This is a genomic window from Pseudomonas sp. GW823-FHT01D03 (assembly GCF_058798255.1).
Window position 1 is genome coordinate 3,427,808 of sequence record NZ_JBXAKK010000001.1, and the last position, 115,343, is coordinate 3,543,150.

The 115,343-nt window shown below is 60.6% G+C and carries 93 protein-coding genes (2 of these 93 running past the window's edge); 41 read left to right on the forward strand and 52 right to left on the reverse strand.

Annotated elements, in window-relative coordinates; all coding sequences use genetic code 11:
- The 4 genes from AC1RBR_RS14785 to AC1RBR_RS14800 all read left to right on the forward strand — a co-directional run.
- On the forward strand, positions 1–366 hold the 3' portion of the coding sequence (locus AC1RBR_RS14785; RefSeq protein ID WP_492565195.1) for a hydrogenase maturation protein. 1,353 nt of this gene lie to the left of the window's left edge; the window shows 366 of its 1,719 coding nt (coding positions 1,354–1,719); its start codon lies off the left edge, out of view; the stop codon is at positions 364–366.
- Between the two features lie 176 nt (positions 367–542).
- Positions 543–1,406 (forward strand): LysR family transcriptional regulator, encoded by an 864-nt coding sequence (locus AC1RBR_RS14790; RefSeq protein WP_095136762.1) that lies wholly within the window; start codon positions 543–545, stop codon positions 1,404–1,406.
- A gap of 112 nt (positions 1,407–1,518) precedes the next feature.
- Positions 1,519–2,664, forward strand: coding sequence for a sterol desaturase/SRPBCC family protein (locus AC1RBR_RS14795; protein ID WP_492565197.1), 1,146 nt, complete (start codon positions 1,519–1,521; stop codon positions 2,662–2,664).
- Complete coding sequence (locus AC1RBR_RS14800) at positions 2,661–3,731, forward strand: SMP-30/gluconolactonase/LRE family protein (protein ID WP_481394835.1); 1,071 nt, start codon at positions 2,661–2,663, stop codon at positions 3,729–3,731. The genes AC1RBR_RS14795 and AC1RBR_RS14800 overlap by 4 nt, the downstream gene beginning before the upstream one ends.
- A 107-nt stretch (positions 3,732–3,838) precedes the next feature.
- Here the strand turns inward: AC1RBR_RS14800 and AC1RBR_RS14805 are convergent, their stop codons facing one another.
- Together AC1RBR_RS14805 and AC1RBR_RS14810 are read right to left on the reverse strand one after the other, a co-directional pair.
- Positions 3,839–4,003: a hypothetical protein gene (locus tag AC1RBR_RS14805; RefSeq protein ID WP_166495921.1), complete on the reverse strand. Its 165-nt coding sequence runs from the start codon at positions 4,001–4,003 to the stop codon at positions 3,839–3,841.
- Positions 4,004–4,112: 109 nt separating this feature from the next.
- Positions 4,113–4,355: a DUF465 domain-containing protein gene (locus AC1RBR_RS14810; RefSeq protein ID WP_042559423.1), complete on the reverse strand. Its 243-nt coding sequence runs from the start codon at positions 4,353–4,355 to the stop codon at positions 4,113–4,115.
- Positions 4,356–4,558: 203 nt separating this feature from the next.
- On the opposite strand from AC1RBR_RS14810, the gene AC1RBR_RS14815 reads away from it, so the two are divergent.
- Positions 4,559–5,080 carry a DUF4142 domain-containing protein gene (locus AC1RBR_RS14815; RefSeq protein WP_027613685.1) on the forward strand — a complete coding sequence of 174 codons (522 nt, stop codon included), beginning with the start codon at positions 4,559–4,561 and terminating at the stop codon, positions 5,078–5,080.
- A 62-nt stretch (positions 5,081–5,142) separates the two neighbouring features.
- Here the strand turns inward: AC1RBR_RS14815 and AC1RBR_RS14820 are convergent, their stop codons facing one another.
- Positions 5,143–5,412 (reverse strand): hypothetical protein, encoded by a 270-nt coding sequence (locus AC1RBR_RS14820; protein ID WP_097087252.1) that lies wholly within the window; start codon positions 5,410–5,412, stop codon positions 5,143–5,145.
- 250 nt (positions 5,413–5,662) lie between these two features.
- Between AC1RBR_RS14820 and AC1RBR_RS14825 the strand changes: the two genes are divergently transcribed.
- The 6 genes from AC1RBR_RS14825 to AC1RBR_RS14850 are packed head-to-tail and all read left to right on the forward strand — an operon-like array spanning position 5,663 to position 11,090.
- A complete protein-coding gene (locus tag AC1RBR_RS14825; protein ID WP_095136271.1) occupies positions 5,663–6,514 on the forward strand; it encodes an STAS domain-containing protein in 852 nt (283 codons plus the stop codon).
- Between the two features lie 4 nt (positions 6,515–6,518).
- Positions 6,519–6,881 carry an STAS domain-containing protein gene (locus tag AC1RBR_RS14830; RefSeq protein ID WP_095136273.1) on the forward strand — a complete coding sequence of 121 codons (363 nt, stop codon included), beginning with the start codon at positions 6,519–6,521 and terminating at the stop codon, positions 6,879–6,881.
- Positions 6,878–7,282, forward strand: a complete 405-nt coding sequence (locus tag AC1RBR_RS14835; RefSeq protein ID WP_003225570.1) for an anti-sigma regulatory factor — start codon at positions 6,878–6,880, stop codon at positions 7,280–7,282. The genes AC1RBR_RS14830 and AC1RBR_RS14835 overlap by 4 nt, the downstream gene beginning before the upstream one ends.
- Positions 7,279–8,289 (forward strand): ATP-binding protein, encoded by a 1,011-nt coding sequence (locus AC1RBR_RS14840; RefSeq protein WP_492567243.1) that lies wholly within the window; start codon positions 7,279–7,281, stop codon positions 8,287–8,289. Before AC1RBR_RS14835 ends, AC1RBR_RS14840 begins: the two co-directional genes overlap by 4 nt.
- Complete coding sequence (locus tag AC1RBR_RS14845; RefSeq protein ID WP_115984864.1) at positions 8,282–9,157, forward strand: sensor histidine kinase; 876 nt, start codon at positions 8,282–8,284, stop codon at positions 9,155–9,157. Before AC1RBR_RS14840 ends, AC1RBR_RS14845 begins: the two co-directional genes overlap by 8 nt.
- A complete protein-coding gene (locus AC1RBR_RS14850) occupies positions 9,147–11,090 on the forward strand; it encodes a response regulator (protein WP_492565202.1) in 1,944 nt (647 codons plus the stop codon). The genes AC1RBR_RS14845 and AC1RBR_RS14850 overlap by 11 nt, the downstream gene beginning before the upstream one ends.
- 1,729 nt (positions 11,091–12,819) lie before the next feature.
- On the opposite strand, the gene AC1RBR_RS14855 is transcribed toward AC1RBR_RS14850, so the two are convergent.
- From AC1RBR_RS14855 to AC1RBR_RS14905, 11 genes are all read right to left on the reverse strand, one after another.
- Positions 12,820–15,453 (reverse strand): excinuclease ABC subunit UvrA, encoded by a 2,634-nt coding sequence (locus AC1RBR_RS14855; RefSeq protein ID WP_492565204.1) that lies wholly within the window; start codon positions 15,451–15,453, stop codon positions 12,820–12,822.
- Between the two features lie 192 nt (positions 15,454–15,645).
- Entirely contained in the window at positions 15,646–17,757 is a 2,112-nt protein-coding gene (locus AC1RBR_RS14860) for an ATP-binding protein (protein WP_492565206.1), read from the reverse strand.
- A 135-nt stretch (positions 17,758–17,892) separates the two neighbouring features.
- Positions 17,893–18,582, reverse strand: coding sequence for a GntR family transcriptional regulator (locus AC1RBR_RS14865; RefSeq protein WP_027613675.1), 690 nt, complete (start codon positions 18,580–18,582; stop codon positions 17,893–17,895).
- Between the two features lie 293 nt (positions 18,583–18,875).
- Positions 18,876–19,535, reverse strand: a complete 660-nt coding sequence (locus AC1RBR_RS14870; RefSeq protein ID WP_095136285.1) for a DUF799 domain-containing protein — start codon at positions 19,533–19,535, stop codon at positions 18,876–18,878.
- Positions 19,532–19,900, reverse strand: coding sequence for a DUF4810 domain-containing protein (locus AC1RBR_RS14875; RefSeq protein WP_003225593.1), 369 nt, complete (start codon positions 19,898–19,900; stop codon positions 19,532–19,534). Before AC1RBR_RS14875 ends, AC1RBR_RS14870 begins: the two co-directional genes overlap by 4 nt.
- Before the next feature lie 28 nt (positions 19,901–19,928).
- On the reverse strand, positions 19,929–20,615 hold the full coding sequence (locus AC1RBR_RS14880; RefSeq protein WP_177439976.1) for a CsgG/HfaB family protein: 687 nt from the start codon (positions 20,613–20,615) through the stop codon (positions 19,929–19,931).
- 285 nt (positions 20,616–20,900) lie between these two features.
- Positions 20,901–23,978, reverse strand: a complete 3,078-nt coding sequence (locus tag AC1RBR_RS14885) for an error-prone DNA polymerase (RefSeq protein WP_492565208.1) — start codon at positions 23,976–23,978, stop codon at positions 20,901–20,903.
- Positions 23,975–25,390: a Y-family DNA polymerase gene (locus AC1RBR_RS14890; protein WP_095136291.1), complete on the reverse strand. Its 1,416-nt coding sequence runs from the start codon at positions 25,388–25,390 to the stop codon at positions 23,975–23,977. The genes AC1RBR_RS14885 and AC1RBR_RS14890 overlap by 4 nt, the downstream gene beginning before the upstream one ends.
- Positions 25,391–25,397: 7 nt before the next feature.
- Positions 25,398–26,015, reverse strand: a complete 618-nt coding sequence (gene imuA / locus AC1RBR_RS14895; RefSeq protein WP_007968686.1) for a translesion DNA synthesis-associated protein ImuA — start codon at positions 26,013–26,015, stop codon at positions 25,398–25,400.
- Complete coding sequence (lexA, locus tag AC1RBR_RS14900; RefSeq protein WP_492565210.1) at positions 26,015–26,632, reverse strand: transcriptional repressor LexA; 618 nt, start codon at positions 26,630–26,632, stop codon at positions 26,015–26,017. Before lexA ends, imuA begins: the two co-directional genes overlap by 1 nt.
- 205 nt (positions 26,633–26,837) lie before the next feature.
- Positions 26,838–27,755, reverse strand: coding sequence for a LysR family transcriptional regulator (locus AC1RBR_RS14905; protein ID WP_492565212.1), 918 nt, complete (start codon positions 27,753–27,755; stop codon positions 26,838–26,840).
- Positions 27,756–27,858: 103 nt separating this feature from the next.
- On the opposite strand from AC1RBR_RS14905, the gene AC1RBR_RS14910 reads away from it, so the two are divergent.
- The 3 genes from AC1RBR_RS14910 (at position 27,859) to AC1RBR_RS14920 (ending at position 32,406) form a co-directional block, all read left to right on the forward strand.
- The gene (locus tag AC1RBR_RS14910) at positions 27,859–29,601 is read left to right on the forward strand and encodes an amidohydrolase (protein WP_492565214.1); all 1,743 of its coding nucleotides are present in this window, start codon (positions 27,859–27,861) and stop codon (positions 29,599–29,601) included.
- 185 nt (positions 29,602–29,786) lie between these two features.
- Positions 29,787–30,524 (forward strand): TorF family putative porin, encoded by a 738-nt coding sequence (locus AC1RBR_RS14915; RefSeq protein ID WP_492565215.1) that lies wholly within the window; start codon positions 29,787–29,789, stop codon positions 30,522–30,524.
- A 223-nt stretch (positions 30,525–30,747) separates the two neighbouring features.
- The gene (locus tag AC1RBR_RS14920) at positions 30,748–32,406 is read left to right on the forward strand and encodes a phosphoethanolamine transferase (RefSeq protein ID WP_492565217.1); all 1,659 of its coding nucleotides are present in this window, start codon (positions 30,748–30,750) and stop codon (positions 32,404–32,406) included.
- A gap of 127 nt (positions 32,407–32,533) precedes the next feature.
- Here the strand turns inward: AC1RBR_RS14920 and AC1RBR_RS14925 are convergent, their stop codons facing one another.
- From AC1RBR_RS14925 to AC1RBR_RS14975, 11 genes are all read right to left on the reverse strand, one after another.
- Positions 32,534–32,812 (reverse strand): DUF971 domain-containing protein, encoded by a 279-nt coding sequence (locus tag AC1RBR_RS14925; protein ID WP_103367873.1) that lies wholly within the window; start codon positions 32,810–32,812, stop codon positions 32,534–32,536.
- Positions 32,809–33,771 (reverse strand): HEAT repeat domain-containing protein, encoded by a 963-nt coding sequence (locus tag AC1RBR_RS14930; protein ID WP_492565218.1) that lies wholly within the window; start codon positions 33,769–33,771, stop codon positions 32,809–32,811. Before AC1RBR_RS14930 ends, AC1RBR_RS14925 begins: the two co-directional genes overlap by 4 nt.
- On the reverse strand, positions 33,768–34,616 hold the full coding sequence (locus tag AC1RBR_RS14935) for an ABC transporter ATP-binding protein (RefSeq protein WP_492565220.1): 849 nt from the start codon (positions 34,614–34,616) through the stop codon (positions 33,768–33,770). The genes AC1RBR_RS14930 and AC1RBR_RS14935 overlap by 4 nt, the downstream gene beginning before the upstream one ends.
- Positions 34,616–35,398 carry an ABC transporter permease gene (locus AC1RBR_RS14940; protein WP_492565222.1) on the reverse strand — a complete coding sequence of 261 codons (783 nt, stop codon included), beginning with the start codon at positions 35,396–35,398 and terminating at the stop codon, positions 34,616–34,618. The genes AC1RBR_RS14935 and AC1RBR_RS14940 overlap by 1 nt, the downstream gene beginning before the upstream one ends.
- A gap of 137 nt (positions 35,399–35,535) precedes the next feature.
- Positions 35,536–36,939: an ABC transporter substrate-binding protein gene (locus AC1RBR_RS14945; protein WP_492565224.1), complete on the reverse strand. Its 1,404-nt coding sequence runs from the start codon at positions 36,937–36,939 to the stop codon at positions 35,536–35,538.
- 228 nt (positions 36,940–37,167) lie between these two features.
- Complete coding sequence (locus AC1RBR_RS14950) at positions 37,168–37,413, reverse strand: 4Fe-4S dicluster domain-containing protein (RefSeq protein ID WP_007959413.1); 246 nt, start codon at positions 37,411–37,413, stop codon at positions 37,168–37,170.
- Positions 37,414–37,438: 25 nt separating this feature from the next.
- The gene (locus tag AC1RBR_RS14955; RefSeq protein ID WP_492565228.1) at positions 37,439–39,169 is read right to left on the reverse strand and encodes a fumarate reductase/succinate dehydrogenase flavoprotein subunit; all 1,731 of its coding nucleotides are present in this window, start codon (positions 39,167–39,169) and stop codon (positions 37,439–37,441) included.
- A gap of 1 nt (position 39,170) precedes the next feature.
- Complete coding sequence (locus AC1RBR_RS14960; RefSeq protein WP_047597718.1) at positions 39,171–39,917, reverse strand: GntR family transcriptional regulator; 747 nt, start codon at positions 39,915–39,917, stop codon at positions 39,171–39,173.
- Between the two features lie 221 nt (positions 39,918–40,138).
- A complete protein-coding gene (locus tag AC1RBR_RS14965) occupies positions 40,139–41,107 on the reverse strand; it encodes a Gfo/Idh/MocA family protein (RefSeq protein ID WP_492565230.1) in 969 nt (322 codons plus the stop codon).
- Between the two features lie 25 nt (positions 41,108–41,132).
- Complete coding sequence (locus tag AC1RBR_RS14970; RefSeq protein ID WP_492565232.1) at positions 41,133–42,020, reverse strand: Dyp-type peroxidase; 888 nt, start codon at positions 42,018–42,020, stop codon at positions 41,133–41,135.
- A 232-nt stretch (positions 42,021–42,252) separates the two neighbouring features.
- Positions 42,253–43,290: an AraC family transcriptional regulator gene (locus AC1RBR_RS14975; protein ID WP_492565234.1), complete on the reverse strand. Its 1,038-nt coding sequence runs from the start codon at positions 43,288–43,290 to the stop codon at positions 42,253–42,255.
- A 210-nt stretch (positions 43,291–43,500) separates the two neighbouring features.
- Between AC1RBR_RS14975 and AC1RBR_RS14980 the strand changes: the two genes are divergently transcribed.
- The 3 genes from AC1RBR_RS14980 to AC1RBR_RS14990 all read left to right on the forward strand — a co-directional run bounded on the left by AC1RBR_RS14980 (position 43,501) and on the right by AC1RBR_RS14990 (position 45,170).
- Positions 43,501–44,448 (forward strand): SphA family protein, encoded by a 948-nt coding sequence (locus AC1RBR_RS14980; protein WP_492565236.1) that lies wholly within the window; start codon positions 43,501–43,503, stop codon positions 44,446–44,448.
- Positions 44,449–44,701: 253 nt separating this feature from the next.
- Positions 44,702–44,896, forward strand: a complete 195-nt coding sequence (relB, locus tag AC1RBR_RS14985) for a type II toxin-antitoxin system RelB family antitoxin (RefSeq protein ID WP_095136765.1) — start codon at positions 44,702–44,704, stop codon at positions 44,894–44,896.
- The gene (locus tag AC1RBR_RS14990; RefSeq protein ID WP_492567244.1) at positions 44,829–45,170 is read left to right on the forward strand and encodes a type II toxin-antitoxin system RelE/ParE family toxin; all 342 of its coding nucleotides are present in this window, start codon (positions 44,829–44,831) and stop codon (positions 45,168–45,170) included. The genes relB and AC1RBR_RS14990 overlap by 68 nt, the downstream gene beginning before the upstream one ends.
- A gap of 47 nt (positions 45,171–45,217) precedes the next feature.
- On the opposite strand, the gene AC1RBR_RS14995 is transcribed toward AC1RBR_RS14990, so the two are convergent.
- The 9 genes from AC1RBR_RS14995 to gspG form a co-directional block, all read right to left on the reverse strand.
- Positions 45,218–57,712 (reverse strand): filamentous hemagglutinin family protein, encoded by a 12,495-nt coding sequence (locus tag AC1RBR_RS14995; protein ID WP_492565238.1) that lies wholly within the window; start codon positions 57,710–57,712, stop codon positions 45,218–45,220.
- 204 nt (positions 57,713–57,916) lie between these two features.
- Complete coding sequence (locus tag AC1RBR_RS15000) at positions 57,917–59,026, reverse strand: substrate-binding domain-containing protein (protein ID WP_492565240.1); 1,110 nt, start codon at positions 59,024–59,026, stop codon at positions 57,917–57,919.
- 490 nt (positions 59,027–59,516) lie between these two features.
- On the reverse strand, positions 59,517–60,728 hold the full coding sequence (gene gspF, locus AC1RBR_RS15005) for a type II secretion system inner membrane protein GspF (protein ID WP_202368409.1): 1,212 nt from the start codon (positions 60,726–60,728) through the stop codon (positions 59,517–59,519).
- Positions 60,728–62,134: a type II secretion system ATPase GspE gene (gspE, locus tag AC1RBR_RS15010; RefSeq protein WP_492565243.1), complete on the reverse strand. Its 1,407-nt coding sequence runs from the start codon at positions 62,132–62,134 to the stop codon at positions 60,728–60,730. Before gspE ends, gspF begins: the two co-directional genes overlap by 1 nt.
- A 420-nt stretch (positions 62,135–62,554) precedes the next feature.
- A complete protein-coding gene (gene gspD / locus AC1RBR_RS15015) occupies positions 62,555–64,936 on the reverse strand; it encodes a type II secretion system secretin GspD (RefSeq protein ID WP_492565245.1) in 2,382 nt (793 codons plus the stop codon).
- A complete protein-coding gene (gene gspM / locus AC1RBR_RS15020; RefSeq protein ID WP_492565247.1) occupies positions 64,933–65,481 on the reverse strand; it encodes a type II secretion system protein GspM in 549 nt (182 codons plus the stop codon). Before gspM ends, gspD begins: the two co-directional genes overlap by 4 nt.
- Positions 65,474–66,658 (reverse strand): type II secretion system protein GspL, encoded by a 1,185-nt coding sequence (gene gspL / locus AC1RBR_RS15025; protein WP_492565248.1) that lies wholly within the window; start codon positions 66,656–66,658, stop codon positions 65,474–65,476. Before gspL ends, gspM begins: the two co-directional genes overlap by 8 nt.
- Positions 66,655–67,608, reverse strand: coding sequence for a type II secretion system minor pseudopilin GspK (gene gspK, locus AC1RBR_RS15030; RefSeq protein ID WP_492565250.1), 954 nt, complete (start codon positions 67,606–67,608; stop codon positions 66,655–66,657). The genes gspL and gspK overlap by 4 nt, the downstream gene beginning before the upstream one ends.
- 8 nt (positions 67,609–67,616) lie before the next feature.
- Entirely contained in the window at positions 67,617–68,075 is a 459-nt protein-coding gene (gspG, locus tag AC1RBR_RS15035; protein WP_041062388.1) for a type II secretion system major pseudopilin GspG, read from the reverse strand.
- Positions 68,076–68,223: 148 nt separating this feature from the next.
- On the opposite strand from gspG, the gene gspI reads away from it, so the two are divergent.
- A complete protein-coding gene (gspI, locus tag AC1RBR_RS15040) occupies positions 68,224–68,604 on the forward strand; it encodes a type II secretion system minor pseudopilin GspI (protein ID WP_492565253.1) in 381 nt (126 codons plus the stop codon).
- Between the two features lie 29 nt (positions 68,605–68,633).
- Here gspI and AC1RBR_RS15045 read toward each other — a convergent pair whose 3' ends face one another.
- From AC1RBR_RS15045 to AC1RBR_RS15055, 3 genes are all read right to left on the reverse strand, one after another.
- The gene (locus AC1RBR_RS15045; protein ID WP_492565254.1) at positions 68,634–69,014 is read right to left on the reverse strand and encodes a hypothetical protein; all 381 of its coding nucleotides are present in this window, start codon (positions 69,012–69,014) and stop codon (positions 68,634–68,636) included.
- A gap of 149 nt (positions 69,015–69,163) precedes the next feature.
- Positions 69,164–70,339 (reverse strand): hypothetical protein, encoded by a 1,176-nt coding sequence (locus tag AC1RBR_RS15050; protein WP_492565256.1) that lies wholly within the window; start codon positions 70,337–70,339, stop codon positions 69,164–69,166.
- Between the two features lie 347 nt (positions 70,340–70,686).
- On the reverse strand, positions 70,687–71,046 hold the full coding sequence (locus tag AC1RBR_RS15055) for a DUF6124 family protein (protein WP_492565258.1): 360 nt from the start codon (positions 71,044–71,046) through the stop codon (positions 70,687–70,689).
- Between the two features lie 550 nt (positions 71,047–71,596).
- Between AC1RBR_RS15055 and AC1RBR_RS15060 the strand changes: the two genes are divergently transcribed.
- The 4 genes from AC1RBR_RS15060 (at position 71,597) to AC1RBR_RS15075 (ending at position 75,515) form a co-directional block, all read left to right on the forward strand.
- Positions 71,597–73,129: a hypothetical protein gene (locus tag AC1RBR_RS15060; RefSeq protein ID WP_492565260.1), complete on the forward strand. Its 1,533-nt coding sequence runs from the start codon at positions 71,597–71,599 to the stop codon at positions 73,127–73,129.
- Between the two features lie 136 nt (positions 73,130–73,265).
- On the forward strand, positions 73,266–73,781 hold the full coding sequence (locus AC1RBR_RS15065) for a hypothetical protein (RefSeq protein ID WP_492565262.1): 516 nt from the start codon (positions 73,266–73,268) through the stop codon (positions 73,779–73,781).
- A 90-nt stretch (positions 73,782–73,871) separates the two neighbouring features.
- Positions 73,872–74,564, forward strand: coding sequence for a hypothetical protein (locus tag AC1RBR_RS15070; RefSeq protein WP_492565264.1), 693 nt, complete (start codon positions 73,872–73,874; stop codon positions 74,562–74,564).
- Positions 74,565–74,636: 72 nt separating this feature from the next.
- Positions 74,637–75,515 (forward strand): putative phage abortive infection protein, encoded by an 879-nt coding sequence (locus AC1RBR_RS15075; RefSeq protein WP_492565265.1) that lies wholly within the window; start codon positions 74,637–74,639, stop codon positions 75,513–75,515.
- Between the two features lie 84 nt (positions 75,516–75,599).
- Here AC1RBR_RS15075 and AC1RBR_RS15080 read toward each other — a convergent pair whose 3' ends face one another.
- The 5 genes from AC1RBR_RS15080 to AC1RBR_RS15100 all read right to left on the reverse strand — a co-directional run bounded on the left by AC1RBR_RS15080 (position 75,600) and on the right by AC1RBR_RS15100 (position 78,816).
- The gene (locus AC1RBR_RS15080) at positions 75,600–75,905 is read right to left on the reverse strand and encodes a hypothetical protein (protein ID WP_492565267.1); all 306 of its coding nucleotides are present in this window, start codon (positions 75,903–75,905) and stop codon (positions 75,600–75,602) included.
- A gap of 61 nt (positions 75,906–75,966) precedes the next feature.
- The gene (locus AC1RBR_RS15085; protein ID WP_492565269.1) at positions 75,967–76,206 is read right to left on the reverse strand and encodes a hypothetical protein; all 240 of its coding nucleotides are present in this window, start codon (positions 76,204–76,206) and stop codon (positions 75,967–75,969) included.
- Between the two features lie 98 nt (positions 76,207–76,304).
- On the reverse strand, positions 76,305–77,531 hold the full coding sequence (locus AC1RBR_RS15090) for a hypothetical protein (protein ID WP_492565271.1): 1,227 nt from the start codon (positions 77,529–77,531) through the stop codon (positions 76,305–76,307).
- A gap of 25 nt (positions 77,532–77,556) precedes the next feature.
- On the reverse strand, positions 77,557–78,105 hold the full coding sequence (locus AC1RBR_RS15095) for a hypothetical protein (protein ID WP_492565273.1): 549 nt from the start codon (positions 78,103–78,105) through the stop codon (positions 77,557–77,559).
- A gap of 279 nt (positions 78,106–78,384) precedes the next feature.
- A complete protein-coding gene (locus AC1RBR_RS15100) occupies positions 78,385–78,816 on the reverse strand; it encodes a type II secretion system protein N (protein WP_492565274.1) in 432 nt (143 codons plus the stop codon).
- A 132-nt stretch (positions 78,817–78,948) separates the two neighbouring features.
- On the opposite strand from AC1RBR_RS15100, the gene gspH reads away from it, so the two are divergent.
- Together gspH and AC1RBR_RS15110 are read left to right on the forward strand one after the other, a co-directional pair.
- The gene (gspH, locus tag AC1RBR_RS15105; protein ID WP_492565276.1) at positions 78,949–79,401 is read left to right on the forward strand and encodes a type II secretion system minor pseudopilin GspH; all 453 of its coding nucleotides are present in this window, start codon (positions 78,949–78,951) and stop codon (positions 79,399–79,401) included.
- Positions 79,398–80,006 carry a type II secretion system protein GspJ gene (locus tag AC1RBR_RS15110; RefSeq protein ID WP_492565278.1) on the forward strand — a complete coding sequence of 203 codons (609 nt, stop codon included), beginning with the start codon at positions 79,398–79,400 and terminating at the stop codon, positions 80,004–80,006. Before gspH ends, AC1RBR_RS15110 begins: the two co-directional genes overlap by 4 nt.
- A 337-nt stretch (positions 80,007–80,343) precedes the next feature.
- Here the strand turns inward: AC1RBR_RS15110 and AC1RBR_RS15115 are convergent, their stop codons facing one another.
- From AC1RBR_RS15115 to AC1RBR_RS15125, 3 genes are read right to left on the reverse strand one after another with little or no spacing between them, the layout of a single operon-like run.
- Positions 80,344–81,282, reverse strand: a complete 939-nt coding sequence (locus AC1RBR_RS15115) for a FecR family protein (RefSeq protein ID WP_492565280.1) — start codon at positions 81,280–81,282, stop codon at positions 80,344–80,346.
- Positions 81,283–81,313: 31 nt separating this feature from the next.
- Positions 81,314–81,865 (reverse strand): RNA polymerase sigma factor, encoded by a 552-nt coding sequence (locus tag AC1RBR_RS15120; RefSeq protein WP_027613107.1) that lies wholly within the window; start codon positions 81,863–81,865, stop codon positions 81,314–81,316.
- Positions 81,862–82,527, reverse strand: a complete 666-nt coding sequence (locus AC1RBR_RS15125; protein ID WP_492565282.1) for a secretin and TonB N-terminal domain-containing protein — start codon at positions 82,525–82,527, stop codon at positions 81,862–81,864. The genes AC1RBR_RS15120 and AC1RBR_RS15125 overlap by 4 nt, the downstream gene beginning before the upstream one ends.
- 207 nt (positions 82,528–82,734) lie before the next feature.
- On the opposite strand from AC1RBR_RS15125, the gene AC1RBR_RS15130 reads away from it, so the two are divergent.
- Positions 82,735–83,049, forward strand: a complete 315-nt coding sequence (locus AC1RBR_RS15130) for a hypothetical protein (protein ID WP_492565284.1) — start codon at positions 82,735–82,737, stop codon at positions 83,047–83,049.
- Between the two features lie 121 nt (positions 83,050–83,170).
- On the opposite strand, the gene AC1RBR_RS15135 is transcribed toward AC1RBR_RS15130, so the two are convergent.
- Positions 83,171–84,142 (reverse strand): IS110 family RNA-guided transposase, encoded by a 972-nt coding sequence (locus tag AC1RBR_RS15135; protein WP_492563214.1) that lies wholly within the window; start codon positions 84,140–84,142, stop codon positions 83,171–83,173.
- Between the two features lie 433 nt (positions 84,143–84,575).
- Positions 84,576–85,016, reverse strand: a complete 441-nt coding sequence (locus AC1RBR_RS15140) for a carboxymuconolactone decarboxylase family protein (protein ID WP_027613104.1) — start codon at positions 85,014–85,016, stop codon at positions 84,576–84,578.
- A 312-nt stretch (positions 85,017–85,328) separates the two neighbouring features.
- Here AC1RBR_RS15140 and pdxR point away from each other — a divergent pair, with 312 nt between their 5' ends.
- The 4 genes from pdxR (at position 85,329) to AC1RBR_RS15160 (ending at position 88,735) form a co-directional block, all read left to right on the forward strand.
- Positions 85,329–86,762 (forward strand): MocR-like pyridoxine biosynthesis transcription factor PdxR, encoded by a 1,434-nt coding sequence (pdxR, locus tag AC1RBR_RS15145; RefSeq protein ID WP_150368720.1) that lies wholly within the window; start codon positions 85,329–85,331, stop codon positions 86,760–86,762.
- A gap of 123 nt (positions 86,763–86,885) precedes the next feature.
- Positions 86,886–87,179 (forward strand): putative quinol monooxygenase, encoded by a 294-nt coding sequence (locus tag AC1RBR_RS15150; RefSeq protein WP_003225668.1) that lies wholly within the window; start codon positions 86,886–86,888, stop codon positions 87,177–87,179.
- 199 nt (positions 87,180–87,378) lie between these two features.
- On the forward strand, positions 87,379–87,780 hold the full coding sequence (locus AC1RBR_RS15155) for a cupin domain-containing protein (protein ID WP_204896352.1): 402 nt from the start codon (positions 87,379–87,381) through the stop codon (positions 87,778–87,780).
- Between the two features lie 241 nt (positions 87,781–88,021).
- Positions 88,022–88,735 (forward strand): ATPase, encoded by a 714-nt coding sequence (locus tag AC1RBR_RS15160; RefSeq protein ID WP_492565287.1) that lies wholly within the window; start codon positions 88,022–88,024, stop codon positions 88,733–88,735.
- Between the two features lie 164 nt (positions 88,736–88,899).
- On the opposite strand, the gene AC1RBR_RS15165 is transcribed toward AC1RBR_RS15160, so the two are convergent.
- Positions 88,900–93,795 (reverse strand): NAD-glutamate dehydrogenase, encoded by a 4,896-nt coding sequence (locus tag AC1RBR_RS15165; protein ID WP_492565289.1) that lies wholly within the window; start codon positions 93,793–93,795, stop codon positions 88,900–88,902.
- Between the two features lie 686 nt (positions 93,796–94,481).
- On the opposite strand from AC1RBR_RS15165, the gene AC1RBR_RS15170 reads away from it, so the two are divergent.
- Positions 94,482–95,660 (forward strand): colicin-like pore-forming protein, encoded by a 1,179-nt coding sequence (locus tag AC1RBR_RS15170; protein ID WP_492565291.1) that lies wholly within the window; start codon positions 94,482–94,484, stop codon positions 95,658–95,660.
- Positions 95,661–96,379: 719 nt separating this feature from the next.
- Here the strand turns inward: AC1RBR_RS15170 and AC1RBR_RS15175 are convergent.
- Entirely contained in the window at positions 96,380–97,327 is a 948-nt protein-coding gene (locus tag AC1RBR_RS15175) for a hypothetical protein (protein WP_492565292.1), read from the reverse strand.
- A 509-nt stretch (positions 97,328–97,836) separates the two neighbouring features.
- Between AC1RBR_RS15175 and AC1RBR_RS15180 the strand changes: the two genes are divergently transcribed.
- The 8 genes from AC1RBR_RS15180 (at position 97,837) to AC1RBR_RS15215 (ending at position 105,577) form a co-directional block, all read left to right on the forward strand.
- Complete coding sequence (locus AC1RBR_RS15180) at positions 97,837–98,121, forward strand: hypothetical protein (protein ID WP_492565293.1); 285 nt, start codon at positions 97,837–97,839, stop codon at positions 98,119–98,121.
- Positions 98,112–98,465, forward strand: coding sequence for a hypothetical protein (locus AC1RBR_RS15185; RefSeq protein ID WP_095136368.1), 354 nt, complete (start codon positions 98,112–98,114; stop codon positions 98,463–98,465). The genes AC1RBR_RS15180 and AC1RBR_RS15185 overlap by 10 nt, the downstream gene beginning before the upstream one ends.
- 269 nt (positions 98,466–98,734) lie before the next feature.
- The gene (locus AC1RBR_RS15190; protein WP_003218556.1) at positions 98,735–99,694 is read left to right on the forward strand and encodes an AAA family ATPase; all 960 of its coding nucleotides are present in this window, start codon (positions 98,735–98,737) and stop codon (positions 99,692–99,694) included.
- Between the two features lie 5 nt (positions 99,695–99,699).
- Positions 99,700–100,644: a DUF58 domain-containing protein gene (locus AC1RBR_RS15195; RefSeq protein WP_027613096.1), complete on the forward strand. Its 945-nt coding sequence runs from the start codon at positions 99,700–99,702 to the stop codon at positions 100,642–100,644.
- Positions 100,641–101,138 carry a DUF4381 domain-containing protein gene (locus tag AC1RBR_RS15200; RefSeq protein ID WP_007968588.1) on the forward strand — a complete coding sequence of 166 codons (498 nt, stop codon included), beginning with the start codon at positions 100,641–100,643 and terminating at the stop codon, positions 101,136–101,138. The genes AC1RBR_RS15195 and AC1RBR_RS15200 overlap by 4 nt, the downstream gene beginning before the upstream one ends.
- Entirely contained in the window at positions 101,131–102,210 is a 1,080-nt protein-coding gene (locus tag AC1RBR_RS15205; protein ID WP_253150503.1) for a vWA domain-containing protein, read from the forward strand. The genes AC1RBR_RS15200 and AC1RBR_RS15205 overlap by 8 nt, the downstream gene beginning before the upstream one ends.
- Positions 102,207–103,943 (forward strand): tetratricopeptide repeat protein, encoded by a 1,737-nt coding sequence (locus tag AC1RBR_RS15210; RefSeq protein WP_492565296.1) that lies wholly within the window; start codon positions 102,207–102,209, stop codon positions 103,941–103,943. Before AC1RBR_RS15205 ends, AC1RBR_RS15210 begins: the two co-directional genes overlap by 4 nt.
- Positions 103,940–105,577, forward strand: a complete 1,638-nt coding sequence (locus tag AC1RBR_RS15215; protein WP_492565298.1) for a BatD family protein — start codon at positions 103,940–103,942, stop codon at positions 105,575–105,577. Before AC1RBR_RS15210 ends, AC1RBR_RS15215 begins: the two co-directional genes overlap by 4 nt.
- An 89-nt stretch (positions 105,578–105,666) precedes the next feature.
- Here AC1RBR_RS15215 and AC1RBR_RS15220 read toward each other — a convergent pair whose 3' ends face one another.
- Positions 105,667–106,479, reverse strand: a complete 813-nt coding sequence (locus AC1RBR_RS15220) for an RCC1 domain-containing protein (RefSeq protein WP_492565299.1) — start codon at positions 106,477–106,479, stop codon at positions 105,667–105,669.
- An 82-nt stretch (positions 106,480–106,561) separates the two neighbouring features.
- Positions 106,562–109,291, reverse strand: coding sequence for a hypothetical protein (locus AC1RBR_RS15225; RefSeq protein WP_492565300.1), 2,730 nt, complete (start codon positions 109,289–109,291; stop codon positions 106,562–106,564).
- Between the two features lie 242 nt (positions 109,292–109,533).
- On the opposite strand from AC1RBR_RS15225, the gene AC1RBR_RS15230 reads away from it, so the two are divergent.
- The 3 genes from AC1RBR_RS15230 to AC1RBR_RS15240 are packed head-to-tail and all read left to right on the forward strand — an operon-like array spanning position 109,534 to position 114,997.
- Complete coding sequence (locus AC1RBR_RS15230; RefSeq protein ID WP_492565302.1) at positions 109,534–110,778, forward strand: exonuclease SbcCD subunit D C-terminal domain-containing protein; 1,245 nt, start codon at positions 109,534–109,536, stop codon at positions 110,776–110,778.
- The gene (locus AC1RBR_RS15235) at positions 110,775–114,416 is read left to right on the forward strand and encodes an AAA family ATPase (RefSeq protein WP_492565304.1); all 3,642 of its coding nucleotides are present in this window, start codon (positions 110,775–110,777) and stop codon (positions 114,414–114,416) included. Before AC1RBR_RS15230 ends, AC1RBR_RS15235 begins: the two co-directional genes overlap by 4 nt.
- Positions 114,413–114,997 carry a glutathione S-transferase gene (locus AC1RBR_RS15240; RefSeq protein WP_492565306.1) on the forward strand — a complete coding sequence of 195 codons (585 nt, stop codon included), beginning with the start codon at positions 114,413–114,415 and terminating at the stop codon, positions 114,995–114,997. Before AC1RBR_RS15235 ends, AC1RBR_RS15240 begins: the two co-directional genes overlap by 4 nt.
- A gap of 160 nt (positions 114,998–115,157) precedes the next feature.
- Here the strand turns inward: AC1RBR_RS15240 and AC1RBR_RS15245 are convergent, their stop codons facing one another.
- On the reverse strand, positions 115,158–115,343 hold the 3' portion of the coding sequence (locus AC1RBR_RS15245; RefSeq protein ID WP_492565307.1) for a hypothetical protein. The gene runs 72 nt beyond the window's last position; only the last 186 of its 258 coding nucleotides appear in the window; its start codon lies off the right edge, out of view; it ends in the stop codon at positions 115,158–115,160.

The following is a 115,343-nucleotide window of genomic DNA, read 5'->3' on the forward strand; positions in this document are numbered from 1 at the left end:
GCCGAGCAACTGACCCAGGCCTGTCTGCCGGTCAGCGCGACGCAAGCGCTGCAACTGAGCATGATCCAGGAAATCGGCCCGCGCTGCCCGGATGAGTTTTCGCTGTGGTTGCTGCAACGAGCCAATGCGGCACTGAGCGACCCGACCTACGCCGCCGTGCGCGAGCGCAAGTTGCGCGTGGATCAGGTGCTGATCGAGCAATGCCGGGAAAACGAACTGCAGGAAATGCAGGAGGACATGCTCTACAACCGCAACCAGTTTGCCGAGAAGTGCAGCCACTTCGTCTACAAACGCAAGGCCTGCGGCACGCCGGCGCGATTGGTCGAGGAATGGGCGCGGGTGCGCAAGGTTGAGTTGGCGGGGTGATTTTGTGGTGATCGGCGGACCTCTTCGCGAGCAAGCCCGCTCCCACAGGGTTCTGTGTCGTTCACAAAATCCATGGCCACCGCAGAACCTTGTAGGAGTGAGCCTGCTCGCGATGAACGATGACGCGGTGGCGAGCCGGCACTTACAATGCCCGCACCTCAGACACCGGCCCGCCCATGGACATCGACCTCGCCCGCACCTTTCTGGAAATCGTTCGCCACGGCAGCCTCGCTGCGGCGGCGCAGAAGCTGTTCGTCACGCAAACGGCGATCACCGCCCGGGTGCAGAAACTCGAAAGTCAGCTGGGCAGTACCCTGTTCGTGCGCAACCGCGCCGGGGCGAAACTGACCGCCAATGGTGAGGCTTTCGTGGTCTACGCCAATCAACTGGTGCAGACATGGGAAGCCGCGCGCCGCGACCTGCCGCTGCTGGACGGCTATCACAACGTGCTGCACATCGGCGGCGAAGTCAGCCTGTGCAACCCGTTGATGCTCAGCTGGGCCGCCGAACTGCGCGAGAAAATTCCCGGCCACGCCCTGCGCATGGAAATCCGCGACGGCGAAAACCTGCTGCGCCAACTCGAACTCGGCGTGCTCGATGCCGCGCTGGTCTATCAGCCGGAATACTGGCCGGGCCTGCAGGTCGAGCAGGTGCTGGAAGAAAAACTGATTCTGGTGCGCGCGCCGAACCGCCCGGATCCCTACGTCTACATCGACTGGGGGCCGGATTTCCGTCGCCAGCACGACGCTGCCCTGCCGGAAAAGGCCAAAGCTGCGCTGAGTTTCAACCTCGGCCCGTTGGCCCTGCAATACATCCTCGAACATGGTGGCAGCGGCTACTTCCGTACCCGCGTGGTGCGCAGCTATCTGGAAACCGGCGCCCTGGAAGCAGTGACCAAGGCCCCGGAATTCGGCTATCCAACCTATCTGGTGTATGCCCGCGAGCGCGACTCGGCGACGCTGCAACAGGCGTTCGATCTGCTGCGCCAGGTCATCGCCACCGATGACGACTGGTCGCAGCGCTGGAACCCGTTGAGCTGAGTCGGCCGCTTTACACCGGAGCATGGCGCAACTGACCTCAAGGTGCGGCCTGCACAAACGGCCGGATCGGCTAATCTGCCGGGTATAACAACAATACCCACAGGTGAACGCAGTGAGGCAGACCACCGAGGCATTTCGCAGCCGCTACCGCGCGGCGATTCATCCGTTGTACAACCCGTGGCTGCACGGCGCCTTCGTGCTGCTGTTCGGCGTGCTGGCAATCGGCGCCTTCTGGAGCAGCGCGCATCAGGTGCAGCCGCTGGAATGGCTGAGCGTGCCGCTGACCCTGCTGCTGTTCAACTTTGGCGTGTACATGGTTCATCGCCATCTCGGTCACCACAAACAGACGTTCGCCAAGCTGTTCTATGCCCGACATGCCGGTGACCATCACAGCTTTTTCACCCCCGGCCACATGACTTACGACGGCGCCCGCGACTGGCGGGTGATTCTGTTTCCGGCTTGGCTGATTGTCGTGCATACGCTGGTTTTCACCCTGCCGCTGTGGTGGCTGCTCGCGCAGTTCAACACCAATGTCGCCGGGCTGTTCGGCGGCTGCATGGTCTTGGGTTATCTGGCCTACGAGGTGTTTCACGCCTGCGAGCATTTGCCACCGCACAACCTGCTGACCCGCCTGCCGTGGATCCGCCAGATGCGTCATCTGCACGAACTGCATCACCGCCGCGAGTGCATGCAGGAGCGTAATTTCAATATCGTTTTCCCGCTGATGGATTACCTGTTCGGCACCCTGTACTGGGAGCCGCAACCCGCCCCGTTGCGCTATTCGAGATCGCCCATGACCCGCATGCAGCACCAGATCGATATCGCCGGCGAACCGATCGCCGTGCTCCGCTACGCCGCCAGCGTCAACCACTGGCCCGAGTGGCACCCGTCGTCGCTGAAAATCGACGGCCCGCAAGGCCCGCTGCATGCCGGCGCGCGTTTCGAAGAAGACATTCATGCCGGCGGGCGCGCCGGCCATTTGCGCTGGGAGGTCACCGAGTATCTGCCCGGTCGCCGCTGGTGCGCCCGGGCGCGGGGCGATCATGGCCTGTCGCTGCTGCTGACCTACGAGTGCGCGGCGCAAGGTGACGGCACGCGGTTCGTGCGCACTCTGGATTACCGGTTCGAGGGGCTGGGCATGCGCCTGGCCAATCTGCTGCTGCTCAAGCGCCGCATCGAACGTGAATCGGCAACCTCGATGCAGACCCTGCGCGACATGGCGCTCAGGCACCTTACGCTGACGGGGCACCTTTCATGAAGCGCCTGCTGTTATTGCTGGTGATCCTCGTCATCGCGTTTGTGCTGCTGATGCCGACCAAGGTGCAGCCGGTGGCGTGGAAACCGCCAGCGGCTCCGTCACTGAACGAAGGGGTTTACGCAGAAAACCAGCGGCTCAAGGGCGTCGAACAGGTTGGCCCGAGCGACATCGACGGCCCCGAAGCACTGCTGCTGGAGGGCGATTACCTGATCACTGGTCTGCATGACGGGCGCCTGATCCGCACCAGCCTCGATGGCAAAACGCGCAAAGTGCTGAGTGACACTGGCGGCCGGCCGCTGGGCCTGGCACGGCATCCCAACGGTTTGCTGGTGATTGCCGACGGGGTCAAGGGTTTGCTCTCGCTCGATGCCCAGGGTCAGTTGATTCCGCTGACCACCGAGGCCAATGGCCTGCCCTTCGGTTTCACTGATGATGTGGCGATCGACAAGTCCGGGCACTACGCCTATTTCAGCGATGCCAGCAGCCGCTGGGGTTACGGGCATGACGGTGAGGCGATCATCGAGCACGCTGGCGACGGGCGTCTGTTGCGTTATGACTTCCAGACCGGCAAGACCAGCGTGCTGCTGGACAAACTGCAGTTTGCCAACGGCGTGACCCTCGGCCCGGATGACGCCTATGTGCTGGTCAATGAAACCGGCGCCTATCGCATCAGCCGTTACTGGCTGACGGGGCCCAAGGCCGGCACCCATGATCTGTTCATCGAAAACCTGCCCGGCCTGCCGGACAACCTCGCGTTCAACGGCAGCAATCGCTTCTGGGTCGCGCTCTACGCGCCGCGCAGTGCCTTGCTCGACGGCACCGCCGGGCATCCGCTGCTGCGCAAGATGATCGTGCGCGCGCTGATGGTGCTGCCGAAACCGGTGGAGAAACGCGGATTTGTCCTGGGGCTGGACCTTGAGGGCAAGGTGATCGCAAATTTGCAGGACGCCAGCAGCGGCAATTACTCACCCATCACCACGGCGCGGGAGTATGGGGACTGGTTGTATCTGGGGTCGCTGAAGGCTACGCACATGGCGCGGTTGCCGTTGGCGGATGCGTTGAAGTGAGCCTGCTGGTTTTGTGTTAGATCAACTGACGTCATCGCGAGCAGGCTCACTCCTACAGTTGACCGCATTCCAACTGTAGGAGTGAGCCTGCTCGCGATAGCGGTCTGTCAGTTACCGGATCGATCGAACTTGTCCGGATCTTCGTCTTCAGGAAGATCTTCGTCCGGCTCTTCAGGAAAAGTGGTGGTGTGTGCCGGGCTGTTGGGCTCAGGGTGCGTGGGAACCGGGTCGAAACCGCCCTGCTCTTCACTGGGGAATCTGGGTGTGTTCATGTGGCACCTCGCAGAGAGTCGCTGAATGAAGACTCTGAACTTTCGAGGTGCCGAGGGTGGTTGTCGTTCCAATCAATCCGCAACCGTGGGTCGGCGGATCATCCGGGGATCAGGACGGCGCCTGCAAATGGCTGACTATTTCGTCCTTGACCTTCAGACGCTTCTCTTTGAGTTTTTTCAGTGCGTCGTCGCTGGGGGCGTCCGAGGTGGCCGTTTCGGCCTTGACCACGTCGGCGTCAGCCTGGGAATACTTGTTGATCAGTGAATCCAGTCGTGGATCCTGGGTGCGTTTTTGCTGGATCTCTTCCTTCGTGCAGCTCAAGTCCTGAAACAGGTCATGGGGAACCGGCATGGAACACCTCCGTCAGTTGATCGGCAGCCGACGCGACCGATGCGTTAGCCCGTATCAGAATGGCCTTGGTTGAGGGGTTCTGTCGACCACCTGTCAGACCAGCGGTGGCCGTTCGTCGCCCTTTCGGAAACACGATCAAACCTTTTCCCTCTCCGATCCCTCCATTGCATAACGTCAACAAAAACCTGTGTGGAGATACATCAATGGACGGATTCAACCTGCGTCATCTCGTTCTGGCTGTCGCTCTGAGCAGCGGCATGGGCAGTGCCTTCGCCGCCACTTCGAACGACTTCGTCGACAACGCCGCTGCCGGTGGCATCGCCGAGATCGAGACCAGCCGCCTCGCCCTGGAAAAAAGTCAGTCGGCCGACATCAAGGCGTTCGCCAACATGATGATCACCGACCACAGCAAGGCCAACGATGAGCTGGCCAGCATTGCCAAGGCCAATGACATCGAAGTGCCTGACACCACCACCCTGGTCAAACAGGCCAAGGAAAAGATCCTCGACATGCGCGATGAATCCTTCGACGCGGCCTACGCCAACAACCAGGTCAAGGCCCACGAAGAAACCATCGAACTGTTCAAGAAAGAAGCCAACACCGTCACCGACGACAAGACCAAAGGCGCTACCGAGCTGAAAGCCTTTGCGCAGAAAATGCTGCCGGCGCTGGAAAAACACCTGACCGCGGCCAAAGAGCTGCAAGCCAAACACCCGAGCAAGTAACCCGGGCGCTGTACAGCAAAAGGCCGCATTGATTAATGCGGCCTTTTGTCGTTTCAGCGCGATCAACCGCCGTCAGTATCGATGTCGGCATCGGTTTCTTCACCGGGCTTCGGGCGATCAGGCTCAGGTTCGAAACCGGGGCTGAACTCGTTGTCGTTGTCGGTGTGTTTGTTCTTCTGGTCCACCGCAGGGTCAGCGCTCTGGACCTGTTCGCTCTCGCCCTTCGGCGGGATTGGCGGGCTCTGCCCCGGCACTTGCGGATCGATCGCCGGGTCGTTGCGATTGATCGGTTCGGCGTCCGGTTTCTGCTGTTGTTGCGATTGCTCGTTCATAGCCACCTCGTTTTTCAATACTGGCGCGACTCAAACCCGCCGGCCTTGTATATTCGAAGCCACTACAGTGCCAACGTTCAAAACATCGCTGGTTTCAGGGGCGCCGACTAGAGTTACCGGGGCATTCATTGCGCCGGATCAAAAATATCCCTGAGCAACCGAACAACTATTTTGAACGGCAAAGGTCACTGACTTCGCACCGGTCACTTTTTACAGAACCGGCCCCAATACGCTACGGAGCAACAGGCACATGGCAGCACTGCAGAACAGCACATTCGATGCGATGAAAAACAAACAACCCCAACTGCTGAGCGAATGGATCAATGGCCTGGAAGCCAGCGGCGCCACCCGCAATCTCAAAGACCATGACCTGCAACAACAGACCAGCGAATTCCTGCAACTGGTGATCAATGGCCTGCAGGATGACAACGGCACCAACATCAATGCGCCAGGTTGGGAAGCCACCCGCCAGTTCCTCGAAAAGCTCTCCCACAGCCGCGCCCAGCTCGGTCAGGACTCACAACAGACCGCCAGTTTCATCTTCGCCCTGAAGGGCCCGCTGTTTGCCCTGCTGCAAGCGCACTACAAAGAACAGCCAGCGCTGCTCGCCGAACAACTCTGGGAAATTTCCGAACTGTTCGACGCCTTCGGCATGCACACCATCCGCACCTTCCAGAAGTCCCGTGAAGCGGTGATCAAACGCCAACAGGAAGAACTGCTGGAGCTCTCCACGCCGGTGGTCAAGCTGTGGGATGGCGTCCTGGCGCTGCCGATGATCGGCACCCTCGACTCGCAACGTACTCAGGTGGTGATGGAGTCCTTGCTGCAACGCATCGTCGACACCGGTTCGGAAATCGCCATCATCGACATCACCGGCGTACCAACCGTCGACACCCTGGTCGCCCAGCATCTGCTGAAAACCGTGACCGCGATTCGCCTGATGGGCGCCGACTGCATCATCAGCGGCGTGCGTCCGCAAATCGCTCAGACCATCGTCCACCTGGGCCTCGACCTGCAGGGCGTGGTGACCAAGGCCAATCTGGCCGACGCGCTGAAGCTTGCCCTCACCCGCCTGGGCATCAGCCTCGGCAAAGCGGTCTGAGCCGATGGAACGTATCCCGATTCTCCAAATGGGCAAGTTTCTGCTGGTCACCATTCAGGTCGACATGCATGACCAACTCGCCCTCACGTTGCAGGACGACTTGTCCGAGCGCATCAGCAACACTTCGGCTCGCGGTGTGCTGATCGACATCTCGGCGCTGGACATGGTCGACTCGTTCATTGGCCGGATGATCAGCACCATCTCCGGGCTGTCGAAAATCATGGACGCCGAAACCATGCTGGTCGGCATGCAGCCGGCCGTGGCGATCACCCTGGTCGAACTCGGCCTGACCCTGCCCGGCGTCAGCACCGCACTCAACGTCGAGCGCGGGATGAAACTGCTGCAGGAACGAGTAGACCGGCAATGACCGTACGCAGCAGCGGTACTCAACCCATCCATATCGAGCAGGATGTCGTACTCGCACGCCAGACCGCCCGTAAGCTGGCCACCGAATGCGGGATGCGCCTTATCGACCTGACCAAAATGGTCACGGCGGTCAGCGAACTGGCCCGCAACACCATGGTGTACGGTGGCGGCGGCGACATGGACTGGCAAATTCTCGATGAAGATCACAAGGTCGGTCTGCGCTTGACGTTCCGCGACGAAGGCCCCGGTATTGCCGATATCAAGCTGGCGATGACCGACGGCTGGACCTCCGGCAGCGGCATGGGCCTGGGCCTGACCGGCGCCAAACGGCTGGTCGAAGAGTTCGAACTGGACACTGAGCCGGGCAAGGGCACGCGAATAACGATCACCCGATGGACATGAATATCGCAGGGTCGCTGACCCAGGTGCTGCTGATCGAAGACAGCAGCCAGATCGGCCACGCCCGGCGCACCGCGCAACGGCTCGCCGAGCAACACGGTTTTGATGCAACCGATGCCGGGCGGGTAGCGCTGGTCGCCACCGAACTGGCCAGCAACGTGCTCAAGCACGCCAGCCGCGGCGAGCTTCATCTGCGGTTGTTGCCGCGCCCAGGCGGGTTCGGCATCGAAATGCTCGCGGTCGATCGCGCACAGGGCTTTGACCTCGACGCCTGCCTGACCGATGGCTTTTCCACCGGCGGCACCCAGGGTATCGGCCTGGGTGCCGTGGCGCGTCAGACCGAAGTCTTCGACGTGCACGCCGACGCCCGTGGCGCGGTGCTGCTGGCGCGTCTGTATCCGCGCGGCGACCGGCAGCCCGACTTGCGCTACGGCGTCAGCCAGCACTCGCTGCACAACGACCCGGCGTGCGGCGACACCTGGCACCTGGCGTACAACGGCGCCAACGTCAGTGCGCTGGTGATCGACGGCCTCGGCCACGGTGAGGATGCCGAACGCGCGGCCAAGGCCGGCGAACGGGTGTTCGCCAAAACCCCGTTCGCCAGCCCGGTGCTGCTGATGGAGGATATGCACCGCGACATGATCGGCAGCCGTGGCGGCGCCGCCGCGTTCGCCCAGTTCAATGCCGCCCGCGATGGCCTGACCTTTACTGGCGTGGGCAACATCGGCGCCAGCCTGATCACCGCCGACAAGTCGCGGGGCCTGGCCTCGCATCCGGGCATCGTCGGCGGCCAATACCGGAAAGCCCAGCCTTTTGACTATGCTCACGTGAACGGACATCTATTGATCATGTACAGCGACGGCCTGCAGTCCCGTTGGAATCTTCAAGACTACCCCGGTCTGGTGCACCGCCATCCCGCCGTGATAGCCAGCGTCCTGCACCGTGACTTCTGTCGCGGGCGCGACGATGTAACCGTGCTGGTCGTTGCCCTGGAGGCCGCCCATGGCTGAGTCGCCAAGCCTGAACCCGGCCGAACAGGCCGCGCTGATCGCCCAGTTGCAGAGCGAGACCGCGGCCCTGCGCGAAGAACTCGACGAAACCAACCAGGGCGTGCTGGCGCTCTACGCCGAGCTCGACACCCAGGCCGAACAACTGCGCCAGGCCTCGGATCTGAAAAGCCGTTTCCTGTCGTACATGAGCCATGAGTTCCGCACGCCGCTGGGTTCGATCCTGAGCATCAACAGCTTGCTCGCCGACGAGCTCGACGGCCCGCTCAGCCCCGAGCAGCACAAGCAGGTGGCGTTCGTCAGCAGCGCCGCCCGCGAACTGAGCGACATGGTCGATGACTTGCTCGATCTGGCGAAAATCGAAGCCGGGCGGATCAGTATTTCTCCGGCGTGGTTCGACATGTTCGACCTGTTCTCTGCCCTGCGCGGGATGTTCCGGCCGATCGTCGATGCCTCGGCAGTGGATCTGATTTTCGAAGAGCCGGTCGGCCTGCCACGGCTGTACACCGACGACAAGAAACTCGCGCAGATCCTGCGCAATTTCATTTCCAACTCGCTGAAGTTCACCACCCGTGGTGAAGTGCGGGTCTCGGCGCGTCTGGAAGGCTCGGACAAAGTACGTTTTGCCGTCAGCGACACCGGGATCGGTATCGCGCCGGAGCTGCACGGTGCATTGTTCGAGGACTTCTCCCAGGTCGACTCGCCGTTGCAGAAACGCCTGCGCGGCACCGGCCTCGGCTTGTCGCTGTGCAAGCGCTTCGCCGCCCTGCTCGGCGGCGAGGTCGGGATGGACAGCAAGCCGGGGGTCGGATCGACCTTTTTCGTGATCATTCCACTGGCGCTCGCCCTGGAGAATGTCGATGAAACGTGACATCCGTCTGTTGATCGTCGACGACAACGTCGCCACCCGCTACGCCTTGCGCCGGCGCCTGGAGCGCCATGGCTACGAGGTGCTGGAGGCCGGCACCGGCAGCGAGGGCCTGGCGCTGATCGCGAGCAAGGTACTTGATGCACTGATCCTCGACGTCAACCTGCCGGACATGAGTGGCTTCGACATCGTGCGGATCCTGCGCGCCGATGCACACACCGCGCTGCTGCCGGTGATCCATGTGTCCGCCGCGTCGATCCAGACCGGCGACATCATCACCGGCCTGGATGCCGGGGCGGATGCCTACCTGATTCACCCGGTTGACCCGGACGTATTGCTGGCAACCCTGCGCACCTTGCTGCGAGTGCGTGATACCGAAAACGCGCTGCGCGAGAGCGAGGCCCGGTTCCGCGAGATTTTCGTCAATGTCTCGGCGCCGATTGCCGTGCTTGATGCCAACCTGAAAGTGCATGAATGCAACCACGCCTTCACGCAGATGATTCAGGACAACCGCAACCCGGAAACGCTCAGCGAGTGCTTCGACCAAGACCAGGGCGCGATCCTCAACGAGTTGCGCCTGCGGCTGGTCGATGGCGAGCGCTGGAAAGGCACGTTGAACATGCGCGTACAGGGCGAGGTTCGCGAAACCGAGTGGCAGATTTCGCCATATCGCACGCCGCAGCTGAGCCTGGTATTCGTCGAAGACGTCACCGAGCATCGCCACCGCGAGCGCTCGCACCTGGCACAGCTGGACGACACCACCACCCAACTGGCCAAGGAAGTTGCCGAGCGGGTGCGCGCCGAATCGCAGTTGCTGCAAGTGCAGAAGATGGACGCACTGGGCAAGCTCACCGGAGGCATCGCCCACGACTTCAACAATCTGCTGACCGGGATCATCACCAGCCTCGAACTGATCCAGAAACGCATGGCCGATGCGCGTCCGGACAAGGTGCAGTTCTACGCCGAAGCCGCACTGAATTCGGCGATGAGTGCGGCGTCCCTCACTCATCGTCTGCTGGCCTTCGCCCGCCAACAGCCGCTGGATACACGGCCGGTGGACATCAATGAGCAGGTGCGCTCGCTGGAAGAACTGCTGATGCGCACCATCGGCGAACGCATCACCCTCAAACTTGAGCTGACCAACAAACCGGCGATTGCTCTGGTCGACCCGGTGCAGTTGGAAAGCGCTGTGCTGAATCTGGTCATCAATGCCCGGGATGCGCTACCCAGGGGTGGCAATATCTGGGTCAACACCTATGCCGCGTATTCCCATGGCGACCCGAATCTGGCCGATGGTGCGTATGTCGCGCTGTCGGTGCGCGATGACGGCACCGGTATCGAGCACAGTGTGATCGACAAGGTGTTCGACCCGTTCTTCACCACCAAACCGCTGGGCCAGGGTACCGGTCTGGGGTTGTCGACGATCTACGGTTTCGCCCGCCAGTCCGGTGGCGATGCGCACATCCGCAGCGTGGCACGGCGTGGCACCGAAGTGACCATAATGCTGCCGGCGACGAACGACCCGACCGGCGCCGACATCCCGGCACCGAAGGTGGATCCGCAGGGCGCCGGTGAGCATGTCCTGATTGTCGAGGACATGCCGGCAGTGCGCATGTTCGTCACCGAAGTGCTGGAAGACGCGGGTTACCGTTGCACGCAGGCGGCGGATATCGAAACCGCGCTGGAGCGCTTGCAGAATGATCCGACGATCGACCTGCTGCTGAGCGACGTCGGTCTGCCGCGCATGAGCGGCCGGGAACTGGCGGATGTAGCGCGCGGCTGGCGTGAAAGCCTGCCGATCCTGTTCATGACCGGTTATGCCGAGACCGCGATCAATCGCCAGGTGTTCCTGGGCAGCGGCATGGAAATGCTGGTCAAGCCGTTCCAGATCAGCGAACTGCTGGACAAGGTCCGCCGCACGCTTGATGGCGCCTGACCCGTCGCTTTCGCGAGCAAGCCCGCTCCCACCCTGGATCGGTGTTGATCACCAGCCTTGTGCACTCCGCAAAATCTGTGGGAGCCGGGCTTGCCCGCGAAGGCGTCGGAACATTCAGCATCTCTATTGCCTGACACACCGCTTTCGCGAGCAAGCCCGCTCCCACACGGGATTGGTGGTGATCACCAGCCTTGTACACCCTGCAAAACCTGTGGGAGCCGGGCTTGCCCGCGAAGGCGTCGGTATAGCCAGCATCTCTATTGCCTGACACACCGCTTTCGCGAGCAAGCTCGCTCCCACACTGGGTCTGTGTTGATCACAAGCTCTGTACACACCGCAAAACCTGTGGGAGCCGGGCTTGCCCGCGAAGGCGTCGGAACATTCAGCATCTCTATTGCCTGACACACCGCTTTCGCGAGCAAGCCCGCTCCCACCCTGGATCGGTGTTGATCACCAGCCTTATGCACTCCGCAAAATCTGTGGGAGCCGGGCTTGCCCGCGAAGGCGTCGGAACATTCAGCATCTCTATTGCCTGACACACCGCTTTCGCGAGCAAGCCCGCTCCCACACGGGATTGGTGGTGATCACCAGCCTTGTACACCCTGCAAAACCTGTGGGAGCCGGGCTTGCCCGCGAAGGCGTCGGTATAGCCAGCATCTCTATTGCCTGACACACCGCTTTCGCGAGCAAGCTCGCTCCCACACTGGGTCTGTGTTGATCACAAGCTCTGTACACACCGCAAAACCTGTGGGAGCCGGGCTTGCCCGCGAAGGCGTCGGAACATTCAGCATCTCTATTGCCTGACACACCGCTTTCGCGAGCAAGCCCGCTCCCACCCTGGATCGGTGTTGATCACCAGCCTTATGCACTCCGCAAAATCTGTGGGAGCCGGGCTTGCCCGCGAAGGCGTCGGAACATTCAGCATCTCTATTGCCTGACACACCGCTTTCGCGAGCAAGCCCGCTCCCACACGGGATTGGTGGTGATCACCAGCCTTGTACACCCTGCAAAACCTGTGGGAGCCGGGCTTGCCCGCGAAGGCGTCGGTATAGCCAGCATCTCTATTGCCTGACACACCGCTTTCGCGAGCAAGCTCGCTCCCACACTGGGTCTGTGTTGATCACAAGCTCTGTACACACCGCAAAACCTGTGGGAGCCGGGCTTGCCCGCGAAGGCGTCGGAACATTCAGCATCTCTATTGCCTGACACACCGCTTTCGCGAGCAAGCCCGCTCCCACCCTGGATCGGTGTTGATCACCAGCCTTATGCACTCCGCAAAATCTGTGGGAGCCGGGCTTGCCCGCGAAGGCGTCGGAACATTCAGCATCTCTATTGCCTGACACACCGCTTTCGCGAGCAAGCCCGCTCCCACACGGGATTGGTGGTGATCACCAGCCTTGTACACCCTGCAAAACCTGTGGGAGCCGGGCTTGCCCGCGAAGGCGTCGGTGTAGCCAGCATCTCTATTGCCTGATACACCGCTTTCGCGAGCAAGCCCGCTCCCACACTGGGTCTGTGTTGATCACAAGCTCTGTACACCCCGCAAAACCTGTGGGAGCCGGGCTTGCCCGCGAAGGCGTCGGAACATTCAGCATCTCATTGCCTGACATACCGCTTTCGCTGGCAAGCCAGCTCCCACACTGGGGCTGTGTTGATCACCAGCCTTGTGCACTGCGCAAAACCTGTGGGAGCTAGCCTGCTGGCGATGGGGCCAGTGGGATCGCCGTGGTCATCGGCTCAAGGCCCGGGCCAGAAACGGTGCGGTTCGGCTCTTCTTGCTCGCGGCGACTTTCTGCGGCGTGCCGGCGGCGACGATTTTGCCGCCCTGATCACCAGCCCCCGGGCCGATGTCGATCACCCAGTCACTTTGCGCCACCACGCGCATTTCATGCTCGACGACGATCACTGTGTGCCCTGCCGTGACCAGGTTGTCCAGTTGCTCCAACAACCGATCGACGTCCCGCGGATGCAGTCCGGTGGTCGGTTCGTCCAACACATAAAGGGTCGCGCCGCGCTGATTGCGCTGCAGCTCAGTGGCCAGTTTGATCCGTTGTGCTTCACCACCGGACAACTCCGTGGCCGGTTGCCCAAGCCGCAGATAACCGAGGCCAATGTCACGCAGCACCTCCAGCGAACGGCGAATCCCCGGCTGTTCGCCGAACACCTCAACCGCCTCATCCACCGTCAGTTGCAGCACCTGGGCAATGCTCAAGCCCTGCCACTGAATCGCCAAGGTCTGCGGGTTGTAGCGCGCGCCGTGACAGGTCGGGCACGGCGCATACACGCTCGGCATGAACAGCAACTCGACACTGACAAAACCTTCACCCTCGCAGGTCGGGCAACGGCCCTTGGCGACGTTGAAGGAAAACTGCCCGGCGTCATACCCCGCCGCCCGTGCTTCAGGCGTGGCGGCGAACAGTTTGCGCACGTTGTCGAACAAACCGGTGTAGGTCGCCAGATTGGAGCGCGGCGTGCGGCCGATGGGTTTCTGATCGACCTGCACCAGGCGCTTGATCGACTCCAGCCCCGCAGTCACCTGACCGCTGCTGGCCTGCGGCGCATCGTCTTCGAGGCTGAGTTCTTCCGGCTCGTTCTCAATCAGCGGCCGCCCGAGTTGCGCGCCGACCAGCTCCAGCAATGCCTGACTGACCAGACTCGACTTGCCCGAGCCGGACACCCCGGTGACCGAGGTGAAGCAGCCCAAGGGAAATTCAGCGCTGAGGTTGTGCAGGTTGTTGCGGCTGATGCCATCGAGTTTCAGCCATCCGCTCGGTTTGCGCGCGGTGCGGGTCTGCCGCTGGCTCTCGGCAAACAGATAGGCGCGGGTCTGCGATTCGTCGATCTCGGCCAACCCGGCCGGCGGGCCGCTGTACAACACCCGGCCACCCTTCTCGCCCGCCGCCGGACCGACGTCGATCAGCCAGTCGGCGCGGCGCATGGTTTCCAGATCGTGCTCGACCACAAACAGCGTATTGCCGTCAGCCTTCAGCCGCTGCAAGGCTTCGAACAACGCCTCGCCATCGGCCGGATGCAGACCGGCGGACGGTTCGTCGAGCACGTAGATCACGCCGAACAGTTGCGAGCCCAATTGCGTCGCCAGGCGCAGGCGCTGCAACTCGCCGGACGACAGTGTCGGCGTGCTGCGCTCCAGCGCCAGATAACCGAGGCCCAGATCGGTCAGGGTGCTGACCCGCTCCAGCAAGTCCTCGGCGATCCGCTGCGCTGCCAGGCGTTTTTCCAGCGACAGGTTTGGCGTGTGGCGCACGTCCGGCGCACTGGCGTGGCCGCTGGCACCCTGCGCGACGCGTTGCTGACGGGCCTCGCGGGTTTGCGCATGGCTCAGGGTTTCGCCGCTTTCTTCGGCCTGCTGCAAATAGGTCGCCGCTGCCACGGGTTTCAATACTTCGGCCACTTGCAGCAACGGCATCTGCGACAGTTCACCGATGTCGTAACCGGCAAAGGTCACCGATAGCGCTTCACGCTTGAGGCGTTTGCCGTCGCATAACGGACATGGGCTGCCGAGCATGAACTGCGAAACGCGCTTTTTCATCAGCGCACTTTGCGAATGAGTGAAGGTGTGCAGGATGTAACGGCGGGCGCCGGTGAAGGTGCCCTGATAACTCGGCTCCATCTTGCGCTTGAGAGCGACCCGGGTTTCCTCCGGGGTCAGCCCGGCGTACACCGGCACGGTCGGGGTTTCTTCGGTGAACAGAATCCAGTCACGCTGCTTTTTCGGCAGTTTCTTCCAGGGAATATCGACGTCGATGCCCATGGTCACGAGGATGTCGCGCAGGTTCTGCCCCTGCCACGCCAGCGGCCAGGAGGCCACGGCGCGTTGGCGGATGGTCAGATTCGGATCGGGCACCATCAGCGCCTCGGTCACCTCGTAGACCCGGCCCAGACCGTGGCACTCCGGGCACGCGCCTTGGGGGGTGTTCGGCGAGAAATCCTCGGCGTAGAGCATCGGCTGCCCCGGCGGATAACTGCCGGCGCGGGAATAAAGCATGCGGATCAGGCTCGACAAGGTGGTCACGCTGCCCACCGACGACCGCGTGCTCGGCGTACCACGCTGCTGTTGCAGGGCCACGGCGGGCGGCAGGCCTTCGATGGAATCGACGTCCGGCACCCCGACCTGATCGATCAACCGCCGCGCATACGGCGCCACCGACTCGAAATAACGCCGCTGGGCTTCAGCGTACAACGTTGAAAACGCCAGCGACGACTTGCCCGAACCCGATACTCCAGTGAACACCACCAGCGCATCGCGGGGGATGTCGACGTCGACATTCTTCAGATTGTGTTCACGGGCGCCACGCACCCGAACCATGCCGGCGGGTGCTTTGGAATTACGCTTGGAAGTCATTGGCGAGCCTTGATCGGAAAATGTGAGTCGAGCACAAAACCTGTGGCGAGGGAGCTTGCTCCCGCTGGGCTGCGAAGCGGCCCCAAATCCAGACGAATCAACCCGGCAGATAAACCGCGGTTTCCGGGTTTACGACTGCTGCGCAGCCGAGGGAGCAAGCTCCCTCGCCACAGGCAATCGGGAATTAGCCAGCTAGGCACTGAGCACCGAGCGAATCATCTGCAACAACGCCTCCGGGCCATACGGCTTGCCGAGCAAATGCGTGTCCGGACTCAACTGGTGGTTGCGCGAGATGATGTCGCGGGTGTGGCCGGAGGTGAACAGCACCGCCACCGGTGGTGTCTGCACCTTGGCCCAGGCTGCCAGATCGGAGCTCTTGATCAGCCCCGGCATCACCACGTCGGTGAAAATCAGATCCACGTCGATCCCTTCCAGCAGCATCTGCATCGCCACGTCGCCATTGCTGGCGGTCAGCACGCGGTAGCCTTCTTCGCGCAGCAACTCCACGGCCGAAGCGCGCACCGCGTCGTTATCCTCGACCACCAGAATGGTCTCGTGACCGCCGCCCTGTTGCGGGTCGACGTTCGGCGTCTCATCGAGAACCGGACGCAGGCTGCGCGGAAAATACAGTTGCACCCGCGTGCCTTCGCCCACGGCGCTGTCGATCTCGACGTGACCACCACTTTGTTTGACGAAGCCGAACACCATGCTCAGACCGAGCCCGGTGCCCTGGCCATCGGCTTTGGTGGTGAAGAACGGTTCGAACACCTGCTCGAGCATTTGCGGCGCAATGCCGACGCCGGTATCGCTGACCATCACCCGCACGAAATCGCCGGCAACGATGCCTTTGCCGGTGCAAAAGTTGCTGTCCAGCCGGGTATTGAGGGCGCTGAGGACGATCGTACCCTCGCCTTTCATCGCATCGCGGGCGTTGATCGCCAGATTGAGAATGGCGTTTTCCAGTTGATTGCGGTCGACGTTGATGTGCCACGGCTCTTGCGGCAATTGCACGTCGATCTGAATGGTTTCGCCCAACGCGCGCTGCAGCAATTCGCCGACGCCGTCGAAGATCTGCCGCGGATCGCATACCGCCGGTGACAACGGCTGGCGCCGGGCAAAAGCGAGCAGTTGCGACGACAGCTTGGCGCCGCGCTCGACCGCTGCCAGCGAGGCGCTGACCCGGCGTTGCACGTTGGCATTGTCCGGCTCATGCCGCGCCAGCAAATGCAGGTTGCCGGCGATCACTTGCAGCAGGTTGTTGAAGTCGTGGGCCACGCCGCCGGTCAGTCCGCCGATGGCTTCAAGCTTCTGCGACTGGCGCAATTGCTCTTCCGCCGCCAGCCGGGCATCCACTTCGTTGGCCACCCGCTGCTCCAGGTTGCGCGTGAATTTGAGTAGGGACTCTTCGGCAATCTTGCGTTCATGGATGTCGATCAACACCCCGGGGAAACGAAACGGCGCGCCGTGTTCGTCGAACTCGCAAGCGCCACTGGCGAGCACCCACAGGTAGCTGCCGTCCGCCCGCCGCACGCGGTATTCGGCGTTGTACGGCTCGCCGGTCTGCAGCGAGTGACTGACCCGGTCATGCACCCACGCCAGGTCGTCCGGGTGGATCCGCGACTCATTGACGGATTGCGGCAGGTTGCTCAGGTCCTGATCCGGCGGGTAGCAAAAGGTCCGGGCGAAACGCTCGTCGGCCGACAGTACATTGTTCTTCACGTCCCAGACAAACGAGCCAAGCAAGGCCCCGGCATTCAGCGCCAGACGCACCCGTTCGTTGTCGGCTCGATAGGCATCTTCTGCCGCCTGACGCAGGCGCTCGGAGCGCACTAACTCGGTGGTCTCGACCACCATCGCCATCACGCCGGAAGGCACGCCGTCATCGTTGGCCACCGGGCTGTAATACAGATCCATCCAGACATCTTCGGGCACGCCATCGCGCAACAGCACCAGTTCCTTGTTGCGGTAGGACAAGGTGCCGCCCGCCAGACAGGTGTCGACCACGTGCCGGTTGAACTCGGCGACTTCCGGCCACCCCAGTTCCACCGGTGCGCCCAGCAGATACGGGTGGCGACCACCGGCAAACTGCGAGTAGGCGTCGTTGTAGATCATGTACCCGGCGTGGCCCCAGAGCATGACCATCGGCAAGGGCGAGGCCAGCATCAATTGCACGGTGCTGCACAGACTGGCAGGCCAGGTGTCGAGCGGGCCGAGTTCGGTGAGGCGCCAGTCGAACGCGCAAATGCGTTCGGCCATTTCGCCTTTCCAGCCGTCACAACCGTGGCTATCGGATAAAAACTGCATCGATTGACTCGGTGTCCTGTGGTGTTTGCCCGATGTATCGCAACGCTGAACGAACGCGGCGCCCCTGTGTTTCGAGCGCCGCCGACCGCATTGGTTTCATTGAAGGTATAGCCGATTTCTCGCTGCGGCCCGGGTTCAGACCCCGATCAGGTGTTTGAGCGGATGGTAGCCAGTTTTCATCTTCGCGGCGACGTCGAGAATCGCCTTCTCGATGCCGTTCAAATGGGTGCAGGTCAGTTCGATGGCGGCGCTCTGGTCGCCCGCCTCGATGTATTCGATCAGGCGCAGATGTTCGTTGTCACGGCAGGCTTCATGGCTGTCGTCATCGAGTGCGGCGACATACAGCGAGGCGCGGGAAATCAGCTTCTGGAACCAGTCGAGCAGCACCGGGTTGTTGAGGCTGCGCGCCAGTTTGAGGTGGAACTCGCCGAGCAGGTAAATCAATTGCTCGTGGTCGCCCGCCGCGTGGGCTGCGTCCTCCAGTAGCAGGTGCTCGCGCAGAACCTGCATGGCGGCGGTGTCCTTGCGCCGACAGAGTTCGGTGACCATGCCGATTTCGATCAGCCGCCGGGTTTCGAACAGCGAGCGGATCTCTTCGTTGCTCGGCAACGACACCGATGCACCTTTATTCGGCTCGGTGGTGACCAGCCCCTCGGCTTCCAGTTGCTTGAGCGCGGCGCGTACCGACGTGCGGCTGACATTGAACAGTTCGGCCAGCGACGCTTCACCCAGCTTCATCCCCGGACGCAGCGAACGCTTGCTGATCGCCTGGTAAACCCCTTGGTAGACGCGGTCGACCGTGGTTTCCAGTTTCTTCTCGGTCATTCGAACACTCCTTTAGCCTCGGGCAAACACGGTGTTGCAGCGTTATTCGCCGTTTGCGCAGATAAGTGTGGCGCAGGATATCGCCTTCGGCGTCGAGATGCAGGGGATGCGGGGATTTTTTCGAGGGTGGGGAGGAGCGGTTTTGGCCGCTGCCAAATAACACTGATCAACACATTTCCCTGGTAGGAGTGAGCCTGCTCGCGATAGCGGTGTGTCAGTCACGTTGATGTTGTCTGACACACCGCTATCGCGAGCAGGCTCACTCCTACAAAGGTTTTTGTGTCGTACCTAAATCAGTCAGTACCGTATTTCGGCGAACGCGGGCCGTACAACAGGCCGGCGTGCTGACCGGCCGACAACAGGCGATTGCTCGCCACGCCAGCAATCGGGAAACCGGCATCGGTCGAACTGTTGATCACCTGCTTCACCGCCGCCGTGATCAGCATGCCGACCAGGCCGCCACCGCTGTTGTTGCCGCCCTCTTCGCTCGACGCCCGGGCCGAACCGGTCCACAGCGTGGTGCCGGATTTCAGATCGACCAGTTTGGCGGTGGCCGTCACTGCAGTTTCGCTGCTGATCACCATGTAACGCGTACCGTACTCGGTCACGGTGATGTACAGCGCAGCGTCGGCGCCGAAGATTTCCTTGAGCTTGTTGGCCGGTGCCTGATGAATGTCATCCGGGGTGGTCAGGCCGTTCTGACGGAAGGTTTCGTCCACCAGGGTGATCGGCAGCACGTAATAACCGGCCTCGGCCAGAGGGAACGTCACCTGCGACAACAGGCTGTACGACGCTTTCACGTCGGGTGAGGTGTTCAGCGGTGGCAGCACCAGAATGGTCTTCGGCCGCGCCTGCTTGTACGCCGAATAATCCACGGTCTTCGGCGCGACGCAGCCACCGAGTACGGTCAAGGCCAAACCGGCGGCCAGCAGTTTCAGGGTACGCGAGATCATTTGGCGTCTCCGGTCTTGGCGTTTTTAAGCAGAAAATCCATGTACGGGCCGGACTCGGGGAACAGCGCTTTCTCGGTGCGGAACTGCTGCACCATCTGATCGTCCTTGCCCATGCTCAGGTACAGCAGACCCAGGTGCGCGTGGTAACCCGGCGGCACCGCCTTGCCGGTGGAGCGGATCTTCTGCAGGTCGCGCTCCAGCACTTCGGCCTGAGCTTCCTTCGGCTCTTCGCCTTTGAAGTATTCGTAGACCTGCGGTTGGTAGTCTTCCCACTGGTACAGGGTTTTCGGGCTGCTGCAACCGGCCAGCAAGGCGCTGGCGGCCAGCGTCAGGGCCAGCAGCGACCGCGACAAAGTCAGATTCATGGGTGTTGCTCCTTGCAATGAATAGCGATCAGTTACCCGGTTTCCAGGCACCGGCGTTCATGCCATCGACCAGACGATTGATCGCCTCGCGCATGGCCAGATCGAGGACTTTGCCGTTGAGGGTGGAGTCGTACGCAGCAGTGCCGCCGAAGCCGATGATTTCGCGGTTGGACAAGGCGTATTCGCCGGCGCCCTGGGTCGAATACACCACTTCGGAGGTGCTGATGTTGACGATGTTCAGGTTGACCTTGGCGTAGGCGACCTGAGTCTTGCCACGGCCGAGAATGCCGAACAGCTGGTGGTCGCCGGTTTCTTTGCGGCCGAACTCGGTGACGTCACCGGTGACCACGTAATCGGCGCCCTTGAGGCGCTGGGCCTGGCCCTTGATCGCCGCTTCCTGCTGGATCTCGCCCATGTTGTCGCGATCCAGTACCGAGAAACGGTTGGTCTGCTGCAAGTGCGTGATCAGGATGGTCTTGGCCTGGCCGCCGAGACGATCGACGCCATCGGAGAAGATCCCGCGCATGTAGCTGGAGCGGTTATCGAACTTGCCCACCGCCATCGGTACGCGCGCGCCGGTCCAGACTTGCGTGGCGCTCTCGACCTTGGCCACCGGCAGTGCGCGGGAGCTTTCGGTGGCGCACCCGGCAAGGGAGCTGGCGAGGGTGCCGAGCACGGCAATCGCAACGCCTGAGACCAACATCCGGGAGATCATTCTCACTGTGCATTCCTTCTGAAAAAAACGGTGTGTCCCGGCACGGCTACGCGGTGGGGAGCGGAAAAGGGGCGGCATTATGACAAAGTGCCACCATTGGTGACAGAGATTTTTGACGCCAATCAATTGGCTTGTTTGGACACACAAAAATCTCCCCTGTGGGAGCGGGCTTGCTCCGGGCGGCGTTCCGACGAAAGCGGTGTGTCAGCCACTTATTTGCCAACTGACACACCGTCTTCGCGAGCAAGCCCGCTCCCACAGGGGGGCTTTGTGGTGTCCTGGGGTTTAGTGAAAGTCGCGGCTCTGCACGCGGATGCCGTCGAGCAGCGGACTCAGGTCGCTCAGCCGGCCAGCGATCAAATGCCGTACTTCGCCCTCCCGCTCCCAGCGGCCATCGACCTTGAGCAATTGTGAGCCGACCAGCACCTGACGCTGGCGCTCGGCCAGATCGCGCCAGACCACCACGTTGACGTTGCCAAACTCGTCCTCAAGAGTGACGAAAGTCACGCCGCTGGCAGTGCCCGGTCGCTGCCGCCCGGTGACCAGCCCGGCGATGCTCACTGGCCGGCCGTGTTCGACGTCCAGCAACTCCCGCGAACTGCGGCAACGCCGCGCCTTCAGTTCACCTCGCAACAGCGCCAGTGGATGCGGCCCCAGCGTGGTGCCGATGGTCGCGTAATCGGCCTGCAGATCCTCGCCGACGCTGGGCTTGGGCAGCAGCACATCGGCTTCTTCCTGGCTCGGTAACCCGGCAAACAGGCCCAGCTGTTTCTGCACCCCGGCCACTTCCCAGCGCGCGCGATGCCGATGGCCGGCCATCCCGCGTAACGCGCCGGAGTCAGCCAACAGCGCCTGAGCGCGGCTGTCGAGCGCGGCGCGTTCGCCCAGATCGGCGACATCGGCAAACGCCCCGCGTGCCCGCGCCACTTCGATGCGCCGGGCGTCCTCCTCGCGAAAGCCCTTGATCATCCGCAGGCCCATGCGAATCGCCGGTTGCGCGCCACTGATCGGCTCCAGGCTGCAATCCCAGTCGCTGGCACGCACGTCCACCGGACGGATCTGCAATTGATGGCGGCGCGCGTCCTGCAGAATCTGATCCGGGCTGTAGAAACCCATCGGCCAGCTGTTGATCAACGCGCAGGCGAACGCTGCCGGTTCGTGGCACTTGAGCCAGCAACTGGCGTAGGTCAACAAGGCGAAACTGGCAGCGTGGGATTCGGGAAAGCCATAGCTGCCGAAACCCTTGATCTGCTCGAAGATCTGCGCGGCGAATTCCTCGGTGTAGCCGTTTTTCTTCATACCGGCGGCCAGTCGCGCCTTGTGCGGCTCCAGCCCGCCGTGGCGTTTCCACGCGGCCATCGAGCGGCGCAACTGATCGGCCTCGCCGGGGCTGTAGTCGGCGGCGACAATGGCGATCTGCATCACCTGTTCCTGAAACAGCGGCACGCCGAGGGTGCGTTTGAGCACCACTTCAAGTTCCGGCGAGGGATAGGTTTCCGGCTCTTCCTTGTTGCGACGGCGCAGATACGGATGAACCATCCCGCCCTGAATCGGCCCCGGGCGGACGATTGCGACCTCGATCACCAGATCGTAGAACTTAGCCGGTTTCAGGCGCGGCAGCATCGACATCTGCGCCCGCGATTCGATCTGGAACACGCCAATGGTGTCGGCACGGCTGATCATCTCGTAGGTCGCTTTGTCTTTATCAGGGATCGTCGCCAGGCTGAGATCCAGATGGCGATGACGGCGCAGCAAGTCGAAACAACGACGGATCGCACTGAGCATGCCGAGGGCGAGGATATCGACCTTGAGCAGCCCGACCGCGTCGAGGTCGTCCTTGTCCCACTGAATGATCGTGCGCTCGGCCATCGCGGCGTTTTCCACCGGCACCAGCGTGTCCAGCGGTTGCTCGGAAATCACGAAACCGCCGGGGTGCTGCGACAGGTGCCGGGGGAAACCGATCAGTTGCCCGGTCAGGCTCAGCACTCGACGCAGCACCGGGCTGTCGGGGTCGAAGCCGCCTTCGAGCAAGCGTGCCAGCGGTGGTGTTTCATCGCTCCAGTGACCGCAGCAATCGGCCAGTGCATTGATCTGATCCGGCGGCAGACCGAGGGCCTTGGCCACGTCGCGCACCGCACCGGCAGCGTGGTAAGTGCTGACCACCGCCGTCAGCGCCGCACGCCGCCGGCCATAACGGCGGAACACGTATTGCAGGACTTCTTCGCGGCGCTCGTGCTCGAAATCGACGTCGATGTCCGGCGGCTCGTTGCGTTCTTTCGACATGAAACGCTCGAACAGCAGCGTGGTGCGGTCCGGGTCGATCTCGGTGATACCCAAGGCGAAACACACCGCCGAGTTGGCCGCCGAACCACGGCCCTGACAGAGGATTTTTTGCTTGCGGGCGAAACTTACTACGTCGTGCACGGTGAGGAAGTAGCTTTCGTAGCCGAGCTCGGCGATCAGTTTCAGCTCATCGTCGATTTGCTTGAGCACCTTGGCCTGCGGCCCTTTCGGCCAGCGCCAGGCAATGCCTTCTTCGGTCAGTTGGCGCAACCAGGAACTGCCGGTGTGCCCCTCCGGTACCAGTTCTTTCGGATACTCATAGCGCAACTCGCCCAGCTCGAAAGTGCAGCGCCGCGCCAGTTGCACCGAGGCGTCGAGCAGAGCCTGCGGATACAACTCGCGCAACACCTCGAGGCTGCGCAGATGGCGCTCGCCGTTGGGATGCAGGCGCAATCCGGCCTCGGCCACCGGGACGTGATGGCGGATCGCAGTCATGGTGTCCTGCAAGGCGCGCCGGCCACGGGCGTGCATGTGCACGTCGCCGCTGGCCACGGCGGCGATCTGCAGCTGCTCGGCCAGACTCAACAGTGCCGCCAGCCGCCGCTGATCGTCCTGCCCGCGATGCAGCTGCACCGCCAGATACAGACGCTCGCCGAAGGTCTGTTTCAGCCAGCGCCCCTCCTCCACGTCATCGATGCTGTCCGGCACCCACACGGTGAACAACCCCGGCAGCGACTCGCTGAAATCCTCGCGCAGCACCTGGTACTGGCCCTTCTGCGTACGCCGCCGGGCCTGAGTGATCAAGCCGCACAAGGCCTGATAGCCCGCCAGGTTCTCCACCAACAACAGCAGTTTCGGGCCGTTGTCGATGCGTATTTCGCTGCCGACGATCAGCGGCAGTTCAACCGATTTCGCCGCTTGCCAGGCCCGAACGATCCCGGCCAGCGTGCACTCGTCGGTGATCGCCAGCGCCTGATAGCCGTGTTTTTTCGCCCGCTGAAACAACTCAAGGGCACTGGAGGCACCGCGCTGGAAACTGAAGTTCGACAGGCAGTGCAGCTCGGCATAGCCGTGGTTCATGCAAACCAGCCTTGCAGCCACAACGGCCCGCCCTCGCCCACGGCTCGATAGGCCCAGCCCTGCTGACCGGCGCGGTTCTGGATCAGGTAGTAATCGCGGCGCACATCGTCGCCGTCCCACCAACCGGATTCGATGCGCTCCGGGCCCATGAGAATCCGCGCCGAACCTTCGGCCACGCTCTGCGGTTCGCCGAGCAGCCAACCCGGACGCTGCACGCTCGGCAAACCGCTGCAACGCTGCTTGTCGACGCCGTTCTGCCAGGCACATTCGGGGCGATGGTCGGCCTGAAAGCGCAAGCCCTGCACCGCGTCATCGCCGAGCCGTGCACGCAGGCGTTCGCGCAATTGCTCCCAGGGCAAGGTCTGTTGCGGACGATCATCGAACAGTTCCTGAAACTGCGGCACGAAACTCGGCAGATCTTCGGCGCGCAGGCGAAAGCCGCGTACCGGGGCCTCGACCTGGACTTGTTCCAGTCGCCCACGAGCCAGTTCGAAGAGCATCGCCGGATCGCGCTCGGCGCTGAGCAGGCCGACCTTGATCAGCGTGTCCGGCAGCCCGGCGTGCTCCAGATGCAGGTCGAAACGCTGCACGCCGCTGTCACGTCCGCAGAGGAACGCCGACAGGTCAGCGGTCAGACGCCGTAGCGGGAACAACAATGCCTGGTGGGATTGCACGTCGAAATTGAGTTCGATGCGCACATCGAAACGATCCGGCGGCAGGTAGAACGCCAAGGCCAGCGGCCGTGCGCCGAACAGGGTGTCGAGGTGTTTGAGCATCGACGCTTCGAAGCGCCGGGCCAGGGCCTGACGCGGCAGGCTTTGCAACTGGTTCAGGTTGCGCAGGCCCATGCGCGCCAGTGCCGTGGCGACCTGCGGCTCCAGCCCGACACGGTCGACGGGTAATTGCCCGAGGTGATGTTGCAAGGCTTCGCCGTCGGGCACCACCAGGCCGTCGTAGGCATTGGCCAGCACCCGCGCCGCCACCGGATTCGGTGCGGCAACGATGCGATGGCGGAAACCCAGCTCGGTCAGCTCCTTGCGCAGCCGCGCTTCGAACTGCGCCCAGGAGCCGAACAGGCCCAGGCTCGACTCGATCTCGAACACCACGGTACGCGGATAATGCACGCTGACCTGCGCGCTGAAACGATAGGCCCACGCGGCGAGAAACTGCTGCCAGTGCTCGACCTCGGCGAGGTCGTAGTCGGCGGTGGCAAAACCTTTGCTCAACGCTTGTGCGGCGGTCATCGACTGGCCGGCGCGCAAGCCTAGTTGACGCGCCGCTGCATTCACCGCTTGCAAGACTCGGCGCTGGGCCGGGCCACTGAGCAGCACCAACGGCTCATCGGGATCGGCACGCTGACGCAGCACGGCGTCGAGGGCCAATTGCGGGAACAGAATACACACCCAGCGCATGACGACCTCAGTGCCCCACGGCAAAGGCAATCGGCGCGGTGCGCGCCAGTCCGCCACGGCACTTGAGCACGCGCAACTGGGCCGGTCTGGCGTCGATGGCAATGCGCAACGCGGCCGGCGACGGGTTGATCGCCTCGCTCAGCGGGCGCCAGGCAAACGCCAGGGTCTGGCCGGTTTCTGCCGCTACCTGCAAACGCCGCAACGCCCGATCATCGGCCTTGTGCGGCCAGCACAGCACCGCGCCGCAACTGCCGGAACGCAGACATTGTTCCGCCGCCCACAAGGCATCGCGTTCGCTGGCCTGAATCACCGACAACTGGCGCAGATCGACCCCGGCGTTCGCCCACGCCTGCGGGTACGGCACGAACGGTGGCGCCACCAGCACGATGCGCTCGCCCGCCGCCGACAGCCGCGCCAGCGTCGGCCACACCAGTTGCAACTCGCCAACCCCGGGGCCGGCCAGGAGGATTTCGCTCAGCGCCGCTTCCGGCCAGCCGCCGCTGGGCAGTGCCGCATCCAGCGCGGCATGCCCGGTGGGTTGCGGGCTGGCAGCCGGCGGCGCAGGCCGGCCCTTCCAGACCTGGCCTCCATTGAACAGCGTATCGAGTGCAACGACGGCGCCCATCAGCCTTGCCTCACCAGACCGCAGAACACCCCTTCGATGGCCAGATCCTGATCGTCGCGCACGACAATCGGCTGGTATGCCGGGTTGCGCGGCAGCAGGCGCACTGTAGTGCCGACACGTTCGAAGCGTTTGATCGTGACTTCACCGTCGAGGCGCGCCACCACGATCTGCCCGTTGAGCGCCTCGGGATTGCGCTTCACTCCCACCAGATCACCGTCGAGAATGCCGTCCTCGATCATCGAGTCGCCCTGCACCCGCAGCATGTAGTCGGGCGCACGGGAGAACAACGCGGGATCAAGCATCAAGCGGTTATGGATGTCGGCATCCGCGCCGATCGGCGCACCGGCAGCCACTCGGCCGAGCACGGGAATGTCGAGCAGCTCCGGCCGCACGGGTTGCCCGAGCAGGCGAATGCCCCGGGCCTGATGCGGATTGACCTCGATAAATCCGGCTTCGGTGAGCGCCAGCACATGCTTGCGCGCCACGCTGCGCGAGGCAAAACCAAAAGCCTCGCTGATTTCAGCGAGGCTTGGGGGCTGACCGTGTTCGGCGATGCGTTCGCGGATAAAGGTCAGGATGGCGGTACGGCGGGGAGTAAGATTAGTCATGGAGTACATTTGTACTCCTGTGGGATTTTACTGACAAGCACCGCCAGTCGGCCTGGGCCGGCGATCCACAAAAATCAAAAGATCGCAGCCTCGTTTCAATCGTCAGCTCCTACAAATAAGACGACTCGGGAACTGTGTAGGAGCTGCCGCAGGCTGCGATCTTTTGATCTTTTTAAAGATCGCAGCCTGCGGCAGCTCCTACAGGGAACGGGCGTCAGTTCAACCCACGCTCGGCCAGAAATGCCGAGATGTAATCGATAAACGCCACCACCTTCGCCGTGGCCCGCCGATGGCTCGGATACACCGCAAGAATATGCGGGCCGAAAGTGTCGGGGTCTATTTCATAGTCAGCCATGACCCGCACCAGTCGCCCGTCGGCAATGTACGGCGCGGCGCTCCACAGCGGCGTGTGCAGCAAGCCGCGTCCGGCCAATGCGCTGGCCAGCAGCAGGTCGTAATTGTCGCTGCGCAAGCGCGGCGCCGATGGCTGTGGCAGGCTCAGCCGCTGGCCGTCGCGCTCGGCCCACCAGAACTCGCGACTGAGCAACGGGTGCTGATATAACAGCCATTCATGCTGTTCGAGGGTTTGCGGATCCACCGGCAAACCCTTGCGCGCCAGATAGTCCGGGCTGCCGCACAACGCCAGGCGATTGCTGCCGACCACCCGGGCAATCAGCCCCGGCAAGTCGTCATGGCCCTCGCGCAAGGCCAGGTCGTAGCCGCTTTCCAGCAGATTGACGAACGCGTCGCATAGGTCCACTTGCAGGCTGATCTGCGGGTATTGCTGCAAAAAGCCGTCACACACCTGATCGAGAAACGCCCGCCCGTACGCCAGCGGTGCGGTGATTTTCAGGCTGCCGCGCAGACCGTGCTGCAACTGCTCGATTTCCTCGCTGGCCTCCTCCAGTCGCTGCAACACCAGTCGCGCGGTTTCCAGATAGACCCGGCCGATTTCGGTCAGCAGAATCCGCCGCGTGCTGCGTTCGAACAGCCGCGCACCGAGTTCTGTTTCCAGGTGATTGACCGCTTTGGTCAGGGCCGATGGGGTCTTGCCCAGTTGTTCCGCCGCGCGGCTGAAACTGCCGAGTTGCGCGGTGACCACGAACATTTTCAGTGCACCCAGCTTGTCCATGCTTTTTCCATTCAGGCAAAAACGTTTTTCGTGAGGGAGGCGTTCTGTCGGCCAGTGTCAGCCACTAATCTGGCCATCAGACGCAATAACAAGGAAATCTTCAATGAAAAGATTCATCCCGAGCCTGCTGGTTAGCGCTGTAAGTTTTGCCTCGATGGAAGCCATGGCCGCCACCGATCTAGTACTGGTCAACGGCAAGATTTTCACCGCCGACCGTTCGCAACCGAAGGTGCAGGCGTTGGCCGTGGAAAACGGCAAAGTGCTGAAAGTCGGCAGCGATGCGCAGATCAAGGCGCTGATCGAGCCTGGCACACAGGTGATCGACCTCGGCGGCAAGACCCTGATGCCCGGCTTGATCGACAGCCATTCCCACGGGATTTTCGGCGGCCTGGAGATGGTCTCGGCCAACATGGAAGACGAAGTCGTCGCCCTCGACGAACTGGAAAAACGCCTGCGCGCCTGGCGTGACGACGGCAAGGCCAGACACGGCGATGTGCTGAGCATTGCCGGCATGAGCTCAGCGTACTGGGCGCAGGCCGAAGCGCTGGGCAAAACCTTCAACCAGGGCGAATGGGCTGACGTGCCGATGGTGTTCACCGGCAGCGATCACCACACCGCGTGGGCCAACAACGTGATGCTCAAGCGCGCCGGCATCGACGCGGCGTTGCTCAAGACCCTGCCCGCTGCGGAACAAGACACGATCGGCAAACTGGCCAGCGGCGAGCCCAACGGTTTTCTGGTCGATGCCGGTTGGGACCGGGTCGCCGCGAAAATGCCGGTGCCGAGCCCGGCCGATATGCTCACCGCGGCCAAATCCGCGGTGCGCTTCAACAACAGCCTCGGCATCACCGCGTGGATGGACCCGGCCGCTAACGCTGCGCCGGGCGAGGCCGTGTTCGCGCTCAAACCCACCGAGAAAACCGTCGGTGTGCTGCCGGCCTACAAAGCGCTGTCGGAACGCGGCGACATGAGCGTGCACGTCGCGGCGTTGCTGGTCGCCAACCCGAAAAGCCTGCCGGCCGATCTCGATACGCTGGATAAGGTGCGCCAGCAATTTCAGGGCATCCCCAACCTGACCCTGCCCGGAGTCAAGATCTTCGCTGATGGCGTTATCGAGTACCCGGCGCAGAGCGCGGCGATGATCGATCCGTACCGCAACTCGCACAAACAGGGCGAACTGCTGATCGACCCGCAGCATTTCGGCGAGCTGGTCAGCGCCATCGACCAGCGCGGCTGGCTGGTGCACATCCACGCCATTGGCGACCGCGCGGTGCGTGAATCACTCAACGGCATCGAACGCGCGCGCCAGGATCGGCAGAGCGGCATCACGCACTCGATCACCCACCTGCAGATGGTCAACCCGAAAGAGTTCGCCCGCTTCAAGCCGCTGAACGTGATCGCCTCGATGCAATTGCTGTGGGCCAGTGCCGACGACTACACCACCGACATGATCAAGCCCTACGTCAGCGCCCTCGCCTTCCGCTATCAATACCCGGCGCACTCGTTGCTGAAACAAGGCGCGACGATTGCCGGCGCCAGCGACTGGCCGGTGTCGTCGCCCAATCCGTTCAACGCCATGGCCCAGGCCATCACCCGCGTCGGCCCGCTGGGGGTGCTGAATGCCGACGAGCGTCTGGATCGCGAAACCATGTTCTACGCCTACACCCTCAACGCGGCGCGCACGATTGGCCTGGAGAAGCAGATCGGCTCGCTGACGCCGGGCAAGCAGGCGGACTTTATCGTGCTCGATCGCGACGTGTTCAGCGTCGACGACAAGGCCCTGCATGACACCCAGGTGCTGCAGACCTGGTTCGGCGGACGTCAGGTCTATACCGCCAGCCAATAACAACAGGATCCCCCTCGCTTTTGTGGGAGGGGGCTTGCTCCCGAAGGCGTCCGGTCAGCAAACATTTCGATACCTGACCCACCGTCTTCGCGAGCAAGCCCGCTCCCACAGGGGCTTTCACACTACCCAAGCATTTCCACTGCATTTTCCAGCCCCCATAACAATCACAACATCGGGACTTCTCCATGAAACCCTTGCCCCTGTTCGCCCTCGGTTTTTCCAGTTTGCTGCCCTTGAGCAGCCAGGCGATCCCCCTGAACGACGACTTCGCCGTGCTGGTCGACCTGACCCTGGCCAGCGACTACCGCACCCGCGGCATCTCGCAAACCCAGAATGACCCGGCCATGCAGGCCGGTCTGACCTTGGCCCACAGCAGCGGTTTGTACGTGGGGGCCTGGAGTTCCAACGTCGATTTCGGCGGCGGTCTGAAAACCCGGCAGGAGGTCGATTACTACGCCGGCTGGCTGTGGCAGGCCACCGAAGAAGTCAGCCTCGATCTGGGTTACCTCAAGTACGCCTACCCCAAGGAAAGCCAGTTCAACCAGAGCGAGGTCTACGGGATTCTCGGTGTCTACGGGGTGAAGCTGGCGGCGTATTACTCCAGCGATGCGCCGGGGGTCGACAGCAAGCAGAGCTCGCTCTACACCTATGTCGGTTATGAAACCGGGCTGCCGTTCGATTCCGGGCTGAAACTGCGTTACGGCAACATGGACTTCAAGGACCCGCACCTGTACTCGGCGTCCGGGCATGGCGAGGACAGCTACCGCGAATGGGAGGTCAAGCTGACCCACAACCTGGCCGGGGTGGTGTTGGGCCTGAGCTACATCGACACCGATCTGTCGCAGAGCCAGTGCCTGAGTAACTGGGGGTTCAAGGATGTGTGCACGGCGACGCTGGTCGCCAGCCTGAGCAAATCCTTCTGACCCACCAAAGTCCCCATTGTAGGAGTGAGCCTGCTCGCGATAGCGGTGTGTCATTCAACAACGATGTCGGCCGACCCACCGCTATCGCGAGCAGGCTCACTCCTACAGGGTTTTGCGTTGACCTGAGTGTTTGTTACAGGATGTTTACGAATTTTTTACTAATGTTCTTCTACAGTTACGCGCATTACTGCGCGGGTTCCATTCGAGTAGAGGAATGTCTGTAATGGCTTTGGGCAAAGGACTGCGTTTACCGTCCATCACTTCCACCCGGCTGGTGCTGCTGTTTTCCCTGGCACTGGTGGCGCTGTACAACCTGGCGACCTGGAAGGCGCTGGGTACGTTGATCACCCTGCAAGGCGCGCACAAACTGGCGTTTTTTGCTTCGTTCGGCCTGTTCCTGTGGGCGGCGATCACCCTGCTGCTGACCCTGGTGTCGTTTCGCTGGACGCTGAAACCGGTGCTGAGCGTGGTCGCTCTGCTCTCGGCTTGCGCTGCGTATTTCATGAACGAATACGGGATCACCATCGACGCGGTGATGATCCAGAACGTGTTCGAAACCAACCCCGGCGAAGCCGCCGCACTGTTCAACGGCAAGCTGCTGGCTTACGTGTTGCTGCTCGGCGTGCTGCCGGCGGCGCTGATCTGGCGCTGGCCGGTGCGTTATCGGCCGTTCTTTCGCGGTCTGCTCAACAAGCTGCTGGTAAGCGCCGCTTGCGTGCTGGTGATCGGTGCCTCGGTGGGCGCGTTCTATTCGACCTACGCGCCGATCTTCCGTGAAGAAGACAAGCTCACCCACTTCATCAACCCGACCAACTACATCTACGCCATCAGCAAATACACCAAGCAGCGCCTGGGCATCAAAAAGCACTTTGTGGTGCAGGCCATCGGTGAAGACGCGGTGATGAGCGCGAAAGCCGCCGGCCGCGAGAAGAAGTCGCTGATGGTGTTTGTGGTCGGCGAAACCGCCCGCGCCGATCACTTTTCGCTGAACGGTTACGCGCGCGAGACCAATCCCGAGCTGAGCAAACTGGACGTCTTCAACTTCACCCAGGTGCATTCCTGCGGCACGTCCACGGCGGTGTCGGTGCCGTGCATGTTCTCGATGTTCCCGCGTGAGGACTACAGCGACAAGAAAGGCAAAACCTACGAAGGCCTGCTGGATATTCTGCAACGCGCCGGTGTGCAGGTGCTGTGGCTGGACAACAACAGCGACTGCAAAGGCACCTGCCTGCGCGTGCCGCACCGTGACATCGCGAAGAACCAGCCGGGGCCGTTCTGCGACGGCAACAACTGCCTCGACGAAGCGCTGCTGGCCGATCTGCAGGCTTACATCGACAGCCTCAAGGGCCACGCGATCATTGTCCTGCACGCCGACGGCAGCCACGGCCCGGAATACTACGAGCGCTACCCGAAGAACATGGAGCGCTTCACGCCGATCTGCCACACCAACCAGTTGGGCAGTTGCAGCCGCGATGAACTGGTCAACGTGTACGACAACACGATCCTCTACACCGACCACTTCCTCGCCAAGGTCATCGAGTTGCTCAAGCGCAATCAGGACACGCTGGATACCTCGATGCTGTACGTCTCCGACCACGGCGAATCGCTGGGTGAAAACGGCCTGTACCTGCACGCGGCGCCCTATGCGCTGGCGCCGGAAGCGCAGACGCATGTGCCGATGGTGCTGTGGTTCGGCAACAACACTCTGGCGCAACTGGGGATTGACCGCGATTGCCTGCAAGGCAAGACCGGGCAGCCGGACCTGAGCCATGACAACCTGTTCCATTCGGTGCTGGGGTTGTTCGAGGTGAAGACCGCGCTGTATCAGCCGGGGCTGGATGTGTTTCGCGGGTGCCGGCCAGCCATGACGGCTGGGCAGTAACCCGGAGTTGCACCTATACCCTTGTAGGAGTGAGCCTGCTCGCGATAGCGGTGTGTCATTCAACAATGATGTCGGCTGATACACCGCTATCGCGAGCAGGCTCACTCCTACAAGGGGCTGTGGCACATCAAGAATCGAGCTGTGCCAGATAGTCCCACGGGTAGATCCCGCGTTGATGGCCGTCACTGAACACCAGTTGCACGCCGTAGCCCTGCGGGTTGATCTCAATCAGGCGAACACGCTCATCCACCAGCGGAGTCACACCTTTCAGGCGAAACGCGCGGCACTGCGAGCACGGGCACTGGCGGCGCAGTTCGGCGTGATTGAACAGCGATTCACGGCCGTCCGGCCAGCTCAGGCGCAGTGTCCGTTCGCTTTGCGAGTTGCTCACCGACAGCGGATTCATTGCAGCTGACTCAAGGCAATCCGCACCGCTTTGCGCACTTCCGGGTCGCCGTCATCCTGCGCCGCCTGCAACGCCGCCACCGCGCCGCGATCATGCAACTCACCGAGGGCCAGCGCGGCTTCCTTGCGCAGGTTGCTGATGCGATGGCCGAGGGTCTCGATCAAGGCGTCCAGCGCCGGTGCAAAACGCAAGCGACCGAGGCTGCGGGTAGCACGGAGGCGCACTTGCCAGTAGTCATCGCCGAGGGCTGCGATCAACGCCGGGCCGGCGTCACTGTGGCCGACTTTGCCCAGGGTTGTCGCGGCTTCTTCGCGCACTTGCCAGGCAGTGTCCTGCAGCGCCTGACGCAGGGCTGGCAGCACCTCGGCGCCGGACGCCAGACCGAGGGCACCGGTAGCGGCGCGGCGCACTTCGGTGTCCGGGTCGGCGCTGGCCAGACGCGCCAGAGCCGGCAGTGCGTCGAGCTGCTTGAGCCAGCCGAGCACGCCCACGGCTTCGCGACGCACATTGGCATCGGCATCGCTCAATGCGGTGATGGCGGCTGGTGCGGCATCGGCGAAACGCAACTCGCGCAGAGCCCTGAACGCGGCGATTCGTACACTGACTGAGGCATGATCGGTCCACGGCAGAATCACCCGGCCTGCGGCTTCAGTTTTGAGCAGGCTCAGACTTTGCGCGGCGGCGGCCTGCACTGCCGGAGACGGATCGGTCAGTGCCTGACACAGCGCAGCCACCACCGGTTCGTCTTCCCACGCTTCCAGCAGCCGCGCAGCTTCGGCGCGGACTTCTTCGGCGGGATCTTCGCTCAGTCTTTCGACCAGCCACAGCAGTCCGTCTGGCTCCTCCAGATCCGCCAGTTCAATCAGCGCAATGCGCCGCACACCGGCATCGTCTGCGGTCAGACGCGGTTGCAGGGCGAGTATGTCGTCGTTGTCGGTCACAGCAAAAAATGAGGTCATAGGGCAAATCGCGGCAAAGGGTTTTCGGGAGGCAGGCCGAGCGGGTTAAGGCGCGGCAGCGGTCGGGAGTTGTCGTGGTGCAGCAGGTCGAGGCAATGGCGCTTGAGGCGGGAGAATTCGGCGCTGGTCACCAGTTCGCTGGTGCGCGGACGCGGGAAGTCCAGGCGCAAGTCTTCGATGATTCGCCCCGGACGTGCGCTCATCACCAGCAAGCGGTCGGCGAGAAACAGCGCCTCGTCGATATCGTGAGTAACGAACACCACGGTGGTGCGAATCCGCGTCCAGATGTCCAGCAGCAGCTCCTGCATGTTCAGGCGGGTCAAGGCATCCAGCGCGCCGAACGGTTCGTCCATCAGCAACAGCCGTGGACGATTGACCAGCACCCGGGCGATCTCCACCCGTTGCTGCATGCCACCGGACAGTTGATCGGGCCAGCGCTCGACGAAGCCGTCGAGGCCGACCAGTTTGAGCATTTCATCAGCGACGCGATGGCGCTCGGTTTTGCCGATGCCGCGCATCTTCAGGCCGAAAGCCACGTTGTCGCGCACCGTGCGCCATGGAAACAGCGTGTGGTGCTGGAACACCATGCCGCGCTGCGGCGACGGCCCGGACACTTCGCCGCCATCGACTTTGAGGCTGCCGGTGTGGGCGCTCAGGTGACCGGCCAAAGCGCCGAGCAAGGTCGATTTGCCGCAACCGGACGGGCCGAGAATGCACACGAACTGGCCAGGTTCAATCTGGCAATCCAGCCCCTGCACGGCCTCGAAGGCTTGCTGCCCCTCACCGAGAACGATCGACAACTGGCGAATATCGATTCGCCCTTCCGGGGTTTGCATTGCGCTCATCAGGCTTTTCCTCGTGGTCGATGCCAGGGCGTGAACAGCCCGCCCAGGCGCTTGATCAGCAGACTGCTGCCCATGCCCAGCACACCGATCAGCAGCATGCCGACGACGATGTCGGCGTAGTTCTGAATGGTGTAGGACTCCCAGGTGTAGTAGCCGATGCCGAACTGACCGGAGATCATTTCCGCCGTCACAAGACAGAACCACGAAGTGCCCATGCCGATGGCGAGGCCAGTGATGATGCTCGGGGCGGCGCCGGGCAAAATCACTTCAAGCAAAATCGCCCGGCGCCCTGCCCCGAGGCTTTTCGCCGAGGCGATCAGGCGCGGGTCGACGCCTTCGACGCCGTGCACAGTGTTGAGCAGGATCGGGAACAACGCACCGGTAAAAGTGATGAAGACCATCGACAGCTCCGAGGACGGGAACATCAGGATCGCCAGCGGAATCCACGCCACCGCCGGAATCGGCCGCAGCACTTCCAGCGGTGGCAGCAGCAGGTCTTCGGCCCATTTCGAGCGGCCGATGGCCAGGCCCAAGGCAATCCCGATGATCAACGCCGCGAGGTAACCGGCGAACACGCGGCCGAGGCTCGCGCTCAGGTGCTGCAGCAGCTTGCCGGAGTCGCCCAGACCCAACGCCGCTTCGATCACCGCCCATGGGGTGGGCACGTTGGCGAAGGTGACCAAGCCGAGGTTCCAGTGGTGGCTGGCGGCTAGTTGCCAGAACAGCAGGCAGAGCAGCAAAGAAGCAGCCCTTGGAACCCAACGTAAATAAGATCGGTACACAATTGTTCCTCTCAACCCAAATCCCCTGTAGGAGTGAGCCTGCTCGCGAATGCGGTGTGTCAGTTGTTGATGTGTTGTCTGACACAACGCTATCGCGAGCAGGCTCACTCCTACAGTTGACCGAGGTGTTCTTCGGGTTAGCGGGCAACTACGGCCTGGGTCGTGGCATCGGTAAAGTCGAAAACCTTGCCACCCTGCGCCGCCGCAAATTGCTGCGCCTGGCCCTTGAGCAGAAACGCGCTCAAGCGGCCCTTGGCATCGCTGGCGAACCACGCCTGATCAGCGAGCAACTTGATCCCGCTGTCACTGGCCTGGGCATACACCGCGCGGATGTTTTTGCCTTCCTGCTTCAGTGCGGCCAGCGCAGTGAACGCCGATTCGGCGGAGGCGTACTGGCGCACCTTGGCTTCGCCGCGCACCCAGATTTCGGCGACGTGGCTGAAGTCTGTGATCGCTTTGCCGGTCGCCGCATCCAGCGCTTTCAACGGCGTTTGCGCGTAGTTGGCCAGTTGCGCGGTGTAGTCCAGATTCGAAGCCTTGAAGGCGGCGCGGATGTACTGATCGTCGATGAAGGTGTTGAGGTCGAGGCCGCGATCAGCCTTCTTCAGCAGCTTCAGGGTGTCGATCGCCGTGCCCACTGCCTGACGGTATTCCGGCTTCCAGCTCAGGTCGCGGGTCTGCACGCCGAGCGGGCCGTGGAACAGGTAGTTGACCTCGGCATCGACGCCGGTGACCTTGGCGATCAGCTCGCTGTACTTCTCAGGCTCGGCGGCGAGCAACTGATTGGCCTCGATGCTCGCCCGCAGGTAGGCGACGACGATTTCCGGGTATTTTTTCGCGTAAGCCTGATCGACCAGCGCGCCGTGGAAAGTCGGCGCATTGGCCTGGGCGCCGTCGTAGATCTTGCGGGCGAAACCACGGCTGGGGAACAGCTCGGCGAACGGCACGAAATCGGCGTGGGCGTCGATCTTGCCGGCCTGTAACGCGGAGCCGGCGACCTCCGGCGGCTGGGCGATGATGTTCACGTCTTTCAGTGGATCCCAGCCCTGCTCCGCCACCGCGCGCAGCAACATGCCGTGGGCGGTCGAGGCGAATGGCACCGAGATGGTCTTGCCCTTGAGCTCACTCAACGCCTGCACCCCGGACGCGCTCGGCACCACGATGCCGTTGCCGCTGCCCTTGATGCTGCCCGACAACACGCTGATGAACAGGCTGTGCTTGCCGGCGGTTTCGAACGCCACCCCGTTGAACGCGCCGGGGAAATCGGCCATGGCGCCGAAGTCGAGTTTGCCGGCGACCATCTCGTTGGTCAGCGGCGCGCCGCTGGTGAAGTTTTTCCACTGCACGTCGTATTTCGCGTCTTTGTAGGCGCCGTCGTGCGGCAGGTATTTGTCGAGCAGACCGAGTTCACGAATCAACAGACCGCCGGCGGCGCAATTGATGGTGGTGTCCTGGGTGCCGATGGCGATGCGGATGGTTTCGGCCGAGGCCGACAGGGTGAAGGTTGCCAGTACCAGACCGGCGAGTGCTGCACGCAACATGAGTGTTTCCCCTCGAATCGTTTATTGGATGTTCGTCTCCGCCGCGATCAGGGCGCGGTGGGAAACGAGGGGTTTCGGTTATTCCAGCGTCCGGGTGTTTCCGGGTAGCTCAGGGTGTCGTAAATCTTTGTAGGAGTGAGCCTGCTCGCGATAGCGGTGTGTCAGATGGCGCTGTGTTGGCTGACACACCGCTATCGCGAGCAGGCTCACTCCTACAGGGGAAAGCGCTTAGCGCAGGAGATAGGGGATTTCGACTTTCACCGCACCAGTCGGGCAATCCTTCTCACAGGGCATGCAGTACCAGCATTCATCGAATGCCATGTAGGCCTTTTGTGTGGCTGGGTTGATCGCCAGCAGATCCATCGGGCAGACGTCGACGCATACGGTGCAGCCCTTTTCGGCGATGCATTTGTCCTCGTCCACGGTGACCGGGGCGTTGGAGCGGAAGAAGATTTCCTGGGCTTGATAGGCCATGGTTCGGACTCTCTCTGGTGATGCATCAAGCGGCAAAAGCGCCCACCCGCAAGCGGTCGTAAGCCTGCATTTCTTCGGCATCGAGCGGGATGATGTAAGGCTCGACGGGTTTCTTGAAACTGGTCATCCGGCCGTCCTCGCCCTTCTTCAGGTGGCAATGGCAGAACCATTCAGCGTCGTTGCGCTGCGGGTGATCGACGCGATAGTGGTACAGGCCCCAGCGACTTTCAGCGCGGAACAGCGAGGCACGGGCTGCCATTTCGGCGCAGTCGCGGATCACGCTGGTTTCCATCGCGCGCATCAGTTCGTGGGCGTTGTTGGCCTTCATCTGATCGAGGTCGCGCTCGATGTCGCTGAAGCGCTGCAAGCCGATCTGCATTTTTTTGGTCACCTTCGGCGGTTGCAGGTAGTCATTGACGAAGCGCCGCAGCTTGTATTCGACCTGCGCCGGCGGCAGACCGTGTTCGCGATCCAGCGGCGCATAGACCCGCGCTTTCTCTGCTTCGATCTGCGCGGCATCCAGCGTCGAGAACTCGCGCCCGGCGACGAAGTCCGCCGCGTTGTGCCCGGCGAACCAGCCGTAGGTGAATGCACCGAGCATGTAGTTGTGCGGCACCGCGGCCATGTCCCCTGCCGAGTACAAGCCTTTCACCGAAGTCTCGGCCCGCTCGTTGACCCACACCCCGGACGCCGAATGGCCGCTGCAAAAACCGATCTCCGAGATGTGCATCTCGACCATTTGCGTGCGGTAATCGGTGCCGCGATTGGCGTGGAACTGACCACGACTTGGACGCTCGTTGCTGTGCAGGATTTCCTCGATGTTCTGGATGGTTTCCTCGGCCAGGTGATCGAGTTTGAGGAACACCGGGCCGTTGCCGCTTTCCAGTTCCTGGTGGAACTCCCACATCATCTGCCCGCTCCAGTAGTCGCACTCGATGAAGCGTTCGCCCTTGTTGTTGGCGGTGTAGCCGCCCAGCGGGCCGGTCACATAGGCGCAGGCCGGGCCGTTGTAGTCCTTGATCAACGGGTTGATCTGGAAGCATTCGAGGTTCGCCAGCTCGGCCCCGGCGTGATAGGCCATGGCGTAGCCGTCGCCGGCATTGGTCGGGTTTTCATAGGTGCCCATCAGGTAGCCCGAGGACGGCAGACCGAGGCGACCGGCCGCGCCGCACGCGAGGATCACCGCTTTGGCCTTGATCACATGGAAGTCGGCAGTTCGGCAATCGAAGCCCATCACACCGTTGACCGCGCCCTCCTCGTCGGTGAGCAAACGGGTGCAGACCAGCCGATTGGTAATGCTCACCCGCGCCCGTTTCAACTGGCGGTAAAGGACCTTTTTGATGTCGTGCCCTTCCGGCATCGGCAGCACGTAGGCGCCCATGTGGTGGACTTTTTTCACGGCGTAATCGCCGGTCTCGTCCTTCTCGAACTTCACGCCCCAGCGGTCCAGTTGCTCGATGGTTTCGAAGCTGTGAGTGGCATAGGCGTACACCGCCGCCTGATTGACGATGCCGTCGTTGGCGATGGTGATTTCCTTGGTGTACTGCTCCGGCGTCGAGTGTCCGGGGATGATCGCGTTGTTCAGGCCGTCCATGCCCATGCTGATCGCGCCGCTGCGTTTGACGTTGGCCTTGTCGACGAGCAGCACGCGCAGGTCGCGGTTCTTCTCTTTGGCCTTGATCGCCGCCATCGGCCCGGCGGTGCCGCCGCCGATCACGACGATGTCGTATTCCTGTTCCAAGGTCTTGCGGGTCATGTCACGCCCCTTTTTGCCGGTCGATCCGCAGGCGGTACTGGAACGCATCGCCACGGTAGTAAAGGTGTTCGAAGTCCAGCGGCTGGCCGTTGGCGTCGTGGGTCAGGCGCTCGATGCGCATGATCGGCGAGCCGGCCTCGACGTTCAGCGCCTGGGTCAGGTCGCTGTCGGCCAGCACCGCGTCGATGGCCAGGTCGGCGTGGCCGAGGGCGATGCCGCAGTCGTTTTCCAGAATCAAAAAGATGTCGCGAGTCACCAGATCCGCCTTCTCCAGCCGTTCGCCGATGGCTTTGGGCAGGTAGGTGATTTCCAGCGAGATCGGCTCGCGGTTGATCAGGCGTACGCGTTTGATCTGCGCCACGGTCTCGCCTTCGGCTACTTGCAGGCGCTCGGCGACACGTTTGTCGGCGGGGATGAATTTGAAACTGCGCAGGCGGTTGATGACCTCGTAGCCACGGCCGGTCATGGACTCGGCGAGGCCTTGCAGGCTGCTGACGTTCTGAAAGGTTTTCGGCTTGGCAACGAAGGTGCCTTTGCCGTGGATCTTGAAGATCAGCCCTTCCTTCTGCAGATCACCCAGCGCCTGGCGCACGGTGATGCGGCTGACTTTGAACAGCGTGCCGAGTTCGCTTTCGGACGGCATCTGGCTGTCTTGCGGGTATTCACCGTCAAGAATGCGTGCGCGCAGGACATCGCGCAGTTGGGTGTGCAGCGGGACGCTGCTCAGGGAAAGTACGTTATCGGTCATCAGGGATCACTTGTTATAACGAGTTATGACGTGATCTTAGAGACGTTATGACAAGCTTGAGAAATATTGTTTGGGCATAACCTTAGACACGACGACACACAGACCCTTGTGGGAGGGGCTTGCTCCCGAAGGCGGTGTGTCAGCCGATGGAAATGCCAGCAATGCCGGCCTCTTCGGGAGCAAGCCCCCTCCCACAGAGAAATGGGGTTGTGGTCCGGGGATCAGTGGCGTTTAAGGATCTGATCCATGACCCAATCGGTCTTGAGGGCTTGTTCGGCGACTGCTGGATGCTGCGAATCACCACGAATATGCGCATTCATGCCCAGCACGTGATGCCACTGAATGTGCTCGTGATGCGCGATTTCCAGGCTGATCTGCTCATCGGCAAATAGCTGCACCGGATGCTCGTCAAACACGGAGAACGCGATCCGACCCTGACTGCCAATGATCTCCACCCGATCCTCGCGCCGATCCGCCACAAAGCTCCAGCAGCCCATGCCCAGCGCTCCGGAGGCAAACCTCCAACTGGCGCTGACCGCATCTTCCGCCGCATATAACCCGGCCTGGCGTGCGGTGAAACCGGCGACTTCGACGACATCGCCGAGCAGGTACTGGAACAGGTCGAAACCATGGCTGGCCAGATCGGCAAAGTAGCCGCCACCGGCCACGCTCGGGTCGGTTCGCCAGTTGGCGCTGCCGTCCAGATCCGCCGCCGATGGCGCCTTGGTCAACGTCCAGCTCAGGTGTCGCACCTCACCGATGCGGCCCAGCTCCAGCCATTGCCGAACCTGGGCAAAACGCGGTAACGAGCGGCGGTAATAGGAAACAAACAGGTGCAGACCGGCATCGGCAAATGCCTGCTGCATCTCGCGGCTTTGCCCGGCATTGAGCGCCATCGGTTTCTCGACGCAGCAATGCTTGCCGACGGCGGCGACTTTGAGGCTGTAGGCGTGGTGACTGTCGGGGGGCGTGGCGATGTATACCGCGTCCACCTCGGGGTCGTTGATCAGCGCATCGACATCGGTGTAGACCCGGGCGATGCCGTGGCGCGCGGCGTAATCGCTCACCGCTTCGAGGCGCCGGCCCATCACCGCCACCAGCGCCGAGCCGGGCGCCTTGTAAAAGGCCGGCCCGCTCTTGCGTTCAGTGACACTGCCGCAACCGATCATGCCCCAACGCACCACATCCATGGTCAACTCCCTTTGTCTGAAACACTCAGCCGATGCGCAACGCACGCAAATCGAGGTGGCCGTCCTTGATGGGCGGGCACCAGTAGTAGCCGCCGGTAATCGGCCGGCTAATGCGATACAGACCATCAGTGATGCCGTCTTCCAGACCGCTCATGCGCCGCAATTGGGCTTCGAAGGCGTCCAGCGAAAAACCGAAGGCGAGGAACATCAGGCCGGCGCGATCACCGTCGATCCACGGCATCGAACGCCGTACGACGAACGCTTCGGGGGCGAAGCTTTCCTGGGCGGTACGTTTGACGTGGGCGGAGACGGGCGCGTCGTCGATCTCTTCGTTGTCGCTGAGGCGACGGCCCATGATGTTGTCCTTGTCTTCGGCGGACAGCTTATGGAAACCCTTGAGGTCGTGCTGCCACTGCTGGATCGCGGCGAAGCTGCCGCCAACCAGACCTTCGGCGCCCTCGCCCAGCAACGCGGCGGCAATCGCGGCGTCATCGTGCGGATTCTCGGTGCCGTCTTCGTAGCCGGTCAGGTCATGGCCGTCCTTGTGGCGGAAGGCCTCCTGCATGTCTACCAGGCGCAGCGCCGGGGCCAGCGCGGCTTCGAAGGCGTGGCAGCGATTGAGCAATTCGCCACGATCGACACCGTGCAGCCAGACCCACAGTGCGTGCTGGGTCGACGGGTTTTCCACGCCGACGCCGCTCATGGCCGGAAAGCTGCGCAGGCCGTCGATTTGCACGTTCAGCGCTTTGGTCAGGGGCTCACCGAAACCGACCACCGCCGACTTGCCGTCCACCAGGTTCAGCAGGTTGTCGATCGCCTGCGGCAGTGCTTCAACCGACGCAAGGGCAAAAAACAGGTGACGTGCTTGCGCAGGAACAGGGGTGGCGAGAATGCCCGGCTGGTAGTAACTCATGTGAACTCCTTGGGAAAGTGCGCGGGAGTTTACCTGTGGCCGGAGGGTTTGTGGGGTTGAAATACTGATGAGTGGCGCACGGAAGCCTGTGGCGAGGGAGCTTGCTCCCGCTCGGGGGCGAAGCACCCGCAAACCCCGCCGGCATGGTGTGTCTGGAGAAATGGCGTGGCAGGTTTTGGGTCTGCTGCGCAGCCCAGCGGGAGCAAGCTCCCTCGCCACAGAGGACCGATGTCTAAGCGGTGCTTGCATCCTGTCGCCACGCACTCGGGCTCATCCCGGTCCAGCGCTTGAACGCCCGGCGAAAACTGCGCACATCGCTGTAGCCGACTTCTTCGGTAATCCGCTCGATGGGCATGTCCGGATTGGCCAGCAGACTCATGGTTCGCGCCTGACGCACCTGCTCCAGCAGCGCTTCGAAGGTCAGCGCGTGCTCGGTCAAACGGCGGCGCAAGGTGCGGCTGCTCATGTTCAGGTCGCCGGCGATTTTTTCGATATGGCTGCCCCGGCTCAGATCCCGGGCAATCGCCCGCTCCACCGCCTGAATCAGATCAAGTTTCTGGTGCACCTGCGCCGCTTCCAGCTCCAGCAGCGCCACTGCCTGACGCAGCGCCAGCGAATGATGATTGGGCAGGTTGACGTCCAGCCATTGCGCGTCGATCAGCATCCGATTGTGCAGGCAGCCGAAGCGCACCTCCGGCCCAAGCAAACGGTGGTATTCGCTCAGGTAGTCCGGCGCGGCGTGCACAAATTCCACGGCAATCGCCCTGAACTCATGGCCCGCCAAAGCCCGGCCATACACCAACAGGCTGGCAAAAAACTCTTCGACCGCGAACACCTGCACATCGGCAAACGGCAAGCGACATTCGGCATCGAGGTGCACCCGATCACCGACGATGTCGACGCTGGACACCACGATTCCGCCGGAGGTGTGCTGATGGCGGATGCCGAGGGCAAACGCATCGCGCAAGGTCTTGCATAGCGACAGTACGTGGCCGAGCAAGCCGAGCGTCCCTAGCACATTCTGCGCGCCGACCCACAACCCTAGCCCCTGATTGGGCAGCACTTTGAGCGCGCGCTGAATCATCGCCACGGCCTGGCGGTAGGAAATCCGCTGCGCCGGATCCTGCAGATCTTCGAGGGTGAAACCCAGGCCACGGCACAGGCTTTCGGGGTCGATGCCTTTGTTGTTCACGACTTCGGCGAGGGTTTGCAGGAGGAACGGCGAGACCAGCGCCAGTTCGAAAGTGGGGTCTTGGACTTTTACGTTCATGGGGGCTGACATTCCGGATCACGCTTGATTGTTATTTTTGTAACCGGTTATGTCGAAGGAAGTTAGCACAGGGTTGGCCGACTGTCCGCAGAAGTCCCCCTAACTGTCCGCCAATACCCTGCCCCGTCGGGCCTCTAGCGCTTATTTCTATGGTGCCGGACGTTCTGCGTACCGGCGCCACGTCCCACCACAATAATAATGAGGACAGCCATGAGCCCGAACCGCGCCACTTTCCCCTTGCGTCTGGCACTGACCTTACTCGGTTGCACCGCGTCCCTGCCGGCCCTGGCCACCGAAGCCGGCGTCGACAACATCGGCCCCGGCACCGACGGATTCTTCATGCTGCCGCTGGAAGTCGACAGCCTGCCGCAGAACATGGTCGCGTTTAACCTCTACTACAACCATTACAAGTCGACCAGGCTCAACATCAGTTCGTTGGGCGGCAAGGTACCGAATGTCGAAATCGAATCCACCGCGGTCATTCCGCGCATCGATTACCTGAGCCCGGTGCGCGTATTCGGCGGGCGCCTGGCCGGCTACATCGCCCAGCCCTGGCTCAAGCAGGAAGTCTCGGTATTCGGCCTCAGCGATACCCGCGAAGGCATGGGCGACACCACCGTTGCGCCGATCATCCTGTGGGACATGGGCAAGAACCTGACCCTCGGCGCTGCCGTGGAGATCACCGTGCCCACCGGTGAGTACAGCGTCGATCGGCTGGCCAACACCAGCAACAATTTCTACACCTACAAGCCGCTGTTCTCCTTCACCTGGCTGCCGACCGACAAGACCGAAGTGTCGATGAAGACCACTTACAGCTTCAACGAGAAGAACAAGGACACCGACTACAAGTCCGGGCAGATCTTCCACTTCGATTATTCGGCCAGCTACAAGATTACTGACGATGTGATGCTCGGCCTTAACGGCTATTACCTCAAGCAGACCACCGACGACAAACAGTACGGCCACACCGTGCAATTCGCCGGGCAGGATGTGGACGACGGCGTGCGCGGCCAGGTATTCGCGATCGGCCCGGCGTTGCATTTCACCTTTCTCAAGTACGCCAGCGCGGAGATTCGCTGGGCCAGGGAATTTGACGTGGAGAACCGGCCAGAGGGGGAAATGTTGTGGGCGAAGGTGAGTATTCCGTATGCGTTCTGAGTGCATTTGTAGGAAGGTGCGCGCGGATTTGTAGGCTGGAAAGCTGAAAAACAGAGTGGAGGAATAGGCCTACAACGGCGGTCGAGATTGCCGGACAACGGAGGGAAACGTCCGGCAGACTCCAAAGGGGCGCTTGCAGATACTGGGCTTCGTTATCCCATGGTTCTTCAAGAGCTCATGGGGTACCTCGTCTGCCAGTGACGACAATGGGCCATTCCCCCTTAAACTGCTGAGATTGATCACGGAGATCACTATGAGCTTATTACTTTCCCCGTTTTACTCTGACTTCGAATCCGAAGAAGAGGCAGAGAGCTACGATCGCTGGTTTCGTGCCAAGGTGCAGGAGGCACTCGATGACCCCAGCCCTGGCATTCCCCATGATGAAGCTATGGCAATGCTTGACCAGATGCTGGAAGAGATGCGCAGGAAGCGCCGCGCTGCTGCTTGAATGGAGCGATCAAGCTCTGAACGATCTGGCTGACATTATCGATTACGTTGAACAGTACAACTCCAACGCTTCAGTGGCTCTACAGCACAAGGTTGGTGCAGCAACGCAAAGGCTTTCATCAATCCCCTATGGTTACCGGGCCGGTCGAGTGCCAGGCACTCGGGAAATGGTGGTCAATCCGAACTATCTGCTGGTCTATCGAGTGAACGGGCGCACCAAAATACTGACGTTAGTCCACACCCGACGACAATACCCACGAACCTCATCAACATAAAAAAGGGCGGCCAAAAGGCCGCCCGAAGCGTACTACACGAGAGTCTTTTACAACGTCAGCTGCCCGCGTTCCTCCTCAGTCAGCTGCTGCTTCGCCTGTTCATCCAGTGCCCCCGCTCCCAGCACCTGCACCGGGCTGTTCAGGTTGTAGCCGGTCGCCGGCGCACGACTGGCACCATCGCGGTTCGGCGCCAGTTGTTCGTTGCCGAAACTCAACACCTGCACGGTGAACACCGACGCCTGGTTCTGCCGCGCTGCTGCTTGCTGCTGACGCGCCACGTCCTCAGCGGCCTGGGTGGCTGAAGAGGCAGCGGAGCTTGCCGAGGTGATCGCCCCGGTGTTCACCGCCGACACAACAGGCACACCCGTCGCCTTGCCCTGCACCGAGATGTTGGCCGCGTTGACCACGGTCAGCGCGGCGATGTTGACGTTGCCCGAGACGCGAATCCCCGCCTCGCCCGCATCAATGGTGCCCAGCGGCGCGATCAGATCGATGTCTCCCGGCGCCACTTCGGCAATCGGGTTAAGGGTGGCGATACCCGCACCGGTGCTCGGCACCGAAGGCGACAGGGTTACATTGCCCCAAGTGTCGTAAACCCGTTTCGGCGGGGTGTAGACCACGGTGGTTTTCGAGCCGCGACCGGCGTTGATGTCGCCCTCGGCCGACCAGCCGAGGATCGAGCCGCCGAAGGTGGTCATGATCCGGCTCTGCCCCAGCAGAATGCTGCCCTGCGAGTAGAGCTGAATGTTGCCCGCCCCCTGCGTAATGATCCCTGCCGTGGACGGTGGCGCCGCGCCTTCGATGCCGAACACCTGACCACCACCCGGTGTGAGCATCTGGATATCGCCGCCGAACAGCGTCTTGACCCCTGCTCCGCCATACAGCGTGATGTCGCCGTCGTAACGGAGTGGATTGCCCGCCACATCGGTGCTCGGGAACAGTGCGGCGATGGCGTTGCGACCGCGCAGATAACTGCCTTTGCGCGGGCCGTCAGCGTCGTTGTATTCCAGGCCGCCGGCGCGCAGTTCGGCGAAGTACACCTGGCGCGCAAAGATCGCCTGCTCGGCACTTGGCAGCGCGGTATAGAACGCCTGTGCCTGCTGTGCGTTGCCGCTGAAGCCGTAGCCGAGCGTCAGCCAGCTCTGCAACTCGTCGAGGTAGGTCTTGACCACTTTGCCCGGCTGACTGTTGAGAGAGGCATTCGGATCAGCAAGGTTTTGCGGGCTCAGGTAACGGGCGATGAACTTTGTGTAATCCGGCCCCTGCGCGCCCACGCCCGCCTGCAGTACCACGCTGGCGCCAGGCCGCGAATCCCCGGCCACTATCGCGCCGAGGCTGGTAATGCTGGCGCGATTTTCCAAGAGGATGTTGCGCCCGGCATTAATGTCCAGCGTGCCAGGGCCGGCGATATCGAAGCTGCTGTAGAGAATGTCGCGGCCCGCCGACACCCGCGATATATCTCGCGGATTGTTATGAACGAACAGGTTGCCGGTCGAGGTAATGCCCTCCTGACCGACGCCCATTTCCTCGGGCTGCACGGCTGTCGGTTGGCCCAGGTTAGTTCCGGATGCCACGATGTCACGTCCGGCAATCATCCAGACAGGGCCTGCTGCTTCGTACCAAGTGCGTTTCGAGGTATCGAAACTCAACGTCTCGCCACTGCGTATCCCTACCAGATCGCCGGTCAGGGCATAGAACCGTGCGGGCCCCTGCACATCATTCAAACCGGAATAGCTGTCGGGACCAAAAGCGAACAATGGATAACGTGAATTACCATCCGGCTTAACACCGTCAGTGCCGTAGTTGCTGTTGAGTGGCTTGTTGGGGTTATTGCTGGAAAAGGCGAGGAATGAAGGCCTGAACGGGGTGGCGATGGCCAGCGGGCTGGCACCGGACTGATTGATTGCGTAGCCGCCGGCATAGATGGAATCGCCCGCCAATAGTTCGAGTTGCCCGGATGTAGAAGGCGCCAAAAGCAGGGAATACGCGGTTTTCGGCGCAGCATTGCCGACACCGTAAGCCGCTGATGGCCCCGCATAAATCGAACCTTGAGCTGCGACGGCCCGAAGAATCGCCGGGTAGACAAAACGACCATCGGTGGGCGAGGTATTGGCGCCCCTCACAGGAGACAGACTCCCATCGACCTGCGCCGACTGAGTGCTGGGCGTGAGATTGCCACCAGCGGAAAACAGATCGATGGCCGTGTGATCGGTCCACAGTGAGAAGCCGCTCAGGATGCCGCCGGTAAGGATATTGCCGTTGCTATCGAGCAGTGGCGTGGCGTTGAATTGGCTCACACGACCGGGATCGGCAGCGCCGCCCAGCACCAGATCGCCACGGGTGCTGAGGCTCATGCCCGAGTCGCCGGGAATCAGCACCAGGCCACCAGAAGCGTTGCTGGTCGTCGAGGTGAAAGGATCCAGCGGTCGGGTTTCACGGACATCATGCAATTGTGAAATCGCACCGTATTGCAGATTGACGCCGCCCAGCGCCCCTCCGGTCAATTGCGCCGCACCGCGCAAGTTGATCAACGCGCCTTGCAGGTCGTGCCTCGGCGGCTGAGTCCCGTTATCCCCGGCCCGCGCTTGCAGCGATGGGTTGAATGCGCCGCCGATGTGAATGTCCATGTCGCCGCCGCCGGTCATCTGCACGCTGCCATCGCCGGCGACACGCCCGGTGCTGCCGACGGCAACAATCAGCCCCTGGCTGCGTGGATAATTGACCGCATCGCCCAACGGTCTGAGCACCCCGGCGTCGCCACCGGCACGCAGGCTGATGTTGCCGCCGCCCAGGGTGCCGAATCCGGTGAAGCCCACCAGGTAAGGTTCGGTATTACCGTCAGGTGTCATCAACTGCGTGGCATAACTGCCGAAGTTGATCCACCAGGCTGTCGGCACATCCGTGCCTCCGGCACCTTGGCGCCACAGCCAGTTACCCACTGACGCACTGGCGATTTGTTCGCGGAAACCGCCATTCACCGATTGCGCTTTTGTACCGACGGAATCGCCGGAAACCGAGCCACCGGCATTGATTGTCAGGTTGCCGCCCATCTGCGGATACCAGGCCTGATAGAGGCTGTCGCTGCCACCGTCGACCCATTTTTCATAAGCGGCACCGGCCGTGCCCAACACCGAATTGTTATCCGAAAGATGCCCGCGCGGCTGGTTATAGAGCGGATCGATATTCGCTGATTGGGTACCAGCGGTGTAGACGCCGAACGGTGAGTCCATGCTCAGATTGCCTGCGGCGATCAGGTCGAGATCACCCGTGCCGGTGCGCAGAACACTGAACATCTGCGTATGGGCCTTGGCCGTTTTCCCGGGATTGTTGCCGATGCACAGTTCCGGCTGCAGATCACAAATGAATTGAGCCTCCTCGGGAACCGGTTCGTAGTCCGGCCCCATTCCGCTGCCTGGCGCCCAGACCCAACGGGCCATGGGTACGCACAAGTCGGCAATCTGCTGGCAATACTCGAGCATATCATCAGGGACCGGCTCGTAGGGAGTAAAGAAGGGATTATCGGGAGCCCAGACCAGCTTGCCCGCCGCTGTGGTGATGTTGACGCCGTAATGACTGTCCGCCAGCCGCAGATTGCCTTCCGGGGTCAGCGGTTTGACCGCACGGCTGTCGGCCGCAGCAAGATCTGCACCCGCGACCACGCGCATCGACCATGAAGCACTGCCCGACGGCAACATGCTGGCCAGCGCCCAGTTCTTGCCTTGTTGTGTGCCGTTGAACGGGCGCAACTCGATCAGCGAAGTGCCTTCGGCGAGCTTCACATCGGTCATCGACGGAATCAGCGAACCGCGCAGCAAGGCCAGTTCGCCCTTTAATTTCACCCCGGAGAAGGTCGTCAGATCGGCATCGTAAACGCTGGGCAACGGCACACCCTTGGGCCAGTTCAGCGCTTGCAGGGCGGTGGCCTTGTTCAAACGAATGCCCGCCCCCAGGCGTGTGTCGGCAGGCAACGTCACGCTATCGCTGAGCAGCGTACCGGCGGCGAACAGCAGATTACCGTTGCTGTCGTGGATCGCCCCCGCCAACACCGTGCCGGCGCTGAAGGTATACGCCTCGTTCAGCACAGCTTGAGTCGGCAGCAACGTGCCACTGGCCAGAACCGCTGGTTGAATCATCACGTCGTAATTGAGTGTCGCCCCCAGCGGAAACTGCGTGCCCTCGGCCAGCGTCACTCCACTGCCCGGCACGATCAGATCGCCACCAAACGGCTGCACACCGGCAATCAGTTTCCAGCCGGCATCGTCCTGGGTTTCCGGTGGCGGCGCGAAGCCGTCATTGATGCTGCCGTAAATATCGAGGTTGCCACCGGCGCGAATCACCAGGCTGCCCGCCTCCCCGGAACCATATACAGAAGGGTTCGGCTGCGTGTGCGGATTGAGGCTGGCGTAACGGTAACCGGACAAGTCCAGATCGCCCTCCACCACCAGATCACCGTCAGCCGTCTTGCTGGCGATCTCCACACCGGGCCGCAAATGGAACACATCGGCGTAAGTGGCGTTGTTCAGCCCCGCGAGTTTGCGTTGCAGTAGATCGTTATTGCCCAGTGCGGCGTTGATAAAGTCATTGCTGTCACCGTGAATGCGTTCGAGCATGGCCTGATCAATCACCTGATACGGCCGACCACTGACCGCCTGATCGACACCCTCACGGGCATCGGTATAGCGGCGCAAACCGTTGAGTCCGATGGAGCGTGCGCCCTGAATGGTCAGCGCACCGCTGGCGTCGATGGCGATGTCATTGCTGCCCAGACGCGGCGCGTTCAGCTCCAGCGTACCGCGCAGCATTCCATCGTTTTGCCCGGCGAGGAAACCGGGCACGGCATCAGTGCCGTGGCGCAGGTCGATCCGCGCGCCGCTGCCCAGCGTGAGCAAGCCATCGCCGGAATTCAGTTCGACCGTGGCGCGGTTGGGCGCATCGATGATCTCGCCGTAGCTGTCGACGCGCAGCACGCGACCATGGGCATCGAGCACGCTGCTGCCAGTCAGCGTCAGGCCATTTTTCGCCGAAAGACGAATGCTGCCGACTCGTTCGCCGCTGGCATCGATCAGACCGGTCGCCGTCAGGCTGCCATTGTCCACCGAGACATTGATTTCGCCGGCCTTGAGACCGTCGCCGATCACCAGATTGCCTTGCTTGAGTTGCAGGCTGCGGCTGCCGTACACCTGCCCGGCGTTCAAGCGCTGATTGAGCGCGGCGAACTGTTCGGTGGCGTCACCTCCCAGGCGCTGCGCGCGAATGTCCACGCCACCGGCCTTGTACGGCACCAGCGTGCCCCCGGCGTCGTAGTAACCGCTGCTGCCGCCGACAATCTCGCCTTGCAGATCGACCATCCCGGCCGCATCGGCCAGAGCGACGACGCTGAGATTACCGGCCTGATTGTTTTTCGCCGACAGATCGATCCGCGAGCCCGCAGCCTGACGGATATCGCCGTTGGCGCTGTACAGCGATACGTCGCCGCCCCAGCTGTACTTGCTGACATCGTTGAACGGCAAGGTACGCCCGGCCATGTCCAGCACGGCAGCGCTGCCGAGGGTCAGATCGCCTTCGGACTTAACTGTCAGCTTGCCGCTGGCCAAGGCGATACGGCTGTCCAGCACGATATCGCGGGCTTCAAGATTCAACTCCGCCCCTAAGGCATTGGCCACTCCGGCAGCCCCGGCGCCGCTGAGCGTCAGGCTGTTGCCAGCCTTGAGCAGGCTGACTGATGCCGCCTCGCCAGTGAGCAACGGCGTGCGCAGGTTCAGATTGCCGCCGCTGTAGCTGTAACCCTTGAGCGGATCGTAAGCGCCCTGCTCCTGATACACCGCCAGGCTGCCCTTGTGATTGGCGGTGATGCGCTCGCTGGCGCTGAGGTTGACGTTGGCAAAACCCAGCGCCAGACGATTGTTCTGATCCAGACCGCTGGCCTGAGGCATCGGGCCGTAACCCAGCTCGATCCGCTGGGCCTGAATATCCAGCGTACCGCTGCCCGTACCGGCGCCACCGGTGATGACGCTGCCGGCGCTTTGCGTCGCACCGTTCCAGATCAGGTTGGCGGTACGAATGCTCGCCACATCGTTGGCATCGCCCAGACCGTAGATCGCCGGAGTGACCAGCACCAGGTTCTGCAGTTTGCTTTGGCCGGTCTGCGGATCGATCGTGTCGAGGCTCACGCTGCCGAAGAAATTGAAGGCATCGCGAGTGGTCAGGCTCAGGGTTTCCAGGGCCGGCGCGCCATATTGGGTGTCGCCGCGCAGCAGTCGGTCGAGCACGTTCTGGTTAAGGATGAGACCGGCCGGCACGCGACTGCCGGCCGCCGCCAGTGCCTCGGCGCTGCCGGCATTGACCGAGCCCACAGTCAGCGCCAGTTGGCGCGTGCCGAAACGCACCGCTTCACCGAGTTCGAACTGGTTATCCGTGGCGGCGGTGATGCTGCCGTTCGAATACAGCAGCGCCGGATCGTTGCAGGATGACGTGACACACACGCCAATCCGGATGCTGCCCGCACCGCTGATGCCGCTGGCCGCTTCCGGCGCCAGCACATTGGTCCAGCCGTTGGACACCACCAACAGACTCGAGGCTTGCGGCTGGTAGAGGTAGCCGGACGTTGAATCGAAGGCCACATTGCCACGCCCCAGGGTATTGATCCCGGCGCCCGCTTCGACCGTGATGCCACCGGTGGTCGAGGTGGTGCGCAACACGACTTCCGGCGCAGACAGGATGGCCCCTTCACGCAGCGTGATGTTGTCCGAGGTCCCCACGAACTTGATGATGTTGCCGGTCGTGTTGTAAATCACCTCCGGCAGCGCACCAAGCGTCAGACGTCCGGCATTGAGATTGTTCAGCGTGTCGGCATACACCGACACGCCACTGAAACCCGGCGTCGGCGCATGCCCCGCACCGAGCACCTCGAACTCGGTGCCGGCGTAACCACCGCGTAGCGCCGCCGTGCCGATCAGCCCGCCTTCGGCGGCATCAAACAGCGCTCGTCCATCGAACTGCAACGCAGTGTCGTGCTTGCCCCCCGTGCTCAGGCGCAGATCGAGCACCTTGCCGTCCATTGGCGCCAACGCACGCGGCACGCCACGCCGGGCGGCATCGCTGCGGATGAACTGGGTGAACGACGTTTCGTTGTACTGCGAGTAACGGCGCAACACGTCAGCCGACGTCAGGATCACCTGACTGGCCAGACTGTCACGCAGTCCGGTATTGGCAATCGACATCTGCCCGCTGCTGGTCCACGAACCGTTGCGCAACTGCAACGCTGCCGTCGTCGCAGCCGGCGTCGCCTGACCATTGACCTCGACCCGGAACGCGCCCGGCAACAAGGCAAAGGTGGACGGCAGCAACGTGTAAGTCCCCGCTGCCAACCCCGGTACGCCAGCGCCAATAGTGACCTGCTGGCCGATGCGCGGATCGACCGCTCCGGCTTCGGCCAGGACCGGCGCGTAACGGCTCTGATTGCCCGGCACGATGGCGTAGACCGGATTACTCGCCAGCCCCGGCAGACTGAAGGTGCCATCGGTGGCATTGCGCACCAGCGGATTGAAGCGCGCATCGGTAGAACCGCCGCGTCCGGAAATGAAACCGGCGCCGCGAAGATCGCCACCGCCGGACAGATCGATCAGCGCACCGTTCTGCACCTCGATGTATTGCCCACCGATCGCCACGCCGTTTTTATCGCCCGTGATGCCGTTCAACACCACCGATTTACCGTTGTAGAGATAATCGATGCCGTCCGTAGTGCCACCGTAGGGCATGACCAGACCGGCGCCGCTGACCGACGTGGTGCTGCCCGACAGCAGTCGAACCTCATGACTGGTGGTCTGCAAATCGTCGCCCAGAACAATCTTGCCCAACGGGGCCCGCACCACACCGCCCTGCTCGATGTACGCCGCGGAAAAACTCAGATTGCCGAATACCGAGTACGGCACCTCAGCGGGTGCCGCACCGTGGCTGCTGATCCGCAGCGTATGGTCGGACGCCGCAACGGCGCCCTGATAGCCAACGCGCACTTCAGCCTGGACATCACTGGCGGGATAGATTTGTGCAGCACCGAGGTTCAAGTCTCCCGGCGTCCACAGGCGGGTTTTTTCGGCGCCGTCATTGGGCGCGAGGAAACGCAGATCGCCACGGCTGTCGAGGTTCACCAGGCCAAATGCCCGTCGGCCGTACGCAACTGCCGGCGCGCCGAGTTGCAGGATCGAACCCTGTGTACCGAACGACAGGCCATTGCCCACGTCCAGCAGGTCGGCTGATGCGTTGAAGGTCGCGTCCGACAATTGTGTCGTCGGATTATTGGTCAATCGCGGCCGTATCAGGCCGAAGCCAGCGTGGTAAGTGCCCACGCCGGACAGGCGCAGGTACGGCGCGCTCAAATCGACGCGGGTCGTACTCGCGGAGGCATCGGCCAGCGACAACGCCCCGGCGTACAGCGTCAGGCTCTGGTTCAGGTGCAGATTGACGTCGCCGTCAAACGCCAGCAAACCGTTGCTCAACAGGCTCAAATTATCGAAGCCGCCCGCCATCAGGCTGTCTGCGCTCAGGCGCGTCTGACCGTAACGCAGGCCAGCGGCGCCCTCGCCCGGACGCAGATCCTGTGCAAGCGGTTTGTCCGTCGGCGCCTGGCCAATGATCATCTCTCGCGGCGCCCGCACGGCATTGCTTGCCGAGTCAACGTACAGCGGTGTCTCAAGCGCAATGTCCAGACGACCGCCGGCAGCCCCGACACCGCCCGCCGCTGCACGCAGGTTGCCCTCAAGGAACAGGCCGTTGTAGGAACTCAGGCTGATCCGCCCGCCATCCGTCGCAACGCGGGTCAGCCCCTGGCCGGCGATATCCACAACGGCCTCGCTGCCGGAAGCGTCCAGCCGCGCGCCCTGACGCACGATCACATAGGCATCGGCGGCCGTGGCAGTGGCCAGTTTCGCATCGATTTCACCGCCGATGATGATGCTGCCACCCTTGCCGACCTGACCGTAAGTGCGGCCCAGCGCATCGACTGCCATAGTGGCGCGTCCGGCGACATCCAGCACAGCCTGTTCACCGATCCAGATGGAACGGTCATGCGCGTTGGGATCGGCCACGACAATGGAGGTCGCCGGTTTGTTCGAACCGAACTGCTGCTGACGGATATCAATCGCACCCCCCCAGGCATTCAGTTCACCCTCCACGGTGATCTGCCCGGCACCGCGCAGTTTGATGCTCTGCCCCGGATCGACGCTGATCCGCGAACCGCGGCCCAGCGTCAACGAGCTGTCGGCGGCATCAATCAAACCGATCAGGCTGGCCCCGCCCTGCAACGTCAGGCTGGCGCCGGCACGTTGGGTCAGCAGGCCCTTGGTCGGGTTTTCCTGGAACAGCGTCGGCGTCCACAACTCCAGCGCCGTTTGCGGATCGACACCACTGACCTGATTCGGCGCGGCATCGGCGAAACGGTACACCGGCATGTGCACATCGATCGCCGTACCTTCAGCAACGTCCAGCCCATTCAGGCCAATCAGGTTGTAGGCGGAAAAGCCCTTGCGCAACAGATCGGCAGACAGCTGCAGGGTATTGTCGGCCAGCGCCTTGTCGGTTTGACCGACGAGTATCTTGTTGGCCTGCACCGTCAGCGTGCCGCCGCCCGCGACACCGTAGCCCCGCAGATCGCCCGCAAGGTTCAGGTGGGTTTCACCGGGCGCCGAAATCGCACTGGATTCCAGCGTCAGATCCCCGCCCTTGCCGCCCCGGGTCTTCCCGCCGGCCAATACCGCCCCACCGGAAGACACATCGAGCAGGCTGCCCGCGCCCACATCGATATCGCCGCTGCTGCGGATCGACAGCAAACCGCCATTGAGGTACGCCAGATTCGCACCATCGTCCGGGTTGGTGCGCAGGTTGCTCCACACGCCACGGGTATCGAGTTGCACACCGTCGGCCACGTTGACCTGCGTCGCCTTGCCGACCTTCGCCGTGAGCCGAGTGTCAGCGGTGTCGCTACTGAGAAACTGATTGAGCACGTTGCCCAAGCGCAGACTACCGCCACGCGCGCTCAGGTCGGCGCCGATCTGCACATCCGGGGAATACAGGGTGATGTCGCCACCGTTGTCGACCGTGAGCGCGCCGTCCACGACGACCTGATCGCTGGCCGCGACCTTGAGCGCACCGAGCCGGAAACCATTGAATTGATCGTTATCCAGATACAACTTGCCCTTGCGCGACTCGGACACTGCGGCGCTCAGGTTCAGATCACTGCCGGCAAGCGGACGCTCGCCGCCAATCTGCACCTGATCCAGCGTCGGATTGAGGGTGTAGAGCAGGCCATTCGACGCCGCGACGAAGGTCGGGTCGTAACTGCCAACGATCAACTGCGCCCGCCGCGCCAGCGCGGTCTGGCTCTGCTGATAGCCGTCGAGCACCGGTTTTGGCGCCTGGTTCTGCCGTTCGCCCTGATACACCTCGCCGATCATTTGCCCGTCGAGTACCGCATTGGCCGTGGCGATCACCAGTTGTCCGGCGTCGCGACCCACGGTGTAACCCGACTCGAAACGCGAGCGCGGCGCGATCAGCGGGCTGTAGAAATAATCAGTCTGGCCCCAGCGCTCGCTGCTGTCTTCATATCCTTTGTAGAGGCCGGTATAGAGCAGGTCCCCCGGGGCGCGCGACACTTCATACAACTTGCCGTCGGCGCCACGCAGCCAGCTCTGGCGGATCGCGCCGCTCTGCACATCCAGGGTGCCGCCGGACAGGTTGATCAACGAGCCTTTTTCCGTGACCACGTCGTTGCCGGCAAAACTCACCGTGCCGCCCTGGGCCATCCATTCGCCGACACTGTGCCCTTGGGTGCCGAGGTAACCGCCGACTTCGAGCAAACCGCCCGCCGTGTACCAGCGATCGGTGGCATAACCGTTGGTGCCCGCCGGCACATACACCAGATCGCGCACATCGACCCAGATGTCATTGCTGTTGAGCGCGCCTTTCTCGCGGTTGACCGAGGCATCGCGCTGCTCGTTGCCTTGCACGTTGATCTTGATGCTGTTGTTTTCCATCGCCACTTTGACGCCGAGGGCACCGGACACATCGATCATCGCGCCGTCGCGCACCAGGCTGCGGCGTTGTGCGTTGACCGCGACCTGGCCACCAGTGGCCAGGGTGATCGAACCGCTCTGGAACTCGACAGTGCCGCCGCTCTGGATCTCGACGCGCGACTGGTCGCCACGGATCCGGTGATTCGCGTTGACAGCCGTAAGGGCCGCGTCGCGCTGACTGTCGAGGGCGCTGAGATCACTGCTGTCGAGCATGATCGCCGTGGCGCTGCCCTGCCCCAGCGTGACGCTGCCGCTGTTGTCGGTGCTCGGGTTGGTCAGGTGAATCGTGCCTCGCGTCGCCACTGAAGTACTGGCGAGCAACACACCGTTCTGCACCACCTCATGACCGGTCAGGGTTATGTCGCCCGTGGCAGACTGGATCAGTCCGTTGTTGGTGACATTACCCGCCACGGCACTGGCCTTGAAACCGGGAATGACTTCGTTGCCGAAGGTGGTGGACAGCGCATTACCCTCGGTGCCCGAGCCCTTGCGGATGTAGAAACGGTCACCGGCGGCGAGCACGGTCTGGCCCTTGGCGGAGTTGATGCTGCCGTCGTTCTGCACTTCATTGCCGAGCAGCAGCGCATAGCCGCCGGCATCGGTGGAAGCCGCCGGCTTGTGGGTTTCAATTGACGCACCGCGCTCCACCAGCACTTTGCCGGCCGCATCGGTGAAGGTCGGCTGACTGCCGGTGCTGTCGAAATACAGCCCCCGATCGCGGAACTGGATATCGGTGATGTTCGCTGCTGCCGCCACCAGGTTGCGCACGTTGACCTGGCTGCTGCCGCTGAACACGATGCCATTGCGGTTGATCAGCATCACCGTGCCGTCGCCCTTGATCTGGCCCTGGATCTGGCTGGCCCGGGCATTCGGATCGTTGACGCGGTTGAGCAGCGCCCAGTTCGACTGCTGGGCGAATTCAACGGTGGTGTTGCGGCCGACGTGGAAGGTTTCCCAGTTGAGGATCGCTTTGTCGGCGGTCTGCTCGATCTTCACCGTGGTCTTGCCGTCGACTTGAGTCTGTTGCGGGCCCTTGGCGTTCTGCCAGCCCTGGGTCAGGCTGTTATCGACCTTTAAACCGCCCTCACCCAGACCGTCCGGCACAAACTGCACCGTGCCCAACGCGGCAGCGCGTCCGGCCGCCTGCGCCGCTTGTTGCGCGGCAATCGCGGCGACGGTGTTGTTCAGGGTCTGGATCGAACGCTGCAACTGCGCATTGGCTTTTTGCTGCTGGGCCAATGGCGGTGTCATCCCCGGCAACCCGCCAACGCTCGGACGCGCCGCTGCGGCCTGCTGCGCTGCCCCCTTGGCGGCAAACCAGCTCGAACTGAACGCCGTCTGCGCCTGCGCAGTGCCCGCCATCAGACACAACGCCACCGCGTGCGCCAACGGCTTGAGCAGCCACAGCGCTGGCTCCACGGCATCACGCTGGAAGGACTGAACGTGGGTACGACGACGGGATGGGCGAGCGAGCATCACTACGAGATCCTTTTTTGATTGCCACACTTTGGTTGCCAAAGATGCCGCAGGCCTGCAAAAACCTGCTGTTACGACATAGGCCGTTGGCGAGGGGCGCGACCGAACGGATGTCACACAAACTTCATGTTCGGCGTGTATCCGAGCCAAAAAAAATGACGGCAACCCGAAGGTTGCCGTCATCGGTGTTACGACCGCGCGAGCTTAAGGACGACCGATAGCGTTGCAGACGCTGGCGTTGTTGATATCTAGGTTGTTGCCCGAAGTGTTGGTGATGAAGTTGGCGGTCACAGCGGTTTTCCAGGCATTAGGCACGGCGACGAACTTGTGGGCTTGGGTCGCAGTGTTGTTGCCCGGGTTGCTGTAGTGCTGGGTCAGGAAGGCTTTGACGTCCGCGGCCACGGCTGCATCCTTGTAGCACTGACCGAAGATGAAGTTGGTGTAGGCAGCCAATTTGTAACCCGAAGCCGGGTTAGCCACCACTGGCGACCAGTTGGCAGGGTTTGCCGCCTGGGCTGACGTCGAAGGAGCCGACACCGACGACAGTGCCAGCGTGACGTTGAGCGAAGTTGGCTGAACGCCGTTGACGCGAGCAACAACAGCGTTGCTGGTAGCGTCGACACCGTCGGGACCGACATAACCGATCGAGCCGTCAACCGCGTTCACGGTAGTGGCGACATCAGAAGTGTTGGCAACACCGACCCAGTTCGACGGCAGTGCCGAACCGGCTGGCAGACGCGCGTTGGTGAAGGTGGAGCTGGTGGCGAACTGAGTCGGGCAGACCGAGTTCAAGTGACGGCTGAGGATTTCCGAAGTGCCGCTGGAAACGTTGCGGTAAACAACGCGAATCGGCGTGGTGTCGGTCGTGCCGAGCAGTTGGCCCCAAGTGGTTTTGGCACCGGAGAACGCATCGCACAACTGAGCGCTGGTCAGGTTCAGCGCGGTCTGGCCGGCTTTTTTGTACGGGATGGCAACCGAAGTGGCCACCGAAGGCAGTTGAATCAGCGGGCCGAACGAAGCGCCGTAGGTGGCGTTGTAGGTGTTGATTTCCGCAGTGCTGAGGATCGAATCGCTACCGGCGAAATGCACGGTGCCGGTGGTGCTGAAGCCGGCCGGGTTGTTGGTCAGGAAAGCGGTCTTGCCGGCACCGCTGCCCACGGCGGCGTAGCTGAAGCTGGCTGGCAGGATGCTGTCGGCCGAACCTTTGTACAGAGCGGCCGGCAGAGTGGCGCCACCACCGGTAACGGCCATGGCTTGAGCGGAAGCCAGAGCGGCGACGGTCAGGGAAGCGGCGATCAGAGTACGCTTGAACATGAAGAATCTCCTTTTCAACGATGGTTGTGAACACAGGTTTTCAGGGGTCTTGCATGACACTGGGAGGACTCACCGCTGACCTTCGCAAGCGGGGTCCGTGGTTAAGTCGCACTGAGAAATTCGCAGTTTCCGGTGACAGATAAAGGAAAAAACCTCGGGAGCTGCGCGGGGTTTTTCAGGGAGTTTTCTCGGGTGTTTGCGGGGGATGGCGAGGGGTCTGGATCGTGGGTTTGGCTGAAACTGGCTGCAGCCGTTGCGGGGTGGTTGCAGATGACAGAAAGGAGAACCCGAGGATGGTTCTTTTGAGGGTCGGGTGATGCTGAAGTCCTGGTAAAAAAGTCTGAATTATTTGTTGTTCTGACGGGCGCATTCGCGAGCAAGCCCGCTCCCACAGGTTCTTGTGGTGTGACACATATTGCATTAACAACTCCGTCCCCTGTGGGAGCGGGCTTGCTCGCGAAGAGGCCAGACCAGACGACCTCGGAATCAGCTACTGCACCAACTGATTGATCTCAATGATCGGCAACAACACCGCCATCACAATCACCAGCACCACCCCGCCCATCACCACGATCATCAGCGGTTCGAGCAACGCGGTCATGCCCATCGCCCGCCGTTCGATATCGCGGGACAGCGTTTGCGCCGCACGTTCGAGCATCGGCGGCAGTGCGCCGGTTTTCTCGCCGCTGGCGATCAGATGAATCAGCACCGGCGGAAACACATTTTCCACCCGCAGCGCCGCCGCGAGATTCACCCCTTCGCGAACCTTGGCCGTGGCGTCGCTGACACTCAGGCTCAAGCGATCATTGGATAACGTCTGCCGCGCCGCCTCCAGCGCGCGCAGCAATGGCACCCCGGCGCCGCCGAGAATCGCCAGGGTCGAGGCGAATCGTGCGGTGTTCAGGCCCAACACGAACCGTCCGATCAGCGGCAATTTCAGCACCCGATGATGCCAACTCAACCGCGCCACCGGATTGCGCAGATACAGGCGCCAGCTCCAGAACGCACCGGCGATCAGCGCCGCACACAACCAGCCCCACGCCCGAATGAAATCACTGGCGGTGAGCATCGCCAACGTCAGCCCCGGCAAATCCTGACGCGCCTGGGAAAACGCACTGACCACCTGCGGCACCACGTAACTGAGCAGGAAAATCACAATGCCGATCGACACCAGCCCGACCACACCGGGATAGATAAACGCGGTGAGGATCTTGCCGCGCAGGTTGTTGCGCTCCTCGATGTAATCCGCCAGCCGCTCCATCACCTGCGCCAGATCACCGGACTCCTCCCCCGCAGCAATCAACGCGCGATAGATCTCCGGAAAATCCCGTGGCCGCGCGGCTAGTGACTCGGCCAGACGCATGCCGCTGCGCACATCGGCGCGCACCGCGCTGAGGGTGTGGGCAATGTGTTTTTTCTCGGCCTGTTCCACCGTCGCGCTGAGCGCTGCTTCCAGCGGCAGGCTGGCGCCGAGCAGACTCGCCAGTTGCCGGGTGGCCCAGGCCAGGTCGTTGTCCGACATACGCGCACTGAACAAGCCACCGCCGCCATGCTGGGCGACGTTGCTTTCCTTGTGCACCGACAACGCGGTCAACCCACGGCTGCGCAACACGCCGAACGCCGCGCCCTGGCTGTCTGCTTCCAGATGCCCGGATTCGATCTTGCCGGTGGCGTCGGCGGCTTCAAAACGATAGCGATTCATCAGGCGTCCCGAGTGACACGGAGGATTTCTTCAGGGGCGGTGGCACCGCTGCGAATCCAGCGCTCACCGTCCTCGCGCAGGCTGAACATCCCGGCCTTGGACGCTGCCGCACGCAAGGCCTGCTCCCCTGCCCCTTGGTGAATCAGGGTGCGGATGTCGTCGTCGATGCAGAACAATTCGTGGATGCCGGTACGGCCGCTGTAGCCGGTGTGGTTGCATGCGGCGCAGCCCATTGGTCGCCAGGTTCCCGGGGCTGCCGGGTCTTGCTGTTTGCACTGATTGCACAGGCGTCGCACCAAGCGTTGCGCCAGTACACCGAGCATCGACGACGCAAGCAGAAACGGCTCGACGCCCATGTCGATCAAGCGGTTGACCGCCGACACCGCGTCGTTGGTGTGCAGCGTCGCCAGCACCAGATGCCCGGTGAGCGAGGCCTGCACGGCGATTTGTGCGGTTTCCAGGTCGCGGATTTCGCCGATCATGATGATGTCCGGGTCTTGCCGCAGAATCGCTCGCAATGCCAGGGCGAAGGTCATGTCGATCTTGGCGTTGACCTGAATCTGGCTGATCCCCGGCAGGTCGTATTCCACCGGGTCTTCGACGGTGAGGATGTTGCTGGTACTGGCATCCAGTCGCGCCAGCGCCGCATAGAGGCTGGTGGTCTTGCCGCTGCCGGTGGGACCGGTGACCAGCACGATGCCGTGGGGCTGGCGGATCAGGTGATCGAGTCTGGCCAGCACCTGCGCGTCCATGCCCAAGGTTTCCAGATGCAGACGCCCGGCCTGTTTGTCGAGCAAACGCATCACCACGCGTTCGCCATGCCCGGTGGGCACCGTTGAAACACGAATATCGATCGGTCGCCCGGCCACGCGCAACGCGATGCGGCCGTCCTGCGGCAGGCGTTTTTCGGCGATGTCGAGCTGGGCCATGATCTTGATCCGCGACACCAGCGCACCGTGCAGCGCCTTGCGCGGCGAAACCACGTCACGCAGCGTGCCGTCGACCCGGTAGCGCACCACCGAATGGGTTTCGAACGGTTCGATGTGAATGTCGCTGGCCTCATCGCGGGCGGCCTGGGTGAGCAAGGCGTTGATCATGCGGATCACCGGCGCGCCGTCCTGGGTGTCGAGCAGGTCGGTGATTTCCGGCATGTCCTGCATCAGCCGGTCGAGATCCACTTCGTTCTCTGCCGCACCGACCACAGCGGCGGCGCTGCCGGTGTCGGCGTAGGCCGTGGCGAGCAGGCCATCGAGTTCGTCGTCGCGCACGCGCTTGAGCGAGGTTTCACCGAACTGGCGCCGCACCTCGCTGATCGACCAGCCGGGCGTCGATGGGCATACGGTCAGCACGCCGTCGCACAACAGAATGCGCTGAGCCTTGGCCCATGCGTAGGGCAACGCACTCATCTCTTGAGCCCCCCCAATTCCCCTGTGGCGAGGGAGCTTGCTCCCGCTCGGGGGCGAAGCCCCCGTAAATCCGGCATGCAGGGTGTATCTGGAAGAATGGGGTAGCAGGTTTTGGGTCTGCTGCGCAGCCCAGCGGGAGCAAGCTCCCTCGCCACAGGAATGTTTTTCAGCTTGCGGGCCGAGTTCATGGCCTTGGACCCAGCGCAGGGAAGTGAACTCATCTCAAAACCTCCCCAATCTCTCTGCCTGGAGGTGTTCCTGTGGTGAGGGGATTTATCCCCGATGGGCTGCGCAGCAGCCCCGAAACCTGATATCCGAATCCATCTGACTGACCGCGTGCATAGGTTTTGGGGCCGCTTCGCTGCCCATCGGGGATAAATCCCCTCACTACAGGGTTACTTCTCAGATTGAGGACTCTGTTCAAAAGCGTGTGCTCCCTTCAATTGGCACAGCCTTGATCGTCGCCCTCGGCCCCGTCCCCGGCACTACCGCCGGTACCCCCTGCGCCGCCGTCGGCAGCTGCGGCGCCTGCATGTCCGGCATTGCCCAACTGCGTTCCGGTTGCAGCCCGCCCTGGGCGCGGCGCATGAAGTCGTAGCGGTTGAGGGTGATGCTGCGCCCCGCTTCGCTGTCGCGGATGATGTACGGGCGCAGGAACACCATCAGATTGGTCTTGCTGATCGCCCGGCGTTCGTTGCGAAACAGCGCGCCGATCCCCGGCAACGTCCCCAGCCACGGCACCGCTTCGTTGCTCTGGCTGTAACCGTCCTGCAGCAACCCGCCGAGGACCATGATCTGCCCGTCGTCGAGCAGGATGCTGGTGTCGATCGCGCGCTTGTTGGTGACGATCCCCGCCGACATCGCGCTGGCCGACGCGCGTTCGTCGATACTGCTGACCTCCTGATAGATATCAAGCTTGACCGTGCCGCCCTCGGAAATCTGCGGCCGCACATTCAGCTTCAAACCCACCTCTTCACGGGTCACGGTCTGGAACGGGTTATTGCTCGTGCCCCCACCGCCAGTGACGTAGCTGCCGCTGACAAACGGAATGGTCTGGCCGACAAAAATGCTCGCCGCTTCGTTGTCGAGGGTCAGCAGGTTCGGCGTCGACAACACGTTGGTGCCGCCCTTGCTCTTCAACGCCCGAGCCAGCACTTTGAGGTCGAGAATCTTGCCGATGCCGGGGATGTCGACAGTGCCGTTGACGTAGCCGAGGTTCAAACCCTGGGGCAGCACATCGAGACTGGTCTTGCCGTTGAGATTGATCCCTGACCCACCGAGGTTCGCCCCGCCGATCACGCCTTTGCCGCCGAGATTGCCGGTCTGCCACTGCACGCCGAACTCGCTGGCATCGTCTTCGCCGACCTCAACGATCAGGCTCTCGATCACCACTTGCGCGCGGCGCTGGTCGAGCAAATCGATGACCTCGCGCAGGTTGCGATACAACGGCTCCGGCGCAGAAATCAGCAAGGTGTTGGTGGTCGCATCAGCCTGAATCGTCACCCCGCCAGCGCTGAACGCGACGTTTTGCTCGCTGGCCTGATTGCCGGCGCTGCTGGTCGAACTGCTGCCCTGCGCGTAACTGCCGCCGCTGCTGCCAGTGCTCGACGTGGCCGAAGTGTTACCACTGGTTTGCGTGCCGCTCTGCGCGCTCGAACCGCCATTGTTGTTGCCGTTGCTGCCCATGGCGCTGAGCACCGAGCGCGCACTGTCGCTGGTGCCGCTGTCGCTCTCGCCGGTGAGCAAACCGCGCAACGCTTGCGCCAGTTTCGCCGCTTGCGCGTTACGCAAATAAACCACGTGCAGATTGCTCGGATTGCTCTGCGCGTTGTCGAGTTTGTAGATCAGGTTGCGCGCCAGTTCGGTGCGCTCGGGGCTGCCGGCGCGGATGATGATGGTGTTGGAACGCGGGTCGCCGATCACCGCGATTTTCTGCGTCGGGTCGTTGCCCGGCGCGTCGAGCAGATCCGCGACCATCGGCGCGATGTCGGCGGCGATGCCGTTCTGGATCTGCACCACGTCGGTGTCGATCGCGCTCGGGGTGTCGATGGTCTGGATCAACTGGGCGACGCGGGTCAGGTTTTCGGCGTAATCGGTAACGACGATGGTGTTGTTGCCGGGGTAGGCATTGATCGGATTGTTCGGCGACACGATCGGGCGCAGCACCGGAATCAGGTTCACCGCGTTCTCGTATTGCAGGCGAAAGGTACGCGTCAGCATGCCGTTGCCAGCGGGTTTGTCCGGGCTATAGATCGGCCCGCCGAGCAGTTTCGCGTCTGCTTCCGGCACCACCTGGGCGACGCCGCCGACATCGACCACGCTGAAACCCTGCATGCGCAACGCCGCCAGCAACATGTCATAAGCCTGGCGTGCCGGCACCTGACCTTCCGAGACCAGCGTCAGACTGCCCTTGACCCGAGGGTCGACCAGAAACTGCTGGCCGGTGGAACGCGACAACGCGCGCACCACCGCTTGAATATCGGCATCGACAAAATTCAGCGTCACCGGTTGATCGCCCAGCGGATTGCTCGGCAGTGTGCTGCCGCGCGGGGCGCCGCCACTGCGCGCGCGTTCGGTGATGTTGTGCATCTGCCGTGGTTGCGGCGCGGTGTGTGCCTGGGCGCGTTGCCGATCGAGCAGCGCATCACCGCTGCGCTGGGTGTTGGCCAATGGGCGGCCGAGTTCGCTGTCCACCAGCAACGGCGGCTGAGTTGGCGGCGTGGTGGTGTTGCTGCACGCGCTCAATGCCATCAGCAGCATCGGCAACGCCATGCGCGCCGGTTTGGATCCTGACCCCTTCATGAAGCTTCCTTAGCGCCCAGCGCCTGATCCATGCGAACGGTGCCTGACAATGTGCCGGCAGTGACTTCGGTCGAAGCGTTGTCGGCGCGTTGCAGACGGGCCTCGACCACTTGCAGAGAAAGCTGTGCCGGAGTGCTCAACAGCCAGTCGAGCACCGCATCGGCCGGCGCCGCGTCGAACGTCAACTGCCAAGCGCCAGTCTCCCCGGCCTGCAATTGATAGTGCCCGGCCAGGCCGCTGGCCTGCAGCGTCTGCTCAAGAGACTGCGCGAGACTTTGCCCTTCGGGGCGCACACTGACCTCGCGCAACAGCACTTCCAGCGCTTCGGTCTGCGCGCGCAGCTTTGGCGTTTCGGCTTGCCAATAAGTGATTTTTTTCAGCGGCGGCTGAATCAATGCGACCCACACCAACAACGACAACAGCACCACCGCCATGCCGCCGACCATGCGTTTTTCGCGCAGGGCCAGCGCTTGCCAGCGCACCTGCAACTGAGCACTGAAACGCTGCCAACGGGCGCGGTACACCGCGAGCGATGCCTTATTCATCTTCTGCTCCGCTGTCGTCAGCGCTTTCATCGGGAGTGGAGACTTCGTCGCTCGGGCGCAGCAGCCAGCCTTCATCGTCAGCCGTCGCACTGATCCCGACCTGGGCCAATGCGCTCTGCCATTCCTTGTCCTTGTCATTGGCACTACGCCGGGCGTCGGCCAGCAGACTCAACTGCAAGGTGCCGTCGACAAACGTCAGACGCTCGACCGTGCCGGCTATGAACGGCATGCCACTGCCGGCCTGCAACACCAGCCGATTGAACGGCTGCGCCGGATCCTCCGCCGCGCCCTTCTGCCGCGCCGCCAATTGCTGACGCGCCTGCTGCAGCGGATTGAGGATCACCGGCAACTCGGGAAAGGCCTGCTTCACCCGTTGCGCCATGTGCGCCTTGAGCTGCTGGCCCTGACTCGCCTCGCGAGCGGCATACAGGTTCAAGCCGATGACCCACACCGCCACCGCCAAGGCACAAAGCCCCAACGCCCGGCCCCAACCGCGATGCTCGCTGCGCTGCTGTTGCACCGCACCCTGCAGGCCCCAACCCGGCAACGGCCCGGTCCAGCGCTGCGCCTCGGCCATCGGCAATTGCGCGTCCGGCGGTGGCGTCGAACCGATCCAGTGCAGCGGCGTGCCGCAGCTCAGCAGCCAATCGCCAATCTCGTCGTGGAACAGCGGCTGCACCCGCGCCACCTGCACGCTTTCGCGCAGCAACAAATGGCCGTCCTGCCGACAAGCCACCGTGCCCGGCAGCACCGGCAAGCTGTACGCCGCCGGGTACAAGCCGCGCAGATTCAGACCGGCCTGCTTCAGCAATTGCCCCAGATGCTGCAAGCGTTGACGCGGCGCCCAGGCAATCTGCACCTGCCCCGCTTCATCCCGCGAACTGTGAGCGATGTGCATGTCATTGCAGTCGCCGAGCATCAAGGCCTGCGCCGCGCATTGCACCGCCGCTGCGGTCTTGTTCGCCGGTAACGGGGGCAGGTCGATGCTCGCCAACAGGCTGTCCACCGGATGCAGAAAAACGCTGAGCGGTGGCTGCTTCGCTGACTGCCCCAGTTGGCCAAAAGTCAGGCGCTGCTCACGAATGACCTGCCCCTGCCGGTCCAGCCACGCGCAATCCATCTCACTGTCGAGACTCAACTGCGCCAGTGGCGGCAAACTCACACGCAACTGACTCATACGCCCACCCGCGACCAGATAACTTGCGGCAGACGATCCTCACTGCGGTGCAGCAACGCATCGAGACTGACTCGCCGCTGATCACGCCGCGCCTCGCCACGCAGACGAAACCAGTCACTGGTGATGCCGACCTTGACGCTGGTCAGCTCCAGATTCGGCATGCGCAAGCGGTTGACGAAATCGCCACGGTTGATGAACCAGCGCCCGGCATCACGCTCATTGATCAGCGCCTGCGCCCGCTCCAGCGACAACCCCGGCACATACGCGGCCAACACCGGCGCGGTGGCGGTATTGCCATTGAGCCAAGTGGTGGCCGGGATCACCGTCAGGTACGGCGCCAGTTTGCCGATGACCGCGTCATTCACGCCCTCGACGCTGCGCAGATCCTCGACACTGCGCAGCATCGGCAACTTCGGATTCTGTGGCTTGCGCGACGCATTCGGCGACGTGGCACGGCCACTGTCAAAGGCGTTTTTGCTCGTGGTGTTCTCGGCTATTTGCGGGTTCAACAGATACCGATAAGAGCCGATCACCCGCTGACTGATGCGCTGACTCAACCCGGCGCTGATGCCGATCAACTCGCACAGCCGCTGAAACGCCTGCACCTGCGCCTCATCGACACGCTCGTTGGCCACCAGATTGCGCAGGTTGAACTTGCCCTGCTCATCCTCCAGCCGCCCCTCGAAACCCTGCGCATTCAAGCGCTGCGCCCACGGCTGATCGAGCCGGGTCAGCGGATCACGCTGCCGCGCATCCCAGAGCAATTGCCGGCTGATCTCCAGACCACCGTGCAACACCCAGCGCCCCTGCACCCGCTGCTGATCCGCCTCCAGCGCACGGGTCGAAACGCTCTGCCGGGTCAACATCCCCGCCGCAATCACCGCGACCACCGCCGCGATCAACAGCGCACTGATGATCGCCATCCCCTGCTGGTTCGATTGGCTGTTCATCACCGGCCTTACAGCTGCCAGGAACCGATATCGGCATTCACGCCGTCGCCGTCAGGCTGACCGTCGGCACCGAGGGAAAAGATATCGATCTCGCCATTCGCGCCGGGGTTGAGGTACTGATAAGGACGACCCCACGGGTCATTCGGCAAACGCTCCAGGTACGAACGCCAGTTGCTGTTCTTCGCATCCGCCGGCCGCTCCACCAGCACTTTCAAACCCTGAGTCATGCTCGGATAAGTGCCGTGATCGAGGCGATACAACTTCAGCGCCTGCATCAAACCACCGATGTCCTGCTTCGCCGCCGTGGCCCGCGCCTGATCCGGCCGATCCAGCACCTTGGGCACCACCATCGCCGCCAGAATCCCGAGAATCACCACCACCACCATGATCTCGATCAGGGTAAAACCCTGCTGCCCACGGGGCATCCGGCTCGGTCGTCCGGGCTGTTTGAACTGCGCGATATCCATCTCGACATTCCCTTGGCTTGATTCGATTCGACGCGCAGTGTTGCAAGAAGATATGTCAGGGATGTTGAAAATCCTCGGGAGTTTTCGTCGTCAAGCCGTCAAGGACGCGGGTTAGGGTCGAGGGCTGAGTTTGGGTTTTGGGCCTGTTATGCCGACGCGTTCCCGAGAAAGCGGATTCACCCTGATTGAAGTGCTGGTGGCGCTGGCGATCATCGCCGTGGCGATGTCGGCGGCCGTGCGTGTGGCGGGGCTGATGACCCAAAGCAGCGGGGTTTTGCGGGATCGGTCGGTGGCGATGATTGCGGCGCAGAGCCGGATGGCGGAGTTGCAACTGGAAGGCAGATTGCCGACCGGTGTGAAAGCCGTTGATTGTGATCAGGGACGGTTGTTGTTGCGGTGTGAACAGGTGATCGCAGCGGCAGAGAATCGGCGGATGCTCAAGGTCGGGATTCAGGTGTTTGACCGCAATCAGGATGCACCGCCGTTGGCCAAGCTTGAGACGTTGCTCAGCCGGCCCGAAAGTCCCTAACCCTTATGAACCGTCAAAGACACCTGCTCCTACAAAAAACCTCTGTATTTCCCATAGAGCCAAACCACCCACGTTCCACCGCACACGACATAGCTGACATGAAATGGGCTCGTCGCCCAGAACCTGAGTTCTCTGGGCAGGCGTTGAACGGCGTCGATCAGCAAGGGTTCCTGCCGTTGGATACTCTTGGATGTAATCAACCGGCTGACAGCGGTCATCCGCTGAGTTCTCGAGTAAAAACTTTCCCCTGATGAACCACAGTCCATGGATAGATACAGCCACTCATCAAAGTGTTTTTCCAGAGCATCGAGTTTTGTATAAACGGCGTAGAAAATCATTGCGCAGTTAATCACGCCCAGCGTGATCAGCGCCCCACATGCCCAGGCAAATACTATTTCGGTGACTTCCATTATTCGGAATACTCATGAATTTCCTGACCCAAAAACTCACCTAGCTCCGACATCTGAGTTCCTGTCTCCACGGACGCTGCCGCACCGACCACAAGCACACACACCAGTTTCCCCATTCCTTTCAATTTCGCGCATACCGCCAGACCTGCTTACCCTCCGAGATATCCACCAGCGAGAGCTCCAGCGGTAGCACCGACCATCTTCCCTCCTTCTACAAACCTCACTTGCCTGCATTCCGCCTCACGGTCGGACGCGCAAACCTCGTGGACTTTTGAGCTGGATGCGTCCAGTTGCAGACCTATGCCGAGATAAACACCGCCCTTCATGAACTTCGCTGCTCTGGCAACACCCGCAATGTGGGTTGCATACCCGGGCAGTTGTGCCGGTGCACCTGCTTTGCCCCATCGGTGAACAATTCGGCGGCTGGACAATCCCAGTGCGCGTTTGAGTTTTGGATGATCTGGCAAACCGGTGCCTTTGCGTACCAGCGGCCCAAGGCTGGCATCCAGTTTCGTCATCAGACGTTTGCGTTTGGCAAAGAACTCTGGGGAGTGCAGATGACGATGATGGGAGTATTGCTGCTGATGCAGTTGCTCCAACTCTTTGAGGGTATTTTTCAATCCTTCCAGATGCTGGCCGATCATAAATGACGCAACGCCCAATGAGCCTGCCGACACCTCCAGAAACGGCTCAATGACCTCATGATGCTCAACCATGAACGAAGCTTCTTCATCCGAAAGGTCTTTCAACGCCTCGTTCACCTTCTCCGCAGCGGCCATCATCTGTGCTTCTTCGCGCCTGCACATGTAGTTGCGAGAGTCACTGAACAAGACCATTTGCCCAGGTTTGACCCGCTCCCCGAGATGTCGATTGAGTGAGCGGAATTCGCGAAGCAGTGAGTCGCCGGGCCTGACTTCGTACAACTCCCGCTCAAGCGCTTCGAGCGTCATGGGTTTCCGAACGATGTGGAAGCCCGATTCGGCGGGTTGCGGCAAGGTGTAGGCGTGTTCCTCCACCAGATGTTGTGCGGGAGGTGGCTCTGATTTGGAGTTGAAGGCGTTCCACGAGGCACCGCCGCTATCTGCAATCTTGCGCGGTTTCACCACCGCCCACTCACCGTTACGCACAGCATCGATGAGTTTTCGCTCATTCGCGCCTTGCATGTAGTTCGATCGATGCAGGCCCAGGGCGTTCAGCAAATCGTCAAATCCGGGCAGGTCGTCCGGGCGATTCAGTGCCTGTCGGAATTCTTCCATGGCTTGGTAGGAATCAAGGATCTGGTCGCGCTGACCATGCAGCTCGCTTTGCGGAATGAGTCTGGCCACGTCCGTGTCCCGTTCTGAAAACGGGGGACTTTGGCGAACAGACTCAACTTTGAATGCAGGATGGATCGCTGTTCGTTGTAGGGGAAATCCGTATTTCTGGTTTCGGATTCCGGGCTCGAATCCTCAGTGTTTTATAGCGGCCGTGCGTGGCGGATCGGCGAACATCGCGACAGAGGGGAGCGATTTATTTTCCGAGAATAAATCCGTCCCCTCTGTCCCCAGCTCCCAACGGTTTCAGCGACTTACACAAAATCTGTGATCAACATAAATCCCTGTGGGAGCGAGCTTGCTCGCGAAGGCGCCAGAATGAACACCCGATCAATCACCAGGTGATCCCGACACCCGCATCAACCCGGCAACTGCAAATTATCCAACGCCCGATTCACCGCCAACTCCCCGAGCATGATCAACTGCGCGATCCCCACCAGCGCCTGACGCTGCGACACCGGCAACAAGCTGGCGATGTTCTGCGCGAGGGTTTTGGCCGACGCGAGCGTTTCACTGGCATCGACCAGCAGCTCTTCGGTTTTGTTGTCCGCCGTCACGGCATACATCCCACGGTATTTACGTGGGGGCGGCGTGGAACCGGGCGGACAGAGGTAATGGTCGAGCGCGCGGTCGGCGGCTTCGTGGAGTTTCTTTGAGTCGATGGATTCGTAGGGGGAAACCGACGCGGTTTCGGGCGGGTTGGGTGTTGGTTTGATCATGGTGAAGCTCCTTGAGAAATGGAGCCGACAGCCATCGCTGCTAAACGAAGAGGTGGCGGCTTTACGCGGGTTAGCAGACCAGGCTCAAGGATCCCGGCGCACCGAAGTGCCCCACGCAAAGCCACCATAACGTTATGGCGGAACCTGCGTGCCTTGAAAATTGGCGAGCTGCTAAACCCGGTCACTGAACATTCAGCGACCGAACCACAATAGAACCCGCCCCCAAGGCGCACAAGCCGGCGGATTCTGGCGTAGCTGTAGGCAAAGGCGCAAGGATATGTAGCCTGGAAGAGTGTTTTGAGATGTCTTTTTAAACGTTGGTGATTATCAAAAATATCATTCCACCACTTGGCCCTAAATAGACCCGACCCTTATCCCAGGCGCCCGCTGTCGCGGGTCAGGTCTATTGCGACTTTAGTGGCTGTCGAAAACAGGAAGTAATGAAGGTAGTATGCGGCGGCCTTGTGCCACTATCATCAAGGCCGCGCTACACCTTGATAGAGCTGCCCTACCCCCCTACTTCCCCGCGAACTTGGAACGGTGACACGCAATGGATGCATGCATTCAGAAGATCGAACTCTACGGCTACGCCCTCGACACACCGCAGAGCAAGCTTGATACAAACCTGGTCAGGCAAGCATTCTCGACGATTGCCTCGACATGGTCGCGGAAAATCAATGGCGGCTTCTACGACCTGTTTTCCGACCTGGATAACCTCTACGAAGACGGTGACAATCTGGCACACGAGATCCGCATCCAGGCAATAGGTCAAAGTATCAAACTCACCGTGGCCCACGGGATCTACGATATCGACGAAGAACGTTTCTATGACGCCTTCATGGAGCGCTACGACTCGTGGGATGAAGACTTCGGCGTATTGGCCGAGCAATACGAGGCCATTGTCGAGCGCTCTGCCGAGCTGGATGCCCATCGCACCAATCGCCGCCGTGGCCGCCGCCAATGGGTAGGCTACGGTTCAGAGAAAGCGGTATACGATGCCGACGCGAAAAACCTGATGTCCAATATTGGTCATGGTGTATTCAACCTGATGGCCAAAGGGGTCAGCGCACTCGGCAACTCATTCAAGAAAGACGAGATTTTCAAGAGCCCGGCAACGGTCAAGGCTTTTGCAGACGGTGCCAGCAATATCGTCAATGCGGCCTACCTCGCGACGCTCGACGCCATCAATGCCGACTCACCCGGAAAGTTGCATGGCTATTCGAAGGACGAGATCAGAAAGTCCCAAGCGATTACCGAGAACATTGAAAAAGGCCTGATCCCCGACGAAGCCGTACTGCCTTCGGCGATCAAGGCGATCAGTATTTATCCCTACAACGAGCGCATCTACCCGATCCTGCTGCGCAAGTTCGGCGGTGATCAAGGGCGGCTGGATGATGTAATGGAGTTTTTCGGCATGGGAGGCCTGCTCAAGGAAAAGCAAACGCTGATCCAGGAGCAATTACACCAGTGCGATCTCAGCACGGTAGAAAGTTTCAATGCGTGCCGTCCGGACATCGAGCGCTATGCGCAATTCATCTGTTACGAACGATTCGACGAACACTGTGAGCGAGTGATCCAGAAAATCGTGGCGCGCGAGACTCAGACAAGCTCACCATCTGCCATAACCCCCGCACTACCGGGCGCCGCAAAACACAGCGCCAGCGGGTTGACCGTAGCGATGGCTGTCGAGGGTTTCAGGTCCAATGCCGACCACAAGTTTTATGCAGCACCGGACTTGCCGGCAAAGAAGATCCTGGCATTTGAATCCAAAAACGCGCTGAACATTGCCAAGGACGAGGTGGTGTTCTACTTCGACGACACGGTGTTTGGTTCCGGCGACAAGGGCGTATTGGTTGATCTTGAGCGCGTGTATGCGTACTTGCCATTCAAGGAGTCGCACCGCGTGGCACTTGCTGATATCGCCGACGTTACCATCAGCGGCCTGATGAATAAAAAGCTGACGATTGCCAAGCGTGATGGAACCAAGGTGGATGTGCCACTGACCCAAAGCAACAAGGGCGCGACCAGCCTGTATGAGGCCATTCTTAAGCTGGTGCGGTTGAGAGGGGCGGCGGGGAACTGATTTGTCAGGTCTGCCGAAGTTCAAGGTCGGTGACATACCGAGCGTGATGTCGCAAGCAGCAATAAACTGACCCGCAACCGTACGCCGAGTATCCAAAGTTTTTGGCGAGCTACAAATCAGCTGGAGGAACTGCTAAATGAAGATCCCGATCCTCCTGCTGCTCGCGTTGTATTGCACGGCTACAAGCTTGGCGTTTGCAGGTGGCCCGCAAGCGACAAACGACAACCATGGGCCAGCAGGCATCGCCGTCGATGAGCCCTTGGTGTCGGCCAGGTCCAAACTGATCAAACAAGGATGGAAGCCAACCTGGATACACACCAGCGATAACTATGAATACAGTGGTGTCGAGCGCGAGCTGGCTACACGCAATTTCCTGGAACTCGATACCTGCTCTTTTGATAGCTCGCGCTGCATCCTATTCTATTCCAAGAAAGGCGCCTGCTTACGTGTCGACACCATTGGTCAGCAGCTCAAAGACATGACGGTTACGCGATGGACCGATGAATGTCCGGATGCATCTCCAGAACCCAATAAAGACGACGCGTGTCAAGCAAACAAAGGGGCTGACTTATTTTCGCCCCCCCCCCCCTCCTTCGTAGATTTATATGAGGTCAGAGCAAATGAAAAAGAACCGAATTTTAACCATGGATAATATAACTGAGCGCAAACATTAAATAACACCTGCACTCTCTCGACGAAGGCGCTTGCGACTGTGTATACAACTGAGGCAGGAGGGGCCAATTTGGAAAACCTTGACAAATATGCGGAGCAGTTTGATTCGAATTATCCAAACTATTCAGACGCACGCTATTCAGAAATTTTAGCATTGGTGGCCAGATATGACTCAAATACGGCATCCAAGGTATTAACCAGCGCTTCACTCAAGCAAGTTTTGGAAATAATTTTACCTTTAATTGCAATTAAAAATTACAAGTCTCAAATTCCGTTTCCAGAAGATGTAATTTCCGCGATCGAGGCTATCCTTAACGTCAGAAAGGTCACTATAGATGCATCTGATCGATTTAAGAATTTAGAACAATTTTTCAATACGCTCGTGGCTACACAAGGCTTTCAGTTACCGACAATTTCAGCAGTATTTCATTTTTGCCACCCGGATTACTTTCCAATTGTAGATAGAAATGTCCAAGCGGCTTGCAAAGCGCTGATCGATCAAAATCCAGAGTTGACTGGATATGAATATCCAGAGCTTCCTGCGCCAGGAACCTCCGCCGCGAACAAATTAAAAAAATATCGGCAATTCATTCAGGTAATTGACAAGTTACTGGATTCGAACCTAGAAAAGCAGAAAATTAATGACTATAGAAGCTTGGATAAAGCACTCATGGTTTTGGGGGCTATTGAACTTAAAAATAAAACAAAGAGGACGAACAAAAGGAACCAAACGAAAGGGACTGATCTATTTTCTGAAAAATAAATCTGCCCCCTTTTTTTCTTCGCTTTTGAGAATTTTTCGCAATAGCTTTAAAACTGATAAAGGATTTCTCCGATGTGGATAAAGTTACTGAAAATATGGAATAAACCTTATCAGTGGTTTGAGTCTCTTGTTAAACCCGGCGACGATCTAGGTGTCAGAGGCTTGTATCGAATTTTTGTTTTTGCTTTAGTGGTGGTTTTGTCGATTTTTATAATCGATATTGGTTTAACTGCATATACATATAAATCTGAAGAGCCTAATCACGGTATTTTCGGCGATTTTTTTGGTGGCATTGCTAATCCTTTTTTGACTTTTCTAACTTTTATGGGTCTGCTTTTAACGATAGTGGTTCAGAAAGTAGAGTTGAGAGATTCTAGAGAGGAAATGCGGCGCTCAGCAGATGCATTGAGTGAGCAAGTAGACGCTTTCAGGAAACAAAGCTTTGAGGTAACTTTCCTCAAAATGCTTGAAATACATTCTACTCTAACTCAATCTATTGACTTGGTTTTAGTTAAGGCAAATAAAACAGTCACCGGCTCCGACTGCATGGAGCGATTTCACTCCAGACTAAAAACAAAATATCGAGGCAGGTTTAGAGATGGCGGAAAGGAGTTTCACATTACTACACTTGAAGGTTTTGATGAACTTAAACTTATGTATGCTGATTTTTGGGATCCGACTAGGAAAAACTTACACAGTTGGCATGAAAGCCTATCTGTCATTCTAGGTTACATACAGTCCGAATCAAATTCGGTCGAACCTTATCTATCAATGGTTTCCGCCCAACTTTCTGAATACGAAAAAATACTTGTCTTCTATCATGTGGCTCTTCATGGCGAAAGTCGTTTAAGAGCATTGGTTCTAGAGCTTGGCTTCCTAAGAAACTTACCGGCAGATCTACTACTACATAGAAGCCACATGAATTTGGTGCCTACAGTAAGCTTCTTATAATCTCGCTAGGCACGGATATTAAAAAAGGGGGCTGATTTATTATCTGAAAATAAATCAACCCCCTTTAAGTCACCCTTTTTTCGTCTAAAAAAATTCGTCCCGGTCAACCTCAGGCGCTATGTACTGAAAGCTGTAGCTACCCAAGCTACCTGCCTGTACACCTTCTGTAGTTTTGGATAGAGCCTGCTGAAAGCCATCATCATCAGTACTGCTTAGCTTCAGCTCAAACAATGCCTGCTCAAGCAGTTTTTCAAGGGCTTGTGGAGAATTGGCTTCGACTGTAATGGTAGCCTTGCCAGGTTTTATTATCTTAATGCTCATATTCCTTTCACCTTCATAGGTACGGATGTTTTCCATTTCTGACAAAAAAGGTACGGATTTATTTTTCACTACCCCTCTTTTTCCTATTTTTCCCTTTCATTTCGATAAAGAAAATTCGTGCTAGCGGCGATCAAAAGGTAGAATTCGCGGGACGAGGAAACTTGGCTCGCAGTCTATCCGCGAACGCCTTCAGTTGCGGACTAGTCTCGCCAACTTGTGCCCATGCAACATCGATTGACTTGATAGAAGCTTGAAAAACCGAAACGGACCATTCTTCAATGACTTCTGCCTCTTCCCCTTTAAAATTTGGTTTTTCAACCCAGCCCTCCTCAGTCAAAAAATAGATAGTACTATATTTATCGAGCGACATTTAAAACCTCTACTTAATGAGCATTTCCCAATTTTTTAAACAACAAGAAAGTGAACCTTTTTGCTACTGCACTCAATGAGCACATTTGGCACGAAACTCTAATTATTTTTTGACTTACGAAGCTCTTCCTTCAGACCCTCAATTTGAGCTAGTAGACTTTCGTTTTCTTTAATCAGAAAGCTTTTCGATGGACTCTCAGGATTATGATAAGAAGGAATAGCGTACAGCAATTCCAGCTCATCTTTGTAAGGCATCAAAGGCTGATAAAGCTGATAGAAAGCGCGACCTACTGCACCTCTGAACAATTCAAGCATTGGTTTTTTTGCACCAACAGAAAGAATATGGTCAGTAGCAATACCTGGATATGGGTCAATGTATATGATTTTTGTAATACCCAATTGATAAGCTTTTTTTGCACAAAGCTCACATGGACTTGCGGTAGTAAACAAGACACCACCTATAAGTTCTTGTCCACCGTATTTTGCGATTTGCAAAAAAGCATTCTCTTCTGCATGTAGCGACCTTGTATGAACCTGATTCTTTTCACCTTCAATTTCATTTTGTATAGCTTTGAAGCAAAACGGGATATTTCGTTTCTGAGTGGCGCCAGCCTTTATCAAATCAAAATACTTGTCACTTAGTGCTTTACGAAACACATTATCATTCTTCTCATACTCGCTATAATCAGAACTATTAACCCCACTCAATAAGTCTTCAGCGCTCCTCAACAAACATGGAGTCTGCCCCTGAGGAGTACTATTCCAACCAACGCTTTTTACACTGTAACTTATATCAGTTATTACAGCCCCCACTTGCCGCGATATACACCCAGAACTTTGCTTTACTGTGTAAGCTATTTGCATACAATTTTCGACTGATGTTGGCATCACTAAGCCAGGATGCATCATAAGTGCCAGATACCATGCTAGCTGACTCACCAAATCATTTTGATTAAACTCACTAGCCTTTGAGTTATGGACATGAACATCCGCAATCTCAATGCAAGCCTGAATATTTTGTGCGATAAACTTATTTGCCCCAGAAATCTTCCCCGGATATTCCTTATTATCGAGATCTGATATTTCTTTGATTGAAAGTTTTCTATACTCTTGCAAGCTACTCAATCTTTTTGAGTTTGATGTATTTACCGATATAAGGTAGAAATTTGCGTACCTTCTTTTTAAAAAAAATGCCTCATACGGATTTCTAATGGCATCTATAACAATCCTACATGGCATTCCTTTTGCCGTCGTGGATTTACGAACAAGCTTAATTAGAAAATTCAAGTGTTTTGGGAAATTAAATAGCTTACCAGCGTCAAACACACTTATATTCGCGACCCCTGAAGATCTAATATTGTCTCCTGACTCTTGGTAGAGCTTGGTGAAAATCGCCCCCCCCCAATTTATCCTTTAAACTCTCAGTAGCAAGCGGCAAAGTTGAAAAGTAAAGTTCAATCCACGAATCAACCTCGTGAGGATCAACTTTCCCATTGAATGAGTTAAGCCTAAGAATCTCTTCTCGAACCTCATTTGACTCATCATAAATCGCTGCTGCGGCTTCTTGCGAAATCCCGGCACCAGAAACCCCAGCCAAATGCAATATAAATGAATCCCTTTCCAAAAGTAACAAATGGTATGTAATTAACGATCGCACCTCGACCCTAAAAAAGGGAGTCCACTTATTACCTTTTAGATATTTATGAATTATTTTATGCTTTTTTAACTCATTCTCTGTAAGTCCTTCATAACCTTCCACAGGGAATTCGAAGTTTGCTCCGCCCAATTTGCTGGCAGCTGTAGAGCAACCTGAGCCGGTACGCCCCGTAAGACCGATTATCAGAAAATTATTTGCCTCATTATAAACTCCGCTTATTGCCTCACCGGTCTTCGTGGACATTCCTTCTTCCTTCAATTCAATCATCTATTAACAAAAATGTGGAAAACACGTTATTCCCTTACAAATGTAGCCGTTTTTTTGGCGAGCGTTGTCACGGAGCAGGCAAACCGAGCCCTTGTTAAACGGATGTGATCTGTAGCCCTACCTCTGGCGATCCCTTGATTCCATGTGCACTTCACGTAGCTTGCTCGGTTCCTCTGCACCAGAGGTATGAACTATTACTTCAGTAGCTACTATCCAACCTGAAACAGCAAAATAACCACCTTCACTCCGAACCATTCACGGCCTCACCAACCTAGGCATCTCCACCCCCTCCCCCAACCTCTCCACCCCCAACCGCACCCTCTCCCCCCCCTGCTCTATCACCACCCCATCCCCCTCCACCGCCACCAGCTTCACCCCAGGCCCCACCCTCTCCCCCTGCAAAAAACTCCTCGGCGGCCCATCGTTCAAACTCAAAATCGCCACCGCCCCGCGACTCCCCGCCATCACCCCACTCACCTTGATATCCACCGGCGCCGTTTGATTGGAAAACCACTGCAACGCCGGGCTATCACTGCGCGCCGCGAGCATTTGCGGGGGGGCTGGTGGGGTGTGGGATTCGGCGGAGGTCAGGAGTAGCGACGACCAGGTTGCGACGCCGACCAGGGCGGCGAGCAGTGCGAGGGCCTGGAGGGTTTGCGGGGGGGATATGCGGGTGGTGAGCATCATGGGCTGAATCTCCTTTTAGTCCCTGCTGACAGGCTACGCGGCAATTCTCACGGTTTTATTTCACACGCCTTACATGTTGGCCGTGCAGGATGTTTTTTTGGGACGGGCAGGACGCAACGGAGTGCGCAACCGATGAAGGTGGGTAAACAACGGGGCTTTACGCTGATCGAGTTGATGGTGGTGCTGGTGATCATCGGGATTGCCAGTGCGGCGATCAGTCTGAGTATCAAGCCGGATCCGCTGCAGTTGCTGCGCAAGGATGCCGAGCGTGTGGCGCAGTTGCTGCAGGTGGCGCAGGCGGAGGCGCGGGCGGATGGTCGGCCGATTGCGTGGTTGAGCGATGGCAAGGGGTTTCGGTTCAGTCGGCGCAGTGACAGTGGTCAGGGTTTTGAGCATTTCAAGGATGACCCGCAGTTGCGGCCGCGCACTTGGCAGAGTCCGAAGCTGGAGGTGCGGGTGGAGCCGAAGCAGAAGGTGGTGCTTAACGCCGAGTGGATCAATCCGCCGCTGCAATTGACCTTGTCTGATGGGCTGAATCGGCTGAGTGTGCTGCGTGATGCCAGTGGCAGGATCAGTGTGCAATGAACGATCAACGGGGCTTTACCCTGATCGAGGTGATGGTCGCGATTCTGCTGATGGCGGTGGTCAGTTTGATTGCGTGGCGCGGGCTGGACAGTGTGACGCGGGCGGACAGTCATTTGCAGGCGAGCAGTGAGCAGAGCGACAGTTTGTTGCGGGCGTTGAATCAGTTGCAGCGTGATGTGGAGATGCGCGCGGGGATTGAATTGACCGAGCCGAAGAAGGTTGGCGTGGATGATGAGCCGCCGAGTGCGCCGCCTGCGCTGACGGTGCGGAGCAGTGATAGCAAGGGGTTTCGGCTGGACATTATTCGCCGTGCGGCGGATCAGCCTGGGGCGTTGCAGCGGGTGCGGTGGTGGGTCAAGGGGGATACGTTGTATCGGGCGGTGGCTGAGGCGCGGAGTCGGTATCCGTTGCCGGCACCGGGGGTTGGGGTGGCGGTGTTGCAGGGTGTGAGTGATGTGCAGGTGCGGGTTTGGGAGGTGGATAAGGGTTGGCGGCAGTTGAGTGGGAATCGGCGGGAGGATCCGTTGGGGTTGGAGGTGCGGTTGACGCGGGAGACGGCGCAGGGGGTGGAGCGGTATCGGCAGGTGATGGGGCCGCTGCAATAATCTGAATCACTGCAAAAACTGTGGGAGCGGGCTTGCTCGCGAATGCAGTGGGTCAGTTGATGATGATTTGGCTGAATGGACGCCTTCGCGAGCAAGCCCGCTCCCACAGTTGGATTGGGTTTGGTCAGTTGGGGAATGGTTGGCTTGTGAGCTGTCATCGCTGGTAGGTCAGCTCTCACAAGCCGGTAGATATTGGTCGGCTGTCGGGCCGTCATCGCGAGCGGGCTCACTCCTACAATTGGATCGTATGCGGTCTGGGAGAGATTGGTTGGCTGGTTGGTCGTCATCGCTGGCAAGCCAGCTCCCACAGGGAGTGGTGGGGTTGGTGGGATTGGGGTCAGCTGAGGACGACGACTCCGCCGGGGAGTTCGGTGCATTTGACGCCGTAGGCGTCGCGGATCAGCAGGGCGACGCCGGCGAGTTGGTCGAGGCTGAAGCGGGCCTGGACACGGCGTTGGCCGAGTTCGCGGTTGAGCAGCAGCAACATGCCGGGGCGGTAGCGGTTGATCTCGTCGATCATCTGGCTGAGGGTTGCGCCGTTGAACACCAGCACTTGTTGGCGCCAGTTCATTACTGCGGCTGTGTCGACGCTTTGTACGCTGCCGACTTGCCGTGCGTCGTAGGTCACTTGCTGGCCTGGTTCCAGGCGCAGGCTGCGGCCTTCTACGTCGACTTCCACCGCGCCGTCGAGACAGGTCACGCACACTTGTTGATCGGTGTTGCGCAAATTGAACCGCGCCTGACTGGCCCGCAACCACCCTCCTCCAGCCTGCATCGCCAGTGGCAGCCGCGCGGTTTGCACTTCGACTTCGCCGCTGACCAGTTCTAACCCCTGCACACCGTCGTCGCCAGCGCGCTGGTTGATACGGGTCTGGGTGTTGAGTTCCAGGCGCACGCCGTCGGCCGGTTCGAAACGCTTCTGCTGGCCGACTTCGGTGATGTAATCGGCGCCGAGTCCTTCGAAGCCACCGGGGATCGTCCCGCGCACCAGCAGGAACGCCGCCGATGCCGCGATGGCGCCACCGAGAAACGCCCGTCGGCCAAACCGCCGAGGCGATTGCAGCATTTCAGCGGCATGCTGCAGGTTGTGCCACAACACCTTGGCCTCTTCGAAAGCGCGGGCATGTTCGGCGCTCTGCGCGCACCACTGGCGCAAGGCGCGGGCGTCGGCCACGGTGGCGCGGCCGGAGGTCAGCAGGACCAACCAGTCGTGGGCTTCGCTGTGCAGATTGTCGGCCGCCGATGGCTTGGCAGGTGTCAGTCGAAAGATGTTCAAACGCGCAGATTCTCAACGAATTGATCGGGCACTATTCAGATGACGGTTTTCCGGCCCCGCGACCGAACCGCTGAAACACTTTTCTTTCCAGTTTCGCCGCGCAGAAGCCCAATGCAGCTTTGATTTCCTTCTCGACCATGCGCGTGGAGATGCCGAAGCGCTGGGAGATTTCCAGGTGCGGCGCCTCCTCCAGCCGCGCCGCGATAAAGATTCTACGACGCCGCGCTGGCAGCTCGTAAAGGGCACTGAGCAGCGACTGGATTTCCTTCTGCCCACCGACTACCCGCGCCGGATCCAGCGCTTCGTCGCCGATTTGCAGCAGCTCTTCGACTTCCTCGCCGGTGAGCAGGCGCGCATCGGCCTGACGGCGGTCGGCGGCGATGTTCAGGGCCATGCGATAGAGGTAGGCATTGGGCCGCAGCAGGTTCGGCGGCGTTTCCATGCGGTCGACCCGCAGGTAGGTTTCGTGCAGCACGTCGTTGGCCAGGTCTTCCGAGCCGAGACGCCTGCGCAAGCGCACCCGAAAGTCCTCGTAGGACGTCAGGAACAGCTGGACCATCGAACCTTGTCCGGTGTCTTTCATCCCCCGGAAACTCCTTCCCATTTGGTGCATTCCATGCGTTTCCCTGACGACTCCGGTAACAACAGCAACGTGACCGGCTGACGCAACGCGCTGGGCGTCGGCCGGTCGATCCTGAGATTGCGAAAGCTCTCCACCAGCGCGGTATCGCGCCGTACATCACCGGTCGAAGTGACCAACCGGTTGTGCTGCACCACGCCGTCGCGCCCGACCCAGACCTGCAACACCGCGCGATAACTGCCGGGACGGGTCAGCGGCGAACGGCACAGGTTGCGCTCGATCGCCGCTTGTACGGCGGTGGCGTAACTGCGACTCACAGCGGCACTGGCCGGGGTGGTTTTATCCAGCGCCGATGGCACGTCCTCGACCTGCGCCACTTGCAGGGTGAACGCGTCGTCGCGGGCATAACGCGCCATCAGGCCACTGCCGCCGAGCAAACGGCGCAGCGCATCGGCAGCGGTGTATTCGCCATCGACTGCCAACGAGCGCCGGCCACGGCTCAACTGACTGTCGACTAGCACTGCAATGCCCGTGGCATGGCTGTACTGATCCAGCGCCGAGGCCAGGTCCTGCGCCGGGATGTGCAGCGTCATGCGCAAGTCGGCCGGCGCCGGTTCGGCTGTCGCAGCGCAGCTGAACCAGCCAAGCAGCAGCCCCAGACTCACCCGGCGCACGAGAGTCGCTGAACGCTGAAGGCCGTCCCTGGAACTGCCTCGCTGCACGGCTGACGTACCCCTGAAAACCGTCATCCTGATGGCTGTTTATGAATCTGGTGTGACGGGCGGTGCAAAAAAACCATCACGGGATTCGCGCAAGGCTTGCACTAGACTGCATTCAGAGAACGGCCGCTTCGGGCCGGCCAGGAGGCTTGCATGAAATCACTGTGGAAATTCGCCCTCGGCGGGCTGCTGCTGAGCACCTTCGCCAGTGCCCAGGCCGAGCAGCCGCTGGGTTGTGTGGAGGTGACGGTGGGCGGCTACAAGGCGCCGAATTACGATTGTTTGAGCCAGCAGATGGGCAACAATCCCGAGGGCGCTGCAGCTGCGCAGAAGAATCAGGAAGCGCTGAATGTGCCGGTGAACAAGCGGCCACCGAATCAGGTTGGCCTCGCAACCCCGGCCGCAACTGGAACACGCATGGGCAACACCTTCGGCACCTCAGTCAAACCACAACGCCCACCAAACTGAGGATCCTGTAGGAGCTGCGGCACGCTGCGATCTCTTGATCTTGCTTTTAAAAATCAAAGTCAAAAGATCGCAGCCTTCGGCAGCTCCTACATGGGATCGAATGTAGATACCGTCTTGCCCCTTACCGGGCAAGTGCCAATTTCGGGTCAAATGGTTGGCCCGATTTGAGCACTCCGTAAACGAAGTGCAGCAACTTGCGCATGGCTGCACAGATGATCTGTTTGGGCGCCTTGCCATTGGCCTTCAAGCGTTCCTTCATGGCGATGATCGCCTCGTTGTGCTTCAGCGCTACCAGGCCTGGCATGTACAGACCCGCGCGGACGCGAGCCGATCCGATCCTGGAAATCACTGTTCTGCCTTTGAGCTTTCCCGAGTCCTGCAGCTTTGGGTTCAACCCCGCAGCAGCGACCAGTTTGCGAGGGTCGTCATATTTGCGCAGGTCGCCCAGTTCGGCCAGCAGCCGCTCAAGGGTTTTCTGCCCGATACCGTCGATGGTCACGATCAAGTCGCGCATCTGGCGCATGTCCGGATCATCGTCGATGTGTTTCTTGATCGCTTTGTGCGTTTCAGCGATCTCTTTTTCGATGTGGCGCAGAACGGAGTTGATCGAGTCTTTGACCTTTTCGTCGGACACATCCAGACGATTGAGCTCCATCTGTTCCATTTCCTGAAGATCATCCAGCCGACGCACCATCGCCTTCAGTTGGCGGTATTTCAGTGGCTCCGGTGCCCAAAGCTGAAGCTTTTCAGCCTTTTCCCGAGCAAAATCAGCGATCAGTTTGGCGTCGCTTTTATCGGTTTTGATCCGGCGTAACTCGCTGTCGGCGTAAGCATGGGTCGTGGCCGGATTGACGACACAGACCCGGTAACCCTTGCTGTAGACGAACTCGGCAAGTTCCAGGTGATAGATGCTGGTGGCTTCCATCACGATCAAGGCTGTAGGCTCGACCTGCTTGTTCAACCAAGCTTCAAATTCTTTGAAACCCTTCGAGTTATTAGGCAGCTTGGCCTTGGTTTTGTGCTTGCCGTTCGGCAAGTGCGTGGCGATATCAAAGGTATTTTTAGCGACATCGACACCGACGAAACTGGACATGACTGTCTCTCCATTGATCCGTTTTCGATCATCACTGCACTCTGTCCAACCTTGCGAATGCGAGCTCTCGCCAGAGACGGGCCCAAGATACCGTTCGAACTATATGAGTGAGTGTGGAGGGCTGGAGCACGATCTACATCACAGGCAAAAAGCCTAAGGAGCTGCACGGCTTCCAAGTCCCTCCCTCGATGATCAGTCGAGAACTATCGCTCCTGACGGAGCGATAGTCGAGATACAAGGAGCTGCCGAAGGCTGTGATCTTTCCACCAAACTGAAGACCAAACTTTGTGGCGAGGGAGCTTGCTCCCGCTGGGGTGCGCAGCGCCCCCAAACCTGCCGCACCGGTTTTGACTGACAGACCGCATGCATAGGTTTTGCGACTGCTACGCAGCCGAGCGGGAGCAAGCTCCCTCGCCACAGGGTTTTGTGCACCTCAGTCGCTCGGGGTTTGGCGAAAGCTTACGGCCAGACGATTCCAGCTGTTGATGGTAGTGACGGCCATGGTCAAATCCACCAGCTCCGCCTCACTGAATTGCGCTTTGGCCAACTGATAAACATCGTCCGGCACATGACTTTCGGCCAACAACGTCACCGCCTCGGCCCAGGCCAACGCCGCCCGTTCACGGGGGTTAAAGAAGCCACTGTCGCGCCACACCGCGATCGCATACAAACGCCGATCACTCTCCCCGGCCCGCCGCGCGTCCACCGAGTGCATGTCGGTGCAGAACGCGCAGCCGTTGAGCTGCGAGGCGCGGATCCTGATCAGTTGCAACAGCGGCGCCTCGATGCTCAGGTCGCTGGTCAGCGCCTCCATGGCGATCATCGCTTTCATCGCCTTGGGCGATGCGTTGTAGTAGTCCAGACGCGGGGACATGGCAGCTCTCGGGAAGCGGAGTGATGAGTTCACGGTAAGGGCAGAACTGCCGGCGTTACAGCCCCAATTCCACGGAATATCGCTACACCACTGCCCCCCGGCCAAACACACAACCTTGTAGGAGTGAGCCTGCTCGCGATAGCGGTCATTCAGTCACCGCCATGTTGGATGTGCAGACGTCATCGCGAGCAGGCTCACTCCTACAAGGGGGATGGTGACCAATTTCGGGTTTTTGTGCTGCGCAACTACTGCCCATCACGCAACAGCGTTAATCTGGCCGACACTTCAATCGCCCCCCGGAGCCGCGTCGGTATGGAACTTCACGTCGTGATCAATGGCCGCAAGGACCTCGCCGGCCAGCTATACAACCAGCTGCGCGGCGCCATCGAGTCCGGTCGGTTGGCTGCCGGCACGCAGTTGCCGCCCAGCCGTCTGCTGGCCGAGCAACTGGGGATCTCGCGCAAGACCATTTCCGACACCTACGCGCAGCTGACGTACGAAAACTTCCTCACCGGGGTGATCGGCAAAGGCACGTACGTCAACGCCCGCCCGGCGCAGATTCAGCGCAAGCAAAGCCACACCGAACTGGCCAGCGCCGAGGTGATCGAGCGTTGGCGCAATCTGCCGGTGTTCCTGCGCCACCCGTCACTGGAAGGTTCGCTGCGCTATGACTTCATCGGCGGCGCCACCAGCAAGGGCCAGTTCCCGCATGACGACTGGCGCCGCTGCGTGTCGCACGCGATGCGCCAGATGGCCGGCTCCAAAGGCTTCTACAGCGTGCCCGAAGGCCTGCCGGCGCTGCGCAATGCGATTGCCCGGCACATCGCGTTTTCGCGCGGGATCAACTGTCAGGACGAAGACATCGTGGTGTGCAACGGCGCGCAGCAGGCGCTGGACCTGATCACCCGCGTGCTGATCAGCCCCGGCAGTCGGGTGGCGATGGAAGATCCGGGCTACCCGCCGGCACGCCTGCTGTTCGGCACCCACGGTGCCGAGGTGGTCGGAGTACCGGTGGATGCCGAAGGGATCGTGGTCGAACAGATTCCCGAGGGCACGCGGATGATTTATGTCACCCCGTCGCACCAGTTCCCGCTGGGCATGCCGATGAGCCAGGCGCGCCGCGAGGCCTTGCTGGCCAGGGCTTATGAGCTGGGCGCGATCATCATCGAGGACGACTACGACAGCGAATTCCGCTACGAAGGGCGGCCGACGGACTCACTGTTCAGCCTCGATCAGCGCGGCATCGTGGCCTACGTCGGCACCTTCTCCAAGACCTTGCTGCCGGAGTTGCGCCTGGGTTACGCGATCCTGCCGCCGGCGATTCTCGAAGCGGTGATCCGCGCCAAACAACTCACCGACCTGCACGCCTCGACCCTGCCGCAATGGGCGCTGGCCAAGTTCATCGCTGAAGGTTGCCTGCTCAAGCACATCCGCCGTTGCCATACGATTTACGCCCAGCGCCGTGAACGGATTCTGGCGCGCATGGCGACGGATCTGGCGCCGTGGCTGGAGGCGATTCCGCCCAGTGCCGGGTTCCACATGGCGGTGCTGTGCAAGGTGCCGATCGACCTGCCGCTGGTGATCGAACTGGCGAAAAAAGTCGAGGTCGGGCTGTATTCCATCGACGGATTCCATTACCGGCAACCGGTGAAGAGCGGTCTGTACTTCGGCTTCGGCGCCATTGAAACCCTCGATATCGACACCGCTCTGGATCGCCTGCGCGACATTCTGCAACAAGTGGCGTGAATGATTGGTCTGGGCGATTAACCGCCGATTGGTTATTGGTGATCAGCAAGTGCAGGCCTATTCTGCATGGGCGTTATCCCTCAATGAGCAGGATTCGTCCGGCCTGATTCAGGAGTGTGAGCAATGTCCAACGAAGTGATCAACACCGTGCAGGTGCGAGCTGCCGCCGGCCGTTCGGAAGAACTCGGCCGGCAGTTGCAGAAGATCGTCGACACCTTGCGCCAGACACCGGGCTGCGACGCCTACATGGTCGACCGCTGCCCCGAGGACAGCCAGCGCTGGACGGTGAGTGCGCGCTGGCAGTCGGAAGCGGCGATGCAGGCGCACTTCAACCGGCCCGAGGCGCAGGGGTTTATTGACCTGATTGATAGCCGCTTGGCAAATAGTGTGGATTTCAACAGTTTCCCCATCGTCTGACCGGACGCCTTCGCGAGCAAGCTCGCTCCCACATTTGGAATGCGTTCAACTGTGGGAGCGAGCTTGCTCGCGAAGACGTATTCAGCTGCACCGCCGAACGACTGATTGGTCACCCGATCTTCCCGAATATTGGCCGTTTGCACACCCCACCCCGCAGACTACTGTGGTCACCACCCCCTCCTCCCTAAGGTGATCCACCATGAAAGCCCTGCACCTCTTCACCGCCATTCTCGCCCTGTCTGTATCTGCTGCCGCCCTGGCTCACGACCCGTCCGAAAAAATCACCGTCCTGCAAGACCAGATGCTGAAAAACGCCCCCGGCAAGAAAGCCATGATGATCGAAGTCGACTACAAACCAGGCCAATCTTCGATCGCCCACAAACACGACGGCACCGCCATGGCCTACGTGCTCGAAGGCGAAGTGATTTCCCAGGTCAAGGGCGAACAGCCGATCACCTACAAGAAAGGCCAGTTCTGGTACGAACCGGCCGGCTCCGAACATCTGGTGTCGAAAAACGCCAGCAACAGCAAACCGGCGAAGTTGCTGGTGTTCATGGTATTGGCCCCAGACGAGCAAGTGCTGATCCCCCTGAAAAACTGATGGTTGTTGGCACAGCCATAAATAAAAAGGCGCAAAACACTGTTTTGCGCCTTTTTATTTCCCGAGGCAATTAACCGATTCGCCTTAAAGCCAATAAAACTAATGCATCGCCACAACTCGAAAAATTGTCAGCTTATTTACAGGTTGGCGGGTTTAGTCTGAATCAACTGTCGTGCGCCCGTCACAAACAGCCGCGACAACGCTGACTTTCCGACTGAAGTTGCTTCACGGGAGATTCACTATGAAACTTGCGTTGGCCAGTACCTTGTTGATTTCGGTTATCGCCCTCTCCGCCTGTTCAGTGCCCACCGCGCCGCGAGCGGTCTCCTCCCTCGACACACTGCTTCCCCACCCGACCGGCCGCAGTAGCGCAGCCCAAGTGCAAAGCGGTCCCGACGTGTCACTGGGCGTGATCTACAGCCCGAGCACCCACACCAACCGCGAATACCTGCGTGACTATCAGGCCAACGCCGGCACCGGTTTCGGCCAGAGCCTGCTGGTGCAGCCGATCCACGACGCCTACGTCAACACCTCGAAACCGGACATGGCCGTGGACTGGGTCAAGGCCTCGCTGCAACGGCAGTTCGGCTCAGTGACGGTGTACCCGGACATGCAGAGCCTGCGCGCGGCGCACCCCGAAGTGGTGGCGATCGTCGACACCCACAGCCAGTTGATCACTTCGCGCAGCTCCGACATCAAGGCTGATGTGAGTGCGGACTTTTATGATGCGAAGTTGAATTACATCGGCACGGCCAAAGGTTCGGAGGCCAAAGAACTGACGCCGGTGTGGGCGGACTTCAAAGGTTCGGACGAGATCGTCGCGGATATTAATCAACAACAGGATGTGCAAGTTCGGGCGTTGCAGAAGTTTGATCAGTCGCTGAGTAATTTATTGACCAGACCGACAGATAAAGTGTCGATGCTGGATAACAAACAAGCACATAAGTTGTATTGATAGTCAGGCCCTCATCGCGAGCAGGCTCACTCCTACAGGGGGAAAACGCATTCCAACTGTAGGAGTGAGCCTGCTCGCGATAAGGCCGGAACAAACACCACAAAATCCAGACATAAAAAAACCCGGCATCTCACAACACCGGGGCTTCTTCATTCAACCACTACTCAGGCCAGTTCAAGCTCGGCATTCGCAGCAGCCGCAGGCACCACCGCCTGCCCGCTCAACGCGAGGTCAAGCAGCTCACGGTTGGCCACCGCATACATGGCGTAGTCAGTGCCGCTCGCAGCACGGATTTCCACCAGCATGGCGCGCCAGCGCTCGATCATGCTTTCGTGCTGTGCCATCCACAGCGCCAGGCGTGCTTCCACGTCCTGAGTGCCGTCGCCCTGTTGCAGGACGGAGATGGTGATCGCGCGTTGCTGCCAGTCCACATCGTCACGGAACGCTTCACGGGCCAGGGCCTGCCAGTTGTTTTCAACCGGTAGCGCGCTGATCTGTTGCAGGTACCAGGTGATGTCCAGCGCACTGCCCACGGCGAAGTAGGCCTTGGCCACTTCAGCCGGATCCTGGCCAGTGACGTCGGACGCTTCGATGATCGGCAGCAGGGTGTACAGGTGCGAGGTACCCGCCACCATACGCGCCAGCAATTCCGGAACACCGGCCGCAACATAAGCCTGATAACGCGCCTGCCAGTTTTCACGGATTTCACCGCTCAGCAGTTCGTCCAGCTTCAGGCCCAACTCCTTAAGGTGCGGACCGAAATGCGCGACGTCACGGGCAGCGTTCTGCTCGTTGCGACGGGCACGCAGGAACCAGCGTGTAGCGCGACGGCCCAGACGCATCAGCTCGTCCATCAGCTCCAGTTGCACGTCAGCGGAGACCTGATAGTCCAGCGCTTCGATCTGACGGAACCAGTGCGGGAGGTGGAAGATGTCACGCACGATCACGTAGGCGCCGGCCACGTTCGCCGGGCTCATGCCGGTCGACTCTTTGAGTCGTTGCACGAAGGTGATGCCCATGTGGTTGACCAGGTCGTTGGCGATCTGGGTGCTGACGATCTCGCGCTTCAGACGGTGACGACGCATGGCTTCGGAGAACTTGCTGACCAGGGTCGGCGGGAACGCCGTTTCCATGTCGCGGGTCAAGTAGTCGTCGTCCGGTACCAGCGAGTTCAGCAGCTGTTCCTTGAGGTCGATCTTGCTGTACGAAATCAGCACCGACAGCTCCGGACGGGTCAGGCCATGGCCTGCCGCAACGCGCTCGTTGATCTGCTCTTCGGTCGGCAGGAACTCGATGGCACGGTCCAGCTTGCCACGGCCTTCCAGATCGCTCATCAGACGCTTGTACTCGGCAATGCGCTCGTAGGCACGACGCGCCGCCAGGGACAGGGCCTGGGTCTGCTTGTAGTTGTTGCCCAGCACCAGACCACCGACTTCGTCGGTCATGCTCGCCAGCAACTGGTTGCGTTGCTTGTCGGTCATGTCGCCGGCCTGAACCACTTCGTTCAGCAGGATCTTGATGTTCACTTCGTGGTCGGAGCAGTCCACGCCACCGGCGTTGTCGATGAAGTCGGTGTTGGAACCGCCGCCATTCAGACCGAATTCCACGCGACCCAGTTGGGTCATGCCGAGGTTACCGCCCTCGCCCACTACCTTGCAGCGCAGCTCGTTGCCGTTCACGCGCAGTGCATCGTTGGCCTTGTCGCCCACGTCGGCATGGCTTTCGGTGCTGGCCTTGACGTAAGTACCGATACCGCCGTTCCACAGCAGATCCACCGGCGCCTTGAGCAAGGCGTTCAGCAGTTCGGTCGGGGTCAGCTTGTCGGCCTTGATGTCGAAGCGTTCTTTCATCTGCGGCGAGATGGCGATGCTCTTCGCGCTGCGCGAGAAGATGCCGCCGCCTTCGGACATGATGCTGGTGTCGTAGTCGGTCCAGGCCGAACGCGGCAGGTCGAACATGCGCTGACGCTCGACGAAGCTGGTCGCCGGGTTCGGGTTCGGATCGATGAAGATGTGCATGTGGTTGAACGCGGCAACCAGTTGCAGCTTGTCGGACATCAACAGGCCGTTACCGAATACGTCACCGGCCATGTCACCCACGCCGACCACTGTGATGCTGTCTTCCTGAACATTGATGCCGCGCTCGCGGAAGTGGCGCTGTACGCCGACCCACGCGCCCTTGGCGGTGATGCCCATTTTCTTGTGGTCGTAACCGGCGGAACCACCGGAGGCGAACGCGTCGCCCAGCCAGAAACCGTAGTCGATCGCGATGCCGTTGGCGATGTCGGAGAAGGTCGCAGTGCCCTTGTCCGCCGCCACTACCAGGTACGGGTCATCGTCGTCATGACGCACGACGTTGGCCGGCGGCACCAGCGCGCCGTCTTTCAGGTTGTCGGTGATGTCCAGCAGACCGGAAATGAAGATGCGGTAGCAGGCGATGCCTTCGGCCGCGATCTCGTCACGGCTGCCGCCCAGTGGCAGGCGACGCGGCAGGAAGCCGCCCTTCGCACCCACTGGCACGATGACCGAGTTCTTCACTTGCTGGGCTTTTACCAGGCCGAGGACTTCGGTACGGAAGTCTTCTTCACGGTCGGACCAGCGCAGACCACCGCGCGCCACGTTACCGAAGCGCAGGTGCACGCCTTCGACGCGTGGTGAGTAAACGAAGATTTCGAACTTCGGAACCGGCTTCGGCAGCTCAGGGATCGCGTGCGGGTTGAACTTGAAGCTGAAGTACGACTTGTTCTGGCCGTTGGCGTCAGTCTGATAGAAGTTGGTGCGCAGGGTGGCTTTGATCAGGTCCAGGTAACGACGCAGGATGCGGTCTTCGTTGAGCACCTGAACGTCGTCCAGTGCGGTCAGAATCGCCTGTTCCAGACGCTGTTGCTTGTCTTCCAGATCATCGCTGCCCAGCTTGCGCGCCAGGTAGAAACGGGTCTTGAACAACCGGGTCAGCTCGCGAGCGATGTCGGTGTGGTTGTTCAGGGTGCTGGCGATGTAACCCAGGTCGAAGCCCAGACGGATCTGCTTCAGGTAACGGGCGTAGGCACGCAGCAGCGCCACGTCGCGCCATGGCAGACCGGCGGTCAGCACCAGACGGTTGAACGCATCGTTCTCGGCATCGCCACGGACGATGTGGACGAACGCGTCCTGCAGGGTGTCGTTGAGTTGCTGGATATCCAGCTCCAGACCTTCCGCCGCGGTGAACGCGAAGTCGTGAATCCAGAACTCGCGGCCGTTGGTGTGGCGCAGACGGTACGGGAACTCACCCAGCACGCGCAGGCCGAGGTTTTCCAGAATCGGCAACACGTCGGACAGCGCCAGCGGGGTGTCGGCGTGGTACAGCTTGCAATGCAGCTCGCGTTGACCGGAAACCTGGCCCAGCGGCTGATAGAAGCTCATCACCAGCGGATTTTTTTCGTTCAGGCTCAGCAGGTGCTGCATGTCGACCACGGCCGAATGCGCCGCGAAACGCTCGCGGTAACCCGCCGGGAAGCCTTTCGGGAAATCCGCCAGCACGTTGGTGCCGTGAGCTTCGCCGAAGCTTTCGACGGTCAGTGCGGCGTAGTCGTCCTGCCAGCTGCGGCAGGCCTGTACCACTTCTTTTTCCAGCAGCAGCGGATCGATGTCGATGCGGTTCTTCGGATCGACGCGCAGGATCAACTGCACGCGAGCCAGCACGGACTCGGAGAAGAAGGTCCAGAACTCGCAGTCGGTGGCCTTCAGGCGCTCCATCAGCACCTGCTGGATCTTCTGGCGCACTTCGGTGGAATAGATGTCGCGCGGCACGTAGGCCAGGCAGTAGCAGAAACGACCGTACGGGTCTTTGCGCAGGAACACGCGGATCTTGTTGCGTTCCTGGATCTGCACGATCGACATCACGGTGCTGAACAGTTCGTCGACCGGAGTCTGGAACAGGTCGTCACGCGGCAGTACTTCGAGCACCTGCGCCAGTTCCTTGCCCAGGTGAGCCTTGGACTGGAAGCCGGAACGGCGTTCGATCTCTTCGACCTTGCGGCGGATGAACGGGATGACCCGCACGCTCTCGCCATACACCGAGGAGGTGTACAGGCCCATGAAGCGGTGTTCCTTGATGACGTTGCCGTTGGCGTCGATTTCACGAATCGACACGTAATCCGGGTAGGCCGGACGGTGTACACGGCTCGGGTGCGCAGCCTTGGCGAACGACAGCAGGGTCGGTTCGCGCAGGTAGTTCACCGCGTAGTCTTCGATGTGACGGTCTTCGTTGGTCAGACCGGTGCGCAGCAGTTTGGTCAGACCGAGGAAGGAGTTCTGGTCGTATTCGATATGACCGCCATCGGCCTGATCGACAACGGTGAACTCTTCGTAGCCGAGGAAGGTGAAGTGGTTGCCCACCAGCCATTCCAGGAAGCTCTTGATTTCGGTCTTTTCGTCGGCATCGACGGCGAATGCGCTGTGATCGAGCTTGGTGAGGATCTCCTGCACCTTGGCCTTCATCGGCTCGAAATCAGCGACCGCGACGCGCACTTCACCGAGCACCTGCTCCAGCTCTTTGCTCAGCACATTCAGTTCGGCCGCGTTGGCGCAGCGGTCGATTTCCAGGTACATCAGCGACTCGTGCAGCACGCCTTCGCCGGTGCTGCCCTTGGGCAGGATTTCCAGCAGCTCGCCCTTGCTGCCACGGCGTACGCTGAGCACGGTGGTCTGCAGGGTGTGGATGCTGTAGCCGCGGCGGTTCAGCTCGGTGCGGACCGAGTCGACCAGAAATGGCAGGTCATGGTGCAGAACTTCGACCGCGGTGTGGGTCGACTGCCAGCCATGACGCTCGTAATCGGGGTTGTAGACGCGCACTTGCGGTTGCGCGTGATCGAAGCGCTCAAGCAGGCGCCACGCGGAAAGAGTACAGCCAGCGAGGTCGGAGAGGCGACGTTGAGTCAGCTCGTCCAGGGAAATGATGCCGAAGAATTGTTCAGCGAACAGCGCCACTTGTGGCAGTGCCTGTTCACTGATGTGCTGCGCCAGTGCCGCTTGCAGTTGGTGCTGGAAGTCGGCTTTGCTGGCTGCGGTGAAGAACGCCATCTGTGGTACTCCGCTTAAGCTTGTTATTGATGGAAAGCGTCGCGTGCAACACCCCTTGCGGGGCTTGTGTCGCCCTGTTCCTGATTCTCGGGCAGAGGAAACAGGGGGACAGGTGGGTGAAGCTGGACGAGACACTCAGGTCACATTCACCTTCCATTGAATGGGCATCTGCAAAAACGACTGTCGAGGCTGCCGACAATGCCTTTACGGGTGCTCATCCGTTGCGCAGCTTAATGGGTGCGACAATGTGTCTGCTTGCGGTGCTGCGACATATTCGGTCATTGGCACGTAAACGCGGGCCCGCGCACCGGTAAACATTAGCAGCCAAAGAGAATTCTCGCGCTTCAGGTGGCCGTTCAACAGGCAAGCGCACCTGAAATGACCGATTACCTGAAATTCGTTCCTGCCACACCTTTCCTCCTTGGAAAATCACCCAGCCAAAGCTTACACAGCCTTCGATTATTCGCACCAAAAAAACCAATAAAAACAACAAGTAGAAACACACTAAAGAATACTTACAAACTGACAAGAAATGTCTCACATAATTTGAAGACCGAATTCCTACAGCACGATTTGAACGCAAAAATCGGCAGTGCTATCTATATAAGCGCACCCCATAAAAAACCAGACATCAGTTATCAAACCGACCCACGGAACGGGTCTCCATCAAAGAAAGGAGTCAACACATGCGACAACTTGAACTTCCGACAACAATAATCTACGCCGATGGCTCCTGGGAAATCATGAATTTGAACCCTGGCACCATTCGCGGAAATATTCTCAAGAATTATCCGCTGGGCAATCCGATGCATGGGCTCACACTCGCGATAGAAAGTGACTACTTGGAAAAAAAGCGCAATTTAGAGCAAGGCTTGCAAACAGAGTTGAACATTATAGACAGCAGGCACCCACCGCTGACCCACCCTACTCCCGATACATGGCTAAACAAAGCCACCAACATTGTCAATGAATTGCTTTTTCAAAAAAACACCGAGCTGCAGCAAAAATTAAGGGATATTAAAACTTCGCAACAATATGCGAAGTTACAAGCCACTTACGACGCCATGCTTCTGAACGAACAAATCGCAAATCTTCAAGACCGCCAGACCAGACTGTATGCCGAAATAGCTCGGCGACAGGCCGAGGCCCTCGCCCAACAGCAGGCCGCCGAAGCGGCGCGAAAAGCTGAAGAGGCGCAAAGACAAGAGCAGGCGCGTCAGGCTGCTCTGCGACTGGAGGAAGAAAAACAACGGATCGCTGCCGAAGCGGAGGCCAAACGTATTGATGGCTACAAACGCGCGGTGGCTTACGTCGCCGACGCGAACAAATTCATCCTCGAGAAATACGGCACCAACCTGCATCAAGTGGTGATGGATCTCCAAAAGGATGTATCAGGGAAAAAGATCAGGAGCTACAACGAGGCGCTGCGAACGTTCGAGCAGGTGCGAACCAACCCGAATGCAAGGCTCAGCCCGCAGGATACCCGTGCGGTTGTCGACGCACTGAACGCGCTGGACAAGGCGACCTACATGGACAGTGTCAATCGGCTCGCCAAAGGATTTGGCGTAACCGGAAAAATCGTGCAGGCGCATTCTGTTGTGGAAAAGGCAATCATCGGTTTTCAGGATGGAAACTGGAAACCCCTGTTACTCGAATTCGAAAGCATTGCCGCAGGAGCCGGAGCAGGGTTGCTGGTCGCTCTCATAGCACCACCAGTGCTAGCTGCTTTTTCGTTTCCACCCGTAATTGCTGTAGTCGCTACCGGTCTCCTCGTGGCTGGCGTTGCCGCTTTACTCGATGCCAAAACCGTAGAAAAGATAAATGACACGATATTCACGCTAGTTGAAACGGCGCCAGTGCATTAATACTCTGCCCGCCGGTTCAATTAATTGAGCCGGCCACCAAACAAGGATTACACGGTGCAAAACACTCCTGAGCCATCCATATCAACCGCGTGTTTTTTATCCATGCTGGCGCCGATCCTCCTCATCAACCTGATAGTTCCAATCATTAACGAGCACCATCCTATGCTGCTCGATTCTGTTCTACAAAACTATCTGATCGAAAACATCGGCTTCTGGTCATCCACGCTCCCTCTAAGCTCCAGGATAACCACGAATTACATAGCGGTATTTGCGCCAATATTCAGCTTAATGTTCCTGTACAGATGCTTAAAAATATCCGACCAGATATTTGAAAGAGCAAACAAACTCCCCCTCATAAAATATTCCTTATCGCTCATTGTTCTGCTTTTATTTTGCTCTATCTTCACCTATGAAGCCTATTTAAACTCCACCGACCTCATGAGCCGCGACTCAAAACTGAGGATCATGGGTCAGAATTTTCTTTTCTATTCAACGTACTCTTCAGGAGTTTTTCTTTTCGTATTCTTACTCCCCCCGATTCTCTTTCAGCTCCTGTTTTACGTTCCTTACCGCACTATCATTCACTTTAGAAAACAGCCCTCAGAACTCAAAAAAGATTCAAGGCAACATCCTCAGGAACTACCTCGAAGAAAAAAAGGAAAGCAGCCACATTGAGCTTATGCCTTCCCTTTTCCTGGGCCGCTTAGCCCCCATCAACATCAGTCAGGCAGCTCCTCGAACGCCCTGAATTTGCTAACCGTGGCACAGTCGTAACACATGGTTTTCAGGATCAATTTATCCATGCTGGCGTCGATATTGCTGGAGTCGCACTCTCGGCAAAACAGCCTCAAATGACCGAGCAGGTCGCTGTCAAAAGCTGCACGGGAGAAGAACTGCGGTACCAGCTCATCGCGCCAATACATTCCCGGCGACTTGGAAAACCCGGCACCGCTGTCCTTGAGCACTACGTCGTACAACAGCCGATGCAACGCCGATTGCGGTACCCGCGAATCGCGGTGTGCGTTTTTGCGCCAGTTCCGAGTCAGGGCGTCCTGAGCGGTCCCGAGCATGTTGCGCGGGATGGTGTTGGACGCATGATTGCGACCTTTGGAGTTGCCGGTGGCGTAGAAGTGCGCAGCGTTTTTTACTGCCAGGCGGGCGAAGTAGTAGAGCTGGCTTACGGAAAAATCCTGCAGGAGTTGCCCCACAACCGTTTCGGCACGCGCCTCGGCCGTGAACGAAAAACTGACTTCGTTAGCCAGCACACGGATGTATTGAAGCGATTCTTCTCGGGCCAGATCGAAAATCAGCCCGTAGAGTTCGCTCTTCCAGGCGACCTGAATCTCGCCGGACAACTCCTGATAAAGCGCCAGGTACAGGCTTTCCCGATTACAGCGCGCAACTCCGCCGAGTGCCACATTAGGCTGCCAGCGCACTGCGCAATAGTCACTGATACTGCAACCCTCAGTGCGATCGAAGGCCCTGATATCAGAGCTCGTCGCGACCGTTAACACGCCAGCCTCGTACAGACTCTTCAATCTTTCCTCGCTGGCCTCGACGCTCGGTGCCAGATGTTCGCTTCGGGATGTCGCGCTCAACGGCGCGATCCATTCGGGATGGTTGGCATTGCCATCGTCAAGCAAGGCCAGCAACGTCAGTTTCTGCACAAACCCAAGGGTCGAATACGGCACCGCGGGACTCGGTACACCGAAGCGCGATTCAAGTTCGCGTCGATCACGCTCAGCCTGCGCCGCCAATTGTTGCTGATGAACCTGGCAACATGCCTGGCACGTACACGCCATGCGTCGGCCATGACGGGCGGATGCTGAGCATCGATGCTCGCACCTTATGCACTTGTAAGGATGACGCTGCGAGATCGATGTGCCCCGGGCGTGCCGACGTACCCACATCGGCACATCGCAATAAGGGCACTTCAGATCCTGACTGACAATCGGCGGCAAAACCTTGAGCAAACTGCGGACAGTGGCAGGGATCTGATACTCGACCAGAAGCGCAGCGCTTTTTTCCCCGTCCAGATATCGCTGATAAATCTGCTCGATCTGATCGTCGGACAGGTGTGCAACTTCCTCAGCGCGTTCGAAATACGGATGCATTGAAAGAGGTCCTTTTTTTCAGTTTGTGTTGACGCACTCCTTTGCGTTCGAACCGCAAAATAATGACAATCGTGGCGATAAAACAAGCGAAAAAGCAGAAAATGGCTGCCAAGTTCAAACAAGTAATTTTCCCTGCGACGTCCTCGGAAATTTCAACCCTCAACCCAGAATTCATCTGTCGGAATTTTCCTTGTTCATTGATTCCGCCAGGTTTCACGCCCCCTCTTGTTGCAGGCATCGACAAAGCAACCCACGCAAGAGAGCAGCGCAATTTCGCCAACGCTGGCAAAATCGCGCTTTCGATTGCACTTAGCGCCCGTCGGCCAGGAATTCCCCCATGCAAATGACCACCGCCCTACTGATCGTCAACCCGTGCGACGACGAAGAAGACAACATGGCCATGCTCTGCTGCCATAGCGACAAGGGCGACATGTTTCTGATGAGCCGCTATCCGGACGAAGATGAGCTGGAGATCACCCTGGATGGTGAGCCTTCGACGCTCGACGGCGTGAAAGTCACCCTGAGCAAGACCCTGCTGAAGATCGAGATCGCGGCGGCGGATGCCGATGCGTTGAATGGGGATGATGTGCTGGAGATCACTTTCAATCCCGATATGGTTGATCTGCCCGAAGTTGAAGAAACCCTGAAGAATATTCTGGATGGCACCGGGACCTATATCAGCCAGATTTGATATCGGCTGGACTGGCCTCATCGCGAGCAGGCTCACTCCTACAGGTATGGTGTACGACGATCCATTGTAGGAGTGAGCCTGCTCGCGATAGGGCCGGTACGGGCAACCAATCACTCCCCTGCTACAAAATTCCAACAAATCCCCCAGTCATTTCCCGCACTTTGCGCAAAATGCCGTTAGTCGCCGCCCCCCTCGATGGATTAAAGTAACGCCCCCAGCCCCGGCGTTATCCGAACGCCTGCGGCCACCCTTTCCAGGAACAGTCACCGATGGAACATCGTGAAGCGCTGCTGGCGCTGCGAACCTTTCTTTCAACGCAGATTCTCGGCCAGGAAAAACTCATCGAGCGTTTGCTCATCGCCCTGCTCGCCGACGGCCATATGCTGGTCGAGGGCGCTCCGGGTCTGGCCAAGACCAAAGCGATCAAAGAACTCGCCGAGGGCATCGAAGCCCAGTTCCATCGCATCCAGTTCACCCCGGACCTGCTGCCGGCCGACATCACCGGCACCGAGATCTATCGCCCGGAAACCGGCAGTTTCGTGTTCCAGCAAGGACCGATCTTCCACAACCTGGTGCTGGCGGACGAAATCAACCGCGCCCCGGCCAAGGTGCAATCGGCGCTGCTCGAAGCCATGGCTGAACGGCAGGTCAGCGTCGGGCGCAGCACTTACGAGCTGTCGCCGCTGTTTCTGGTGATGGCGACACAAAACCCGATCGAGCAGGAAGGTACCTACCCGTTGCCCGAAGCCCAGCTCGACCGTTTCCTGATGCACGTGAAAATCGGTTTCCCGGACGCCGCCGTCGAACGCCGGATCCTGCAACAGGCCCGTGGCGAAGCGCTAAATGGTGAAACCAAACCGGAACGCCGGGTCAGCCAGCAGGCGATTTTCGCCGCGCGCAAGGAAATCCTCGGTCTGTACATGGCCGACGCCGTGGAGGAATACCTGGTGCAACTGGTCATGGCCACGCGCACCCCGGCCAAGTTCGACCCGGAAATGGCCGAGTGGATCGCCTATGGCGCCAGCCCGCGCGGCTCGATCGCCCTCGACCGCTGCGCCCGGGCTCACGCCTGGCTGGCCGGTCGCGACTTCGTCAGCCCGGAAGACATTCAGGCCGTGCTGTTCGACGTGTTGCGGCATCGCATCATTCTGTCGTTTGAAGCCGAAGCCGCCGGCATCGACCAGGATCGGGTGGTGCAGCGGATTCTCGACGTCGTAGCCGTCGCTTGACCCCCATGAACGCCCCCCTGCCGTCCGAACCGGGCATCCGCATCAGCCTCACCGATCTGATCGAGATGCGCCACCGTGTGCGCGAAGTGCAGCTGTTTTCCACGCCGAGCCAGCGCAGCCCGCTGATCGGCCTGCATCACTCGAAATTCCGTGGTCGCGGGGTCGACTTCGATCAGGTGCGGGTCTATCAGGCCGGCGACGACGTGCGCACCATCGACTGGCGCGTGACCGCGCGCACCCAGGAGCCGCACACCAAGCTGTTCCATGAAGAACGCGAGCGACCGATTTTCATCATGGTCGAGCAAAGTACGCGGCTGTTTTTCGGCTCCGGGCTGATGTTTAAGTCGGTGCTCGCGGCGCAAGCAGCGGCGCTGATCGGCTGGGCGGCGCTGGGGCACAATGATCGGGTTGGCGGGCTGGTGTTCGGCGACAACGAGCACTACGAAATCAAACCGCGCCGTAGCAAGCAGAGCCTGCTGCAGTTGCTCAACCGTCTGGTCAAGGTCAATCAGTCGCTGCATAGCGAACGCGAGCCGGATCGCGACGCCCTCGGCGTGGCACTGCGCCGAGCGCGTGAGGTGTTGCGTCCAGGCAGTCTGGTGATCGTGATCTGCGACGAGCGCGCGCTGTCCGACAGCGCCGAGCAGCAACTGAGCCTGCTATCGCGGCATTGCGATCTGTTGTTGTTGCCGCTGTCCGATCCGCTGGATCACGCGCTGCCTGCCGCCGGGCTGCTGAGATTCGCGGAAAGAGGTGCACAACTGGAACTCGACACCCTCAATTTCGAGCTGCGCCAGACCTATCGCGCCCAAGCCGAAGCCCGTATCGCCCGTTGGGAATTGCTCGCGCAAAAACTGCGGGTGTTGTTGATGCCGTTGAGCACGCAAAGCGAGATGGTCGAGCAAATGCGCGAGTTCCTCAATCCGCAGCGTCCGGGGAGCAGTCGATGAACGGCCTCGAACAACTGCAACCGCTGATTTCCCCGCCGCCGATCGACTTCTGGCCGCCTGCGCCGGGCTGGTGGCTGCTGCTGTTATTGCTGCCGCTGCTGGGCTTCGCCGTGTGGCGTTTGCGCCGGTTCATTCCGACCAGGAAACGCCCGATCGTGCGCGCCGAACAGCCGCTCGATCCGGTGCGCATCGCCGCACTGGCCGAACTGGCGCAGATGCCCAAACCCTACGATGGCGCACCGGCCGGGGCCTGGCTGCAGCAGCTCAACGGCCTGCTCAAACGCCTGTGCCGCAACCACTACCCCTACAGCCAGAGCCACACGCTCAATGGCCGCAAATGGCTGGCGTTTCTCGACAACCGTTGCCCGGCCGCCGGCCTGACGCGCTGGATGGTGCTGGTCGAAGGCGCCTACAAACCCGAATGCAAACTCGACGACAAAGCCATCGCCGGCCTGACCCAAGCCGTCGACACCTGGATTCGCAAGCATGTTTGAGTTCGCCTGGCCGTGGATCTTCGTGCTGCTGCCGCTGCCGTGGCTGATGCGTCTGGTGTTGCCGGTGGCCGACAGCGGCGAGCCGGCGCTGCGCGTGAGTTTCCTCTCCGACCTCGAAGGTCTGGCGCGGCGACGGGCCCGCGCCAACCTGCCAGCGTGGCGCCAGCAAGCGCCGTTCCTGCTGCTGTGGCTGTTGCTGCTGAGCGCCGCCGCACGTCCGCAATGGCTCGGCGACCCGTTGCCGATTGCCGCCAGCGGCCGCGATCTGCTGGTGGCGGTGGACGTGTCCGGCTCGATGGATTTCCCCGACATGCAGTGGCAGGACGAAGACGTCAGTCGCTTGTCGCTGGTCCAGCATCTGCTCGGCGATTTCCTTGAAAGCCGTGATGGCGACCGCGTTGGTCTGATCCTGTTCGGCAGTCAGGCCTATCTGCAGGCACCTCTGACGTTCGACCGCCATACCGTGCGCGTCTGGCTCGATGAAGCGCGCATCGGCATCGCCGGCAAGAACACCGCCATCGGCGATGCGATCGGTCTGGCGTTGAAGCGCCTGCGCATGCGTCCGGCGCAAAGCCGGGTATTGATTCTGGTCACCGACGGCGCCAACAACGGCGGCGAAATCGATCCGCTGACCGCAGCAAAACTGGCCGCCAGCGAAGGGGTGAAAATCTACCCGATCGGCATCGGCGCCGACCCCGAAGACAGTGGCAGCACCGGCCTGCTCGGGGTCAATCCGAGCCTGGACCTCGACGAGCCGGCCCTCAAGGCCATCGCCAACGCCACCGGCGGCCAATACTTCCGCGCCCGCGACGGCAAAGAGCTGCAAGCGATCCGGGACACCCTCGATCAACTCGAACCGGTGACCCAGCAACCGACCCAGGCGCGCCCGGCGCAAGCCTTGTATCAGTGGCCGCTGGCCTTTGCCCTGCTGCTGAGCCTGTTGCTGGTCGCCCGCGAATTGTGGCCGGACAACCCGCTGCAACGCCTGTTCACCAAGGAGCTGTATCTGCAAAGTCCGTTGCCTGACTGGCGCGAGCGTCTGAAGCGCCTGCGTCTGCGGAGGCGCCGATGATCGCGCTCTGGCCGCACTGGTTCCGCCCTTGGTGGCTGCTGCTCCTGCCGCTGCTGGGCTGGCTGATCTGGCAACTCTGGCACCGGCAGAAACGCGCCGGACGCTGGCAAATGATTCTGCCGCCGGCGTTCCATGCGACGCTGCTCAGCGGAGGCAATGGGCGCACCAGCAAACTGCCGTGGGTCGCCCTCGGCGTGGCGTGGCTGCTGACCATCGTCGCCCTGCTCGGGCCCAGTTGGGAACGCGTCGAACAGACCAGCCAGAAACCTGCCGATCCATTGGTGGTGGTGCTGGAGCTGACCCCGGAAATGCTCGCCACCGACTCGCCGCCAACGCGACTGGAACAGGCCCGGCGCAAGCTGTTTGACTTGTTGCAGGCACGCAGCGATGCGCAGACCGCGATCGTCGTCTACGCCGGCAGCGCGCACACGCTGGTGCCGCTGTCGGATGACTTGGCGACCAGTCGCAATCTGCTCGACGCCCTCAAGCCGTCGCTGATGCCGGAAAGCGGTCACCGCGCTGATCTCGGCGTGAGCAAAGCATTGGCCTTGCTCAAGCAGGGTGCGCTCGGTCAGGGACGGATTCTGCTGATCGGCTCCTCGCTGACCGAAGAAGAACGCCAAGGCATCCGCCGCGCCCTCGGCGAGCAATCGGCGCAACTGCTGATGCTCGGCATCGGCACCGCTGAAGGCGCGCCGATTGCCCAGGAGGACGGCAGTTTCCTCAAGGACGAACAGGGCGCGATCCGCGTGCCGCAACTCGACAGTCCCAGCCTTGGCGCATTCCTCGCCAGTGTCGGCGGCGAGTACCACAGTGCGCGGCTGGACGAGACCGATTTGCGCGCCCTCGGCCTGCTCGATGGCCCGCGCAGCCTGCGCGACGATGGCCAGACCGTGCGCCTCGACACTTGGGCCGATCAGGGTTACTGGCTGTTGTTGCCGCTATTGCTGCTGGCCGCCTGTGCCGGACGGCGTGGCTGGTTGTTCTGCCTGCCATTGCTGCTGTGCCTGCCGCAGCCGAGCTACGCTTTTGACTTCGAAGACCTGTGGCTGCGCCCCGACCAACAGGGCCTGCACTTACTCAAGCAGAAACGCCCGGCCGAGGCTGCCGAGCACTTCGAAGATCATCAGTGGCAAGGGGTGGCGTTGTACGAGGCCGGCGATTACAGTGGCGCCGCTCAGCGTTTCGCCGAAGGCAGCGATGCCCACGCCCACTACAATCGTGGCAACGCGCTAGCAAAAAGTGGTGAGCTGGAAGCGGCGATCGATGCCTATGAACAGGCGCTGGAACTGCAACCGGATTTGCGCCCGGCGCTGACCAACAAGGCCCTGGTGGAAAACCTGCTCAAACAGAAGAACACCCCGCCACCGGTCGAGCCGCAGCCACAACCGGCGCAGCCGAACGTGCCCGGCGATGAACCACCGCCAGCGACCACGCCGCCACCTGCGGTGAAAAGTGACACCCCGAGCGAGGCTCAGCCCGGCGAGTCGGCCAGCGAATCGCCACCGACCACCCCGCCGCAACCGGGCCCCGATGAAGTGCCGGGCAGCGATGAAGCGGAAGAAACCGACACCGTGCCTACGCTGCGCCCGAGCGAGGACAACCTCGAAGGCGAGCAACGTCAGGCACTGGAACAATGGCTGGGCAAGATCCCGGACGATCCGGGCGAACTGTTGCGACGCAAATTCTGGTACGAACAGCAACAACATCAGGATCAGGAAAAAACTCGATGACCCGTTTCACCGCTCTCTTGCTGCCCCTGCTGCTCTGCACGGCCACCGCCCAGGCGGCCGAGCTGACGGCCAGCGTGGATCGCAGTCGCCTGAACTCCGGCGAGACGGTCGAACTCACTCTTGAAACCAGTGATGTCACGCAGTTCGGCAAACCCGACCTGACCCCGCTGGAACCGCTGTTCGAGGTGCGCGGCACACGTCAGGTCAACCAGTTGAACACCCTCAATGGCGACAGCCGCGCCACCACCCGCTGGATCATCACCCTGCTGCCGAAAGAGAACGGCAGCGTGGTCATTCCGCCGCTGCAACTGGGTGAGGTGCAGAGCCAGCCGATTACCGTGCAAGTAGTCGAGAGCGACAGCCGCGAAGAGAAGAACAACCTGGACCCGGTGTTCATCGAGGCCAGCCTCGACCAGTCCAGCGTTTACGTGCAGGCCCAGGCGATTCTGACCCTGCGCATTTACCACTCGGTGTCGCTGTACGACGACAGCAGCCTGACCCCGCTGCAAATCGCCGACGCGCGCATCGAGCAACTGGGCGATACACGCACTTACGAGAAAGACATCAACGGCGTGCGCCATGGCGTGATCGAGATGCGCTATGCGATCTATCCGCAGCACAGCGGCTTGCTGACCATCGCCCCGCAGACCTTCAGCGCCACGCTGGTCGACACTCAGCCCGCTCAGGACGCGACCGCGCAGGGCCCGAAACCCGGCAAGCTGCTGCGCGTCAGTTCCTCAGAGATTCCGCTGACGGTCAAACCGAAACCGCTGACCTACCCGGCCGATGCGCCGTGGCTGCCCGCGCGCAGCCTGAGCCTGAGCGAAAGCTGGAACCCCGAGCCGGATCACCTTCAGGTCGGCGATTCCCTGACCCGCAGCCTGACGCTGAAGGCCGAAGGCCTGGCCAGTTCGCAGCTCCCGGCCCTGCCCGCCACAGAGGCCAACGGCCTGCGCCGTTACCCGGATCAACCGGTGCTGAGCAACCAGAGCGGCGAGCGCGGCCTGATCGGCAGCCGTGAAGAACGCGAAGCGCTGGTGCCCAGCCGCAGCGGCAGCATCGAACTGCCGACCGTCGACGTAATCTGGTGGAACACCTTCGAAGATCATCTGGAACACACCAGCCTGCCGGCGCGCACCCTGCAAGTGGCCAATAACCCGAGCCTGCAGGTCGACACCCCGACCGGCAACCTGCAACCGGGCACCGTCGATAACGATGTGCTGTGGTGGTGGAAACTCAGCACCCTGATCCTCGCCTGCACCACCCTGCTCGGCTTCGGCCTGTGGTGGCGTGCGCGCTGGCAACCGGCGGTGCATCGCGCCGCCCAAACCGGGCCGAGCCCGCGCACATTGCTGGACGACATCAAACGGGCGTGTCAGGCCAACGATCCGCAAGCGACCCGGCAGGCACTCGATGCGTGGGCGCGGCAGCAGCCGGAGACTTTGGCAGATATGGCGGCGCGGTTTGTGCCGTTGTCGGATGCGCTGGATGGGCTCAATGGCGCGCTGTACAGCGAGACCGGGCAGCATTGGCAAGGTGAGGATTTGTGGCGGGCGATTCGTACCATTCCGGCGGCGGAGCGGGTGCAGGATCCGGTGGGTGACAGCGGGTTGCCGCCGCTTTATCCGAAGTAAAAGATCCAAAGATCGCAGCCTGCGGCAGCTCCTACAGGGATCACGTGTAGGAGCTGCCGCAGGTTGCGATCTTTCAGGCATTGAAGGTGTTATGACGTTTGTTGGCTTTCTGCCGCTTCAAGCAGTCGCGTCTCACGCATTCCCAAACCACGGGACAGCGCTGTGGCTTCGTAGAAGATTTTGCCGTTGAGCTGGTCGGCGACGGCATCGCTGTTACCGCCGGCCGGGCCACGGCCCCAGGTCACGACTTCGCCGCTGGAGGTCAGCGCGGCGAAGGCGTGGGTGTTGCCATAAATGGCGCGGACGTTAACCAGTCTGGCCGCAATGGCATCCGGGATTTCACCACCTCGATCAGCAGTCCCCCAGGCTACAACGGTGCCGTTGGCGCGCAATGCGGCAAAAGCAACGTACCCGCAGACCACCTGTACGATGTCAGTCAGTAATGCGACCGGTGTTGGGATTGCCTGACGTCCCCATCCCACGACACGCCCGCTGCCGAGCAGTGCGACGAATGATCCATTGTTACCCGTTACCGTGCGGATGTCTGTCAATAAGGCGATCGGCTCAGGAACGCTTGCGCCAGCTGAAGGATACCCCCAAGCAACAACGCTTCCATTGCTGCGTCGTGCGGCAAAGGCTGCTTCCGTCCCACTCAGTTCCACAATGTCTGTAAGCAGTTTGATCCTGCCAGGCACGGATCCCCCGTAACCGTAGTCTCCCCATGCAACTACAGCACCATTGGCACGCAGGGCTGCAAAGGCGTAGCCGGTAGCGACTACATCAACAACGTCAATCAATGCCGCGATGGCCGCAGGCACATTACCTCCATGGGTTTGGTGCCCCCAAGCCACCACCGAACCATTAGCCCGAAGCGCAGCAAAGGCGTAGAGGTTGCCAATCACTCTGACGACATCCCTCAGTGCAGCTACCGGCTCTGGAAGTGCTGCACCCCAAGTAGGGCTTCCCCACGCCACCAGACTCCCATCACGACGTAGCGCGACAAACGCATAACCGTTGCCGCTTACCGCTACGATATCCCGCAAAGGACTGATAGGTTCCGACACCTCTCCCCCGTTTCCACTCAGCCCCCAAGCCACCACTGGCCTGACGTGCCGCAAAGGCATAACCGCAAGCACTCAGCGATATGGCATCGGAAATGGCCGGTAACGAATCGCCCAGATCCCCACCACGGGCAGGCTTACCCCATGCCACCAGGGCTCCACGTTCGGTCCGTGCCGCAAAGGCCGCATTGTTTGCTCCCTCGCCGGATATAAAATTCCCGTTCCCGCACAGGTTCTGCGGATTGATCGTCACCTGATCATCACTGATCCGCACATGCAGCAGCCGGTCCGGTCGGGTGTCACGGAATGTCGTGCCACTGACCTCGCCCTCCTCGCCGTTATACCGCCACCAGGCCTTGACCGGCTGCCGGGTGGTTGCATCCAGCGCTGTCAACCACGCAGTCCCGCCGCCATACATCTGGTAATTACCCCGCGAGCGCGCGCCCATCACCAGCAAGCGTCCCGTCCCCAGCGAAGCACGCACGTCATAAACCGCCACCCGCGAATACTGGCGACCACCGGTCTGACGCACCACGGTGCAATCCAGCGAGATCTCCCGCCCGACATTGGCCAACACCACCGACTGCGGCACGCTGATCAGTTTGTCGCGCCCCGCTTCTCCGCTCTCCACGCGAAACGGCACGATGGCGGTACCGCCTCCGGCAACGCCGATCCAGCGGATCTCGCCGCTGTCGCCCACCCTCAGGCCATACGCCGCAGCCAGACGCACGGTTGCACCTACCGCTGGCACCGCGCTCGCATCAATCTGGTCGCCGCGCGCGTCGTCAATTGAGGGCGGATCGAAATCCAGCAGGGCATTGCCGACCCGCAAGGTCAGTGGAAAGGAGTAACCCAGAGTCTTGCCGTCACGCACGATGAAATAGTCGATGACAATCCGGCGATTGAGGTTGTTGGTCACAAACTGTTTCGGCACCGTGAACGGCACTTCATTACCCGCAGTTTGCGCTGTAAGACGCAGTGAGCCACTGGTGCTGCCGTTACCGCCCGTACCGCGCCAGCGATAATTCACCAGGTCTTCGGGCAGTGTCTGCAGATACGGCACAATCAATTTACAGCCCAGCGGCGGGACGGCTTCCGGATCGATCAACGACGTGCCAGGCACAGCCTCTTCCACGCGCGGCGTCACGAACAGCGGTTGCACTTCGCCCACCTGCATCTCGAACGGCAACGACTCGCGCACGTTGAGTGTCGCCTCATCATCATTGGCGACGGTATAGAAAACCGAGACCTGCAAGCCGTCGAAACGCTGGATCTCCGCGTTCGAGACATTGCGCAACACCGGCTCGTCATCCGGCACATCGCCAACCGGGCGCGGGTCTTCGTAATAGACGATGGCGCCGCCGGGACGCGTGGCCTCCCAGATCAGCGTCAACAGGTCACTGGCGGCGCGTCCCGCAAACCATGGAATGCGCACGGTGGCCCAGCGTTCGTCCGGGTTCAGCGTACCGGTAGGGGCTTCGTCCACCGTAGGAGACGGCAGTCGGAAGGTCTCCCCCGTCACCGAGATACCGACGGTCTTGGACGGCCGATCGGCCACGCCCGTTCGCTTGAGTATGTAGGAGACACTGGCCCGGCCTTTGGCAATGGCTCGTACCTTGTCGTTCGGCACTGTGAACGGCAGCGCAAGACCGACTCGTGTCACCGGCAGCTCTACTGGGCCATGGTTGATCGGTGCGCCCTCGGCGTTGGTTCCTCGCCAGGTCAAGGCGACGACATCCTGCTCCTGGAAGATGCCAGCGGGGGTATTGACCAGAACGTTCACGTCGTCATCGTTCAATTCGTCGAGGTCGATTTCGTAGGTCTGCGGATCGGCCTCCAGCACGATAGGCGCATCGAGACGATTTCCTTTCAGATCCACCACGACTCGGGTTGGCGCCGACCACAGGGAACGTGGATCGGGATAGTTGCCACACTCATCGATCACCTGGTACATCACCATCACCCCGGCGCTGTCGCCCGCCTCCTCGATCAGTGCTTGATCGATGGTCACGACCAGCGGGCTGTAGTCAGGGTCGTGAGGGTCGCCAATATGTTTTTGCTCGACAAGGACGTTTTTCTCTACGCTGCCCCACGCCACTTTTACACGGTCGTTGATACGCATGAAGGGGTACGGCAGGATCGTGATCGGCACACCCGCCGCAGCCTCCCCGGGGCCGACGCCGTTGTCGATGATGCTTTGGAGAATGTGGTAGCGCAGGTTCTGGTTGCCGGGCGTTGACTGGTCGTCATCGAAGCCGCCGGGGCGATCCAGTTTGACGAAGAACCTTTGCAGCGGTGTTGACTCAGGTTCCTGAAACGGCCGGGTCACTCGATAAAAAACCGGATAGGCCTCACCTCTGCGGATATGCCCCTCATCGATAACCCCTTTGATGAGTTCGTTTTCATCTTCCGGCTCGATGTCTTTACTCCAGACCGGCGCCTGCAGGTCGCCCCAGAACACCTCAAGCAGATCACCCGCCTCCATGACCAGCCAGGGAGGAACCAGAAATTCGACGCCGCCCTCCACGGCGGCCAGCGGCAAACCACCGTCATAGCCCTGCACGGGAGTCTTGAGTTTGGTGATCCTTATGGGCTTGAGCGCGTTCACACCTGGATCAGAAGACGTAGAGGCTGATGGTGATTGCGTTTTCATACAAGCAACTCCTCAAGTGACAGAAAGCCCCGGCCTGACGCCTTGGCGACTGCGGTATCCCATCACCCGATGCGGCCGGCCAGCTACTGTCAGATCTGACAGTAGCGACAGACGGCATCCGCCACGACCTCCTGATCTCTCAAGCCTTTGGGCAAGTCCGTCCGTTTGCCAGTAAACTCCTCCCTCTTTAGCCGCCCATCATTTCCCCGCGGCCATCACCTGTTTATGTAGCGGAGTCCACCTTGCGTCTGTTTCACACCTCCGACTGGCACCTTGGGCAAAACCTGCACGGCCAGGAGCGCGATTTCGAGCATGCGTGCTTTCTGGAATGGCTGCTGCGCCAACTGCAACTGGCACAGCCGGATGTGCTGCTGATTGCCGGGGACATCTTTGACACGGTCAATCCGCCGGTCAAAGCCCAGGAACGCCTCTACGACTTCATCGTCAGCGCCCACGAGCAGCAGCCGTTGCTGACCATCGTGATGATTGCCGGCAACCACGATTCCGGCTCGCGCATCGAACTACCCGCGCCGTTGATGCGCCGCTTGCGCACCCATGCGCTGGGGCGGGTGTTGTGGCTGGATGACGGCCAGCTCGACGCCGAACGGCTGTTGCTGCCGCTGCCGAATGCCCAAGGCGAGATCGCCGCGTGGTGCCTGGCGCTGCCGTTCCTGCGTCCGGCTGAAGTGACCGGTGCGCATCTGGGCGACAACTATCTGCGCGGTATCGGTCAGGTGCATGAGTGGCTGATCGAAGCGGCGAATGCCAAGCGCCAGCCGGGTCAGGCGCTGGTCGCCATCAGTCACGCGCACATGGCTGGCGGCTCGGTCTCGGAAGACTCCGAGCGCAGCCTGATCATCGGTAACGCTGAAGCGCTGCCCGCCAGCCTGTTCGGGCCGAGCATCAGCTACGTCGCCCTCGGCCATTTGCACAAGCCGCAGAAGGTCAACGGTGAAGAACGCATTCGCTACAGCGGCTCGCCGATTCCGCTGTCGTTTTCGGAAATCGGTTATCAGCACCAGATTCTCGACGTCACCCTCGACGGCGAAACCCTGATCAGCGTCGAACCGAAACTGATCCCGCGCTCGGTCAACCTGCAACGCATTGGCCCGGCACCGCTGGCCGAAATCCTGCTGCAACTGGCCGACCTGCCGAACATCGACCTGCTCGCCGAAACCCAGCGCCAGCCATGGCTGGAAGTGCGCGTAACCCTCGATGAGCCGCAGCCGGATCTGCGCCATCAGGTGGAAAACGCTCTGCAAGGCAAAGCCGTGCGTCTGGTGCGGATCGCCGCCGAGTACGCCGGCAACCGTGGCGCCGATGGCAGCGACGACAGCAGCGCGCTGGTCGAACTGGATCAACTCACTCCGCAAGAACTGTTCAGTCGCGCCTGGCTCGACAACTATGGCAACGAGGTCGATGAGCAGACGCTGAAGGACTTCGCCGAACTGCTGCAGGACGTACAGATGGAGGGCGAGCAGCCATGAAGATTCTCGCCATTCGCTTGAAGAACCTCGCCTCGCTGGCCGGGCCGTTCGAAATCGACTTCACCGCCGAACCACTGGCCAGTGCTGGCCTGTTCGCGATCACCGGGCCGACCGGCGCCGGTAAAAGTACCCTGCTCGATGCCCTGTGCCTGGCGCTGTTCGGCGCCGTGCCGCGGCTGAACAACACTGGCCGTGACGCCAAGGTTCCGGATGCGGACGGCGAAATCGCCACCGGCGACCCGCGCACCTTGCTGCGCCGTGGGACCGGTGAAGGTTACGCGGAAGTGGATTTTGTCGGCGTCGATGGCCGCCGTTACCGTGCGCGTTGGGAAGCCAACCGTGCCCGCGAGAAGGCTGGCGGCAAATTGCAGGCCAGCCGGCAGAGCCTGCGCGACATCGATCAGGATCAACTGCTCGCCAGCCAGAAAGGCGAATACAAGACCCAACTCGAAGCCGCGCTGGGCCTGAATTTCGAACAATTCACCCGCGCCGTGCTGCTGGCCCAGAGTGAGTTCAGCGCGTTCCTCAAGGCCGACGACAACGACCGCAGCGAACTGCTGGAAAAACTCACCGACACCGCTCTCTACACCCGCCTCGGGCGCCGCGCGTTCGACAAGACCAAAGAGGCCCGCGAAGCGCACAAGCTGCTGCAGGATCAGGCCACCGGCGTCACTCCACTGGCCCCCGAAGCCCGCGCCGAACTGGATGAGCGTTTCAACGCTGCCCAGCAACAGCTGAAGTTGCAGCAAGCGCAGCTCAAGCAACTGGAACAACAGCACAGCTGGCTCAAGGATTTGCGCCAGTTGCAGGACGCGCAGCAAGCGGCTGCCGAACAACTGTCCAGTGCGCAGCAACAGTGGGAAAGCCTGGCCGGCGAGCGCCTGAGGCTAACGCGCCTGGAACAACTCGCCCCGCAACGGCACCAATTCGCGCGCAAGACTGAACTCGATGCGCAGCTGACGCCGCTGGCCGCACAAATTGCCGCGCACACCGAGCAACACGGCGAACTCAATGAGCGTCAGACGCAACTGGAGCAGGCACTCGATGCCGCAAAAATCGCCCTGACCGAAGCGCAGCAACAGCACAGCGAAAGCGCCCCGCTGCTGCGTCAGGCATTCGAGGAGCAAAGCACCCTCGCCCGTCTCGCCAAGGACACCGCACTCAGCGCCGAGGCCCGCCAGTCCGCCGAGCAAGCCTGCACCGAAGGCCAGAGCGCGATTCAGGCCTTGCAGGCGAAACAGGCCGAAGTCGCTGAACGCCTGCAGAAAATCGCCGCCGAGCTGGAGCAGAGTGCGGATCTGGCGCCGCTCAGCGACGCATGGAATGCCTATCGCGATCGCCTGCAACAGCTGATGCTGATCGGCAATCGCCTGAACCAGGGCCAAGCCGAACTGGCGACCCTCGAACAGAACGCCGCGCACAGCGCCGACGCGTTGGCTACGCAAAAACAGCAGTTGGAAGTGCTGTTCAAAGAGGCCGGCGCCGAGCCGGATGCCGTCGCCGAGCAGATCGGCATCCTTGGCACTCTGTTACAGGACAACCGCAAACAGCTGCGCGCCATCGAAGACCTGACACGGCTCTGGGCCAGTCAGCAGGAGCTGGAAAAACGCGGCGCCGAGCTGCAACAGCGCTTGCTCGATGCACAGCAGGAACGCGAGCGCCTGACCCAGGACGGAGTGAAAACCAAGGCCGAACTCACCGTCGCCGAACAAACCCTTAACGTCACCCGAGAACTGCTCGAACGCCAGCGTCTGGCGCGCAGTGCCAGTGTCGAAGAGCTGCGCGCGCAGTTGCAGGACGATCAGCCGTGCCCGGTCTGTGGCAGCAACGAGCATCCGTATCATCAGCCGGAAGCGCTGCTGCAAAGCCTCGGCCGGCACGATGAATCCGAGCAGGCCAACGCGCAGCAAGCGGTGGATCAGCTCAAGGAAAAACTCACCGAGCTGCGCGCCGACGTCGGGGGCGTGATCGCCCGGCAGAAAGAGCTGTTGCAACAGCAGGAGCAATTGACCGCCCAGCTTCAGGCACTGGCGCCAAGTCTGCAGGCGCATCCGCTGGCGCCTCAGTTGCTGAATCAGGACGCCGACAAGCGCGACGCCTGGCTGACCCGGCAGAACGATCAACTGAATCAGAGCATCACTCAGGACGAACAACGCCAGAGCGCCCTGCTCACCCTGCAACAGGATGCCGCGCGTCTGACCCAGCAATTGCGTAACGCCGAAACCGCGCACCAGCAAGCGGCGCAGCACCTGAGCAATCAACATCGCGAACTGAGCAGCGACCGTCAGCGTCTCGACGAGGAACTGACCACGTTCGCCAACTTGTTGCCGGCCGACACCCTCGAAGCCTTGCGCATCGAGCCGGCGGCAACCTTCATGCATCTGGATCGGCAGATTGCCGAGCGCCTGGCGCAGGTCGAGCAGCAAAAGGAAGAGTTGGCCGAACAGCAGCAGCGCCAGCAGACGCTGGAGAAGGAACAGGATCGCCAGCTCAGCCGCGTCCAGCAGCTGCAAAGCGCCGAGCAGCAATTCAGTGCACTGGCCGTGCAGCAACAAGCCAGTCAGGAAAAACTCGCGCAACTGCTGGGCGAACACAGCAGCGCCGAGCACTGGCAGCAGCAACTGGAACAGGCTGTGGATCAGGCGCGCAACGCCGAAACCAGGACCGCTGCGGAACTACAGAGCGTGCGTACGCAACTTGTGCAAATTGGCGCCGAACTCAAGGCTCAGCAAGAACGCTTGCAGGCGCTGCAAAACGAAGACAGCGAACTGACGCAGAAGATTGCCGACTGGCGCGCACGCCATCCTGAGCTGGATGACGGCGGCCTCGAAGACCTGCTGCGCGTCGATGACACGCAGCTCAGCGAACTGCGCCAGCGCTTGCAGCACAACGAAAAAGCCATCGAACAGGCCAAGGTGTTGCTGCAGGAACGGGATCAGCGCTTGGCCGATCATCAGGCGCAGCACAACGGCAATCTCGATGCCGAGCAACTCGCCAGCGCCCTCGCCGAGCTGCAGAACCAGTTCAACCTCAGCGAGCAACAGTGCGCCGAACTGCGCGCCGAACAGGCTGAAGATCAGCGCCGGCAGAATGCCAACCAGGCACTCGCGCAGCAGATCGCCGACGCCTATGCCGAGTACCAGCGCTGGGCGCGTTTGAATGCGTTGATCGGCTCGGCCACCGGCGACACCTTCCGCAAGATCGCCCAGGCCTACAACCTCGACCTGCTGGTGCATCACGCCAACGTGCAGTTGCGCCAACTGGTCAAACGCTATCGCTTGAAACGCGGTGGCAGCATGCTCGGCCTGCTGGTGATGGATACCGAGATGGGCGACGAATTGCGCTCGGTACATTCGCTGTCCGGCGGCGAGACTTTCCTGGTGTCGCTGGCCCTTGCACTGGGGCTGGCATCGATGGCCTCCAGCACGCTGAAAATCGAATCGCTGTTCATCGACGAAGGCTTCGGCAGCCTCGACCCGGAATCGCTGCAACTGGCGATGGACGCCCTCGACGGTTTGCAGGCGCAGGGTCGCAAGGTCGCAGTGATTTCCCACGTGCAGGAAATGCACGAACGGATTCCGGTGCAGATTCAGGTGCAACGCCAGGGCAACGGCTTGAGCACCCTGGAGGTGAAATGAACACGCTGTACTCGTTCCGCCGCTGCCCGTACGCAATGCGCGCGCGGATGGCCCTGCGATATTCCGAGGTGGTGGTGGAGATCATCGAAGTCAGCCTCAAGGCCAAGCCGGCCGCGATGCTGGCGATCTCGCCCAAAGGCACGGTGCCGGTGCTGGATGCCAATGGGCAGGTGATCGATGAGAGCCTGGAGATCATGCGCTGGGCGTTGGCGCAGCATGATCCGGATGACTGGCTGCTCGGCGGTGATTCACGGATTGCCGAGTTGATCGAGGCTAACGATCAGGGGTTCAAGGTGCTTTTGAACCGCTATAAATATGCCGAGCGTTATCCCGAGCAGCCGATGGAAGTTTATCGGGCTGAGGGCGCGTTGTTTCTGCAGAGGCTGGATGGGTTGCTTGAAGGTCGGGATTATTTGCTGAGTGATCATCCGTGTCTTGCGGATATAGCGTTGCTGCCGTTCGTTCGGCAGTTTGCGCATGTGGATCGCGAGTGGTTTGCGCAGACGCCTTATGTGCGGTTGCAAGCGTGGTTGCAGCGCTTGCTCGAATCCGAGCTGTTCACCTCAATCATGAAGAAATAACTTTCTCTTCTTGCTTGCCGAACACCTGTGGCGAGGGAGCTTGCTCCCGCTGGGTTGCGAAGCAGCCCCAAATGCGGCGATCCCCTATTTCTGATGATCCGTGTTGAATGGATTTGCGACTGCTGCGCAGCCGAGCGGGAGCAAGCTCCCTCGCCACAGGTTATGCAAGAGCATTGCACATGCCGAGTGCCATGCAATCCACTTCAAACGGCCCAAGAAAGTCGACCTCAGCCTTGATCGGCGGATTACCGGCCATCAACGCCAGTGAATTGGCCCGTTCGATGTTGTGCGCAATGCTGTGATTGGCCTCTATGGCCCGCGCCAGCGCACCCACCGAACCCTGACC

Coding starts and splice junctions, on each gene's coding strand:
- AC1RBR_RS14790 (WP_095136762.1), top strand. CDS start 543: ATGGACATCGACCTCGCCCGCACCTTTCTGGAAATCGTTCGCCACGGC.
- AC1RBR_RS14800 (WP_481394835.1), top strand. CDS start 2,661: ATGAAGCGCCTGCTGTTATTGCTGGTGATCCTCGTCATCGCGTTTGTG.
- AC1RBR_RS14805 (WP_166495921.1), bottom strand. CDS start 4,003: ATGAACACACCCAGATTCCCCAGTGAAGAGCAGGGCGGTTTCGACCCG.
- AC1RBR_RS14810 (WP_042559423.1), bottom strand. CDS start 4,355: ATGCCGGTTCCCCATGACCTGTTTCAGGACTTGAGCTGCACGAAGGAA.
- AC1RBR_RS14815 (WP_027613685.1), top strand. CDS start 4,559: ATGGACGGATTCAACCTGCGTCATCTCGTTCTGGCTGTCGCTCTGAGC.
- AC1RBR_RS14820 (WP_097087252.1), bottom strand. CDS start 5,412: ATGAACGAGCAATCGCAACAACAGCAGAAACCGGACGCCGAACCGATC.
- AC1RBR_RS14825 (WP_095136271.1), top strand. CDS start 5,663: ATGGCAGCACTGCAGAACAGCACATTCGATGCGATGAAAAACAAACAA.
- AC1RBR_RS14830 (WP_095136273.1), top strand. CDS start 6,519: ATGGAACGTATCCCGATTCTCCAAATGGGCAAGTTTCTGCTGGTCACC.
- AC1RBR_RS14835 (WP_003225570.1), top strand. CDS start 6,878: ATGACCGTACGCAGCAGCGGTACTCAACCCATCCATATCGAGCAGGAT.
- AC1RBR_RS14840 (WP_492567243.1), top strand. CDS start 7,279: ATGAATATCGCAGGGTCGCTGACCCAGGTGCTGCTGATCGAAGACAGC.
- AC1RBR_RS14845 (WP_115984864.1), top strand. CDS start 8,282: ATGGCTGAGTCGCCAAGCCTGAACCCGGCCGAACAGGCCGCGCTGATC.
- AC1RBR_RS14850 (WP_492565202.1), top strand. CDS start 9,147: ATGAAACGTGACATCCGTCTGTTGATCGTCGACGACAACGTCGCCACC.
- AC1RBR_RS14855 (WP_492565204.1), bottom strand. CDS start 15,453: ATGACTTCCAAGCGTAATTCCAAAGCACCCGCCGGCATGGTTCGGGTG.
- AC1RBR_RS14860 (WP_492565206.1), bottom strand. CDS start 17,757: ATGCAGTTTTTATCCGATAGCCACGGTTGTGACGGCTGGAAAGGCGAA.
- AC1RBR_RS14865 (WP_027613675.1), bottom strand. CDS start 18,582: ATGACCGAGAAGAAACTGGAAACCACGGTCGACCGCGTCTACCAAGGG.
- AC1RBR_RS14870 (WP_095136285.1), bottom strand. CDS start 19,535: ATGATCTCGCGTACCCTGAAACTGCTGGCCGCCGGTTTGGCCTTGACC.
- AC1RBR_RS14875 (WP_003225593.1), bottom strand. CDS start 19,900: ATGAATCTGACTTTGTCGCGGTCGCTGCTGGCCCTGACGCTGGCCGCC.
- AC1RBR_RS14880 (WP_177439976.1), bottom strand. CDS start 20,615: ATGATCTCCCGGATGTTGGTCTCAGGCGTTGCGATTGCCGTGCTCGGC.
- AC1RBR_RS14885 (WP_492565208.1), bottom strand. CDS start 23,978: ATGAACCACGGCTATGCCGAGCTGCACTGCCTGTCGAACTTCAGTTTC.
- AC1RBR_RS14890 (WP_095136291.1), bottom strand. CDS start 25,390: ATGCGCTGGGTGTGTATTCTGTTCCCGCAATTGGCCCTCGACGCCGTG.
- imuA (WP_007968686.1), bottom strand. CDS start 26,015: ATGGGCGCCGTCGTTGCACTCGATACGCTGTTCAATGGAGGCCAGGTC.
- lexA (WP_492565210.1), bottom strand. CDS start 26,632: ATGTACTCCATGACTAATCTTACTCCCCGCCGTACCGCCATCCTGACC.
- AC1RBR_RS14905 (WP_492565212.1), bottom strand. CDS start 27,755: ATGGACAAGCTGGGTGCACTGAAAATGTTCGTGGTCACCGCGCAACTC.
- AC1RBR_RS14910 (WP_492565214.1), top strand. CDS start 27,859: ATGAAAAGATTCATCCCGAGCCTGCTGGTTAGCGCTGTAAGTTTTGCC.
- AC1RBR_RS14915 (WP_492565215.1), top strand. CDS start 29,787: ATGAAACCCTTGCCCCTGTTCGCCCTCGGTTTTTCCAGTTTGCTGCCC.
- AC1RBR_RS14920 (WP_492565217.1), top strand. CDS start 30,748: ATGGCTTTGGGCAAAGGACTGCGTTTACCGTCCATCACTTCCACCCGG.
- AC1RBR_RS14925 (WP_103367873.1), bottom strand. CDS start 32,812: ATGAATCCGCTGTCGGTGAGCAACTCGCAAAGCGAACGGACACTGCGC.
- AC1RBR_RS14930 (WP_492565218.1), bottom strand. CDS start 33,771: ATGACCTCATTTTTTGCTGTGACCGACAACGACGACATACTCGCCCTG.
- AC1RBR_RS14935 (WP_492565220.1), bottom strand. CDS start 34,616: ATGAGCGCAATGCAAACCCCGGAAGGGCGAATCGATATTCGCCAGTTG.
- AC1RBR_RS14945 (WP_492565224.1), bottom strand. CDS start 36,939: ATGTTGCGTGCAGCACTCGCCGGTCTGGTACTGGCAACCTTCACCCTG.
- AC1RBR_RS14950 (WP_007959413.1), bottom strand. CDS start 37,413: ATGGCCTATCAAGCCCAGGAAATCTTCTTCCGCTCCAACGCCCCGGTC.
- AC1RBR_RS14955 (WP_492565228.1), bottom strand. CDS start 39,169: ATGACCCGCAAGACCTTGGAACAGGAATACGACATCGTCGTGATCGGC.
- AC1RBR_RS14960 (WP_047597718.1), bottom strand. CDS start 39,917: ATGACCGATAACGTACTTTCCCTGAGCAGCGTCCCGCTGCACACCCAA.
- AC1RBR_RS14965 (WP_492565230.1), bottom strand. CDS start 41,107: ATGGATGTGGTGCGTTGGGGCATGATCGGTTGCGGCAGTGTCACTGAA.
- AC1RBR_RS14970 (WP_492565232.1), bottom strand. CDS start 42,020: ATGAGTTACTACCAGCCGGGCATTCTCGCCACCCCTGTTCCTGCGCAA.
- AC1RBR_RS14975 (WP_492565234.1), bottom strand. CDS start 43,290: ATGAACGTAAAAGTCCAAGACCCCACTTTCGAACTGGCGCTGGTCTCG.
- AC1RBR_RS14980 (WP_492565236.1), top strand. CDS start 43,501: ATGAGCCCGAACCGCGCCACTTTCCCCTTGCGTCTGGCACTGACCTTA.
- relB (WP_095136765.1), top strand. CDS start 44,702: ATGAGCTTATTACTTTCCCCGTTTTACTCTGACTTCGAATCCGAAGAA.
- AC1RBR_RS14990 (WP_492567244.1), top strand. CDS start 44,829: ATGAAGCTATGGCAATGCTTGACCAGATGCTGGAAGAGATGCGCAGGA.
- AC1RBR_RS14995 (WP_492565238.1), bottom strand. CDS start 57,712: ATGCTCGCTCGCCCATCCCGTCGTCGTACCCACGTTCAGTCCTTCCAG.
- AC1RBR_RS15000 (WP_492565240.1), bottom strand. CDS start 59,026: ATGTTCAAGCGTACTCTGATCGCCGCTTCCCTGACCGTCGCCGCTCTG.
- gspF (WP_202368409.1), bottom strand. CDS start 60,728: ATGAATCGCTATCGTTTTGAAGCCGCCGACGCCACCGGCAAGATCGAA.
- gspE (WP_492565243.1), bottom strand. CDS start 62,134: ATGAGTGCGTTGCCCTACGCATGGGCCAAGGCTCAGCGCATTCTGTTG.
- gspD (WP_492565245.1), bottom strand. CDS start 64,936: ATGAAGGGGTCAGGATCCAAACCGGCGCGCATGGCGTTGCCGATGCTG.
- gspM (WP_492565247.1), bottom strand. CDS start 65,481: ATGAATAAGGCATCGCTCGCGGTGTACCGCGCCCGTTGGCAGCGTTTC.
- gspL (WP_492565248.1), bottom strand. CDS start 66,658: ATGAGTCAGTTGCGTGTGAGTTTGCCGCCACTGGCGCAGTTGAGTCTC.
- gspK (WP_492565250.1), bottom strand. CDS start 67,608: ATGAACAGCCAATCGAACCAGCAGGGGATGGCGATCATCAGTGCGCTG.
- gspG (WP_041062388.1), bottom strand. CDS start 68,075: ATGGATATCGCGCAGTTCAAACAGCCCGGACGACCGAGCCGGATGCCC.
- gspI (WP_492565253.1), top strand. CDS start 68,224: ATGCCGACGCGTTCCCGAGAAAGCGGATTCACCCTGATTGAAGTGCTG.
- AC1RBR_RS15045 (WP_492565254.1), bottom strand. CDS start 69,014: ATGGAAGTCACCGAAATAGTATTTGCCTGGGCATGTGGGGCGCTGATC.
- AC1RBR_RS15055 (WP_492565258.1), bottom strand. CDS start 71,046: ATGATCAAACCAACACCCAACCCGCCCGAAACCGCGTCGGTTTCCCCC.
- AC1RBR_RS15060 (WP_492565260.1), top strand. CDS start 71,597: ATGGATGCATGCATTCAGAAGATCGAACTCTACGGCTACGCCCTCGAC.
- AC1RBR_RS15065 (WP_492565262.1), top strand. CDS start 73,266: ATGAAGATCCCGATCCTCCTGCTGCTCGCGTTGTATTGCACGGCTACA.
- AC1RBR_RS15075 (WP_492565265.1), top strand. CDS start 74,637: ATGTGGATAAAGTTACTGAAAATATGGAATAAACCTTATCAGTGGTTT.
- AC1RBR_RS15085 (WP_492565269.1), bottom strand. CDS start 76,206: ATGTCGCTCGATAAATATAGTACTATCTATTTTTTGACTGAGGAGGGC.
- AC1RBR_RS15095 (WP_492565273.1), bottom strand. CDS start 78,105: ATGTCCACGAAGACCGGTGAGGCAATAAGCGGAGTTTATAATGAGGCA.
- AC1RBR_RS15100 (WP_492565274.1), bottom strand. CDS start 78,816: ATGATGCTCACCACCCGCATATCCCCCCCGCAAACCCTCCAGGCCCTC.
- gspH (WP_492565276.1), top strand. CDS start 78,949: ATGAAGGTGGGTAAACAACGGGGCTTTACGCTGATCGAGTTGATGGTG.
- AC1RBR_RS15110 (WP_492565278.1), top strand. CDS start 79,398: ATGAACGATCAACGGGGCTTTACCCTGATCGAGGTGATGGTCGCGATT.
- AC1RBR_RS15120 (WP_027613107.1), bottom strand. CDS start 81,865: ATGAAAGACACCGGACAAGGTTCGATGGTCCAGCTGTTCCTGACGTCC.
- AC1RBR_RS15130 (WP_492565284.1), top strand. CDS start 82,735: ATGAAATCACTGTGGAAATTCGCCCTCGGCGGGCTGCTGCTGAGCACC.
- AC1RBR_RS15135 (WP_492563214.1), bottom strand. CDS start 84,142: ATGTCCAGTTTCGTCGGTGTCGATGTCGCTAAAAATACCTTTGATATC.
- AC1RBR_RS15140 (WP_027613104.1), bottom strand. CDS start 85,016: ATGTCCCCGCGTCTGGACTACTACAACGCATCGCCCAAGGCGATGAAA.
- pdxR (WP_150368720.1), top strand. CDS start 85,329: ATGGAACTTCACGTCGTGATCAATGGCCGCAAGGACCTCGCCGGCCAG.
- AC1RBR_RS15150 (WP_003225668.1), top strand. CDS start 86,886: ATGTCCAACGAAGTGATCAACACCGTGCAGGTGCGAGCTGCCGCCGGC.
- AC1RBR_RS15155 (WP_204896352.1), top strand. CDS start 87,379: ATGAAAGCCCTGCACCTCTTCACCGCCATTCTCGCCCTGTCTGTATCT.
- AC1RBR_RS15160 (WP_492565287.1), top strand. CDS start 88,022: ATGAAACTTGCGTTGGCCAGTACCTTGTTGATTTCGGTTATCGCCCTC.
- AC1RBR_RS15165 (WP_492565289.1), bottom strand. CDS start 93,795: ATGGCGTTCTTCACCGCAGCCAGCAAAGCCGACTTCCAGCACCAACTG.
- AC1RBR_RS15170 (WP_492565291.1), top strand. CDS start 94,482: ATGCGACAACTTGAACTTCCGACAACAATAATCTACGCCGATGGCTCC.
- AC1RBR_RS15180 (WP_492565293.1), top strand. CDS start 97,837: ATGACAATCGTGGCGATAAAACAAGCGAAAAAGCAGAAAATGGCTGCC.
- AC1RBR_RS15185 (WP_095136368.1), top strand. CDS start 98,112: ATGCAAATGACCACCGCCCTACTGATCGTCAACCCGTGCGACGACGAA.
- AC1RBR_RS15190 (WP_003218556.1), top strand. CDS start 98,735: ATGGAACATCGTGAAGCGCTGCTGGCGCTGCGAACCTTTCTTTCAACG.
- AC1RBR_RS15195 (WP_027613096.1), top strand. CDS start 99,700: ATGAACGCCCCCCTGCCGTCCGAACCGGGCATCCGCATCAGCCTCACC.
- AC1RBR_RS15200 (WP_007968588.1), top strand. CDS start 100,641: ATGAACGGCCTCGAACAACTGCAACCGCTGATTTCCCCGCCGCCGATC.
- AC1RBR_RS15205 (WP_253150503.1), top strand. CDS start 101,131: ATGTTTGAGTTCGCCTGGCCGTGGATCTTCGTGCTGCTGCCGCTGCCG.
- AC1RBR_RS15210 (WP_492565296.1), top strand. CDS start 102,207: ATGATCGCGCTCTGGCCGCACTGGTTCCGCCCTTGGTGGCTGCTGCTC.
- AC1RBR_RS15215 (WP_492565298.1), top strand. CDS start 103,940: ATGACCCGTTTCACCGCTCTCTTGCTGCCCCTGCTGCTCTGCACGGCC.
- AC1RBR_RS15225 (WP_492565300.1), bottom strand. CDS start 109,291: ATGAAAACGCAATCACCATCAGCCTCTACGTCTTCTGATCCAGGTGTG.
- AC1RBR_RS15235 (WP_492565304.1), top strand. CDS start 110,775: ATGAAGATTCTCGCCATTCGCTTGAAGAACCTCGCCTCGCTGGCCGGG.
- AC1RBR_RS15240 (WP_492565306.1), top strand. CDS start 114,413: ATGAACACGCTGTACTCGTTCCGCCGCTGCCCGTACGCAATGCGCGCG.